At 37.4% G+C, this 115,343-nt stretch carries 107 protein-coding genes and 1 pseudogene (2 of these 108 only partly in view); 61 read left to right on the forward strand and 47 right to left on the reverse strand.

Annotated features, from left to right (window positions below; translation table 11 throughout):
- Window positions 1-1,813, forward strand: partial view of a molecular chaperone HtpG gene (gene htpG / locus IO90_RS02865; protein WP_034963718.1) — the 3' portion only. It extends 77 nt beyond the left edge of the window; 1,813 of the gene's 1,890 nt are visible here — the last part of the coding sequence; its start codon lies off the left edge, out of view; the stop codon is at window positions 1,811-1,813.
- A gap of 136 nt (window positions 1,814-1,949) precedes the next feature.
- Here the strand turns inward: htpG and IO90_RS02870 are convergent, their stop codons facing one another.
- Window positions 1,950-4,070 carry a carboxy terminal-processing peptidase gene (locus tag IO90_RS02870; RefSeq protein WP_034963720.1) on the reverse strand — a complete coding sequence of 707 codons (2,121 nt, stop codon included), beginning with the start codon at window positions 4,068-4,070 and terminating at the stop codon, window positions 1,950-1,952.
- Window positions 4,071-4,242: 172 nt separating this feature from the next.
- On the opposite strand from IO90_RS02870, the gene surE reads away from it, so the two are divergent.
- The 3 genes from surE (at window position 4,243) to IO90_RS02885 (ending at window position 6,424) form a co-directional block, all read left to right on the forward strand.
- Window positions 4,243-5,007: a 5'/3'-nucleotidase SurE gene (gene surE / locus IO90_RS02875; protein ID WP_034963722.1), complete on the forward strand. Its 765-nt coding sequence runs from the start codon at window positions 4,243-4,245 to the stop codon at window positions 5,005-5,007.
- Between the two features lie 13 nt (window positions 5,008-5,020).
- Entirely contained in the window at window positions 5,021-5,590 is a 570-nt protein-coding gene (locus IO90_RS02880) for a Crp/Fnr family transcriptional regulator (RefSeq protein ID WP_034963724.1), read from the forward strand.
- Between the two features lie 144 nt (window positions 5,591-5,734).
- Complete coding sequence (locus IO90_RS02885; protein WP_034964266.1) at window positions 5,735-6,424, forward strand: class I SAM-dependent methyltransferase; 690 nt, start codon at window positions 5,735-5,737, stop codon at window positions 6,422-6,424.
- A gap of 77 nt (window positions 6,425-6,501) precedes the next feature.
- On the opposite strand, the gene IO90_RS02890 is transcribed toward IO90_RS02885, so the two are convergent.
- The 7 genes from IO90_RS02890 to IO90_RS02920 form a co-directional block, all read right to left on the reverse strand.
- Window positions 6,502-7,008 (reverse strand): hypothetical protein, encoded by a 507-nt coding sequence (locus tag IO90_RS02890; protein ID WP_131450808.1) that lies wholly within the window; start codon window positions 7,006-7,008, stop codon window positions 6,502-6,504.
- 65 nt (window positions 7,009-7,073) lie between these two features.
- Window positions 7,074-8,273: a diaminopimelate decarboxylase gene (lysA, locus tag IO90_RS02895; RefSeq protein ID WP_185094376.1), complete on the reverse strand. Its 1,200-nt coding sequence runs from the start codon at window positions 8,271-8,273 to the stop codon at window positions 7,074-7,076.
- A 251-nt stretch (window positions 8,274-8,524) separates the two neighbouring features.
- Window positions 8,525-9,445 carry a hypothetical protein gene (locus tag IO90_RS02900; protein WP_131450809.1) on the reverse strand — a complete coding sequence of 307 codons (921 nt, stop codon included), beginning with the start codon at window positions 9,443-9,445 and terminating at the stop codon, window positions 8,525-8,527.
- Window positions 9,446-9,585: 140 nt separating this feature from the next.
- Window positions 9,586-10,089: a hypothetical protein gene (locus IO90_RS02905; protein ID WP_034963733.1), complete on the reverse strand. Its 504-nt coding sequence runs from the start codon at window positions 10,087-10,089 to the stop codon at window positions 9,586-9,588.
- 18 nt (window positions 10,090-10,107) lie between these two features.
- Complete coding sequence (locus IO90_RS02910; RefSeq protein WP_034963735.1) at window positions 10,108-11,337, reverse strand: PolC-type DNA polymerase III; 1,230 nt, start codon at window positions 11,335-11,337, stop codon at window positions 10,108-10,110.
- Between the two features lie 68 nt (window positions 11,338-11,405).
- The gene (locus tag IO90_RS02915) at window positions 11,406-12,428 is read right to left on the reverse strand and encodes a T9SS type A sorting domain-containing protein (RefSeq protein ID WP_034963737.1); all 1,023 of its coding nucleotides are present in this window, start codon (window positions 12,426-12,428) and stop codon (window positions 11,406-11,408) included.
- 19 nt (window positions 12,429-12,447) lie between these two features.
- The gene (locus IO90_RS02920) at window positions 12,448-13,983 is read right to left on the reverse strand and encodes a helicase HerA-like domain-containing protein (RefSeq protein ID WP_034963739.1); all 1,536 of its coding nucleotides are present in this window, start codon (window positions 13,981-13,983) and stop codon (window positions 12,448-12,450) included.
- Window positions 13,984-14,108: 125 nt separating this feature from the next.
- Here IO90_RS02920 and IO90_RS02925 point away from each other — a divergent pair, with 125 nt between their 5' ends.
- The 7 genes from IO90_RS02925 (at window position 14,109) to IO90_RS02955 (ending at window position 19,919) form a co-directional block, all read left to right on the forward strand.
- A complete protein-coding gene (locus tag IO90_RS02925) occupies window positions 14,109-14,990 on the forward strand; it encodes a bestrophin family protein (protein ID WP_034963742.1) in 882 nt (293 codons plus the stop codon).
- Window positions 14,991-14,992: 2 nt separating this feature from the next.
- Window positions 14,993-15,532, forward strand: a complete 540-nt coding sequence (locus IO90_RS02930; protein ID WP_034963744.1) for an RNA methyltransferase — start codon at window positions 14,993-14,995, stop codon at window positions 15,530-15,532.
- A 171-nt stretch (window positions 15,533-15,703) separates the two neighbouring features.
- Window positions 15,704-16,357 carry a CBS domain-containing protein gene (locus tag IO90_RS02935; protein ID WP_034963746.1) on the forward strand — a complete coding sequence of 218 codons (654 nt, stop codon included), beginning with the start codon at window positions 15,704-15,706 and terminating at the stop codon, window positions 16,355-16,357.
- 3 nt (window positions 16,358-16,360) lie between these two features.
- Window positions 16,361-17,233, forward strand: a complete 873-nt coding sequence (locus IO90_RS02940; protein WP_034963748.1) for an NAD kinase — start codon at window positions 16,361-16,363, stop codon at window positions 17,231-17,233.
- A 102-nt stretch (window positions 17,234-17,335) separates the two neighbouring features.
- A complete protein-coding gene (gene fbaA, locus IO90_RS02945; protein ID WP_034963750.1) occupies window positions 17,336-18,403 on the forward strand; it encodes a class II fructose-bisphosphate aldolase in 1,068 nt (355 codons plus the stop codon).
- 94 nt (window positions 18,404-18,497) lie between these two features.
- Window positions 18,498-19,355, forward strand: coding sequence for an acetyl-CoA carboxylase, carboxyltransferase subunit beta (accD, locus tag IO90_RS02950; RefSeq protein WP_034963752.1), 858 nt, complete (start codon window positions 18,498-18,500; stop codon window positions 19,353-19,355).
- Between the two features lie 111 nt (window positions 19,356-19,466).
- Window positions 19,467-19,919: a DUF6973 domain-containing protein gene (locus tag IO90_RS02955; protein WP_316931164.1), complete on the forward strand. Its 453-nt coding sequence runs from the start codon at window positions 19,467-19,469 to the stop codon at window positions 19,917-19,919.
- A gap of 8 nt (window positions 19,920-19,927) precedes the next feature.
- On the opposite strand, the gene IO90_RS02960 is transcribed toward IO90_RS02955, so the two are convergent.
- Window positions 19,928-20,353, reverse strand: a complete 426-nt coding sequence (locus IO90_RS02960) for a DUF6146 family protein (protein WP_034963755.1) — start codon at window positions 20,351-20,353, stop codon at window positions 19,928-19,930.
- A 78-nt stretch (window positions 20,354-20,431) separates the two neighbouring features.
- Complete coding sequence (locus IO90_RS02965) at window positions 20,432-21,637, reverse strand: endonuclease (protein ID WP_034963757.1); 1,206 nt, start codon at window positions 21,635-21,637, stop codon at window positions 20,432-20,434.
- A 222-nt stretch (window positions 21,638-21,859) separates the two neighbouring features.
- On the opposite strand from IO90_RS02965, the gene IO90_RS02970 reads away from it, so the two are divergent.
- Both IO90_RS02970 and IO90_RS02975 read left to right on the forward strand, forming a co-directional pair.
- Complete coding sequence (locus IO90_RS02970; protein WP_034963759.1) at window positions 21,860-24,739, forward strand: carboxypeptidase-like regulatory domain-containing protein; 2,880 nt, start codon at window positions 21,860-21,862, stop codon at window positions 24,737-24,739.
- 11 nt (window positions 24,740-24,750) lie between these two features.
- Window positions 24,751-26,166 (forward strand): DUF5689 domain-containing protein, encoded by a 1,416-nt coding sequence (locus tag IO90_RS02975; RefSeq protein WP_034963761.1) that lies wholly within the window; start codon window positions 24,751-24,753, stop codon window positions 26,164-26,166.
- A gap of 51 nt (window positions 26,167-26,217) precedes the next feature.
- On the opposite strand, the gene IO90_RS02980 is transcribed toward IO90_RS02975, so the two are convergent.
- From IO90_RS02980 to IO90_RS02995, 4 genes are all read right to left on the reverse strand, one after another.
- Window positions 26,218-26,811, reverse strand: coding sequence for a DUF4126 domain-containing protein (locus IO90_RS02980; RefSeq protein ID WP_034963763.1), 594 nt, complete (start codon window positions 26,809-26,811; stop codon window positions 26,218-26,220).
- 75 nt (window positions 26,812-26,886) lie between these two features.
- A complete protein-coding gene (rnpA, locus tag IO90_RS02985; protein ID WP_034963765.1) occupies window positions 26,887-27,261 on the reverse strand; it encodes a ribonuclease P protein component in 375 nt (124 codons plus the stop codon).
- Between the two features lie 7 nt (window positions 27,262-27,268).
- Window positions 27,269-27,994: a ThiF family adenylyltransferase gene (locus IO90_RS02990; RefSeq protein WP_034963768.1), complete on the reverse strand. Its 726-nt coding sequence runs from the start codon at window positions 27,992-27,994 to the stop codon at window positions 27,269-27,271.
- Window positions 27,987-28,610, reverse strand: a complete 624-nt coding sequence (locus IO90_RS02995) for a TatD family hydrolase (protein ID WP_034963770.1) — start codon at window positions 28,608-28,610, stop codon at window positions 27,987-27,989. The genes IO90_RS02990 and IO90_RS02995 overlap by 8 nt, the downstream gene beginning before the upstream one ends.
- Window positions 28,611-29,077: 467 nt before the next feature.
- On the opposite strand from IO90_RS02995, the gene IO90_RS03005 reads away from it, so the two are divergent.
- Window positions 29,078-29,707, forward strand: coding sequence for a TetR/AcrR family transcriptional regulator (locus IO90_RS03005; protein ID WP_034963774.1), 630 nt, complete (start codon window positions 29,078-29,080; stop codon window positions 29,705-29,707).
- Between the two features lie 112 nt (window positions 29,708-29,819).
- On the opposite strand, the gene IO90_RS03010 is transcribed toward IO90_RS03005, so the two are convergent.
- Complete coding sequence (locus tag IO90_RS03010) at window positions 29,820-30,968, reverse strand: serine hydrolase domain-containing protein (protein ID WP_034963777.1); 1,149 nt, start codon at window positions 30,966-30,968, stop codon at window positions 29,820-29,822.
- Between the two features lie 86 nt (window positions 30,969-31,054).
- Here IO90_RS03010 and IO90_RS03015 point away from each other — a divergent pair, with 86 nt between their 5' ends.
- Entirely contained in the window at window positions 31,055-32,296 is a 1,242-nt protein-coding gene (locus IO90_RS03015; RefSeq protein WP_034963779.1) for a DUF445 domain-containing protein, read from the forward strand.
- Window positions 32,297-32,328: 32 nt separating this feature from the next.
- Here IO90_RS03015 and IO90_RS03020 read toward each other — a convergent pair whose 3' ends face one another.
- Complete coding sequence (locus IO90_RS03020; RefSeq protein WP_034963781.1) at window positions 32,329-33,996, reverse strand: DUF6909 family protein; 1,668 nt, start codon at window positions 33,994-33,996, stop codon at window positions 32,329-32,331.
- Between the two features lie 349 nt (window positions 33,997-34,345).
- On the opposite strand from IO90_RS03020, the gene IO90_RS03025 reads away from it, so the two are divergent.
- Window positions 34,346-36,544 (forward strand): glutamine synthetase III, encoded by a 2,199-nt coding sequence (locus IO90_RS03025; protein ID WP_034963783.1) that lies wholly within the window; start codon window positions 34,346-34,348, stop codon window positions 36,542-36,544.
- Window positions 36,545-36,764: 220 nt separating this feature from the next.
- Window positions 36,765-37,421 carry a C40 family peptidase gene (locus tag IO90_RS03030; protein ID WP_034963785.1) on the forward strand — a complete coding sequence of 219 codons (657 nt, stop codon included), beginning with the start codon at window positions 36,765-36,767 and terminating at the stop codon, window positions 37,419-37,421.
- Window positions 37,422-37,706: 285 nt separating this feature from the next.
- On the opposite strand, the gene IO90_RS03035 is transcribed toward IO90_RS03030, so the two are convergent.
- Window positions 37,707-38,723, reverse strand: a complete 1,017-nt coding sequence (locus tag IO90_RS03035; RefSeq protein ID WP_034963787.1) for an aminoglycoside phosphotransferase family protein — start codon at window positions 38,721-38,723, stop codon at window positions 37,707-37,709.
- Between the two features lie 58 nt (window positions 38,724-38,781).
- Here IO90_RS03035 and xrtF point away from each other — a divergent pair, with 58 nt between their 5' ends.
- From xrtF to IO90_RS03050, 3 genes are all read left to right on the forward strand, one after another.
- Window positions 38,782-39,312: an exosortase family protein XrtF gene (xrtF, locus tag IO90_RS03040; protein WP_228374637.1), complete on the forward strand. Its 531-nt coding sequence runs from the start codon at window positions 38,782-38,784 to the stop codon at window positions 39,310-39,312.
- Window positions 39,305-39,724, forward strand: coding sequence for an exosortase F system-associated membrane protein (locus tag IO90_RS03045; RefSeq protein ID WP_034963789.1), 420 nt, complete (start codon window positions 39,305-39,307; stop codon window positions 39,722-39,724). Before xrtF ends, IO90_RS03045 begins: the two co-directional genes overlap by 8 nt.
- Window positions 39,725-39,958: 234 nt before the next feature.
- Window positions 39,959-40,918 (forward strand): T9SS type A sorting domain-containing protein, encoded by a 960-nt coding sequence (locus tag IO90_RS03050; protein ID WP_034963792.1) that lies wholly within the window; start codon window positions 39,959-39,961, stop codon window positions 40,916-40,918.
- Window positions 40,919-40,984: 66 nt separating this feature from the next.
- Here the strand turns inward: IO90_RS03050 and IO90_RS03055 are convergent, their stop codons facing one another.
- From IO90_RS03055 to IO90_RS03090, 8 genes are all read right to left on the reverse strand, one after another.
- A complete protein-coding gene (locus tag IO90_RS03055) occupies window positions 40,985-41,983 on the reverse strand; it encodes a cation diffusion facilitator family transporter (protein ID WP_051878215.1) in 999 nt (332 codons plus the stop codon).
- A 52-nt stretch (window positions 41,984-42,035) separates the two neighbouring features.
- Complete coding sequence (locus tag IO90_RS03060; RefSeq protein ID WP_034963795.1) at window positions 42,036-43,025, reverse strand: aspartate-semialdehyde dehydrogenase; 990 nt, start codon at window positions 43,023-43,025, stop codon at window positions 42,036-42,038.
- A gap of 83 nt (window positions 43,026-43,108) precedes the next feature.
- On the reverse strand, window positions 43,109-43,540 hold the full coding sequence (locus IO90_RS03065) for a hypothetical protein (protein ID WP_034963797.1): 432 nt from the start codon (window positions 43,538-43,540) through the stop codon (window positions 43,109-43,111).
- 79 nt (window positions 43,541-43,619) lie between these two features.
- Window positions 43,620-46,739, reverse strand: a complete 3,120-nt coding sequence (locus tag IO90_RS03070) for a TonB-dependent receptor (RefSeq protein ID WP_034963799.1) — start codon at window positions 46,737-46,739, stop codon at window positions 43,620-43,622.
- Window positions 46,740-46,800: 61 nt separating this feature from the next.
- Window positions 46,801-47,664 carry a carboxylating nicotinate-nucleotide diphosphorylase gene (nadC, locus tag IO90_RS03075; protein ID WP_034963802.1) on the reverse strand — a complete coding sequence of 288 codons (864 nt, stop codon included), beginning with the start codon at window positions 47,662-47,664 and terminating at the stop codon, window positions 46,801-46,803.
- Window positions 47,661-48,803, reverse strand: coding sequence for a YhcG family protein (locus IO90_RS03080; protein ID WP_034963804.1), 1,143 nt, complete (start codon window positions 48,801-48,803; stop codon window positions 47,661-47,663). Before IO90_RS03080 ends, nadC begins: the two co-directional genes overlap by 4 nt.
- A 7-nt stretch (window positions 48,804-48,810) precedes the next feature.
- Window positions 48,811-50,406, reverse strand: coding sequence for an L-aspartate oxidase (gene nadB, locus IO90_RS03085; protein ID WP_034963807.1), 1,596 nt, complete (start codon window positions 50,404-50,406; stop codon window positions 48,811-48,813).
- Between the two features lie 52 nt (window positions 50,407-50,458).
- Window positions 50,459-51,085: an NAD(P)H-dependent oxidoreductase gene (locus IO90_RS03090; protein WP_034963810.1), complete on the reverse strand. Its 627-nt coding sequence runs from the start codon at window positions 51,083-51,085 to the stop codon at window positions 50,459-50,461.
- Window positions 51,086-51,419: 334 nt separating this feature from the next.
- On the opposite strand from IO90_RS03090, the gene mraZ reads away from it, so the two are divergent.
- From mraZ to IO90_RS03215, 25 genes are all read left to right on the forward strand, one after another.
- Window positions 51,420-51,890 carry a division/cell wall cluster transcriptional repressor MraZ gene (gene mraZ / locus IO90_RS03095; protein WP_034963811.1) on the forward strand — a complete coding sequence of 157 codons (471 nt, stop codon included), beginning with the start codon at window positions 51,420-51,422 and terminating at the stop codon, window positions 51,888-51,890.
- 64 nt (window positions 51,891-51,954) lie between these two features.
- Window positions 51,955-52,848, forward strand: a complete 894-nt coding sequence (gene rsmH / locus IO90_RS03100) for a 16S rRNA (cytosine(1402)-N(4))-methyltransferase RsmH (RefSeq protein ID WP_034963812.1) — start codon at window positions 51,955-51,957, stop codon at window positions 52,846-52,848.
- 123 nt (window positions 52,849-52,971) lie between these two features.
- Entirely contained in the window at window positions 52,972-53,292 is a 321-nt protein-coding gene (locus IO90_RS03105; RefSeq protein WP_081871773.1) for an FtsL-like putative cell division protein, read from the forward strand.
- Window positions 53,276-55,270, forward strand: a complete 1,995-nt coding sequence (locus IO90_RS03110) for a penicillin-binding transpeptidase domain-containing protein (RefSeq protein ID WP_185094377.1) — start codon at window positions 53,276-53,278, stop codon at window positions 55,268-55,270. The genes IO90_RS03105 and IO90_RS03110 overlap by 17 nt, the downstream gene beginning before the upstream one ends.
- A gap of 40 nt (window positions 55,271-55,310) precedes the next feature.
- Window positions 55,311-56,771 carry a UDP-N-acetylmuramoyl-L-alanyl-D-glutamate--2,6-diaminopimelate ligase gene (locus tag IO90_RS03115; RefSeq protein ID WP_034963816.1) on the forward strand — a complete coding sequence of 487 codons (1,461 nt, stop codon included), beginning with the start codon at window positions 55,311-55,313 and terminating at the stop codon, window positions 56,769-56,771.
- A 16-nt stretch (window positions 56,772-56,787) separates the two neighbouring features.
- The gene (locus IO90_RS03120; RefSeq protein ID WP_034963819.1) at window positions 56,788-57,159 is read left to right on the forward strand and encodes a hypothetical protein; all 372 of its coding nucleotides are present in this window, start codon (window positions 56,788-56,790) and stop codon (window positions 57,157-57,159) included.
- Between the two features lie 31 nt (window positions 57,160-57,190).
- Window positions 57,191-58,432, forward strand: coding sequence for a phospho-N-acetylmuramoyl-pentapeptide-transferase (gene mraY / locus IO90_RS03125; protein WP_034963821.1), 1,242 nt, complete (start codon window positions 57,191-57,193; stop codon window positions 58,430-58,432).
- Window positions 58,433-58,558: 126 nt separating this feature from the next.
- Entirely contained in the window at window positions 58,559-59,908 is a 1,350-nt protein-coding gene (gene murD / locus IO90_RS03130) for a UDP-N-acetylmuramoyl-L-alanine--D-glutamate ligase (protein ID WP_034963823.1), read from the forward strand.
- Between the two features lie 12 nt (window positions 59,909-59,920).
- A complete protein-coding gene (locus IO90_RS03135) occupies window positions 59,921-61,153 on the forward strand; it encodes an FtsW/RodA/SpoVE family cell cycle protein (RefSeq protein ID WP_034963825.1) in 1,233 nt (410 codons plus the stop codon).
- Window positions 61,154-61,237: 84 nt separating this feature from the next.
- The gene (gene murG / locus IO90_RS03140; protein WP_034963828.1) at window positions 61,238-62,359 is read left to right on the forward strand and encodes an undecaprenyldiphospho-muramoylpentapeptide beta-N-acetylglucosaminyltransferase; all 1,122 of its coding nucleotides are present in this window, start codon (window positions 61,238-61,240) and stop codon (window positions 62,357-62,359) included.
- Window positions 62,359-62,841 (forward strand): hypothetical protein, encoded by a 483-nt coding sequence (locus IO90_RS03145; protein ID WP_131450810.1) that lies wholly within the window; start codon window positions 62,359-62,361, stop codon window positions 62,839-62,841. Before murG ends, IO90_RS03145 begins: the two co-directional genes overlap by 1 nt.
- A gap of 2 nt (window positions 62,842-62,843) precedes the next feature.
- Window positions 62,844-64,217 (forward strand): UDP-N-acetylmuramate--L-alanine ligase, encoded by a 1,374-nt coding sequence (gene murC, locus IO90_RS03150; RefSeq protein WP_034963834.1) that lies wholly within the window; start codon window positions 62,844-62,846, stop codon window positions 64,215-64,217.
- Window positions 64,217-64,744, forward strand: a complete 528-nt coding sequence (locus tag IO90_RS03155; protein ID WP_034963837.1) for a hypothetical protein — start codon at window positions 64,217-64,219, stop codon at window positions 64,742-64,744. The genes murC and IO90_RS03155 overlap by 1 nt, the downstream gene beginning before the upstream one ends.
- A 45-nt stretch (window positions 64,745-64,789) precedes the next feature.
- A complete protein-coding gene (locus IO90_RS03160; protein ID WP_051878217.1) occupies window positions 64,790-65,794 on the forward strand; it encodes a cell division protein FtsQ/DivIB in 1,005 nt (334 codons plus the stop codon).
- 116 nt (window positions 65,795-65,910) lie between these two features.
- Complete coding sequence (gene ftsA, locus IO90_RS03165) at window positions 65,911-67,305, forward strand: cell division protein FtsA (protein ID WP_034963841.1); 1,395 nt, start codon at window positions 65,911-65,913, stop codon at window positions 67,303-67,305.
- 106 nt (window positions 67,306-67,411) lie between these two features.
- Entirely contained in the window at window positions 67,412-69,292 is a 1,881-nt protein-coding gene (ftsZ, locus tag IO90_RS03170) for a cell division protein FtsZ (RefSeq protein WP_034963844.1), read from the forward strand.
- Between the two features lie 99 nt (window positions 69,293-69,391).
- A complete protein-coding gene (locus tag IO90_RS03175) occupies window positions 69,392-69,838 on the forward strand; it encodes a GatB/YqeY domain-containing protein (protein WP_034963846.1) in 447 nt (148 codons plus the stop codon).
- A gap of 424 nt (window positions 69,839-70,262) precedes the next feature.
- Window positions 70,263-70,673, forward strand: coding sequence for a BrxA/BrxB family bacilliredoxin (locus IO90_RS03185; protein WP_034963849.1), 411 nt, complete (start codon window positions 70,263-70,265; stop codon window positions 70,671-70,673).
- Window positions 70,674-70,862: 189 nt separating this feature from the next.
- Window positions 70,863-71,801, forward strand: coding sequence for a ribose-phosphate pyrophosphokinase (locus IO90_RS03190; RefSeq protein ID WP_034963852.1), 939 nt, complete (start codon window positions 70,863-70,865; stop codon window positions 71,799-71,801).
- A gap of 43 nt (window positions 71,802-71,844) precedes the next feature.
- Window positions 71,845-72,483 carry a 50S ribosomal protein L25/general stress protein Ctc gene (locus IO90_RS03195; protein ID WP_034963853.1) on the forward strand — a complete coding sequence of 213 codons (639 nt, stop codon included), beginning with the start codon at window positions 71,845-71,847 and terminating at the stop codon, window positions 72,481-72,483.
- Between the two features lie 122 nt (window positions 72,484-72,605).
- Entirely contained in the window at window positions 72,606-74,123 is a 1,518-nt protein-coding gene (locus tag IO90_RS03200) for a GH3 auxin-responsive promoter family protein (protein ID WP_034963854.1), read from the forward strand.
- 489 nt (window positions 74,124-74,612) lie between these two features.
- Complete coding sequence (locus tag IO90_RS03205; RefSeq protein ID WP_034963856.1) at window positions 74,613-74,885, forward strand: hypothetical protein; 273 nt, start codon at window positions 74,613-74,615, stop codon at window positions 74,883-74,885.
- A 3-nt stretch (window positions 74,886-74,888) separates the two neighbouring features.
- The gene (locus IO90_RS18565) at window positions 74,889-75,092 is read left to right on the forward strand and encodes a hypothetical protein (RefSeq protein ID WP_076768751.1); all 204 of its coding nucleotides are present in this window, start codon (window positions 74,889-74,891) and stop codon (window positions 75,090-75,092) included.
- A gap of 154 nt (window positions 75,093-75,246) precedes the next feature.
- Window positions 75,247-75,900 (forward strand): MFS transporter, encoded by a 654-nt coding sequence (locus IO90_RS03210; RefSeq protein ID WP_034963858.1) that lies wholly within the window; start codon window positions 75,247-75,249, stop codon window positions 75,898-75,900.
- A 54-nt stretch (window positions 75,901-75,954) separates the two neighbouring features.
- Complete coding sequence (locus tag IO90_RS03215; RefSeq protein WP_081871764.1) at window positions 75,955-77,274, forward strand: DUF2931 family protein; 1,320 nt, start codon at window positions 75,955-75,957, stop codon at window positions 77,272-77,274.
- A gap of 82 nt (window positions 77,275-77,356) precedes the next feature.
- Here the strand turns inward: IO90_RS03215 and IO90_RS03220 are convergent, their stop codons facing one another.
- The 3 genes from IO90_RS03220 to IO90_RS03230 form a co-directional block, all read right to left on the reverse strand.
- On the reverse strand, window positions 77,357-78,889 hold the full coding sequence (locus tag IO90_RS03220) for a YifB family Mg chelatase-like AAA ATPase (RefSeq protein ID WP_034963863.1): 1,533 nt from the start codon (window positions 78,887-78,889) through the stop codon (window positions 77,357-77,359).
- A 79-nt stretch (window positions 78,890-78,968) separates the two neighbouring features.
- Window positions 78,969-80,048, reverse strand: a complete 1,080-nt coding sequence (locus IO90_RS03225; protein ID WP_228374638.1) for a mannose-1-phosphate guanylyltransferase — start codon at window positions 80,046-80,048, stop codon at window positions 78,969-78,971.
- A complete protein-coding gene (locus IO90_RS03230; RefSeq protein WP_034963866.1) occupies window positions 80,035-80,640 on the reverse strand; it encodes a SprT-like domain-containing protein in 606 nt (201 codons plus the stop codon). The genes IO90_RS03225 and IO90_RS03230 overlap by 14 nt, the downstream gene beginning before the upstream one ends.
- 104 nt (window positions 80,641-80,744) lie before the next feature.
- Here IO90_RS03230 and IO90_RS03235 point away from each other — a divergent pair, with 104 nt between their 5' ends.
- Together IO90_RS03235 and IO90_RS03240 are read left to right on the forward strand one after the other, a co-directional pair.
- Window positions 80,745-82,418, forward strand: a complete 1,674-nt coding sequence (locus IO90_RS03235; RefSeq protein WP_131450811.1) for a tetratricopeptide repeat-containing sensor histidine kinase — start codon at window positions 80,745-80,747, stop codon at window positions 82,416-82,418.
- 3 nt (window positions 82,419-82,421) lie between these two features.
- Window positions 82,422-83,084 carry a response regulator gene (locus IO90_RS03240; RefSeq protein ID WP_034963868.1) on the forward strand — a complete coding sequence of 221 codons (663 nt, stop codon included), beginning with the start codon at window positions 82,422-82,424 and terminating at the stop codon, window positions 83,082-83,084.
- A gap of 158 nt (window positions 83,085-83,242) precedes the next feature.
- Here IO90_RS03240 and IO90_RS03245 read toward each other — a convergent pair whose 3' ends face one another.
- The 5 genes from IO90_RS03245 to IO90_RS03265 all read right to left on the reverse strand — a co-directional run bounded on the left by IO90_RS03245 (window position 83,243) and on the right by IO90_RS03265 (window position 87,079).
- Window positions 83,243-83,692 carry a GNAT family N-acetyltransferase gene (locus tag IO90_RS03245; RefSeq protein WP_034963870.1) on the reverse strand — a complete coding sequence of 150 codons (450 nt, stop codon included), beginning with the start codon at window positions 83,690-83,692 and terminating at the stop codon, window positions 83,243-83,245.
- Window positions 83,685-84,308, reverse strand: coding sequence for a ribosome biogenesis GTP-binding protein YihA/YsxC (gene yihA, locus IO90_RS03250; protein ID WP_034963872.1), 624 nt, complete (start codon window positions 84,306-84,308; stop codon window positions 83,685-83,687). Before yihA ends, IO90_RS03245 begins: the two co-directional genes overlap by 8 nt.
- Before the next feature lie 89 nt (window positions 84,309-84,397).
- A complete protein-coding gene (locus IO90_RS03255) occupies window positions 84,398-85,159 on the reverse strand; it encodes an alpha/beta fold hydrolase (RefSeq protein WP_034963874.1) in 762 nt (253 codons plus the stop codon).
- An 80-nt stretch (window positions 85,160-85,239) separates the two neighbouring features.
- Window positions 85,240-85,632 (reverse strand): hypothetical protein, encoded by a 393-nt coding sequence (locus tag IO90_RS03260; RefSeq protein WP_034963877.1) that lies wholly within the window; start codon window positions 85,630-85,632, stop codon window positions 85,240-85,242.
- Window positions 85,633-85,678: 46 nt separating this feature from the next.
- Window positions 85,679-87,079, reverse strand: coding sequence for a nucleoside recognition domain-containing protein (locus tag IO90_RS03265; protein ID WP_034963879.1), 1,401 nt, complete (start codon window positions 87,077-87,079; stop codon window positions 85,679-85,681).
- A gap of 408 nt (window positions 87,080-87,487) precedes the next feature.
- Between IO90_RS03265 and IO90_RS03270 the strand changes: the two genes are divergently transcribed.
- From IO90_RS03270 to IO90_RS03285, 4 genes are all read left to right on the forward strand, one after another.
- Window positions 87,488-88,516 carry a methionine ABC transporter ATP-binding protein gene (locus IO90_RS03270; protein WP_034963881.1) on the forward strand — a complete coding sequence of 343 codons (1,029 nt, stop codon included), beginning with the start codon at window positions 87,488-87,490 and terminating at the stop codon, window positions 88,514-88,516.
- Window positions 88,506-89,159 (forward strand): methionine ABC transporter permease MetI, encoded by a 654-nt coding sequence (gene metI / locus IO90_RS03275; protein ID WP_034963882.1) that lies wholly within the window; start codon window positions 88,506-88,508, stop codon window positions 89,157-89,159. Before IO90_RS03270 ends, metI begins: the two co-directional genes overlap by 11 nt.
- A 10-nt stretch (window positions 89,160-89,169) precedes the next feature.
- A complete protein-coding gene (gene metQ, locus IO90_RS03280) occupies window positions 89,170-89,970 on the forward strand; it encodes a methionine ABC transporter substrate-binding lipoprotein MetQ (protein ID WP_034963883.1) in 801 nt (266 codons plus the stop codon).
- A gap of 243 nt (window positions 89,971-90,213) precedes the next feature.
- Window positions 90,214-91,278, forward strand: coding sequence for a T9SS type A sorting domain-containing protein (locus IO90_RS03285; protein WP_034963886.1), 1,065 nt, complete (start codon window positions 90,214-90,216; stop codon window positions 91,276-91,278).
- Between the two features lie 202 nt (window positions 91,279-91,480).
- Here IO90_RS03285 and prfA read toward each other — a convergent pair whose 3' ends face one another.
- Window positions 91,481-92,569 carry a peptide chain release factor 1 gene (gene prfA / locus IO90_RS03290; RefSeq protein ID WP_034963888.1) on the reverse strand — a complete coding sequence of 363 codons (1,089 nt, stop codon included), beginning with the start codon at window positions 92,567-92,569 and terminating at the stop codon, window positions 91,481-91,483.
- 265 nt (window positions 92,570-92,834) lie between these two features.
- Complete coding sequence (locus IO90_RS03295; protein WP_034963890.1) at window positions 92,835-93,110, reverse strand: hypothetical protein; 276 nt, start codon at window positions 93,108-93,110, stop codon at window positions 92,835-92,837.
- Between the two features lie 275 nt (window positions 93,111-93,385).
- Between IO90_RS03295 and fumC the strand changes: the two genes are divergently transcribed.
- The 3 genes from fumC (at window position 93,386) to IO90_RS03310 (ending at window position 95,827) form a co-directional block, all read left to right on the forward strand.
- On the forward strand, window positions 93,386-94,780 hold the full coding sequence (gene fumC, locus IO90_RS03300; RefSeq protein ID WP_034963893.1) for a class II fumarate hydratase: 1,395 nt from the start codon (window positions 93,386-93,388) through the stop codon (window positions 94,778-94,780).
- Window positions 94,781-94,861: 81 nt separating this feature from the next.
- A complete protein-coding gene (locus IO90_RS03305; RefSeq protein ID WP_034963895.1) occupies window positions 94,862-95,422 on the forward strand; it encodes a Crp/Fnr family transcriptional regulator in 561 nt (186 codons plus the stop codon).
- A gap of 75 nt (window positions 95,423-95,497) precedes the next feature.
- Window positions 95,498-95,827 carry a DMT family transporter gene (locus tag IO90_RS03310; protein ID WP_034963897.1) on the forward strand — a complete coding sequence of 110 codons (330 nt, stop codon included), beginning with the start codon at window positions 95,498-95,500 and terminating at the stop codon, window positions 95,825-95,827.
- A 111-nt stretch (window positions 95,828-95,938) separates the two neighbouring features.
- On the opposite strand, the gene IO90_RS03315 is transcribed toward IO90_RS03310, so the two are convergent.
- Window positions 95,939-96,649: an ABC transporter ATP-binding protein gene (locus IO90_RS03315; RefSeq protein WP_034963900.1), complete on the reverse strand. Its 711-nt coding sequence runs from the start codon at window positions 96,647-96,649 to the stop codon at window positions 95,939-95,941.
- A 42-nt stretch (window positions 96,650-96,691) separates the two neighbouring features.
- The gene (locus IO90_RS03320) at window positions 96,692-98,155 is read right to left on the reverse strand and encodes a DUF5687 family protein (RefSeq protein WP_034963902.1); all 1,464 of its coding nucleotides are present in this window, start codon (window positions 98,153-98,155) and stop codon (window positions 96,692-96,694) included.
- Between the two features lie 211 nt (window positions 98,156-98,366).
- Here IO90_RS03320 and dnaB point away from each other — a divergent pair, with 211 nt between their 5' ends.
- From dnaB to rnhA, 3 genes are all read left to right on the forward strand, one after another.
- Window positions 98,367-99,938: a replicative DNA helicase gene (gene dnaB / locus IO90_RS03325; protein WP_034963905.1), complete on the forward strand. Its 1,572-nt coding sequence runs from the start codon at window positions 98,367-98,369 to the stop codon at window positions 99,936-99,938.
- A gap of 90 nt (window positions 99,939-100,028) precedes the next feature.
- The gene (locus tag IO90_RS03330; RefSeq protein WP_051878221.1) at window positions 100,029-100,589 is read left to right on the forward strand and encodes a DUF4240 domain-containing protein; all 561 of its coding nucleotides are present in this window, start codon (window positions 100,029-100,031) and stop codon (window positions 100,587-100,589) included.
- A 106-nt stretch (window positions 100,590-100,695) separates the two neighbouring features.
- Window positions 100,696-101,178, forward strand: coding sequence for a ribonuclease HI (rnhA, locus tag IO90_RS03335; RefSeq protein ID WP_034963908.1), 483 nt, complete (start codon window positions 100,696-100,698; stop codon window positions 101,176-101,178).
- A 169-nt stretch (window positions 101,179-101,347) separates the two neighbouring features.
- Here rnhA and IO90_RS03340 read toward each other — a convergent pair whose 3' ends face one another.
- The 6 genes from IO90_RS03340 to IO90_RS03360 form a co-directional block, all read right to left on the reverse strand.
- Complete coding sequence (locus tag IO90_RS03340) at window positions 101,348-102,997, reverse strand: DNA repair protein RecN (protein WP_034963910.1); 1,650 nt, start codon at window positions 102,995-102,997, stop codon at window positions 101,348-101,350.
- A 246-nt stretch (window positions 102,998-103,243) separates the two neighbouring features.
- Window positions 103,244-103,558 carry a DUF4835 family protein gene (locus tag IO90_RS19130; RefSeq protein ID WP_262483369.1) on the reverse strand — a complete coding sequence of 105 codons (315 nt, stop codon included), beginning with the start codon at window positions 103,556-103,558 and terminating at the stop codon, window positions 103,244-103,246.
- Window positions 103,548-104,150 (reverse strand): DUF4835 family protein, encoded by a 603-nt coding sequence (locus IO90_RS03345; protein ID WP_262483370.1) that lies wholly within the window; start codon window positions 104,148-104,150, stop codon window positions 103,548-103,550. The genes IO90_RS19130 and IO90_RS03345 overlap by 11 nt, the downstream gene beginning before the upstream one ends.
- 81 nt (window positions 104,151-104,231) lie before the next feature.
- On the reverse strand, window positions 104,232-105,425 hold the full coding sequence (gene coaBC, locus IO90_RS03350) for a bifunctional phosphopantothenoylcysteine decarboxylase/phosphopantothenate--cysteine ligase CoaBC (protein ID WP_034963912.1): 1,194 nt from the start codon (window positions 105,423-105,425) through the stop codon (window positions 104,232-104,234).
- Between the two features lie 109 nt (window positions 105,426-105,534).
- A complete protein-coding gene (locus IO90_RS03355; RefSeq protein ID WP_034963913.1) occupies window positions 105,535-105,858 on the reverse strand; it encodes a DNA-directed RNA polymerase subunit omega in 324 nt (107 codons plus the stop codon).
- 33 nt (window positions 105,859-105,891) lie between these two features.
- Window positions 105,892-106,884: an outer membrane protein assembly factor BamD gene (locus tag IO90_RS03360; protein WP_034963914.1), complete on the reverse strand. Its 993-nt coding sequence runs from the start codon at window positions 106,882-106,884 to the stop codon at window positions 105,892-105,894.
- A gap of 198 nt (window positions 106,885-107,082) precedes the next feature.
- Here IO90_RS03360 and IO90_RS03365 point away from each other — a divergent pair, with 198 nt between their 5' ends.
- Both IO90_RS03365 and lepA read left to right on the forward strand, forming a co-directional pair.
- A complete protein-coding gene (locus IO90_RS03365; RefSeq protein ID WP_034963915.1) occupies window positions 107,083-108,096 on the forward strand; it encodes a hypothetical protein in 1,014 nt (337 codons plus the stop codon).
- 63 nt (window positions 108,097-108,159) lie between these two features.
- Window positions 108,160-109,956, forward strand: a complete 1,797-nt coding sequence (lepA, locus tag IO90_RS03370) for a translation elongation factor 4 (protein ID WP_034963917.1) — start codon at window positions 108,160-108,162, stop codon at window positions 109,954-109,956.
- 96 nt (window positions 109,957-110,052) lie between these two features.
- Here the strand turns inward: lepA and IO90_RS03375 are convergent, their stop codons facing one another.
- Window positions 110,053-111,207 carry a hypothetical protein gene (locus tag IO90_RS03375; protein ID WP_034963919.1) on the reverse strand — a complete coding sequence of 385 codons (1,155 nt, stop codon included), beginning with the start codon at window positions 111,205-111,207 and terminating at the stop codon, window positions 110,053-110,055.
- A 36-nt stretch (window positions 111,208-111,243) separates the two neighbouring features.
- Here IO90_RS03375 and IO90_RS03380 point away from each other — a divergent pair, with 36 nt between their 5' ends.
- On the forward strand, window positions 111,244-111,768 hold the full coding sequence (locus tag IO90_RS03380) for a hypothetical protein (RefSeq protein ID WP_034963921.1): 525 nt from the start codon (window positions 111,244-111,246) through the stop codon (window positions 111,766-111,768).
- A gap of 33 nt (window positions 111,769-111,801) precedes the next feature.
- Here the strand turns inward: IO90_RS03380 and IO90_RS03385 are convergent, their stop codons facing one another.
- Window positions 111,802-112,260 carry a hypothetical protein gene (locus IO90_RS03385; protein WP_034963923.1) on the reverse strand — a complete coding sequence of 153 codons (459 nt, stop codon included), beginning with the start codon at window positions 112,258-112,260 and terminating at the stop codon, window positions 111,802-111,804.
- Entirely contained in the window at window positions 112,233-112,598 is a 366-nt protein-coding gene (locus IO90_RS03390) for a hypothetical protein (RefSeq protein WP_034963925.1), read from the reverse strand. The genes IO90_RS03385 and IO90_RS03390 overlap by 28 nt, the downstream gene beginning before the upstream one ends.
- A gap of 56 nt (window positions 112,599-112,654) precedes the next feature.
- Between IO90_RS03390 and IO90_RS03395 the strand changes: the two genes are divergently transcribed.
- Complete coding sequence (locus IO90_RS03395; RefSeq protein ID WP_034964279.1) at window positions 112,655-114,370, forward strand: hypothetical protein; 1,716 nt, start codon at window positions 112,655-112,657, stop codon at window positions 114,368-114,370.
- A gap of 98 nt (window positions 114,371-114,468) precedes the next feature.
- Here the strand turns inward: IO90_RS03395 and IO90_RS03400 are convergent.
- A pseudogene (locus IO90_RS03400) lies at window positions 114,469-115,343 on the reverse strand (endo-1,4-beta-xylanase) (it continues 253 nt past the right edge of the window).

Below are 115,343 nucleotides of genomic sequence, written 5' to 3' on the forward strand. Positions count from 1 at the left end.
GATCTTTCTTCGTGAATTGATCTCCAATGCGACGGATGCAACGACGAAGTTGAAACATCTGACCGTGATTGGTGAAGCGAAAGTAGATTATGGAAATCCGATCATCGAGGTGAAAATTGATAAAGAGGCGAAAACGCTGACTATCAAGGATCAAGGTCTTGGGATGACGGGCGAGGAAGTTGAGAAATACATCAACCAGGTTGCGTTTTCCGGTGCGGAGGAATTCCTTGAAAAATATAAGGATTCTGCGAAAGATGCGGGAATTATCGGACATTTTGGTCTTGGGTTTTATTCGGCATTTATGGTGGCGGAAAAAGTGGAAATCTTTACGAAGTCTTACAAAGAAGATAATAAAGCGGTTCGTTGGATCTGCGACGGAAGCCCGGAATATACTTTGGAAGAAACAGAAAAATATGACAGAGGAACGGAGATCGTGCTTCATATTGCAGAGGATTCTTTGGAATTTTTGGAAGAGTCCAAAATCCGTGAACTTTTGACGAAGTATAATAAATTCAATCAAATTCCAATTAAATTTGGGACGAAAACAGAGACCTTGCCTTTGCCAGAAGGTTCTGCGGAAGATGCAAAGCCAGAATCGGTTGAGGTAGATAATATCATTAACAATCCAACGCCGGCTTGGACAAAAGCGCCGAGCGAACTGAAAGCTGAGGATTACAACACTTTCTACAGAGAATTGTATCCGATGCAGTTCGAAGATCCGTTGTTCCACATCCATTTGAACGTGGATTATCCATTCAATTTGACGGGTGTTTTGTTCTTCCCGAAATTGGCGAACAACCTTAATATCGAGAAAGATAAAATCCAACTATATCAAAATCAAGTTTTTGTAACAGATGAGGTGAAAGGAATTGTTCCAGATTTCTTGATGTTGCTGCGAGGTGTGATCGATTCTCCGGATATTCCTTTGAACGTTTCCCGTTCTTACCTGCAGGCTGATGGCGCGGTAAAGAAGATCTCTTCTTACATCACGAAAAAAGTGGCGGACAAAATGGTTTCGTTATTCAATGAGAATCGTGAAGATTACCAGCAAAAATGGAATGACATCAAGATCGTGATCGAGTACGGAATGATCTCTGAAGATAAATTCTATGAAAAATCTGACAAGTTTGCGCTTTACCCAACAACGGAAGGCCAATATTATCTTTGGAATGAATTGGTTGAGAAGATCAAGCCAACTCAAACCGACAAAGACGGAAAAACAGTGATCCTCTACGCAACCAACGCGGATGAGCAACACAGCTACATCGCGTCTGCGAGAGACAAAGGTTATGAAGTCTTGTTGTTGGATTCTCCAATTGTTCCGCACTTGATCCAGAAATTGGAAAGCTCTAAGGACAATGTTTCTTTTGCGAGAGTAGATGCAGATCACATCAATAATTTAATCAAAAAAGATGAACCTGTTATTTCTAAATTGAATGAAACGGATAAGGAAACTTTGAAGAAAAATATCGAGGAATCTATCAATGACCAAAAGTTCACCGTTCAGTTGGAAGATTTGGATTCTACAGATGCACCGTTTACCTTGACTCAGCCGGAATTTATCAGAAGAATGAAGGATATGCAGGCCACTGGCGGTGGCGGAATGTTTGGAATGGGCGGTTTCCCAGAAATGTATAATTTGGTTGTGAATTCTAACTCGGATTTTGCCGGAGAATTATTGAAGAAAGAAAGTGCTGAAGAGAAAAGCGCGATGATCAATCAAGCTTTGGATCTGGCGAAATTGTCACAGAATCTTTTGAAAGGAAAAGAATTGACAGACTTTATCAAGCGTAGTTTTGAGAGTTTGAAATAATATAAGATCAATTGATTTCCCCAACCCAAAAGGGAGTCAATTGATTTTTCTTTGCTTCCTTTAAGGTTTGGGAAACAAAGAATAATTTCATTAAGCATAAAAAAAGCGGAACTAATTTTTTAGTTCCGCTTTTTTGTTATTTGATCTTCGAAAGAACATCCACCGTTTCTTCCAGATAGAAATCTCTTTCAAGATTCTTTCTCCAGTTTTCGGTTTTCTTGGCAAATGCTTCGTCTTTTTTGATTCTTTCCGCTTCGTCCGGGTGAAGTGTGAATTTCAGTCCGTTATTGAATTTTTCCAAACCTTTGAACTTCTCGATCTGCGCTTTACGCGTTTTCATCAGTTCATTGAATTTGGCTTGATTCAGAGTGATTGTTTCTTCTTTGTCCAAGGCTTCCTTCCATTCTGCAGATTCCTGCAACATTTTGTAGTTACTGTTGCCAGCAAGTTGTTTGTCTAATTCTGCCTGCAATTGAGGAATATTAAGTCCGGTCAATTTTTTATAAGAAGTGGTTTCAATTTTATCCCAAGGTAAAGCGAACTGGTCAAAACGTTCTCCAACTTCTGCGTAAGAGAAGAAATCTTTCATTTTAAGGTCAGATTCCACACCTTTTCTTTGAGTCGATTCTCCAGTAACTCTATAGAATTTTTGGATGGTCAATTTCAAAGCACCGAAATCATCGTTCGTGTTCAGGAATCTGTTGAGCTCTACAAAAGTCTGTACAGTCCCTTTTCCGAATGAACTTGGAGATCCGATGACAACTGCTCTTCCGTAATCTTGGAAAGCACCTGCTAGGATTTCTGAAGCGGATGCAGACAATTCGTTTTGCATCACCACAAGTGGTCCCGTCCAGATTGGCTCATTAGATTTATTATCCAAAACCTGAATTTTCCCACGACTGTCTTTCACCTGAACGTAAGGTCCAGCATTCATAAACAATCCCATAATATCGCCAACTTCGGTAAGAGATCCACCGCCGTTGCTTCTAAGGTCAAGGATGATTCCTTCTACGTTTTCTTTTTTAAGTTTGATCAATTCTGCTTTGATGTCGTCCGAAGCATTTCTGCCCTTCGGATTTTCAAAGTCTACATTGAAACTTGGCAAATAGATGAATCCATATTTTTTTCCATTGGAAGCGTTCACAGTGATACTTCTCGCGAAAGTATCTTCAATCGCTACTTCTTCACGGATCATCGTTACTTCTTTGATGGTTTTATCTTTTTTTTCAACGGTCAAAGTAACAGGTGTTCCTTTTTCTCCGCGGATCAGTCGTACAGCCTCGTCAGACAACATTCCGACAACGTTTACGGCTTCTTCTTTCGGCTTGGATTTGACTTTCAGGATTTTGTCGCCTTCTGTCAATTGTTTGGATTTCCATGCTGGTGCGCCAATCGTCAATGCGCCAAGATACAAGAATCCTCTTTTTTCTTGGATGATTGCTCCAATGCCAATTACTTTCCCAGTGAAATTCATATCAAATTCCTCCTTGTTTTGCGGTGAGAAATAATTGGTGTGAGGATCAAAAACTTCTGTGTAAGCATTCATATAGACAGAGAACCAGTCCATTTTCTTTCTTTTCTTGAATCTTCTGAAAGAATCAGTAATCAAATCTTTTACTTCTGCTGTTGCTTTTATACGCTTCTGTTCCATAGAAATTGGCGCGTATTTGATCGTATCCTGAAGTTTGTTGTTCACGACAGAATCTTTTTTCTTTTTCTGAGCTTCCTCTTTGCTGGAAAGGGTTTCAATCTCCTGAAGGATGTTGTACTTGATGTACTTTTTCCACTCTTCACGTTGTTGCTTTGCATCAGCCGGATTGGTTCTTTTCTTTGGTTCGAGGATCAATTCTTCATCTTCATCCAAATTGATCGGTTTCGATAGAATGTCTTGTGTCATCTTATCAATCTCATCCACACGTTGGTAAAGACGGTCGATTGTCAATTTATAGAACACAAGGTTTCCATTGTTGAGGTAATCATCCAGTTTTGTATTGTGCTTTTTGAACTCGTCCATATCGGATTGCAAAAAGTACCTTTTGGACGCATCTACGCTTTCAAAATATTTGTCATATACATCTTGAGAATAGGCATCATTGATAGGTTTTGGATTATAATGAAGATATGAAAGTGTATTTTTCACGCTTACCATTATGGTCTGCATTTTTTCGTCATCATTTTGAGGGGAGTTGAAACAGAACATCAGCGTCATAAGAGGCGCAAACATCAGTAGTTTCCGGAACTTGATTTTTTTGAACATAAATTTTTAATCTGTACTTAAATTAGTCAAAATTTTCTTTTGAATGTTACTTGCTTATTCAAAAACGAAACCAAATTTAACACCTTATTTTATTTTACTCATTATAAATTATTTATTTTTGAGAGAATTTTGAAAATATCGCGCTCTGCGAAAAGAAATATAAAATAAGATTATGAACAAACCATTGATACTGGTAACCAATGATGATGGGATTACGGCGCCGGGAATTAGAAAATTGATCAGCATTGTGAATGAAATTGGAGACGTCATCGTCGTTGCTCCCAATTCTCCTCAAAGTGGGAAAGGCCACGCCATCACCATCAACTCCACTTTAAGCTTCGAAGAATTGAATCTTGATGGGCTTCAAAAAGATTTTTCTTGCTCCGGAACGCCTGTTGACTGTGTGAAAATGGCTTTGGACAAGATTCTTCCGAGAAGACCAGATTTGGTGGTTTCAGGCATCAATCACGGTTCTAATTCTTCTATTAATGTCATCTATTCCGGAACAATGTCCGCCGCGGTGGAAGCTGGCGTGGAAGGTTTGCCCGCGATTGGATTTTCTCTTGGCGATTTGAAATGGGAAGCAGACTTTGATCAGGCAGAAGATTTTATTAAGGAAATTATACTTAAGACTTTGGAAAAGCCGATGCCAAAAGGTGTTGTCCTGAATGTCAACATTCCAAATCTTAAAAAAGAAGAGATCAAAGGGATTAAGATTTGCAAGCAAGCGAATGCCAAGTGGGAAGAAAGCTTTGACGAAAGAACCAATCCGCACGGAAAAAAATACTACTGGCTTTCTGGCTATTTCAACAATATGGATGCGTCTGAAGATGCAGACGAAACAGCTCTGACAAACGGTTATGTCAGCATTGTTCCAGTGAAATTTGATATGACTGCTTACGAATATATGAACGAACTGAACGAGATTTATCAATAAAAAATGAGGATGGATGGAGTTTATGAAACAATTTCTTCGCACTAATAATATTCCGATCTCAGACGAAAACTGGAAATTATATAGCGAGAAGAACGTTCGGAAAGAATACAAGAAGGGAGATCTGATCCTAAGAGAAGGCGAGGTAGAAAACTATCTGTCTTTTGTGGAAGATGGCACAGCTAGATTGTTCTTTGTAAAACAAAATAGGGAGCTTACTACCAGATTTGTATTTAAATACCAATATCTCACATCCTATGATTCTTTTTTGCAAAGGTCGCCGTCCAGATGCAATGTAGAAGCGCTTACGGATCTGGTTGTTTGGCAGATCAATTATGACGATCTACAAGAAGTTTATACAAAATCCAGCCAAGGAAATCTGATTGGAAGAGTAACTGTAGAATATATTTATTTAGCAAAATCAGATAAGGAATTCTCTTATCTAAGCGAATCTGCAGAAGAGCGATATTTGAAATTGATGAAGGAACATCCTGATCTTTTTCAACTGGTAGCATTGAAGCACATTGCCACATATCTAGGAGTTACACCACAAGCACTAAGTCGTATTAGAAGGAGAATTTCTTAACCGAGGTTCATTTTATTTGTTGTAAATAAAATTTACATTTGTACTTAGCATTCAGAATGTAAGTTCCGAATGACGAAAAAAAGTGTTCAGAGAGATCTGAATGCTTTTTTTATTAATATTATCTTTGCGATAAGTTTTTTTTCTATGACCGATCTACCAGGAATTGCCATCAAAAATTTTCACGAGAAAACCAGCCGAGGCAAACTTTATGTTCACGATACATTTGGACCACGGGTAGAAATGCCGATTTCCATCTATTTCCGAAACGAAAAACAAATGCCGACTCTGGAGAAAAAAGCTCTGAATCTTTGCCAAGGAAAAACTTTGGATATTGGCGCGGGTGCAGGAAGTCACGCTCTGGTTCTTCAAAGTAGAAATCAGGAAGTTGTGGGGTTGGAAATTTCACAAACCGCTTGCGAAGTGATGAAAAACCGAGGTCTGAAAAATGTGCTTTGCGAAGATATTTTCAAATTAGACAATGAAAAGTTTGATACGCTTTTGCTTTTGATGAATGGTATTGGACTTTGTGGTGATTTGGCCGGATTCAGAAAATTCCTCAAAAAAGCAGAAACTTTACTTAATGAAAATGGAATTTTGATTTTCGATTCTTCGGACATTAATTATATGTACGAGGATGAGATATTTCCAACGGATCATTATTATGGCGAAGTTTTTTGCTTATACGAATATCAAAAACAAGTTACAGATTGGTTCAAATGGCTTTATCTGGATCGTGATACCTTAGAGAAAATTGCTTCGGAAGAAGGTTGGATCTCGGAATTGATTTACACAGATGAAAATGACCAGTATCTTGTAAAATTATCCAAAAAATAAGTAAACCGCCTAATTGAGGCGGTTTATATTTTATGTACTTTAAGAAACTTTTATCTCTAAAGGCTAATTTCTAACATCTAGTTAAAAGCATTATCATAAGCCATCGATGAAAAATCAATTTTCAACATCGCTTGCGAATCAATAGGATTTCCATTGCATTTAGCTGGCTTCCAAGTTTTGTTTACTTTTTTTGCCGCTTCTTTTAAATCGTTAAGAAAAGCTTCACTGTTTGCTACTTTTGGTCCAGCTTCCAATTTTGATAATACGCCATCTTTTGTAATATCCATTTTCACAAAAAACAATCCGTTGATGACGTAGGTTTTCCAATTTACGTTTTGCATCAATTTTTCTTTCAATTCCTTGATGTATGCCTCTGCACCACCAGGATATCTCAAACTTTTGAATTTTGCTGGGTCGCAATTATCATCTTTAAGTTGATAAATACCTCTCACATTGTAAGCAACAGAACTTAGAGATGCATCATTCATAGGGATATCGATATTCATCATATCTTCAACATCACTGTTTTGTGCGAAAGCAAATGAACTTATTAATAAACTAAAGGAAAGTAATAATGATTTCATAGATTTTGATTTTGAAAAATTATGAAAGAAATTTTATGCCAAAACATTTTCTGATTAGCAACAAATTACAAAACCTCGATCTGATTTTTCAATAGATCTTCAAACTCATCTCTTTTTCTGATGAGGTGCGCTTTTCCATCCAAAAACATCACTTCGGCAGGCTTTAATCTGGAATTGAAATTTGAACTCATCTCAAAACCATAAGCGCCCGCATTTCTGAAAACTAAAACATCGCCTTCTCTCACCTCATTTATTTTTCTGTCCCAAGCGAAAGTGTCTGTTTCACAGATGTTTCCGACAACGGTATAAATTCTTTCCGCACCTTTTGGATTCGATAGATTTTCGATAATGTGATAAGAATCGTAGAACATCGGACGAATCAAATGGTTGAAACCAGAATTCACGCCCACGAAAACTGTCGCCGTTGTTTGTTTGATGACATTCGATTTTACCAAGAAATGACCGCTGTCACTCACAAGGAATTTCCCTGGCTCAAACCAAAGTTGGAATTTCTTCCCAGATTCTTCCTCGTATTTTTTGATGGAAGCATTTACTTTTTTCCCAAGAGATTTCACATCTGTTTCGATGTCACCTTCTTGATAAGGCACTTTGAAACCGCTTCCCATATCCAGATATTTCAAATTCGGGAAATGTTCTGCCAATTCAAACATAATTTCAAGACCTTGGATGAAAACATCTGGGTCTTTGATTTCACTTCCTGTGTGCATATGAAGACCTTCCACATTCAGATTGGTAGATTTCATAACACGTTCGATGTGACGCATTTGGTGAATCGAAATTCCGAATTTGGAATCAATATGTCCAGTCGAAATCTTATGATTTCCACCAGCATAAATGTGTGGATTGATTCTCACAAAAATCGGATAAGAACCACCGAATTTGTTTCCAAATTGCTCAAGAATCGAAATGTTATCGATGTTGATATGAACTTTATGAGACATTGCTTCCTCAATTTCAGCAAGGTCAACACAGTTTGGTGTAAAAAGAATTCGTTCGCTGGAGAAACCAGCTTTCAAGCCCAATTTCACCTCGTTGATAGAAACGCAATCCAAAGATGCGCCTAGTTTTTCTACGTACTTCAGGATATTGATGTTGGTCAAAGCCTTGGCAGCGTAGAAAAAACGCGTGGTCTTCGAGAAAGAAGATGTCAGCTTTTTATACTGCTCGCTGATGGAATTAACGTCATAAACATACACGGGCGTCCCGAATTCTTTTGCTATACTTAGCAAGTCCTGATTGGTCATAATCGTAGATTTTTAAAAATAAAAAGGCAGATTCTTATATAAAGAGTCTGCCGCAATAGATATCTTATGCACGCAACTCATTATACATTCCAAACCTTAGAGAACCTTACAGCTCCCTTTTTACCGATTTTGCTTTGTTTAAAATATTGCATTGCTTGTTGTTAAAATTTTTCGCAAAATTAGAGTTTATCTGTAAATCTCGCAATTTTTGGATTGATTTTTATTTTCGAAGAACATTTTAAATGTAGGTATTATAAGTTGTTATCTATTCCGACATACTTTTCAAGACACTTTATTCCAAATTCAGTTAATTCCTCATCAATATTTAAGACTTTTCGAACTTGTAATTTATATACTCTTATATCCGAACGTCTTATAGAACGATATAATTTATCGTATCTTTTAGCTTTTATAAAATATTTAAAATGCCTATACTCAAAAGCATATGAAATTTCTTCAAACAATTTCATTAATTCAAAATCTAATTTAATTTGAGAATTAGCGTATGGTTCTGAAATGTTTTCGATTATCGTTCTATTTAATAATTTATTTGACCAATTTTCATTGATGTTGTATAATGCGAGATTAAAGAATGGCTCATCATCTATTTTTTGCGTTTGTGATAACTCTTTGAAAAATTCTTCAAGATTTATTTGGTTTTTGAAGTAATATATCCTTTTTAGTGCGGCAATTCTAATTTCAAAATTTTCTTCATTTTGAATAATGTATTTTAAAAATTCATAAAAAAGAATATCTCTGCTTTCAGATAAACGTTTTATAAAATCTACATCTTGAATCCTATTAAACTCTAAAATTATTAAATCAGTATTAATCTTAATTTTAAATATTTCTAAAGAATCAATACTTGCAATAGTTTGATTTTTCCAAATTTTTTCATCAATTAAATTATTATTGTATGAATGCGATTCTTTTGTACATTCTGGGTTTATAGAAAAGGCTTTTTTTAGGCAACTCAATCCCAAAAGATAATACTCTATATTTTTCTTGACAAGTTGTGTGAGCCATTCTCCAACGCTTAACCAAGTATTGTAGTCTTCTGGATTAGATTCTATGGTTTTTATGAACAGTGAGATACCAAATTGATTTCCCATTTGATTATTACTACCTATTAATGTTCCGGCTATGTAATAATTAAAGTTGGATTGATTCATAATATCAATTTTATTTTTCGGGAAGTGGAGAAACCTCAAACTCATTCCTCAAAAGCGCCAACTGCAAGTCATTCTGTAAAACTCGCAATTTTGGATTGGATTTTTATTTGTTGGATGGTGAAAATCAAAGTGGTCTTTTACTATTGCTTGTTTAATTGATACAGATTTTCCAAAAATTTAATTTTATCTTCTTCACTCCAAAGTTTTGAATAAACAAGGAGATTAAGAAAATTGTTTTTTGATGTTCCAAACAAAAAGACATTATCTAATTTTCCATCATTGTATTTCCATATGATATATTCCAATTTAGAATCTTCTTTTAATTTTTTAGTCTTGGCTTTTGTTTCTTTTCTGTAATCAGAGTCCCATTTATAAAACTCCTTAACATTTTCATAGCTTGTATTTTCATCCTTAAAAAAAGGATAAGCTCTTTGTGGATTTTGAGCAATAGCAATTATGACTCCATCTGAATTTTGCAGATAAGTTTGTCCCGAATCTTTCACAGTATTTAATTGTTTCCAATCACCCGGGATTTTTACTTCATCTGTATTTGTTTTTACATTTGAATATTTTAAATCATCCTGGCAAAAGATCAAACTTGGGACAAACAAAACGATTAGAAAAAAAAGATTGATTCTTTTCATAAATTATTAGGTATTAAATTAACTCTTCGGCAACTCCAAAACCTCAAACTCATTCCGCAAAAGTGCCAACTGCAAATCATTCTGCAAATCCTGAGAGAATCGGGAAACAGGCAACATTAGTTTTTTGATTTTCTCAATAGACTGGATTTGATGATACAAATCGTAGAACCCAAAACCGGTCAGTTTTCCGTTTTCTAAAATGAGAAAAGACTTTTCGCCCAAAGTTCTTCCCGATGAAGTCCAAATCTCGTTTCTTTTTTTAAGGTTGATTTTCTGTGTGAATTCCTCCAGATTTTTCTTCAGCTCAGGTTTTGATTTGATGTAATTGATGGCCTTTAAACCCTGCGTAAAACTTTTGAATCTTAAATAAGGTTTCTCTTCCTGCTCTCTTTTGATTTTCTCAAGAATGAATTTATTCTTTCTGTAAAACAATCCGAAAGGTAAAGGTTGCGTTTTGCTAATGCCTTTATTCTTCATCATCAGTTTGGCAATAAGGTCGGTTCCAGTCAATTCGTAAGAAGTCAGAACCGCATCTTCCTGAATGTTCTTGTATTTTCTGGAATCCGATTCAAGGATTTTTTTCGCTGATTTATATAGATCTTCTACAACATCAGAATAAATAATTTTTCCTTCAGAATTTTGGAAGTACAAGATTCCACGCTCATTCGGAAGGTCTTCTGTCAACAATTGGATTTTGTTGAGATAACCTTTTGCGTGATTTTCTTCCTGTTGAGATTGGATGATCTCATTGGATTTGTCTTTGATCATCAACAATTTAAAGAGGTCCAAAGTCGCCCTAGCATCGCCACTTGCCCTGTGCGCTTCTGTCAAAGGAATTCCAATAGATTTGCAAAGCTTGCTTAGTGAATAACTTTTCTCTTCCGGAATCAATTTTTTAGCTAAAGGAATTGTATCTAAAGTATTGATATTGAATTCGTAACCAAGTCGTTTGAACGATTGGCGAAGCATCCGATAATCGAAGTCGATATTGTGGCCGACCAAAGTTGAATCCTGCGTGATCTCTACCACACGTTTTGCGATCTCGTGAAATTTCGGAGCGGTCAAGACCATTTTGGACGAGATTCCTGTCAACTTTTGAACAAAAGAAGAGATCTCATCTTCGGGATTCACGAGCGAGATAAACTGGTCTGTGATCTCGTGACCGTCATAGCGGTAAATTGCAATCTCTATGATGCTTTCTTTCCGAAATGGTGCGCCGTTACTTTCTATATCTATTACTGAGTACAAATCTGTGCTTTAAAAAATAAAATTCTTACAAATGTAGGAATTTCAATTTTGCAAAAACTAATAAGCAATTACTCTTTTATCACTTTTTGAGTAGTTACTTTTTGTTTATTATAAATTTTAAAGATATAATTTCCCGATTTTAAATAATTAATATTGGCCTCGTTATTTTTAATACTCAGTTCTGTCTTTATCAATCTTCCAGAAATGTCAAAAATTTCTATTTTTGTTACCTTGTCGGGAGATTTAAATTTAATAATGTTTTTTGCAGGATTAGGAGAAATAGAGATTTTTTCACCATAAATTGATTCTGAAGTATCCAAGAACTCGCAATTCGTATTAATAGTACAGTTCGTATAATTATTTATCAGGATAATATTCTCTAAATTACTTTTCTCACTTTCATCACAGCATATTGATTTTAGAGTAGGATTACCTTTTAAGTTAATTTGCTGATGTGAACCATTTTTTACATTCAAATTAATAAGCTGATTGTAATCGAGGTCAATCATTTTTAAAAGAATATTTTTACTTAAATCAATATTACTCAATTTGCAAGCAGAAGCATTAAATTCTTCAAGTTTTAAACAATTTTGTACATCTATCTCAGTCAAATTCATATTAGCATTAACTCGTAAAACTTTAAGATTTACCAAATCAGATAGATCTAGATTCAAAATATCCTGATATGAACAGTCTAAATATTCAAGACTAGACATGTTTTTTACATCTAGTGAAGTCAATCTTCCGCTATTTAGAATTAAAGTTTTCAACTTAGCTAAGCCTTGGACATCTATTCGATTAATATAACTAAATGTAATTGATATTTTTTCTAATTCTTTAAAGTTATTAATCCCTTCGAAACTAATAATATCATAATTTGAGCTACTAATGATTTGTTTTACTTGAACTGTTTCGGAAACTTGAATTTCTCCATCTTTATTGACGTCAATTTCTATAGCATTACCATTAGCATCTTTTGCTCCACCGTTTATTAAGAAACTTTTAAAGTTTACATCTGGAATATTGATTGTTTGAGCCCCAGTCAGCGTCACTAATAAAATTGCACACAAAACGAATAGTATTTTTTTCATTCTCTAAATTTGCGCAAAATTAACGTTTTCTCCTACCCAAGCCAAACATTCCTAAAATAGCTCTTGCTCCTTCTCTCATTAATGTATTGGTGAAAGTTCTGCCGGCACTTGACTTTAGTACTGTTTCAAACATTCCAGCCTCTTCTTTAGGTTGCGCAGTTCTGCCTCTCGTTGGCGTCGGAATCACGGTTTGTGTATGTTCTTCAATTCTTTTGTTTAGGATTTCGTACGCACTTTCTTTGTCGATGTTTTCCTCATATTTTCTAACGAGGTCAGAGTTTCTTGTCAGATCATCAATTTCCGATGAGGTCAAAATATCCATTCTACTTTCGGGCGAGATCAAATAGGTGTGAACCAAAGGCGTTGGAATTCCCTTCTCGTTAAGAGCAGTCACAAAAGCTTCCCCGATTCCAAGATTTTGGATGAGTTCGCTGGCGTTGTAAAATTCTGTCGTTGGATAATTTTCAACCGCTTTATCTATTTCTTTTTTGTCTTTTCCGGTAAATCCTCTCAAAGCGTGCTGGATTTTCAAACCTAATTGGCTCAAAATATTTTCCGGAACATCGCCCGGAATTTGAGTGATGAAATAAATCCCGATGCCTTTCGAACGAATCAACTTCACCATCGTTTCAATCTGCGAAAGCAAAGTTTTAGATGCTTCTTTAAATAGCAAATGCGCTTCGTCGATGAACAAAACCAATTTCGGTTTCCCGCTGTCACCTTCCTCTGGGAAAGTCATATAGATTTCCGCAAACAACGATAAAATAAAGGTCGAGAAAAGATTCGGCTTACTTTGGATATCATCCACTCGGAAAATATTCACAACACCTTTTCCATCTCTCGTTTGTAATAGATCTTCGACATCGAAACTTGGCTCGCCAAAGAAAGCGGTTGCTCCTTGTTGTTCCATCGCCACGATTGAACGAAGAATCGCTCCCAAAGATGCCGGCGCAATTGAGCCGTAGTCATCAGCCAATTCCTTTTTGCCAATTGGATTATCGGTTACGTATTGAAGGACTTTTTTCAAATCATTCAAATCCACCAAAGGCAAAGCTTTGTCGTCGCAATATTTGAAAACGATGGACATAATGCTTTGTTGCGTATCGTTAAGCCCAAGAATTTTACTCAATAATATCGGTCCAAATTCCAAAACCGTTGCGCGAAGTTTCACACCTTTTGCACCGGAAATTGTCATTAGTTCCACTGGAAAATTCTGTGGAGAATATGGTAAACCTGTTTTAGAATACCGTTCTTTGATGTTATCGTTTTCCGTCCCAGATTCAGCGATTCCAGAAAGGTCACCTTTGATGTCCATTACCAAAGTCGGGATTCCGGCGTGAGACAATTGCTCTACGAAAACCTGAAGTGTTTTGGTCTTTCCAGTTCCTGTTGCGCCTGCAATCAAGCCGTGTCTGTTCACGGTTTTCAGAGGGATTGAGACATTGACATCAGTGACGATCTCGCCGTCCAACATTCCTTTTCCTAGGATGATGTGGTCGCCTTTTGGGTTGTATTTTGAGTTGAGGTCGGTTATGAATTTTTCTTTATTTGACATCGAATGGTTTTTAAAAGCTTAAATTTAAAAATAATTTTCAGAAATGGTTTTAAAACTTGAAGTAATTACTTAGCAATCATAAATTTTAATAGGATAAAAATTATCTTTGCACTCAAATGCCATTTATGCGCGCTTATAACACCAAGAATTTCCTCAAAATCCTAGTCAGTCTACACAAGACTGACACCTTGAAAATCCTGTTCCCAACAATGCTTCTGGTAGGAATTTACTCGTACGGAATGTATTATGTAGAAATTGAATATCTGCATCTCACGGAAAAATCCACAGTCAGCCATATCGGAATGTTGCATTCTCTCCTTGGTTTTGTCTTGTCATTATTATTGGTTTTCAGGACCAATACAGCTTACGACCGTTGGTGGGAAGGTCGTAAACTATGGGGGAAATTGGTGAATGACAGTCGGAATTTTATGATTAAAGTTTGTAGCATTCTTGATGAAAAAGATGTGAAGACCAAAAATCAGATTGCAAAATATATCAAGTTTTTTCCCCACTTCTTGTCAAGCCATCTTTCCAAAGAATCTACGCGATTGGTCTTGGACAAAGATTTCGCAGAGCTTGCCGAGGAACTCAAACATCATCCGCCAGCAGAATTAATTTTCTTATTGACCAAAAAATTGTATCAACTCAAAAAAGCAGGAAAGATTTCTGATACCGAACTGTTGTTTCTAGATGCGCAATTATCTGGTTTTCTGGATGTTTGTGGTGGTTGCGAGAGAATCAAAAACACGCCTATTCCCTATTCGTATTCATCATTCATCAAAAAATTTGTGGTTTTCTATGTTTTGGCTTTGCCTGTTGCAAATGTTGTGAATCTTGGCATTTTTATGATTCCGATTACGATGTTTGTCTATTACGTTTTGATGAGTTTGGAACTGATTGCGGAAGAGATTGAAGATCCTTTCAACAACGATGAGAACGATATTCCGATGGAATCCATCGCACAAAATATCCAAAGAAATATTGATTTAATTATAAATAAAGCCTAGCTGTGACAAAGAAACTGAAACTTGAAGAATTGGGGAGAATAGATGTTGAAACCTTCAAAAACACAGCGAAGATTCCGCTCGTCATCATTTTGGACAGTGTGAGAAGTATGCACAATGTGGGCGCCATTTTCCGAACTGGCGACGCATTTTTGATTGAGAAGGTTGTGCTTTGTGGCATCACGCCTCAGCCTCCTCACAGAGAAATTCACAAAGCAGCGCTTGGCGCAACAGAAAGTGTGGATTGGATCTATGAGCAAGATATTAATGTCGCAATTGAGAATCTAAAGAACGAAAACTTCAATATTATTGGTATCGAACAAACTTCCGACAGCCAAATGATCTCTGATTTTGAAATTAAATCTGATGAGAAATACGCTTTGATCTTAGGAAATGAAGTCGATGGAATCAGCGATGAAGCTTTGCCAAATGTTGATGTTTTCTTGGAAATTCCTCAATTAGGAACCAAGCATTCTTTGAACGTAAGTGTCTGTGGCGGCATCGTAATTTGGGAGTTTGCAAAAAACCTTAGTTCTTTAAAATAAAAAAACTGCAGACACAATTAAGTGTTGCAGTTTGAAATAAATCTAATAAAAAGTAAAAATGAAAGGCGACAAAGATATACTTTTTGTTTAATACGACGCAATACTTTTTATAAAATTTCATATTTTTTTTTAAAACCTTTTCTCGGTAAGGAATTTTTGTAAATTAGCATAATGTTTATAAAAGACTACATTTCCAAAGATTATCCCGCTTTTGGCAACAAGGACTCTATCGAAGAGGCTTCCGAGGTTGCAAAAGAGTTCGGGTATTCCCACGTTTTCATTGTGAGCAAAGGTGTTTTCTTGGGCGGACTCAGTCAGTCTTTTCTGGAAGACAGTCCTGAGGGAAAATTGGACAGTCTCAATATTCATTACGAGCGATTCGCCATCATAGAAGATAGCAGTATCCTTGATAGCATCAAGCTTTTCCATACTTTCAATGCGAATGTGATTCCTGTGATTTCCAAAGAAGAAAAATATTTGGGTTATATTTCTTGCGACGACATCTTCAATGAGTTTTCCAAATATCCATTGTTCTCCGAGAACGGTGCAATCTTGACGATCCAAACGACAGGTTTGCATTATTCGATGACGGAGATCACTCAAATTGTGGAAAGTAACAATGCGAAAATTTACGGCACATTCATCAGCGCCATCAAAGAAGATAGCATAGAGATTACGCTGAAGATCAGCAATGAAAATCTCAGTTCCATTGATGAAACCTTCGAAAGATATGGTTACAATGTGGTCAATAAACATTACGACGACGAGAAAGAAGAACTGTTGAAAGACCGATTTGGGTTTTTTCAGAAATTTTTGGAGATATAATTTATGAAGGCTGCTATCTACTCTCAAAAGAAAGATCTCGATACGTTTTTGTATCTCAACAAGTTCATTTCCGAATTGGCGCTCAGAGAAGTTTCCGTAGTTCTGCATTCGGAAATGGCGGAGAATCTTAATTTTTCTAAAGAATTCGATACATTTTCCGGGAAAGATGAGCTGAAAAGAAAAAATGTCAATATCGTTTTCAGTTTTGGAGGCGACGGGACGATTCTCAACGCTTTGACTTTCATTCAGGATTTGGAAATTCCAATCATTGGGGTTAATACAGGCCGACTTGGGTTTTTGGCGAACTTCAGGAAAGATCAAATCTTTGACGAGTTGGATTCAATTATTCTTGATAAAAATTACAATATCAGCGAACGTTCTGTCATTAAAATAACAACAGACAATCCAAATTCCATTGATTTTCCTTTTGCGCTGAATGATGTCAGCCTTTCCAGAAAGGAAACAACATCCATGATCACGGTGGAATCTTACATCAACGAAGAATTCTTGAACATTTTCTGGGGCGACGGCTTGATCGTTTCTACGCCAACTGGTTCTACAGCTTACTCGCTGAGTTGTGGCGGACCAATTATTTCGCCAGCGAATGACAATTTTGTCATTACACCAATCGCACCTCACAATCTGAATGTTCGGCCACTCATCGTAAAAGACGATGCGAAGATAAAATTGATCGTCAAAAGTCGTGTAGAGCAGTATACTTTGGCTTTGGATTCCAGGCTTTATCATATGGAGATCGGAAGTGAGATCAATATCGAAAAGGCGGATTTCTCACTTTTTCTCATCAAACCCAAAAATTTCAGTTTCTATGAGACCATTCGTCAGAAATTGCTTTGGGGGAATGATAAGAGGAATTAATTAAAAATATTAGTCATAACATAAGACTGAAAATTCAAACTTTAAATAATTAATAATTTTGTAACTTTACCGTTCAAAAAAAATCTTAAAAATATAATCAAAATGAGCAGAAAATTTCCGGCAGGAGTTGCCACTGGTTCTTTAGTAACAGAGATATTCGATTATGCAAAAGAGAAGCAATTTGCACTTCCGGCAGCTAATGTAATTGGATCAAGTAATGTAAACGCAACGATGGAAACTGCTGCGAAACTAAACGCACCTGTAATCATCCAGTTTTCAAACGGAGGATCTATCTTCAACGCTGGAAAAAGCTTGAACAATGATAACCAAAAAGCAGCAGTTCTTGGAGCTATTGCTGGGGCAAAACATATCCACACTTTGGCAGAAGCTTATGGAGCGACTGTGATTTTGCATACAGACCATTGCGCAAAAAAATTGTTGCCATGGATCGACGGCCTATTGGACGCAAGTGAAGAGTTTTACAAGCAAAACGGAAAATCTCTTTACTCTTCCCACATGTTGGATTTCTCTGAGGAGCCAATTGAAGAAAACCTAGAGCTTTCTGCAAAATATTTCGAGAGAATGAACAAAATGGGAATGACTCTTGAAATCGAATTGGGTGTAACTGGAGGTGAAGAAGACGGCGTTGACAACTCTGACGTTGACAGCTCAAAACTTTACACGCAACCAGAAGAAGTAGCTCACGCCTACGAAGTTTTGAAAAATATCTCTGATAATTTCACAATTGCGGCCGCTTTTGGAAACGTACACGGTGTTTACAAACCAGGAAACGTAAAATTGACGCCGAAAATTCTTGACAATTCTCAAAAATATGTTCAGGAGAAATTCGGAACAGGAGAGAAACCTGTAAACTTCGTATTCCACGGTGGATCTGGTTCTACTTTGGAGGAGATCAGAGAAGCAATCGGTTATGGTGTTGTGAAAATGAACATCGATACAGATCTTCAATTCGGTTACACAGAAGGAATTAGAGATTATATGACCGATAAAATCGAATATCTACGTCATCAAATCGGAAATCCAGATGGAGCAGATGCACCGAACAAGAAATTCTACGATCCAAGAGTTTGGGTAAGAAAAGGAGAAGAAACTTATATTAAAAGATTGACTCAGGCTTTCGAAGATCTGAACAATATTAATACACTTTAATAAAATTTATAAATGATAATTGATGAGCGATAAACGATTTTTCTAAGTTGTTTTTTCATCAATTATCAATTATCATTCATCAATTATAGATTATATGGCATTTGATTGGTTTAAAAGGAAAGGGCAAAATATTACCACTTCTACAGAAGACAAAAAGGACGTTCCAAAAGGACTTTGGCATAAAACGCCAACAGGTAAAATCATAGAAGCTGAAGAACTCAGAGCTAATAATTTTGTGTCTCCGGAAGATGGTTTCCACGTAAGGATCGGAAGTAAAGAATACTTTGATATGCTTTTTGATGATCAGAAATTCAAAGAGTTGGATGCTGATGTGGAAAGTGTTGATATTCTTAAATTCAAGGATACAAAATCTTACACAGACCGTCTGAAAGAAGTGAAGTCCAAAACCAAATTGACAGATTCTATCCGTAATGCGACTGGAAAAGTGAATGGTGTGGAAATGGTGATCTCCTGTATGGATTTTGCTTTCATCGGTGGATCTTTGGGATCTGTGATGGGTGAGAAGATCAGAAGAGCGATCGACTATTGTATCAAACATAAGTTGCCTTACATGATCATCTGCCAATCTGGTGGTGCTAGAATGCAGGAAGCTGCTTACTCATTGATGCAGTTGGCGAAAGTTCAAGCAAAGTTGGTTCAACTTTCGGATGCCGGTCTACCTTACATCGCTTATCTGACCGATCCAACTTTTGGTGGTATCACAGCTTCTTTTGCAATGACGGCTGATTTAATTATCGCAGAACCAAGCGCTTTGATTGGATTTGCAGGACCACGAGTTATCCGTGAAACCATTGGTAAAGATTTGCCAGAAGGTTTCCAGACTTCAGAATTCTTGCAAGAAAAAGGATTTGTGGATTTCATCGTGAAGAGAACAGAGATCAAACATCAGGTTTCAAGAGCGGTAAAACTTTTGATCCACGAATATCATTAATCAAACTTTTGAACTAAAAATATACTCTCTCAAATCTGGGAGAGTTTTTTATTGATGAGATTTATAGGTATATTTTTTCGAGCATTGAAGTCATTGACCTTTAATAAGTTATTGAAGGTTTTTTCCATTGGCATCATGCATCCGTTGTTCGCTTTTCTATATACTTATGCGAGTCTTAAAGCTTTTAAGATAGCAAAGGAATTGTATCCCGAAACCAATTCCAACAGCGGGATAGGAAACGCGTTCCGACATGCCTATTGGTGTTGTATCATAATGATGTACTTCTGCAAGGTTTCATCACCCAAAAAATCCTTGAAATGGTGCAAAAGATTAACGGATATGCATGAGGATCTCTTCCCCAACAAGCCTTTGGAAACTAAAATGGATCTTCATAACAATCAACTCGGAATGGATTACTTTATGAGTCTTTTGCCAGGCGTTCACAGACAGTTTTTCGAGAGTAGTTTCTTCATTAAGGAGCTTCAGGAAAAAACAAAAGATGCTGTTTTGATAACATCTGTTGATGAGGAAGTTGATAAAGATATTATGATTTATCTGGAGTAGTATTTTATCTATTTTACTTTATCGATTCCTCTGAGTCCATTAAACCTAATTCCGTATTTCCAATTGCAGTAAGCGAAGAATTGATACATTCTGTATTCGAAATCTAATCCGTAATTTTCTTTCGGATCGTAATCTATGGAAACTTCATAAAAGTTGGGATCGACGCCGGAATAGAATCGATTATTCCATTCAGTTACCAACACTGTATTTCTGGATTTCAAACTACTTTCAGTAAACATAGATTTTGGTTGTGCTCTTGATGCAACAAAATTTTCGTATTCTGCATCGAAGACAGTGATTTCCCACTCATCTGCAGAATCTGTTTTCTTCTGCGTCGCTAGTGATGGCTTTTGATACTCTGCTAATGGTTTTGAACTTGTGGAACAAGACCAAATAAATGCAGAAAGTATAGCAATAAATATTAGGTTTTTCATTTTCGATTAAATATAAACTTAATTAAACAAAAAACCGTTCCAAAAAATTGAAACGGTTTATATATATAATCAAGACTCTTAAGGAGTTGGATCCTTCTGCAAGATCACGAATGCCGGGAAGTGATCCGAATATCCGCCGGTAAATTGATCGCCATTCCAAGATCGGAAAGGGTAACCTTTGTAATTACCTTCCTTATTCACCAAGTATGCCGGTGCAAAAATCTCTGCTTTGAAAACCGTGTAATCTTTTCTAACTTCTTTGTTTGGAGAATTCAAATTCGCAGAAACGATGATCTGATCGAATAAATTTGGTGCATCCTGATAAGCCAATGATGCAATTCCCTTTTTATATAGAGGATACATTAAATTAAGATAAGGTGTAGTCTCGGAAAGATCTTTTGGATTTCCTGCTGCTTTCAAATAATTCTTCAAACTGGAGCTTACAGGATCATCATTGAAATCGCCCATTGCAAACATTTTAGTAGAAGGGTCTAATGCTTGTACACTGTCCATCTGTTGCTTAAGAATAGTTGCTGCAGCGTTACGTTTCGGAACGGAAACAGATTCTCCACCTCTTCTGGATGGCCAGTGGTTTAGGAAGAATGCAACTTTCTCATTGTCAAGAAAACCTGTAAGGACAAGGATATCTCTCGTGTATTCTCTTTTTCCGTTCTCTCCAAAAATTTTCACTTCTTTTTTCCAAGACTTGGAAGGGGTAAATCTTCTTTTCTGATAAATGAAAGCAACATCGATTCCCCTGTAATCGTAAGAGTTGTAGTGTACAATGCCGTAATCATATTTTGCGATTGAAGGTTCTTTCACCAGATCTTCTATCACTTGGCGATTTTCTACTTCTATCAGGCCAGCAACCACTGGAGCTGTATTAGTATAAGATCTTCCCATTTCAGAGATTACCTTAGCTGCGTTCTCTAGTTTTTTCTTGTAAATTCTATAAGTATAGTTTTTACCACTTTTTGGGGTGAACTCTTCGGAACCGGATTGGATTCTTACCACTTTTTTACCTTTAAGAGCTTCGTCATTCCAAGGACCAGGGTAATCTTTTTCCGTCACTTCCAAATATTTGATAGAATCCAAAGGCACACTTCTATGGAATGCAGGATTGTTGATATCCTTTGTCCCATCTATATAATCTGCTGAACGGATCGTGTCCCAAAGGTTTTCAACGTTTAGAAATCCTACGGTAGCGGCACGCACTTGTTTCTTTTGCTGTGCAGATATTAAGGAAATACTTAAAATAGCAATTAAGCCAAAAATATTTTTCATAAATAAAATATGTAAGGCTACAAAAGTAATTTTTTTTGGATTGTTGCAAAAAGAAAATTTCAAATATTTGGTAATTGATAATAATGTTGCAAATAATTGACAATTTGTTAAAATAAAAAAAATGTTAAAAACTATTAATTATGGAAAATTTATTTACATTTGCCTTCCGTGCGTAACGGACTGTATATTAGAAAAAAAGAGCAAACAAAACCTAATTGATTTATGATTAAAAAATTATCATTAATCTCCTTATTTACAATGCTTCCAGCATCATTTTACTTTGCACAAACTACCGTTTTTGCATACCTGAAAGATGCAGACGGGAAACCGGTAGAAAAAGCACAAGTTGATCTAAAAGGGGAAGCTAATAGTGTCTCGGCAGACAAAATTGGATATTTCCAATTTGTAGATCTGAAATCCGGACATTATCAGATTGTGGTAACCAAACCAAATTTCGAACCAAAAACGTTCGAATTTGACATTACTACAGAAAAAAGAAAAGATTTGGGGGTAATTACCCTTTATTCTACTTTGACAGGAGCAGATCAAGGGCTTGCAATCCTTGATAATGCAGATGATGAAGGAAGCGGACAAACTTCTACAGTTGGTCTTTTGCAATCTTCACAGGATGTTTTCAACAGAATTGCAAGTTTTGACCTAGGTGCATATTGGTTCAGACCAAGAGGTGTGGACGGAAGAACTTCCGAAAATATGTTGAACGGTGTTTCTATGGTGAAGTCTGACAATGGAAATGTGGATTTCTCCAACTGGGGAGGTCTTAATGAAATTGTAAGATATCCAGAGATCTCTGCAAACCACGCACCGTCGGAATATGCATTTGGTGGAGCAACAGGTGTCATCTACAAAAATACCAGAGCAAGCGAATACAGAAAAGGTTTCCAAGCTGTTTACTCTATCACCAACAGAAATTACAGACAAAGAGTTTCTTTGAGATATTCTTCTGGAATGTCGAAAAGTGGATGGGCTTTCACATTGATGGGTGCTAAAAGATGGGCGGAAGAAGGAATCCAGGAAGGAACTTTCTACGACGCTTACGGAACGTATCTTGGTGTTGAAAAAAAATTCAATGATAATCATACAATGACTTTCAATGCATTTGCTTCTCCTTACAGAAGATCTACAGCTAGTCCAAGCACACAAGAAGTTTATGATTACAGAGGTGTACATTACAACTCATATTGGGGTTGGCAAGATGGCGAGAAAAGAAGTGAAAGGGTAAGAAAAGGTTTCCAGCCGATCTTCCAATTACAGGACTTCTGGAAAATCAATAAAAAATCAAATCTTTGGACTTCAGTTTCTTATCAATTTGGAAAAGATAAAGGCTCAAGACTGGATTGGCAAAATGTTCCAAATCCATCTCCTACTTATTACAGAAACTTACCAAGTTATTTCGGATCGTTGAATGAGGATGCATTTACTTGGGATCCTAACTCGGGAACATATCTTGGCGCAGGTGACGCATATCAGGCTTCACGTGCTGCTTGGCAAAATGGTGATCCTAATGTGACTCAGATCAATTGGAATAGATTATACGCTGCTAATATGGGGCAAAATCCTGTTACCCAATACGGAGTAACCGGTAATAGAGCATTATATTATCTTGTAAATGATGTAAGTGATGACAAAATCTGGAATGCAGCGACGCACTATACGTACAACTTCACAGATAAGTCTAAATTTATGTTAAATCTATCTTATCAAAATTATAGATCAGAACTATACAGAGAGGTGAATGATTTGTTGGGAGCAGATTTTGTTTTCAACAGAGATCCATTTGCAGCAACCAACAATCCTGGTACATCGGCACTATACAACGAAGGTGAAGCAGATGTTGCTAAAAAAGTGGGAGACAGATTATTATACAATTACATCTTCAGAAGACAAGAAGTGAAAGTGAATCCTGGATTGAAATTCTCTGAAGGCAAGTTTGATGTTTTTGTTTCTGCTCTTGCAGGCTATTCTACTTCTAGCAGAGAAGGATTGTTCAACCATTATCTTTATCCAGATTCATTTGGAAAAAGCAAGGATTATGATTTCTGGAACTTTGGTTTGAAAGGACAAATTATCTATAGACTCGACGGTAGAAACTTCTTGATCTATAATGGTAGTTATTTTTCACAAGCACCTTATTTAGAGGATCTTTTCATCAATCCAAGACTTAATGCTGCTGTAGCTCCAAATATCAAGAATACGGTTGTCAACGCAAATGATTTGAGTTACGTGATCAATTCACCATTATTCAAAATCAGAGCATCTGTATTTTTAATTGATACTCAGAATGAAACCAACGTACAGAGATTCTTTGCAGATGGGATTCAAATCGATAATTCGACAAGCGGAGGAACTGCAGATAACAATACGGCAGGACAATATATCCAGAGTGCTTTCGTAACTCAGGTAATGTCTAATGTGGAGAAGAGAAACATGGGTGCAGAACTTGGTGTTGATTTCAAAGTTTTACCAACATTATCTTTACAAGGGGTTGCAAGTTATGGTCAATACACTTACCGTAACAATCCGGATGTTTATTTCGCGTCAGATGCAATCGGTGTTTTTGGTAATGGACAGTCGTTTGTACAATTCGGAAAATCTGATCTCAAAAATTACAAACAGGGCGGAACACCACAGACGGCATTCTCTGCTGGATTTAGATACAACTCACCGAAATATTGGTGGTTTGGAGCAAACTGGAATTATTTAGATAATAATTATCTAGATCCTTCTGCTCTTCTTAGATCTCAAAGTTTCGTGCAGAACAGCAATTCTGGTACGCCGTACGCATCTGCTGATGACGCTGAACTTAGAAGATTGTTGGCTCCAAACAAATTACCTGCTGCTTACTTTATCAATGCAAACGTTGGTAAATCTTGGTTGATGGGTAAATACTATTTGTTGATTTCTGCCTCTGTTAATAATATTTTTGATAACACAAAATATATCACAGGTGGTTTTGAACAAACAAGAAATGTTAAGTTTGATGGTTTCCAAGAGGATTTCAACAGAAGTCAAACTTTATTTGCACCAAAATATTGGTACACACAAGGACGTTCGTATTTCGTAAATTTACAAGTAAGATTTTAATAATTAAAAAAATGAAAACATATACAACAATTAAAACATTGGTTTTCGCTGCAATCGTTGCAACAACCTTTAACTCATGCGTCAAAGATGATGACTGGAGCGCACCAGAAATTCTGTGCAATAACAGATTTGCAGAACCTACAACAACTATGGCTGCTTTTGCTGCACTAGCACCTGCATCCGGTACAGGGACTACTTATAAAGTTCCGGTAGACGGCGCTGCGGTTATTTTTGATGCTTACGTAGTTTCATCTGATGAGAATGGTAATTTCTACAAAACAATATCATTTCAAGATAGCCCAGAAAACCCAACTGTAGGTTTGTCTTTGGAAGTGGATAAAGCTTCTAACTATGCCGATTTTCCAGTAGGATCTCATATCAGAATCAAAGCCAACGGATTGGTTTTAGGATGGGACAGAGGTACGAGAAAAATTGGATCTGTTGACCCAGCTTATGCTATTGGTAGAATTCCAAGCATACTTTTAACAAGATATCTTTCTGGAGTTTGTAACGGAAATAATAGACTTGACATTGCAACTTTAGTTCCAACAAAATTACCTTCGTTAAGAGAGGCAAGTGCAGAAAAGTACTTGAATACTTTGGTATCAGTAGATAATGTACAGTTTGCAAAAGGTGAAGTTGAGCCAATCAATAAAACTTTTATCAACTACATTGCTGGTGTAGGTCAAGATACTGATAGAGCAATCATTGATAAAACAGGAGAATCTTCAATCATCAGAAACTCAGGTTTCTCTACATTTGGAGCTAAATTGTTACCAAAAGAGTCAGGTGAACTTACTTTTGTTGTTAGTAGATACAATTCAGGGTATCAAATGCTTATTAGAGGTCTTAATGATATTAATTTTACAAAAGAAAGATTTGCAACGGGGATTATAGGAGGGTCAGCAATTAGCTTTTCAGGATCTTTTACAGAAAACTTTGAATCTTATCCAGCTAACACAGCAGCGCCATTTTTCAATAATTTCCCTAAGTATATAAATTATGCAGAATTTGGTAACAGATATTGGGAAGTAAGATCTTTCAGTAATAACAAATATATTCAACTTTCTGCAAATGCAGCGAGTGGAAATATTCACACTTATTATATAGTTCCGGTAGATTTTACAGCAGCAAATACATTATCATTTAGAGTAAACGTAGGTTTCTACAATGGTGATGTACTGAAAGTTTATACCACGACAAATTATACAGCTGGATCCGAAATATCAAGCGCAACACTGACAGAAATTACTTCAAACTTTACAATTCCTAAAGCACCAGCCACAGGATATGGAGTTTTGGCACCAGCAGGAACCTATAATATTCCGGCAGCCCTTACAGGTAATGGTTTCGTTGTATTCAAATATGAAGGCGGAAACCCAGGAGTTACTACAACTGCTCAGATAGATGATATTGTTGTAAACTAAAATTAAGATTATAGATAATAAAGAAAATCCCGCAACTAGCGGGATTTTTTGTTAGATACTTTCCGAATTATAAGCTTTCATTTTCCTCCAAATCTTCCTTCCAAAAAATATAACCACAACCAATAATGCAATTGCCAAAATAAATCCGATCACAGGAAGAAAAATCGCCAAAACGGACATCAATCCTGCACCCGCAGTTTCTGTAGTAGCAACAACGTTATTTCCAATGCCACCAGTCGTTGCTGTGGACGCGGCTCGTGTTCCGGCAAATCCCGAAGCAATCGTAGCGGCAGTTCCGCCACCAGCAATTAGCGCCAAAGCCCACTGTGGAAACGTTCCCAATTCCATGAACTGACTTGCAAACAAAACCGATCCGGCAATCGTTGCCAAAGGAATGGATAAAGTGTCAAGGAAATTGTCAACTACGGGAATGTAATAGGCAAGGACTTCTATCAAAGTCGCAATTCCTGTGGTAATAAGAGTCGGCAAGCCAGAAAGCCATTGGAAGTTGTCGCTCATCGGAATCCAGCCCATATACGAGGCAAGACTCACAGCAAACATTGGTAAAAAGACTCGGAAACCAGACGCCGCAGCCAATCCAATTCCGATAAAAGCACTCAGTATGTAAGGTAGAATATCAGCCATTTGTAATTTTGTTTGAGAATAAAATTACAAATAAAAACAAATGCAAAGTCAGAATATTATAAATCTAACTTCTATTTAAGATTCAGATTTCTTTTTGCAGAGATTCAGAAATTGTTTTTCAACCACAGAAAAATTCTCAGGCATTTCCTTAGAAGCCCAGAAAATCATCACAATAGAAAGTTCTCCGAAAGCTTCCAGATAAGCAGTTCTGTTCAATCGGTAAGATTCTCTCAACAAGCGTTTTATGCGATTTCTGTCAACAGCTCTTTTGAAAAATTTCTTCCCCACCGAAACGCCAATTCTGTGATTCGGGACAGAAAAATTGTCATTGGATTTAATATGAATGACACGGATATTGTCCACAGTCAGCCACTTTCCTTTCTTAAAAAGATGGTCGATCTCTGATTTTCTTTTCAGTTTTTCGTGAGTGGGGAAACTGTTTATTTTCATCGGAAAATTACTCTTTTCCAGTTAAATAATTGATGACTTCCGCAGCGGCATACAATCCAAAAATAGCAGGAATAAAGCTGATAGTTCCGTAGAAAGAGCGTTTGAAATTAGTTCCATCTGTCATTTTCAAACTTTCTTCGTCTTGCAATTCTGTGGAGAAAACACAACGAAAACCTTTGTCGATTTTCTCTTTCTTCAGGCGTTTTCTCACTTGTCTTGCAAGAAGGCAATTGTTGGTTTTATGAATATCGCGCACCATCACTTTGCTCGGGTCAGATTTTCCACCAGCGCCCATAGACGATACCAATTTGGTCTTCGTTCTTCGGCAAGCGATAATCAAAGCGATTTTAGGAGTCAAAGAATCGATGCAGTCCAAAACATAATCGAATTTTTCGGATTGGAGAATTTCTCGCATTCTTTCAGGTTCCAAAAACTCATTGATTTTTGTCAAATCTAGCTTTGGATTGATGTCCATCAAACGATCACCAACCAACTCTACTTTGTGCTGTCCAATCGTAGAATGAAGTGCAGGCAATTGTCGATTGATATTGGTAATATCCACAACATCACCATCCACGATCACCATTTTTCCAACACCAGCTCTTGCCAAGAATTCTGCCGCAAACGAGCCAACGCCACCTAAACCGACTACCAAAACTTTCGCGTTTTGAAGTTTTTCAATTCCCTCTTCTTTGATCAGCAATTCGGTGCGTTCTAGCCAAAATTTATCCATTCCGTACGATATTATCTAAGTTTTCCCACATTTGATCTTTCAGATTTTCCAGCGTAATGGATTTGATTTCGGACACTTTTTCATAAAGCTTAATGATTTCAAAATCAGCATCGTCTGTCTCCAGAAACAATCTTTGGACGGGAAAGTTTTTAATTATTTTTTGCAAAGATAAGTTTTCTAAGGTTGCTCTTCCAAAACTCAAGTAAAAGCCTGCATCCAGAAGTTCCTGTGCGATATTTTCTTTTTTGTTAAAACCGTGAATCACCAAAGGAACTTTCGCCTTTTTGTAATGTGAAATTTGAGAAAATCGTCGTACGCAATGGATGATAATTGGTTTTTGAATTTCCTCTGCCCAACTGATGTGTGCTTTGAAGATTTCGTTTTGAAGATTTTCATCAATGGTAATAATACCGTCCAATCCGCATTCGCCGATGGCCAAACAGTTTTCTGAAAGTGAAATGGTTTTGATCTTTTCAAAGTCTGATTTCCAATTTTCCGTGATGTCTTTGGGGTGCAAGCCTGCAGAAAATTTTCCAGGTGGAATTTCTTCGTTGAGATTCAAATTGTAAATCCCGGTTTTGCTAAGTTGATGGTGATGAAAATCTAGAAAATCCATAGCCAAAGATAAGAATTGATTGTATTTTTTTAAACGCAAAGTCCGCAAATATTTTTTTGAAATTATTGAAAATATTTTAAGAGTGGCAAGGGCGATTATGCTCTGCTAAGATTTTCTAAAGCCACAAAGTGGCGACCAATTGGTAGAAACAAGACAATAACGAGCAAAGCTCCGGAGGAGCGACCTATCGGTTAAATAATACGAATGTTGAATTTTTGATTTGCTTTCTATTGAATGACAAAATCTCGTTTTGTGATGAATGGTTAAACCTTGCGAAGTCGCAGCCCGACTTGAACGGAAATCCTTTTTTGCGTACACTCAAGTTCAACTTAACTGAAATCGTCGGCAAAAAAGATTGGGAGTGGAAGGCGGATAAAGCTGCCCAAATCCTACAATCAATGATAATTCGTAATCTATTGTAATTAATGAAAATAAATGTTAATTTTACATTCTATCCTTGAAACCGAATGAGAAAAAAATTTACAGAAAAACAAATCAATATCCTGGATGTTGCGGAGGAACTGATTGCGAAAAAAGGCTTCGACGGAACTTCGGTGCGCGATATTTGTACGAAGGCCAACATCAATGTGGCGATGATTTCTTACTACTTCGGATCCAAGGAAAAGATGATGTCCTACCTTTATCAATACCGAGTTCAGCGTACCAAAGAGAGTTTTTCGGAATTTGCACAGACGATAAAAGAGGGTAAACCGGAAATGCAAATGAAGGAAATCATAAATTATATTGTGTCTTTGCTTTTCAAATACAGCTATTTCCACGGGTTTGTGACACAGGAAATTCGGACTTTGGAAAATGTTAAAGATGACCTTTTGGAGTTTTATCAGATTTGCGTGACGAGGTTGGATGATATTGTGAAAAAGGGAATTGTTTCCGGCGTTTTCCACAATGCCCCAAAATCGGAAGATGTGTTGACGATGATCATCGGCTCCACATTGTTCGTGATCCGAAACCGAAATTTCTACGAGCTTTACATTCCTGCAAGCAACGATGCGCAATATATGAAAGAGGCGGAACAAAAACTGAGAAGCAGTATTCTGCTGAGTGTTTTTGCGCTTTTGGATTATGATGCGGAGTAGTTTTTTGAACCACAAAAGTTACAAAGTTTTCTACACTTCTCGCTGATTTGGCAGATTTAGCGGATTTTTATGTTTAATAAATCTGCAAAATTTACATATTCTGCGAGAGAATTCAATTGTATTTCTGAGTTAATTTCAAGGCTTCATTAATATAAAACTCGACTTCTGCAGGACGGTTTTTTGCATCTTTTTGCTCGCCTTCTTTGTTTCCGAAACGTACGATGATCATATCATATTCCGGAACTACAATCACGTACTGACCGTAAAGTCCGCGGAGATAATAGTGGTGGATTTTCGAATCGTAGTTGGTCCAAACACCCATTCCGTAAACGCCGTTTGAGTTTTGAGTTGGCGTAATCATTTGGCTCACAAATTTTTCATCGATCAGCGGAATGTTCTCAAATTTCCCCCCATTTAAAAGCAATGAACCCAGTTTTGCAAAATCCCGAGCATTGGATTGGATGCAACAAAAGGTTTTTTCGACGCCTAATTCATCCGTCGTCCATTCTGCATTTTGTTCCATCCCAAGCGGTTTCCAAAGCTTTGCTGAGGCATAATCTGCGAGAGGAATTCCAACTGCTTTTCCAATGGCAAATCCTAAAAGTAAAGTTGCGCCACTTTGATATTCGAATTTTTCGCCTGGATTTTGTTTTAAATTTCTCTTGAAAATAACGTCCGCCAAAGAGAATCCGTAATAGGCGGATGCGTTTGGTTTGAAAGGATTTTTATAATCTTCGTCCCAATCCAATCCAGCTTCCATAGATGCGAGATTACCTAAAGTCAGGTTTTTCCCAAATTCTTTTTCGGCATATTCTGGGTAGAAAGTCGAAATCGGTTGATTGACACTCGCGATTCTGCCGTCATCTATCGCTTTTCCCAAAAGCAGAACACTCACGGTTTTAGCCATTGAAAATGAGTTGCTGGCCGTATTTTTTTTGTAACCGTCCCAATATCTTTCTTGCAAAAGTTTTCCGTTTTGAATCACCAAAAAAGAAATGGACTCTGTGTCTTTCAGGTGTTTTTCTAAATCAGGAGACAATGGCTTTTTATTATAATCAATGTCTGTAGGCCACGGTTTTGGTTGGGCTTTCGAAATAATTTTTGAAGGAAAATATTTACCGTCGTTGATTGTCGAGCTGGTTTCTCCTCGAAGATAAGTGAGTCTGATGCCTTTGAAAAGATAATTGTAGCCAGAAATATAAACCGCTAAAATGATTGTGGCGAGAACGAGAAGAAATATATTAATAGGCTTTTTCAGCATTTCAAAAACTTTATGTAAAAATAAATTTATTTTACTCAAATAACGATATTTTTGTTTGGAATGATTTTCGATTTTTTCCTGATCTTATGAATGATGACTTAAAAAAACAACAACTTCGCAACCACAAAATGCTGGCTACAGGATTATTTATCTTGATGGCAGTTGTCTTTGTGGCAATGACAATTTTACAAAAGCAAAATCCTTCGCATTGGATCGGTTATATCCGCGCCTTTTCCGAAGCGGCGATGGTTGGCGCGTTGGCAGATTGGTTTGCGGTGACAGCGCTCTTTAATTATCCTTTGGGAATCAAAATTCCACACACCAATTTGATTGAGAATTCTAAAGAAAAGATTGGTGATAATCTGGGAAATTTCGTGGTGGAAAATTTTCTTTCGCCTCAAAATATCAGACCTTATATTCAGAAACTAAAAGTTTCGGTTTACGCTGGCGAATGGCTTTCGAAAGAGAGAAATCAAACTGTTTTGATCAATGAATTGTCATCGATTTTAATCAATATCATCAATAAACTGGATGATGAAACAGTCGTGAGATTCATCACGAGCAAAGCTGAAGAAATGGCTGATTCGATCAAACTTAATTCGATTGTCGGAAGTGGAATCGAATATATCCTTAATAAAAACGACCATCAACGATTGATCACTGGACTCAGTTCTCAAATCAAAAATTACATTCTGGAAAATCAACAATTGGTAACGGAAAGAGTAGAAAAGGAAAGTTTTTTCTTCATTCCAAAATCGGTGGATTCAAAAATATCAGAAAAAATCACTAAAGGTTTGAGCGATTATTTTCGTGAAGTGGAAGAGGATTTAAAACATCCCTTGAGAACGGAAATCACAAGCAAGATTTTCGAATTTTCAAAAGAACTAAAAGAAGAGCCAAAATGGGAATCGGAATTTGAAACCATCAAATCAGAATTTCTGCAAGGTGAAAAACTGAATCAATATTCCAATGACATCTGGCAATCTTTAAAATCATCCTTAATAACCGAATTGACCGAACAAAATTCTAAACTCAAATCCTATATTAAAAAAAATCTGGACGAGTTTGTCTTCAATCTTCAAAACGATGAGCAATTCCAAAACCGAATTGACAGCTGGGTGCGATTGACCGCTTACAAATACATTCTGAAAAACACCAAAGGTTTCGGTGAATTGATCAGCACAACCGTTGGAAATTGGGAAGGAAAAGAACTCAGCAGAAAACTGGAGCTGGAAGTTGGTAAAGATTTACAATTTATTCGGATCAACGGAACTATTGTTGGTGGTCTGGTTGGGTTGATCATTTATACAGTTGCACACTTTATATAAAAAAAGCCTCCAAATTAGGAGGCTTTCAATTTTTATTTCTGTTCAAGAATTTTCTCGATAATTTTATGAGTGATCATATAAGTTGGTTTCACGCCTGTGAGTCCAAGTCCGCCGGAAGATAATGTACTTCCCGTTTCCAAAGGATTATCCGAAGCGTAGTAAGCGTACATCACAAACAGATCCGGAGAAATGTGATGACGGATTTTGCTCGCTACCTGAATGGCTTTTTGGTAATGCGCGCCCTCCATTTCCAGTCCGATGGCTTTCCACGAAGTGGTCATAAAGTAAGACAAAATATCTTTGTTCTGAAGTGATGTTCCCAAAACCGTCACCATTGGTCCTTCAAAAGCTTTCACTTCATCATCTTGGAAATCTTCCAGTTTCAAAGCATTCTCGAAAGTATAATTGTCTGCCGTTCCTTCGAAGATGTGAGACGTTGGGATCATAATGTCGCCTTTTCCGCCAGTCAAGATTCCGGCTTTTCCCATAATGGAAACGGATTTCACTTTCATCATATATACTTCGCCGTTCACTTCATAAGGTCTTAGCAATTCGTCCATGACCTCGAAAGCCTGTTCTCCAAAAGCGTAATCGAAAACCAAGATCACATCATCACCTTTATATTTCTGACCAGCAAAAACAGAATTCTTAAGTTCAGTTTTAGAAAGGTCGATGATTTGAACATCTATATTACTTCCACTGTGGTCATCGATGTAAATCATTCCTTCTTTTAAGGCATGATCCAGAACTTTGGTTTGAAGATCTTTTTTGTTACTGATGTCAGCAAAAAGTTTGTAATCAACTTCTTTCGTCCCCTTTTTACTAAGAGCATCGTTGGCAAAAAGCATATTCTTCACCGAGTGCATATTTGCGCTGATGATGTGAAGCGGGCGCATATGAAGATTGTTCTCTACCAAAACCTGCTTGATCTTGTTTGCCCATTTCTCTCCGAAAAGGTGGTGGCCAACTCTTTCTTGTAGGATTGATGAAAAATAGATCTCTCTTTCACTTACTTCTTTCCAATCGGTCAAACTCACTTGTCCTAACCAATAGATGATCTTGAACAAACGGTCAGGATTGTTGTCATCGCCGAAGCTGTTATAAGCGTTCAAAGTTTCATCAAAGGTTCTTCCCAAGAAAGAAGAAAGATGGATCAATGCCACTTCTTTTTCTTTTCGGCTGTGTTTTTTCTCGCCTTTCGCAACTTCTTCAATGATTTTCCAAATGCGTCTTGGTCGTCCATCTTCGCTTAGGTCAAAACCGATGTTTCTGATTTTGTCTGCTTCCAGATATAAGAAGGTAAGGTGAGTCAAAATATCGTAGATTTCAGAACGTCCCAATAGAACTTCGATATTCATCTGGTGTTCGTCGATTCTGTAGCAATTTCTGCGTCTTTTCTTTGGAACGATTGGTTCGAAGCTTCCTTTGTCAAAACCTTCATCAGACGTTAAATGAATGAAGGAACATTCTTCGATGCCTTCCGGAAGACGGTCAAGAACATAAAGTAAACCGTCCAGCTCTATCTTGTTGGGGATGCTCATACTTCCGTAGATCTCAGGATTGATCACCATTAAGAGTTTTCTTAATGATTCGCCCGAAACACCTGAAGGTTTGAAAAATCCTCTGTAAAATAAGTGTCGCATAGACACATATAATCTTTCGATAGCCTCTGTGGTTTCTCTTGCTCTTGAATTTGCCATATATTAAAATTTTTATAAAAGTCTGCGAAGTTACGAAATTTAATTTAAATAATTAATTTATTGATTTTCAGTTGTTTGGTTGTGTATTTTGTAAATCTGCAATTGGTCTTAAAATTAATATTTCTCCCTAATACTGAGAAAGGATTCTTAAAATAAATTTTATTCATATTTCGATAACAATAATAAAACATAGTGTTTTTTATTTTTAATTCAATCGGTGTTAATTTTAAAGGGGTTGTCTAAAGATTAAAATTTAAATCATGCAAAAATGGCTATAAATTATGAGGGGTATTTTATTTTGACCTTATATTTTTTTGTAAATTTGCCACGTTTAAAAAAACAAACTTTTATGTCAACACTAAGATTTAAAGCTCTAGCAGAACTTCCGTTCAGAAATTACAGACAAGACAACGCCATTGATGTTCCGTCAAAATTGTCTGAATTGTTTTGTCAAAACGTATTCTCAGAGGAAACAATGAGAGAATATCTGACAAAAGAAGCATTCAATTCTATTTTGGATGCCATTAGAAAAGGTGCAAAGATCCAAAGACATATTGCCGACCAGGTTGCAGTTGCAATGAAAGATTGGGCAATGTCCAAAGGTGCCACTCATTATACACACTGGTTTCAACCATTGACAGGTTCTACTGCAGAAAAACACGATTCATTTTTCACACCTATTGAAGGCGGAAGAGCAATCGAGAGATTCAGCGGTGCATTATTGATCCAACAGGAGCCGGACGCTTCTTCTTTCCCAAATGGTGGAATTAGAAACACGTTCGAAGCAAGAGGATATACAGCTTGGGATCCGACGTCTCCAGCTTTCATTATGGGAACTACACTTTGTATTCCTTCTATCTTTATTTCTTACACTGGTGAGACTTTAGATTATAAAGCACCATTATTAAGAGCATTGAACGCCGTTGACGAAGCAGCGACTGATGTTTGTAAAGCTTATTTTGATAAGAACGTAAACAAAGTTTCTCCAACATTGGGTTGGGAGCAAGAATATTTCTTGGTAGATACCGCTCTATATCAATCTCGTCCAGATTTGGTTTTGACAGGTAAAACTTTGCTTGGACATTCTCCAGCAAAAGGTCAGCAATTGGATGATCATTATTTTGGTTCAATTCCAACTAGAGTAATGAATTATATGAAGGAGTTGGAAATCGAATGTATGAAGTTGGGAATTCCTGTAACGACAAGACACAACGAAGTTGCTCCAAACCAATTCGAGTTGGCGCCAATGTTCGAAGAAGCGAATGTTGCAGTTGACCACAATTCATTGTTGATGGATATTATGGCGAGAATTGCGCACAAGCACCACTTCAGTATTTTGTTCCACGAAAAACCATTTGCTGGTGTAAATGGAAGTGGAAAACACAACAACTGGAGTTTGGCGACTGACACAGGCGACAACCTTTTGAGTCCAGGAAAAAATCCTAAGAAAAACCTTCAGTTCCTGACATTCTTTGTCAATACTTTGAAAGCGGTTCACGATTATGCAGATTTGTTGAGAGCATCTATCGCATCCGCAAGCAACGACCACAGATTGGGAGCGAATGAAGCGCCACCAGCAATTATTTCTGCATTCATCGGAAGTCAGTTGTTCAGAGTTTTGGAAGAATTGGAAAAAGTAACTGATGGAAAACTTTCTCCTGAAGAGAAAACAGATTTGAAACTAAACGTTGTCGGAAAAATCCCTGAGATCCTTTTGGATAATACCGATAGAAACAGAACTTCTCCGTTCGCTTTTACTGGAAATAAATTTGAGATCCGTGCTGTAGGTTCTTCTGCAAACTGTGCTGAGGTGATGACGGTAATGAACGTAATCGCTGCAAAACAATTGAAAGTCTTCAAAGGTGAAGTAGATGCGTTGATCGAAAAAGGCTTGAAAAAAGACGAAGCTATTTTCAATATCCTTCGTGAATATATCAAGGACTGTAAAAACATTATGTTCGAAGGTGACGGATATTCTGAAGATTGGGCAGTTGAAGCTGAAAAAAGAGGCTTGAACAACTTGAAAACTACGCCTGAAGCTTTAAAACAAGAATTAAACAAAAAATTCGTTGACCTTTACGAAGAACTAGGAATCTATTCTCACAGAGAGTTTGAAGCGAGAAACGAAATTAAACTAGAAAAATATTCTACCGTAATCGACATCGAAGGTAGAGTTTTGGCAGACATCGCAAGAAATCACATTATTCCTGCCGCGCTTAATTATCAAAACAGATTGATTGAAAACGTAAGAGGACTTAAAGAGATCTTCAGCGAAGGCGAATTCAAAACTTTGGCAAAGGAACAATTGAGTTTGATCTCTCAAATTTCTGAAAATGTTTCAAAAATCAAAGTGGGTGTAGATGACTTACTTGAGGCAAGAGACAAGGCTAAAAACGCCACTGGAAGCCAAAAACAGGCAGAAGAATATTGTACTAAAGTAATTCCATTGTTTGAGGTAATCAGAGAAGGTTCAGATGCATTGGAGATGATGGTGGATGACGAGCTTTGGCCAATGACAAAGTATAGAGAATTGTTATTTACGAGATAGGAAAAATCTAAAACGTTAAAGTATCTTAACTAAAACTAAAAGCGCAAAGTCTAAATAAAGGCTTTGCGCTTTGTTTTTCTTTAACATTCCTTAAAAGGTTGTTAAAATATGTTAAACTGGCGAGTGACCCATTTGATTAGGGAGACCCTTCCAAGAGATATGGCTAAATTTGCTTTGCAATTGACAAAAAACCAATCTAAGTTTAACAAATAATATATATATGAAGAAAAGAGTTCTAGTTTATTTCTTATTTGTCGCCACATTCTTTTCACTACAATCTTGCGTTTCGAACTATGTGGTTTCTAACAATCAAACATACAAAACTGATGCCAAGTTTGCATCTATAGATCTTAAACCAATCACGAAAAAATCTGATAATCAAGGTCAAAGAGTATTAGCTTCCATTGCCAATGCCAACGACTACATCAAGAGATCTGCAATAGAAAACGCCATCAAACACAGCAATACCATAGACAACATCTTATCCGAAGCTGAAAGTTATCTTGGAACGCCTTACAGATACGGGGGAACTTCCAGAAGCGGAATAGATTGTTCAGCATTTGTATTGTCGGTTTTCGGCGTAGCAGCAGGAATGAATCTTCCAAGAGTGGCCGCTCAGCAATCACAAGAAGGTGACTCTGTAGAAAAAGCAGAATTGAAAAAAGGAGATCTGGTTTTCTTTTCTCACGGTGGCAGAAGAATCTCACACGTTGGGATCGTAGAAGAAGTAACAGAAGATGGACAAGTGAAGTTTATCCATGCTGCCACATCCAAAGGCGTAATGGTCTCATCGCTGGATGATAATTATTGGGGGCCGAAATTCAAGTTTGCCAAAAGAGTCATCAAAGAGAACAACTTAACAGTATTAAATAATTAAATAGCTGATCATATTCAGAAAAAACCTCAGAAGATATTCTGAGGTTTTTTATTTTTCAAATGGTTGATAATTTAAAAGCTTTCAACCGTCATATTCTATAACATGTTTTTTAGGAGCTATTTCCCGCTTTCCACTGCAATCTTTTTTCGCCAAGCTAAACTCCATCCGCAAAAAAAAAGGATTTCCGTTGCAATCGGGGCTAGGGGATTCGTAATCAGTTTGACTTGAGTTATCTCAATTGATATTTCTCCAAATCAGAGTTTCATTTCAAAAGGGATTTAATTACTATTTGATAATTAGTTCTTCGATCTTCATCTTAGTTTCATCCGATTTCAATTTTTGAATGAGAGAATGCAATTCTGGAAATTCCAGCCTAATTTCTTCCCAGCTTCCGCTTAATTCAAAAACATTCTCAATACCCTGCGAGATACTGGCTAGAAAGTGCGCTTTTCTCTGAATCAATCCTCGGAATCCATAAGCGCCAAGAACTTGCAGAAATCGCGTCAATTTCATCCAATTGAAAGATTGTTCCAGAGATTTTCTTTCAGATTCATTTTCCCAAAAAGAAAGATAATATTCCAACATTTCTTCTTTGAAATCTTTTTGGAAATTAGCTTTTGCCTGATACAGAAACGAGATGACGTCGTAACCAGCCGGACCTTCCATTGCAGATTGATAATCGATGAAGAAAACCTCATCTTTCTCATCAACCAAAATATTCCTCGACTGGAAATCTCGAATCATCAACGTTTTCGGCTCCAATTTCTGGATGACTTCTGATATTTTCTTAAATTCCTTCAGCAAAGTCGATTTATGATATTCCAATTCCAGAACATCGATCATAAAATTCTTGAAATAATAGAGATCGTGTGTAATTGGTAAATCGTCGTAGCTTTCGTATTCAAAACTTCTGCTGAAATCCACCTTTCCCAACGTTTTATTTTGAAGATCGAAAAGATGTTTCAAGCTTTTTTTGACTAGTATTTTCACACGCTCAGACAATCCTTCCTTCGAAATAACTTCCGACAACGTTTGATTGCCTAGAAATTCCTGCACGTAGAGATCTCGATTTTCATTAATGATAAAAACCTTTGGCGTATTAAGTCCAAGATCTTGAAACAATTCTGAAAAATAAAAGAAAGCCTCATTTTCACGGAGATTCTCGTTGTAAGTAACGACGTATTTTTTTTCTTCAGAAGTAGCAATGTAATTAACTCTTGAAGAGCCACTTTGTGGAAGCGCTAGAAATGAATCTGCTTGTTTCCCAGTGTATTCTTCAAAAAAATGCTTGACTGTATGCATATTACAAAGTTAATAATTAATACTGTTTGATTGATGGAAAATTGTAATTTTGCAAGTGATGAAAGATTTTTTACCGGTTCTAAAGATTCTAGTGCGATTCGTCGTCATTTATATTGTTTTTGTCCTGCTTTATCAGTTGTATCTGAACAATTACGAAAACGATGTTGTAGATCCATTCACCAGATGGGTTGCGATTCAGATTGCTTTTGTGCAGGATTTTTTCGGATTCCCTACAAATTTGGTTGACAGTTTGAAACTTCATAGTGTTCTTTTCCAGACAAATGGTAAATTCACGACAAGAATGGTGGAAGGTTGCAATGTGATTTCTGTCGCTATCCTTTTCTCAGCCTTTATCTTTGCATTTTATAAGGGTGTCAAAACCTTCCTTTACGTCTTGGCAGGTTTAATTATCCTTCACATTCTGAATGTTGCAAGAATTGCCTTTTTGAATATCATCTATATCAAATATCCTGATTATGAAAAAGTAGCCCACGATTACTTTTTTCCAGCGATTATCTATGGTGGTGTGATTGCACTTTGGTTGGTGTGGATTCAGTTTTTTGCATTGAAAAGAGCTAAAGATGCTTAGGTGGATCTTGGTTTTGATTGGTGTTTGCGGATTGATTGGAATCCGTGCTTTGGAGAATGAAATTTTTTATGATCCATTTCTCAGTTACTTCAGATCGGCAGATCATACGGCAGTTTTCCCGGAATTTGAATGGGGAAAATTAGTTGTCGGCTATCTATTCCGATTTCTTCTGAACACTTTTTTTTCGCTTTTGATCATCCATTATTTATTTCAAAATATAAAATGGACAAAACAGGCTTTCCTATTGATTGCTTTGATCTTTTTGATAGTTTTCCCCATCTATTTGTTCTGTATCTACGACAAATTCCAGTTCGGGTATTTGTTTTCTTTTTATATCAGGCGGTTTGTGATCCAGCCTTTGACTTTACTCTTGATCATTCCCATTTTTTACTATCGTGCGAAAATGATGTAATCTTCTAGGATTATTAAAAATTATTGTCTGCAAAAATTTATTTTGTTTAATGGTTTTGATTTGAAAAGGCTATTAATTATCACACATAACTGAAATCAATTTAAATCATAAAATCTGACTTTTCCAAGTATGGTTGCTGTATTGTGTAAATATGTTAAAAAATATTACTTTTTGTTGTAAATTTTAAAATAAATAACCGTATATTTGATATATTAATAAATAAAACAAATTTTTATGAAAAAGATCTATTTTTTAGCGGCCTCTCTTTTGGCTTTGTCAACAATTAACGCGCAAGAAAGACTTAGCGCAGTTTCTTCAAGCATATCAATTGCAGCTTCGGAGAAGAATCCAGCGGCTATTTTGTACGCTCAGCCTATAGTTGGAACAAGTGGTATTGTTTCCGATCAATTATCAAATGGTAATTTTGTTGTTGCTGCCGATGATTTCACGCTTACGCAAGCCGCAAATGCATCAAAGATAAATATCGTAGGATTTCAAAATCAAGGAAATCTTAATACGTTATGTACGGGAGTAGTGCTTTATATCTATACAGATAATGCTGGAAAACCTTCTGGTATTCCTGGAGATGCAAACCCATTTGTTGCAAGAGTAAATGTAAGCGCTCCTTCTACTGTATATTCTATCGCAAGTCCATCTACAGGCAGTTTCACTTTTACAGTAGATCTTGAAGCAGCGACTGGAGGTGCAGTTGCTCTACAAGCAAATACAAAATACTGGTTGGTTTTTGCACCGAAAGTTAATTTAACAGCCTATACAGCAGCTACAAGATGGAATTGGTACACAGGCTCTATTTTGGGTACGAAAGCAAAATTGGTAGATCCACAAAATGCTTTTGGAGCAGGAGCTACCAACTGGACAGATATTTCTGCATTAACTGCAGATGCATCATTTGATGGTCTTGCTTTCAGTATAGAAGGTCAAACAGTTCTTGGTACAGGTGAGGTTTATAGCTCAATCAAAGATTTGTCCGTAGCTCAAAGTAATGATCAACTATTTATCTTTGCAAAAAACCAAAAAGTATTGTCTTCAGTTCTTTTCAGTTCTGATGGTAAAAAAGTTCTTTCAGGTACAGGAGACAAAGTAAATATTTCTGTTTTGCCTAAAGGTGCTTATGTTATCAATGTAACAACTGCAGACGGAAAAACAACTTCTACAAAATTCATCAAGAAATAGTACGAAAGATTATTATTGATATATTTCCGGTGCGATCTTTCGTACCGGAATTTTTATTTTTAAGAATTAATTATCAACTGTATGCTTATCCGGCTGGGAAATATTATCACCGTTCCATTCTATTTTTTTTAGAAATTCAACTTGGCGAACGGGACAATTTTCAATCTGGCAAATGGCGCAAGATGTTGGTTTACAGTCGTCCATATGGAAATTGAATTCTACCGCGCGGTCTGTGTTTTCAGCAATTAGTTTGATCATTTCTTCCATTTCGCCGTGCGCATTCCTCAGCTCAAAATACCAAGGCAAAGTGATGTGTGCATCGATGTGAAGTCTGCTTCCAAACTGCTGGATTTTCATATTGTGAACGTCAATCCATTCTGCTTTTCGATTGTTATTCATAAACTCAGCAAGTCTTCCCAACATGGCAGGATCGGCTTCATCCATAATACCACTCAGAGATTGTCGAATAATCTTGTAGCCAATCGTAATGATGTAAATTCCGAAGAGTAGGGCAACCACAGAATCTATCCATACAATTTTTGTAAGATAAACCAAGAGAAGACTTACCACAACGCCTAAAGTTGTAAAAGTGTCTGACTGAAGATGTTTTCCTGATGATATTAATACGATAGAACTCTCCGCCTTTCCTTTTTGAATGGAAATATAACCCAAAACATAATTGGCAATCGCAGTTGCGGCAATGATCCAAATTCCCCAATCCAATTTGCTCAGGACTTTATCAGAAAGCAAACTGTTGGTTCCTTCGTAGATGATCATTAATCCGGCAATGCTTATCAATGAACCTTCGATAGCTGAAGTGACAAATTCTACTTTTCCGTGGCCGTAAGGATGATTCACGTCCCGAGGTTTCCCGCCGAGATACAACGCGTAAAGCCCCATAAATGCGCTGATGACATTCACAATACTTTCCATCGCGTCGGAAAAGACAGAATCGGAATTCGTGAGTTTCCAAGCGATGATCTTTCCGACGAAGAGAATAATACCAACCGCCGCGATCCATTTCTGAAACGCGATATTAGAATTTTGTTGTTTGCTATTTTCCATTGCTAAAAAAAGAATCTTCGAGGTTTTCGAAGATTCTTTGATTTTTGTTAGTTTAAACTAAGTTGTGTGCTACCAGATATTCTGCGATCTGAACTGCGTTTGTAGCAGCGCCCTTTCGCAGATTGTCTGCCACGATCCATAGGTTGAGCGTATTCGGCTGGGAGAGATCTCGGCGGATTCTTCCAACAAACACATCATCTTTTCCTTCGGAATACAGTGGCATCGGGTAGTGGTTGTTTTTCACATCGTCCTGAAGGGTGACACCCGGAGTTTCAGAAAGGATCTTTCTAACTTCATCAAGGTCAAATTCATTTTCGAATTCGATATTCACGCTTTCAGAATGGCCACCTTGTACGGGAACTCTTACAGCCGTTGCTGTCAAATTGAAAGTATCATCGCCCATGATTTTCTTAGGCTCTTTCATCAATTTAATCTCCTCTTTGGTGTAATCGTCATCAGAAAAAACATCGCAATGTGGCAATGCATTTTTGAAGATCTGATAAGGATAAACTTTCTCAGGACTTTCGCCTTTGATTTCAGAATTCAATTGATCTACGGCTGCTTTCCCGGTTCCAGTTACGGATTGATAAGTTGAAACGACAACTCTTTTGATATCATATTTAATATTCAAGGGGTGAAGCACCATTACCAATTGGATTGTAGAACAATTTGGATTGGCGATGATCTTGTCCTCCTTAGTCAAAACATTTGCGTTGATTTCCGGAACTACCAATTTCTTGGTCGGATCCATTCTCCAAGCTGAAGAATTGTCGATCACAACGGTCCCAACCTCAGCAAACTTAGGAGCAAATTCCAATGAAGTATCACCACCAGCAGAAAAGATGGCGATCTCGGGTTTGACTGCAATAGCGTCGTCCATGCTAACGATAGTGAATTCCTTGTCCTTGAACTTGACCTTGTTGCCAACAGATCTCTCTGATGCTACGGGAATTAATTCGGTGATAGGAAGATTTCTCTCTTCCAAAACTCTCAGCATAACTTGTCCAACCATTCCGGTTGCGCCTACTACAGCTACTTTCATTGTTTATAAGTGATTAATGATTAATGATAATTGATAAATTAATTGTGTTTTTATCAGATCAATTTTTTTAGATTTTAAATTAATTAAACTCCGAAAACTCTTGCCCAAGGAAATGCGAACACAAAAAGTGCAATTGCAACCAATCCTAGAGACATAAGACGAATGGTTAATTTGTCTGCAGTTTTCAATTTTTTGTTGACGATGGTCATCAGAACCGCAGCGATCAACATTGAGAATGGATGCTCTACGTAAGTGAATCTTAGATCAGCGTTTTTCATTACTGAACCCATATCCAAACCTTTGGTAAAGTTGATGATCAGCATTGTAATCCCAATAAGGAATTGAACGTGAAAGAAGATCATTGTAAACAATGTGACCTTTCTTAAAGGTTTTGTAATGTTGCCGCTATAAGTAAACATCGTTACCAACAGAAGGATTAAAAATGCAGCGACCAAAGCAAGTTCCAAGTAAGCGAAACCTTTGTGCGCGTGCAAAAGAATGTTGTAAACTTCCATATTCAGATTTTTGATTGACAAAGATAAAAAAATCCCGACAGATAGTCGGGATTTGAGTTGTTAATTAATATTAATCAGATTAGAAAATATATCTGATTCCTAATTGCCCTTGCCATCTAGAAGCAAGATCAGAAATGTTATAAGCTTTATTATCCTGAGGAGCTCGGAAAGTATATCCACCACCACCAGAGGTAGTATATGTAATCAACTGATAAGCTTGGTTAGATACGAAGTAACTTTTCCCCCAATCTTTGTTAAGTAGATTTCCTACGTTGAAGATATCAAAGGTCAATTGGAATCTGTGAACTCTATCCTTGATTGTAATTCCCAGATCCTGAGTAATTCTCATATCAAATTTGTGTTCCCAAGGTGTTCTTGCGCCATTTCTTTCAGCATATTGCCCTCTTCTAGTTCTCAAGTAAGGATCTTGCTCGATGAAAGCATCCAATGCATCCCATTGTTGAGCAACTGTTGCAGGATTAGATCCTGTTAAAGCCACTAATTTAATTTCACTTGCACTTCTTGGTACATAAATTAAATCATTAGAGAATGCACCGTCGCCATTCACGTCACCATTATACAAATATGTGAAAGGAGATCCTGAGGTTCCTGCGTAGAATAGGCTGAATCCTGTTGCAAATGCTTTATTTCTTCCGTATTCTATTCTGTAACCAGCGCTTCCAATAGTTCTGTGTCTGATATCAAAGTTAGAATTTGCTAAAGAAGGATTATTCGGGTTTGTGACGATTTGTGTAAATTCCCAGTTAGATAATGCTGTACTACTGTTACCATCGTTTATTGAGGCAGATTGCCCGTTAGTATAAGCGGCCATCAAATCCAAACCAAAACCGAATGATTTTTGTAATTGAGTTGTTAAACTATAAGTATAACCTCTGCTAGAATTACTCATCAAAATAACATTTGTGAAGTCTGTAGCGTTCACTCTTTGTCCAGCATAATTAGGTCTTGTGTCAGCACCACCTGATAAAGCAGGATTGATGCTTGCATTGCTTCCCGAGATATTGATGTCAGAATATACAATGTTATTCATTGTTTTTGAAACCATTCCTTCCAAAGTAGCGTTGATTCCTCCAGGTAGTCTGAAATCTCCAGCTAAGTTGAATCTCAAGACTTGAGGTATTTTGAAATCATCGCTCACTAGATTAACTTCTGCACGCGTAGATCCTGAACCCATATTTTGTTGGTTATCAATATTTGGGTCGAATCCATTGCCACCGTTGATACCAGTTGTTCTTGCGTCAACAGTACCGAACAACATTCCACTATTTGTAAACTGGTTAGACAACCATACGAAAGGTACTCTTCCAGTGAATACACCAGCACCACCACGAAGTACTAGCGATCTATCACCGTTTACGTTATAATTAAATCCAGCTCTTGGTGCCCATAACAATTGCCCGCTTGGAGTGTTGTCTGTTCTATATCCAGGGAAAGCAGCTTCGATTTTTGGATTTCTTAAAGGCTCATCACTAATGATTGGAACGTCTAATCTAATACCATACGTTAATCTAAAGTTTTTGAAAACCTCTGATTCTCCTTGAGCATAGAATGCTAATTGAGCAGCACTAAATTTAGCTTCCGGTCTTGGCTCTCCTGGAATAAGAGAATATGTTGCTCTTACTCTCGCAGGAATATTGTTTAAATAATCTGCTACACTGTTAAAGTCCCATCTACCATTCAAATTGTTGATAAACAAGTTTCTGAAGCTGAAAAATTCATTATGAGTTCCCAGAGTAAATGTACTTTTTCCAACATTCCATTTGAAGTTATCGGTAACTTCAAAAATAGTTTGATCTAATTCATTAGCAAATGAACTTCTTTGAGATCCGAATTCTGCAGATGCACCGGAAACGTTTCCAATATTCAAGATAGTGACTTGTGGAAAAGGGCTTCCTGCTGTATCGCGACTATCTTTGATAGAAGAATATCCTAAGATTAAATTATTTGAAAAACTACTGTTGAAATTACTTCTTAATTCAGCAACTAAACCACTTTGTTTATTGGTAAATTTATACGCATTATTTCCAAATCTGAAGAAATTTCCACTTCTTGATAAATTATCATCAAATGCATCAATATAGTTATAACGGATAGCTAGCTGGTGCTTATCATTAATATTCCAATCAATCTTTCCAAAAATCTTGTTGTTTTGAGTTTGGATGTCTTGTGGGCCATAGCCACCAACATCATATCCATATTTTGTTAAAGTGTAATCTGCAATTTGCTGAGCAATTTCATTAGTCATCGCACTTCCTGCCTCACCTGCATTGAAAGCTAAAGGAGAAGTTCTTCTTCCAGATTCTGCATTGAAGAAGAAGAATAATTTATCCTTGATCAATGGACCTCCAACTCTTACACCATATTGGGTTTCACTAAATTTTGAAGATTTTTCACCAGTAATTACACTTTTACCAATTGTATTTTCATTTCTCCCGAAAAAGTAAAGAGATCCTTCAAATTTATTAGTACCGGATCTAGTAACTGCGTTTACACCAGCTCCTGTAAAGTTTCCTTGTGTAACATCGAAAGGAGCTAAAGCTACTTGGATTTCCTGAATAGCATCCAATGAGATTGGTTGTGTGCCAGCTTGTCCTCCAGGTGTACCAGAACCAGAAAGTCCAAATACATCATTGTTTACAGCACCATCAATGGTAATATTATTATATCTGTTGTTTGCTCCTCCAAAAGAGTTTCCGTTAGCTTGAGGCGTGAGTCTTGTGAAGTCTTGAAGAGATCTGCTTAGAGTTGGCATGTTCTCTATTTGTTTTCTTCCAATAACTGTTGTTGCTCCATTTTTTCTGGAATTTCTTCCTACTGCAACAATTTTCACTGCTTCAATTGAAGTTTCGCTTTCTTGTGTCAACATTGCGTCGGCAGCAAAAGGCTCTCCTAATTGTAGATATACATCTTCGTATATGACAGGTTTCAAATTAGCATAGGTAATTTCAATTGTATAAGGACCTCCAACACGAAGATTCGATAAATTAAAATAACCAGAGCTGTTAGAAACTCCAGAATATACAGTACCAGAAGGTTGGTGAACTGCTTTGATACTTGCTCCGGAGGTCTTTTTGCCAGCAGATTGAGTAACAACTCCACTTACACTACTAGTAGTAACCTGTGCAGATGCAGTAAAAAAACCGGCAAGTAAAATTGCAACGATTAGAGTCTTTTTCATTTTCTTTAAGATTTATGTCGCAAAAGTCTTAAAAAAAAGGATAACATCTGTTAATACATTGTTAATTTTTTAAAGCCTTGAGACTCAAGTCGATATTGCTCGAAGAATGGGTTAAAGCACCCGCTGAGATAAAATCTACACCAGTTTTCGCCACCGAATTTAACACATCGCGTGTAATTCCACCGGAAGCTTCAGTTTCTGATTTTCCATTTACGATTTTTACGGCTTCGCTCATCATTTCCACTGGCATATTATCAAACATAATCCTGTCAGCACCCGATTTTACAGCTTCTTTTACTTCTTCAAGGTTTCTGGTTTCCACTTCAATTTTAAGTTTCAGCTTGTTTTTTTTGACATAATCCTTTGCCATTTTTACAGCATTGGTGATGCTTCCGTTGTAGTCGACGTGATTGTCTTTCAACATTATCATATCGTACAATCCATATCTGTGATTAGTTCCACCACCGATGGCAACGGCCCACTTCTCGCAGACCCGGAAATTCGGCGTGGTTTTTCTAGTATCGAGAAGTTTTGTCTTGGTTCCAATTAATCGGGAATCCCAATCATGCGTCATTGTTGCGATTCCACTCATTCTTTGCATACAATTCAGAACTAATCTTTCTGTTGACAAAATTGACCTTGCTTTTCCTGTAACTATGAAAGCGATATCACCTTTTTTAGCAGATTCTCCATCTTTGATGAAAACCTCAACTTTCAAATTCTTATCAAAATTCTTAAAAATAATTTCTGCTAATTCCACTCCGGCCAGAATGCAATTTTCTTTTACTATAAGTTGCGCTTTCTGTTCCAAATCTTTCGGAATGGTGGAAAGTGTAGAGTGGTCGCCGTTTTGGATGTCTTCTTCCAGAGCAGTTCTGATGAATTCCTTTAAAACTTTATCGCTGGCGTATGCTGGTCTTTTCATTTTGTGTTGATGTTTTTATTAAGTTCATTTTCAATTTCTTCGATGCTTGGCAGGGAAGATTTAAAGTTATCTGGTAAGATTTTTCTTAATTCATAGGAAGAGATTCCCAAAGGTTTGTGCAAATCGGTCAAAGAATATTCTGCAATGATGTCGTCTTTCGTTTTACAAATAATCAATCCAACCGTCGCATTATCATTTTCGTCACGCAATTGCTTATCGACAGAAGTGACGTAAAAATTGAGTTTCCCTGCGTGCTCCGGCTCGAATTCTCCAGATTTCAGTTCGATGACAACGTATCTTTTTAATTTAATATGATAGAAAAGTAAATCTAAGAAAAAACTTTGATTCCCGACTTTCATTTCCACTTGCTTCCCGACAAACGCAAAACCATTTCCTAGTTCAATTAAGAATTTTTGGATATTATCAATCAAGGCATTTTCCAGTTCTCTCTCTTTGAAATTTTCACTTATATTAAGGAAATCGAAAATATAAGGGTCTTTCAAAGTTTGCTTTACCAGCTCGCTATCATAGTCAGGAAGGGTTTTGGAAAAATTGGTAATTGCTTTTCCTTGAGATTGGTAGAGATTTCCAGAAATCATATTCAATAGAACCGCTCTGCTCCAACTGTTTTCTATGGTTTTATTAATGTAAAATAAAGCTTCTGTTACATTTTTACATTTTGTGAAAATCTGAATATGATGACCCCAAGGAATTAAAAAAAGTTTCTGAGGGAATTCGCCAACAAGTTGTTGCCGATTTTGATTTTCCCCACTTTTGAATTCTCCAGTAACTTGCTGGAGAATTGAATTGTCATCATTTTTGAAATCGTTAACAAGTTGTTGCTGATTTGTAATTGCTTGACTATAAAATAAATAGAACCTTTCGAAGAGTTTAATGTTACTCTCGGAAAAACCTTTAATCTCAGGAAATTCATTTCTCAAATCATGACTCAACTGATTGAAAAATCCCGAACCATAAGTATTCTCAAAACTCCTTTCCGAAATTTCCTTTCCCAAATCCCAATACATCTCTATCAAAGCAGAATTTACCTGAATGGCCGCTTTGATTTGACTCTGCTGGATTCTCTGTTTCAAATCTGAAATCCAACGGAAGTATTGTTCATTGTTTTCTTTAAGCATATTTCAATTACTCATTAATCAAAAGCGGTTTCGTAGCCAAATCCTTATTATAAAAAGCACCTTTGTTTTCTTTCATTTCCAAAGATTGCTTAATAATCAAATAAGAAATATTCACAAGATTCCTCAATTCCGAAAGTTGTGGCGAAAGAATTGAGTAATTATAAAGTTCCGTCACCGCTTCGTAGATTTCGCGCTGTTTTTTCTTGGCCAATTCCAATCTCGCATTGCTTCTCACAATCGCAACCAAATCGCTCATCATTTCCTGAAGTTGCTTTCTGAGGTAAGTCACGAGAACCATTTCGTCCATCATTTTCATTCCCTCTTCATTCCATTCCGGAACTGCTTTCAGGTCGTCGAAGTTGAAATCATTTTCTTGTAAAAGTTCCACCGTTTTCATCGCCGCGTTGTGGCCAAAAACCAAACCTTCTAATAAAGAATTCGAAGCCAGACGATTTGCGCCGTGAAGTCCTGAATTGGTACATTCTCCAACTGCGAAAAGATTTTTGATGGATGATTGTCCGTTTTTATCAGTATCAATTCCGCCCATCAAATAATGACAAGCCGGAACCACTGGAATCAACTCTTTCATTGGGTCGATGCCTTCATCCATACATTTTTTGTAAATATTAGGAAAGTGATGGACGAATTTTTCCTTGTCCATTTCTCGGCAATCCAAGCCAACATAATCGTCTCCGCTTATTTTGAGTTCATTGTCAATTCCTCTTGCAACGATGTCGCGGGAAGCCAGTTCCTCTCGCTCATCGTATTTCTGCATAAAAGGTTTGCCGGATTTTGTTCTCAGTTTTGCGCCATCGCCACGAACGGCTTCGGAAATTAGAAACAACATTCCGTCACGTTTGGAGTACATCGCTGTTGGATGAAACTGGTAATACTGCATATTCGAAACCTTGCCGTGCGCTCTGTGAACAAAAGCAATTCCGTCTCCGGTTGCGATGATTGGATTGGTCGTGTTTTTATAAACGTGACCTGCGCCTCCGGTTGCTACCAACGTGATTTTTGCAGTGATTTTTTTTATTTTTTTATTTTTCTCATCAAGGACGTAAGCGCCGTAACAATCGAGGTTTTCCTTTTCGAATTTTTTATTTGGAACGTGGTGCTGGGTAATCAAATCTATGACGTAATGATGCGCCAACATTTCGATATTCGGAGAGTTGTTGACGGTTTCCAGAAGTGCTCTTTCAATTTCGAAACCTGTGATGTCTTTGTGATGCACGATTCGGTTTTCCGTGTGTCCGCCTTCTCTTCCGAGTGAATATTGACCTTTCTCTTGGTCAAACTTCGCGCCCCATTCCACGATTTCATTGAATCTAAGTGGCGCTTCTTCCACCACCATTCTTACGATTTCTGGGTCGTTGATGTAATCGCCGGCCCGCAACGTGTCGTCTATATGTTTCTGAAAATTATCTTTGGAAAAATCTGTGACAACGGCCAATCCGCCTTGTGCATATTTTGTATTGCTCTCATCCTCATTGCCTTTTGTCACGATGATGATTTTGGTGTCTGGCAATTGTTCGGATATTTTGATGGCGTAAGAAAGGCCTGAGATTCCGGAACCGATTACGAGAACGTCTGTTTTTATCATAAATAATAATTACTACCCTCAAAAATATCTGAGGAAATTCAAAAGAATAAAGTTATAAGAATTTGATGAACTTATCCGCAGGTTTTCTCACTTTTTTGAAGTTTTGGAAATTATCATCTTCCGCTCTGTAACCTAAAGTCAAAACGACAGCGATTTTCTCACTTTCTTTATCGATTTTCAAAACATCTTCCAAAATGTCTTGTCTGAAACCTTCCATCGGGCAACTGTCGATATTTTCCTGTGCCGAAGCCATTATCAAAGAGCCAAGAACGATGTAACTCTGTTTCTCCGACCAACTTTCCATTTCCTGCGAAGTTTGATTTTCCAATTGCGAATTGATATTATTTCTAAAAGCCACCAATTGTTCCAAAGTCACGCCTCGCTCATTAATAATATGACTGAAATAATTATCGACATATTCCTTATTAATATTGGTCTTAGAAACCAAAGCAATCAAATGGGAACAAGTCGAAATCTGCGATGGATTGTAAAATGCCGGAATCAATTTCTGAATCGTTTCATCATTCTCCACCACCAAAAGATGATAAGGCTGAAGTCCTTGTGAGCTGACTGACAATCTTCCAGCTTCCAAAATATTGTTCAGTTTTTCGGAGCTAATCTTTTTTCCGTTAAATCTTTTTACGGAATATCGCCAGTTAAGCGCTTCTAAATAATTCATATGCAGAAACTTATTGATTTTTAAAGGTCGTATGCAATCGCTTTCTTATCCATCGGTATTTTCATTTTTGAAGTAAGACGATTTCATATAACAAATATAAGGATTTGATTTTGGGTTTAGAATGATTTTAAATAATGGACAATTTTAAACCTATTTTTTTAAACCACTCAAAGAAAAGCCTTTATGATAAAGGATTTCTCAATATTTCTTTTTAATCGATTTTAAATCAAATCATTAGCCAAGAAAGCCCTGAAACCAAAAAGTTATAAACATTAAGTACAATTGTGGGCAAAAGTGGTAAAATGTGGTAGAAATTTATATAAATTTGCTCCAAATGAAAAACTTCATTGGAACATACGAGTGCAAAATAGATGACAAAGGGCGCATCAAACTGCCTGCTTCGCTTACGAAGCAGATGGAACACTTTGCAGATGAGCCATTTATCGTCAAGCGTTCGGTGTTTCAAAAATGTCTGGAAGTGTACCCGATGGAACCTTGGGACAGATTGATGGCAAAGATAAATGCTCTCAATCGATTCGTCAAGAAAAATGCGGATTTCATCAGAATGTTTACCGCTGGTGTGAAAACCGTGGAAATGGACAACGTCGGTCGTCTGCAAATCAGCAAAGATTTGACGCAGTTTGCCAATCTCAACAAAGAAATCGTCATCACAAGTGCCGGCGAACTCTTCGAGATTTGGGACAAAGAATCTTACGAACAGGTCATCGCAGTAAGTGAAATTGATTTCGCAAACCTCGCAGAAGACGTAATGGGAAACCTTGATTCGGGAGAGGCAGCAGACTAAAAGACAAGAGACTAAGAGAGTCAAAATATCATTTATCACTCATCATTTATCAATTATAAAAAATATGTATCATAATCCAGTCTTGCTGAAACAAAGTGTAGATGGTCTGGTAACCAATCCGGACGGCATCTACGTGGACTGCACTTTCGGTGGTGGCGGACATTCCCGTGAGATTCTCAGCCGACTTTCGGACAAAGGGAAATTGTACGCTTTCGACCAGGATTTGGATGCTTTGAAGAATACAATCGACGACCCGAGATTCACATTGATTAACCAGAATTTCAGGTTTTTGGAGAATTCGCTGTTGGCTTACGGCGTAACTGGTGTTGATGGGATTTTGGCAGATTTGGGTGTTTCTTCCCATCAGTTTGATGAGGCGGAACGTGGATTTTCCATCAGAAGCAATGCGCCTCTGGATATGAGAATGAATGTGATGCAAGGTCTTGATGCCAAAAAAATCATCAATGAATATGAAGAGGAAGATTTGGCGAATGTGCTATACAATTATGGAGAACTAAGAGAATCCAGAAAGTTGGCCAGAGAAATTGTTCATCACAGAAAAACTAAAAAAATCAACACAACGGATGAATTGAAATCACTTTTCAGTTACATCCCAGCTTTCAAACAAAATAAATTTTTCGCTCAGATTTTTCAGGCAATCAGAATTGAGGTCAATCAGGAGTTGGAAGTTTTGAAGGAATTATTAGTTCAGTCTTACAAAGTTTTGAAGCCGGAAGGCAGATTGGTAATGATTTCTTACCATTCATTAGAAGACAGATTGGTAAAACGTTTCCTGAAAAACGGAATGTTCGAAGGTGAACCGCCTCGCGATATTTATGGGAATTACAAGAAAACTTTTGAATTGTTAAAGACAAAAGCAATCATCCCAGACGATAAAGAAATAGAAGAAAACTCACGCGCACGAAGCGCAAAAATGAGAATAGGAACAAAATTATAGTTGATGATTGATAAATGATGAATGATTTTAATTCGTCGCTTTTATCAATTATCATTAATCAATTATCATTTATAAAATCAGTTGGCAAAATTAACTCAAAACAAACAGAAGAGACTCACTTTTATGGACATCATAAAAGGGAATTTCCTTAACCGTGATGAGGTAAAGGCGCATTACAAATATTTCCTGTTCATTTTCGGATTGCTGATGGTGATGATTTACAGCAACCATTTGGTCAACACGAAAATTGAGCATGTCAACAAGCTGAAAGAAGAAACAGAAGAATACAAGTCGCGAAATGCCTACGCGCAAAGCCGACTTATAAAAATTAGAATGGAATCCGAGCTGGGAAAAGAAATGGTTCAGGATTCACTGGTGAGTTTGGACAGTCATCCAACCAAATTATTGATAAAACTAGACAGCACAAATGATAAATCAGAATAACGATTACGAAAAGAAACGGTCCAATGCACTCAAGTGGGGCTACCTTTTTGTTTTAGGGGCCTTCGTTTTGTTTGTGATTTTTCTAGGGAGAATTTTGGTTCTTCAGAATACCAATGTCCAGGAGTTTGAAGATAATTACATCAGCAAAAACTACCGCGAAGCCACTTTGAAAGCGGCGCGTGGAAATCTCTACGCATCAGACGGTTCCATCTTGGCGACGACGGTGATGCGTTACGACGTCTATTTGGATTTCAAATCTATGAGAGATACAATCTATAATAACAACATTGTAGCATTGACGGATTCTCTCAGCAAAATGTTCGACAAGCCGAGAAGTTATTTCAGAGCAAAATTGGATGCTCAGAACAAAAAGAACAACCAATATTATCTCTTGGCAAAAGGCCTTGACTTCGACGAATACGATAGAATCAGAAACTTTCCGATTTTCATCAAAGGAAAAAACAAAGGTGGTTTTATCATTCAAAGAAACTTTCGAAGAGAGTTGGCAACTTCGCAGATTGGCGCTGGAACAATTGGAATGGACAATGGCGAATCAAAGTCTGGTCTTGAAGGTGCATTCAGCAAATTCTTGACTGGGATTGATGGAACCCGTTTGGAGCAAAGAATCAACTCATCTCAATGGAAGCCAATCGATTACTGGAAAGTTCAAGAGCCTGTTGATGGTCAGGACGTTTACACGACTTTGGATTTGAGGATTCAGGATATTGCGCATTCGGCCTTGGAAAATCAACTGGTGAAATTCGATGCAGACCACGGTTGTGTGGTGGTGATGGAAGTGGAGACCGGGAAAATCCGAGCGATGGTCAACCTTAGAAGAACCGAACCAGGAATCTATGTTGATGCTTACAACTATGCAGTGAAAGACGCTCAGGAACCAGGTTCTACCTTTAAAACTGTCTCACTTTTGGCGGCGATGGACGATGGTTTCATAGATGAAAATACGAAAGTCAACATTGGAAACGGCATTTGGACCTACGCAGGTCAAAGAATTACAGATGGTCACGGTGGCGGAACTTATGATGTGAGTGATGTTTTGGCAAAATCGAGCAATGTGGGTGCGGCAAAAATCATTACAGAACATTATGCCGATAAACCACAGGTTTTTATAGACCATCTCAAACGTTGGAAAATGTTCGATAAAATGCAAATCGAATTACCAGGAATCGCAAAGCCATCCATCCAAACGCCTCAAAGCAAGAGGTGGAACAAGGCAACTCTGGCTTCTCTCGGATACGGTTATTCATCAAGTTTTCCATTGTTGCAATTGGTCACTTTTTATAACGGAATTGCCAACAAAGGTAAAATGGTAAAACCGCTTTTCATTGATAAAATAATGAAAGACGGAAACGTTTTGTACAATTCCAAGCCAGAAGTAATGGTTAAGAAAATGGCATCAGATAAGGCAATTACAATGATGACCAGTGCATTGACAAAAGCTGTTGAGAAAGGAACCGCTAAAAGTATCTATACACCAAATCTTAAAATTGCGGGCAAAACCGGGACTGCAAGAATTTTATATTGGTTGCCTGGACCCATGAGATATCAAGCTTCTTTTGCAGGTTTTTATCCGTCTGACAATCCAAAATATACTTGTATTGTAGTGATAAATCAGCCGGATAAATCCAAAGGATACGCAGGAGGAACTGTTTCTGCGCCGGTTTTCAAAGAGATTGCAGGAAAGACTTTCCTTAAAACACCTTTGAATGTTGAAAAAGAAATGTTGGAGGAGCATAAAGTGAACCTCAACAAAATGGTGGAGCCAAATGTAAAACTGAATGTCAGAAAAGACTCAATGCCAAATGTTGTGGGGCTGATTGGAAAAAATGTGATTCCACAATTGGAAAATATGGGTTACAGGGTTGATTACAAAGGTGTTGGTAAAATCAAAGGACAGTTTCCGGCAGAGGGTGCTCACATTAGGAAAAACCAAAAAATATATCTGGAACTTCAGAATTAAAATAGGCTAAAGGCAATTTGCCAGAAGCCAAAAGCAGACTATGAATTTAGAAAAATTATTACAAAGAATCCAAGTTTTGGAAACAATCGGAACGCTCGAAAGAGAAGTTTCGGAATTGGTTTTCGACAGCAGAAAAGTTGTTGAAGATTCTTTGTATGTAGCGTTGAAAGGAACAGTTTCCGATGGGCATTCTTACATCAATTCTTCCATCGAAAAAGGTGCGAAAGTCATTGTTTGTGAAGAGTTGCCTTCTGAAATTATTGACGAGGTGACTTATATTAAAGTCGAGGATTCTTCAAAAGCACTAGGACATTTGGCATCTAACTTTTACGGAAATCCTTCAGCAAAATTAAAATTAATCGGTGTTACCGGAACCAACGGAAAAACGACGGTAACGACTTTGTTGTTCGATATTTTTAAAACTTTGGGTTATCAATCGGCATTGATTTCAACTGTTGAATACAGAATTGGAGACGAAATTATCCCATCAACTCACACAACGCCAGACGTCATCAGATTAAATCAAATGTTGGCGAAAGCTGTTGAAATCGGTTGCGAATATGCTTTTATGGAAGTCAGTTCTCACGGGATTTCTCAAAACAGAACCGAAGGATTACACTTCAAAGTGGCTGGTTTTACGAATATCACGCACGACCATTTGGATTATCACAAGACTTTCCAAAATTACATCCACGCAAAGAAAAGATTCTTTGATGAGTTGGAAGATTCTGCGGTTGCCATCACCAATGCTGATGACAAAAACGGTTCGGTAATGCTTCAAAATACAAAAGCGAAAAAGAAAACCTTCGCTTTGAAAACAATGGCAGATTTCCACGGAAAAGTGCTTGAAGTTGACTTCAACGGAATGTTGCTGAACTTTAATAATAAAGAATTCTGGACAACTTTGACCGGGAAATTCAACGCTTCAAATCTACTTTTAGCTTACGCAATTGCCTTGGAATTAGGAATGAACGAAGATGAGGTTTTGCAGGCGATTTCTGTTCTTCAACGCGTGAATGGACGTTTCGAAACGATAAAATCCAACGGCGGAATTTTCTTCGTTGTCGATTATTCTCACACGCCAGATGCATTGGAAAATGTGCTTGACAGCATCAATGAAATCAGAACAAAAAACGAAAGATTGATTTGTGTTTTCGGTTGTGGAGGCGACAGAGACAAAAGCAAACGTCCCGAAATGGGTAACATTGCAACCAAGAAATCGACGTTGGCAATAATCACTTCAGACAATCCGAGAACGGAAGACCCAGCACAAATCATCAAAGAAATCGAAGCTGGAATCCAGCCTCAGAATTTCAGCAAATACACTTCGATTCCGGACAGAAGAGAAGCGATAAAGATGGCCATCAAGTTTGCTGAGCCAAAAGATATCGTAGTAGTTGCAGGAAAAGGCCACGAGACCTATCAGGAAATCAATGGCGTGAAACATCATTTTGATGACAAAGAGACGATTAGAGAACTTTTGAATTTGATGGGAAAGTAATTAATGAAATTTGAAGATGAATAGAAGATTTCAAATATTAATAGGAATTATTTCGATTATAGTTTTTGGATTTTTCATCTTGTTCATTTTTACTAATGATTTTAAAAGAAAAATAACAGTTCTGGATTGCGAAGGAGTTTATTACAAAAAACTTTTTGAGAAACCAAAACCTGGATTTATAGATTTTAGGGAATCAAATGTTAAAATGGATATTGCAAACTGTCTCTGTGAGAAATATAATAGAAACAAAAGTGAAAACTATAAAACAGAGGTTTTGAAGATTATTAAAAGTTATGATAATGGTGAGAGACTTCTCAAAAATCTAAAATCAATTGACACGATTTGCAAACGCAGAAATGAGATTTTTATCAAAAGTTATGATTTGTAAAACTCTCATCAATAAATAAAAAAGACAACGAATGCTATATTATCTCTACGAATATTTAACCGCTCACGGAATCCACGTTCCAGGGATGAACTTGTTTAAGTACATTTCTTTCCGCGCGGCGATGGCAGTTTTGTTTTCGCTGATTATTGCAATGGCCTACGGGAAAAAGATTATCAATTACCTCAGAAAAAAACAAATGGGAGAATTGGTGAGAGACCTTGGTCTGGAAGGGCAGAAGCAGAAAGAAGGAACGCCGACAATGGGAGGTTTGATTATCATTTTGGCGACCATTATTCCGGTTTTGCTATTCACGAGAATCACCAATATCTACATTGTTCTTCTAATCATTTCGGTGCTTTGGATGGGGGCGATTGGTTTTCTTGACGATTATCTTAAGAAAGTTAAAAAAAATAAAGACGGATTGAGTGGGAAATTCAAGGTGATTGGGCAAGTTGGTTTAGGCTTAATTGTCGGAGTTACAATGTATTTTCACCCCGATATCGAGGTTAAGAGAAAGTACGCAGACTCAACTGTTGTGAACAGAAATAATGTGGAACAGAACTTTATGGAAGACGAAAAAATTCCAGTTTCTACAGTGCCTTTCACAAAAAACAACGAGTTTGACTACAGCGGGATTTTGTTTTGGATGGATGATGCTGAGGCGCACGAATGGGCTTGGATTGTTTTTATTCCGATTGTGATTTTCATCGTCACGGCAGTTTCAAACGGAGCCAATATTACCGATGGAATCGATGGTTTGGCCGCTGGAACCAGCGTTGTGATTTTGCTGACGTTGGCATTTTTCGCCTACGTTTCTGGAAACATCATTTTCGCTGATTATCTGAATATTATGTTCCTGCCACATATGGGAGAAACAACGATTTTTGCCCTCGCTTTGGTGGGAGCTGTGATTGGATTTTTCTGGTACAATACTTATCCTGCGCAGGTTTTTATGGGCGATACAGGAAGTTTGATGTTGGGTGGCGTGATTGCAGTTTTGGCAATTATTTTAAGAAAGGAATTATTAATTCCAGTTCTATGCGGGGTTTTCCTGATAGAACTTTTATCCGTGATTCTACAGGTTTGGGTCTTCAAATACAGAAAGAGAAAATATGGGCTGGAATATGCCCAGAACAATAGATTATTCAAAATGTCACCGCTTCACCACCATTACCAAAAGGAAGGTTTCCACGAGAGTAAAATAGTAAACCGAATGGTAATCTTGGGTGTAATGCTTGCGATTATTTGCTTAATCACTTTAAAAACCAGATAGGGAATTGTAAAATGTAAAAAGTATAATGTACCACGTATTTTTTACAGATTTATTAGAATTAATAACCAAATGATGTACATCTTAAAAGTCATTTTACTTTGTACATAATACATTTTACAGAATAGTATGAGAGTAGTAATACTTGGTGGCGGAGAAAGCGGTGTTGGCGCAGCATATTTGGCGAAGGCTAAAGGCTTTGACGTGTTCCTTTCGGATATGGGAATGATTCGTGAGAACTACAAAAAAGAGCTGGACGAACTGGGCGTTGATTATGAAGACGGAAAACATTCTGAAGAAAAAATACTGAATGCCGACTGGATTATCAAAAGCCCCGGAATTCCGAAAAAAGCCGAGATGATTTTGAAGATTCAGGAAAAAGGAATCAGATTGTCTTCTGAGATTGAGTTTGCTTCTGAGTTTACAGATGCGAAAATCATCGCCATCACTGGAAGCAACGGAAAAACGACCACGACTTCTTTGATTTACTATATTTTGAAGGAAGATGGTTTCAACGTTGGTTTGGGTGGAAACATCGGAAAAAGCTTTGCCAAACAAGTTGCTGAGGAAAATTTCGATTACTATGTTTTGGAAGTGAGTAGTTTTCAATTGGATGATATTCAAAACTTTAGACCATATATTTCTCTTTTGTTGAATTTGTCTAAGGACCATCTGGACCAGTACAATTACAATTACGAAGAATATGCTTTGGCTAAATTCAGAATTGCTGAAAATCAGGAAGCTAACAATTTTTTCATCTACAACAAAGATGACGAAATGAGCAAATCGCTTCTAGGAAAACTCGATTTAAAAGTGACCAAAGTGCCATTCTCATTAAACGAAAGATTAGAAAAAGGCGCATTTTCCATCGATGAAAACTTCGTGGTGAATGTCAACGATGGTTTCACAATGAACATCGACGAATTGTCTCTGTTAGGAAAACATAATGTTGCCAACAGCCTGGCGGCAAGTATAGCTGGTAAATTATTGGAAATCAGCAATCAAAGTATTAGAAATTCATTGATGACTTTCCAAGCGGTTGAACACAGATTGGAACCCGTTTCCGAAATCAACGGCGTGAAATTCATCAATGACAGTAAGGCAACCAACGTGAACGCAACATATTTCGCTTTGGAAAGTATGAAACAACCTGTCGTTTGGATTGTCGGCGGAAAAGACAAAGGAAATGATTATACGGAAATAGAAGATTTAGTTAAAAGAAAAGTAAAGGCAATTGTCTGCTTAGGAATTGATAATCAAAAAATTATTGATTTTTTCAAAGGCAAGAAAACGCAGATTTATGACACTTCCAGTATGCAACAAGCAGTAGAAGTTTCCAAATCGGTGGCAGTAAAAGGAGACATCGTTTTGTTGTCGCCTTGTTGCGCAAGTTTTGATTTGTTCAATGGTTATGAAGACCGAGGCAATCAATTCAAAAATGAAGTATTAAAAAGCGAAAAGCCAATGGCTATCAGCTAATTGTAAAATAAAATGGAACAAACGACAGACAACAAATTCGAACTGCTGAAAGGAGACAAGGTTCTTTGGTCGGTGATCATTTTGATCTCCCTGCTTTCGGTATTTCCGGTTTATTCCGCAAGTTCGAATCTGGAATATATTGTCAACAACGGGACTACAACTGGTCACGTGATCAAGCATATTATTTTCGTTTTGATCGGTTTGGGGATTATGCGTTTTGTAGGAACGGTGAAGTATGAGCACATCGGAAAACTCAGTTCAATTCTCCTTTTGGTAACGATAGGACTGTTGCTGATCACAATGTTCACAGGGCAAAAGATCGAAGGTGCAAGTGCATCGCGTTGGCTCAAGATTCCTGGAACACCAATTTCATTTCAGCCGTCGTCCTTCGCTTATTTGATGTTGATTATTTATCTCTGCAGATATTTGACCAAGAAAATCAAGAGAGAGAGATTACCGATTGAGAACATATTCTACATCTTCGGACCAATATTGATTGTGTTCGGATTGGTTGCGAAAGACAACGGTTCCACAGCGTTAATGATTCTGATGGTTTCCATCGCCATCTTGATTGTTGGACAATTGGCTTGGCAATATGTTGCAGGATTTATCTCGTTGTCAGTGGTGTTTGTGGTCATGTTTCTACTGGTCGCACTCAATACGAATATGATTGGCGGAAACCGTGTTCATACGTGGATGAGCCGTATTGAAACCTTTACCAGTTCCAAGAAAAATGCAGATGTCGAGGACGAAAGTATCAAGGCAAAAAATTATCAGGTGATGCAAGCCAAAGCGGCGATTGTTCACGGTGGCTTCAACGGAATCGGACCAGGAAAAAGTGCTTTGAAACAGACTCTACCGCAATCGGTTTCGGATTTTATTTTCGCAATTATTGTTGAAGAATATGGTTGGATTGGCGCTTTTGTTTTGATAAGCCTTTATATGATAATGATAATCCGAATCGTAATGATTGCCAGTAAGATGCCTGCATTTTTCGGCTCGTTGCTGGTGTTGGCGATTGGATTAATGATTTTTATCCAGCTAACAGTGAATATTGCGGTAGCCGTGAATCTAATTCCGGTGACAGGTCAGCCTTTACCGTTGATAAGTTATGGAGGAACATCGATGTTGGTGACCTACATTCAGCTGGGAATTATCCTTAATGTAAGTTCCCGAATCCAGGTTTATGATGAAGAAGGTTTGGGCAAAAGACAAAGTTTGGAAGAAATAAATGACATAGCATAAAGTCGGAAGACGGAAGCCAATTGAGTTCCAAAGGAACGACCAATATATTAGCGTTGGAATTTATTCCAACGGAAATTAAAAAAGATGAACAACAAAACAACAAACAGCCAAAAACCAAAAGCAATCCGCGTTCTATTAAGCGGCGGCGGAACAGGTGGACACATCTTTCCGGCGGTTGCGATTGCTCAGGAAATCCAGAAAAGATTTCCCGATGCTGAGTTTTTGTTCATTGGAGCCAACGGAAAAATGGAAATGGAAAAAGTACCTCAAGCCGGATTCAAAATAGAAGGTTTGAACATCGCTGGGTTCGACAGAGGAAATCTTCTTAAAAATATCGGACTTCCATTAAAAATTGTTTCAAGTCTTTTGAAGGCTAAAAGAATCATCAAAGACTTCAAACCGGATTTTGCGGTTGGAACGGGTGGTTTTGCAAGCGGACCAGCGTTGTACATCGTTGCCAAAATGGGAATTCCAACTTTCATTCAGGAACAGAATTCTTTGCCAGGAAAGACCAACGTTTTCAATGCCAAAAAATCGAAGGCAGTTTTCACGGCTTATCCTGATATGGAGAAATTTTTCTCAGGAACGAAAACTTATTTCTTAGGAAATCCGATCCGTCAAAACATCATCACAGATTTGATGGACAAAGATTTGGCTAAGGAAAAATTAGGCTTGGATAAAAATAAATTAACAATTCTCTCAGTCGGTGGTTCACTCGGTTCCAGAACTTTGAACAACGGTTGGAAAGATAATTTAGATAAATTAAAAGAAAAAGATTACCAGCTCATCTGGCAAACTGGAAAAACGGATTTTGCGGAGATAACTTCCAGCATCCATCCTCCAGCTTCCATCCAGATTAAGGAATTTATCTCCGATATGGCTTTGGCTTATTCGGCGGCAGATGTGATAGTTTCCAGAGCTGGTGCGATTGCGATTTCAGAATTGGCAGTAGCGAAAAAACCGGTTTTATTGGTACCGTTTCCGTTTGCTGCCGAAGACCATCAAACCAAAAACGCCTTGACCTTGGTTGAGAAAAATGCGGCAAGAATGGTCAAAGATTCTGAGATGAAGGATAAATTCTGGAGTACACTTTCCGAGATTTGTGAGAGTGAGAATCTGAGAAATGAAATGTCAACAAATCTGGAGTTTTTTGCAAAACCAAAAGCGGCGGAAGGAATTGTGGATGAGATTTTTAAAGTGATTTAATGATGAGGCATTTTTATATTTTAAGTATTGTTTTAACGATTTTGATGACCGTTTCCTGTGCATCGAAATACAGACCTGACCTTAAAGGTAAAAATCGAAGTGCGGAAAGAATCAAATTAGTGAAAAACTTCGCCACAGATTATTTTGCTAAATGTGAAAAGCAGGATTATTCTGAGTTTCAAGGATATAAAATGGATATTAATTTTAAAAATAAATTGAATCCAGAAAGTTTACAAAGAAGTTGTGAATATTATAATAGCAGATACGGGACGATTACAATTGGAGAATTGAGCGAGGCAAAATCAAATTATTCTCCAAAGGATTTTTTGGATTATTTTATTTTCAAAGCCAAAGATTCAAAAAGTGACAGTGTGCAATTTGTAAGGGTCAATATTTACAGGGATAATAATATGTTGGAAAGAATCAGTATTCCAAGATATAAAAAACCAACAAAAGGAATACGTATTACAATACATAAATAGAAATGAGCATCTTAAATAAATATCAAAACTTCTATTTCATCGGTATCGGTGGGATTGGGATGAGTGCGCTCGCGAGATTTTTTCACGCGAACGGCAAAAACGTTTTGGGCTATGACAAAACTCCAACGAAACTGACAGCTCAACTCGGTTTTGAAGGGATTGATATTTCGTTTGAAGATTTGATAGATGAGAAAATCATCGCGTTCAACAAAGAAGAAACGCTTGTGATTTACACGCCAGCAATCAAAAAATTAGCGATTCTGGATTATTTCGCCAGTGAAAGTTTTGAGATTTTGAAGCGTGCGAAAGTTCTTGGTCTAATTACCGAAAACACAGATTGCATCGCTGTTGCTGGAACACACGGAAAGACGACGACTTCCACTTTGATAGCGCATTTGTGCAAGGAAGCAAATCTGCCGTCATCCGCATTTTTAGGTGGGATTTCCGAGAATTTCAAATCGAATTTTGATTACAATGGAAACCAGTTTTCTGTGGTTGAAGCCGATGAATATGACAGAAGTTTCCTTAATCTTTCACCGGATTGGGCGGTTGTAACCTCGATTGATGCAGACCATTTGGATATCTATGGCGACCGGGTTCAGATTGAAGATGGTTTCAGACAATTTGCGTCTTTGGTTCCGAATGACAATCAGTTGTTTGTCAGAAAAGGAATTGCGATTGGAAGAGAACATTTGACGTACGCGGTAAACGAGGAAGCGGATTATTACTCCGATAACTTGAGAATGGACCACGATAAAATCTATTTCGATTTCCACACACCAACGGAAGAAATCAATGATTTTGTTTGGGAAATTCCTGGAATTCATAATGTGGAGAATGCGACGGTTGCTTTGGCGATTCTCAGCAATTTGGGTATCGATTTCGAAACTTTGAAGAAAGCAATCGCGAGTTTCAAAGGCATCAAGAGAAGATATACAAAACATATTTTTGATAACGGAAAAATTTATATCGACGATTATGCACATCATCCAACAGAACTGAATGCGGTCATCGGTTCCATAAAAACCTTCTACCCGACCAAGAAATTGTTGGTGGTTTTCCAACCGCATTTGTTCAGCAGAACGAGAGATTTTGCGGAAGATTTTGCAAGAAGTCTGGAAAAAGCTGATGACCTTTTGCTGTTGGATATTTATCCGGCAAGGGAACTTCAGGAAAATTTTGAAGGAATCACCTCAGCGTGGTTATCGGACAAAATTGAAATTGAAAACAAGAAAGTCTGCACATTACACGAGACTTTTGAATTAATAAAAGAAAAGGAATTCGACATCCTTTTGACGGTCGGAGCCGGAAACATCGATACGCTTTATGACGGCATCGTGGAATGGCTTCCAAATATTGAAAAGGTGAGCATCTAATGAGATTAAAGCTTTCCATATTAATCAGCATTTTGGTCTTCGGTTTTGCTTTTTCGCAGTCGAAAGAAGTGTTGGCGGTAGTGGAAAATATTAATAAATATTCAGAAGCAATTGATAAAGACCCAAAGGTCATTGAGTATAAATTTGAAGTAAAAGGAAAGGACAAAACAATCCTTTATCAATACTCAAAAAAGGGAAATGAGATTGTAAAGATTTCCCGAGAATGGAAGGGAGATAAAGATAATTATACGGACACCTTCACGGATTATTTTTTATTAAAAGATGGACAAAGAGTTTATGCGACGCAAAATATAGTTTATACAAATAAGTCAGATGCGGAAGATATGGGCGGATGGAGTTGTACTTTTTGGATTAATGAAAATAAGGTCATCAATCTGACATCTCACGGGCACGGAAAAACGGAATTGGATGACTGGGATTATGAAATGGAATTGAAAGACAACTTCAATTATATGCTGAAAACGGTAAAGGAATTCGATAAAAACCGATTCGCGAAAATAAAATAATTAAAGAAAAAACTTAGCGCAAAGGCGTTAAAACCAAGATAAGAAATGAAGAACAAGTGGAGAATATTGAAGATACTCGTGACAGTGGTCCTTTTTGGATTTCTGCTCAGTTTCTCATTGAAGCGTTTCAACGATGCTAAGATGGAAAACGTGTCTATCAATATGAACCAAGGCAAAACGCCGGTTTATTTTGTGGATGAAAAAGACATCAAAGAATTGGTGAAACAATACAATCCGACAAGAAAAATAGGCGATATCAATATTCCGGAATTGGAGAAGAAAATCAATCTGATTCCTTTCGTGGACAGCGCCAATGTTTATCTGAATCTGAATGGAAACCTGAATGTGGACATCAAACAAAGAGTTCCAGCTTTCAGATTGAACAAGGACGGAAAAGATTTCTACGTCGATAAAAAAGGCGTTGAGTTTCCGATTTCGAAAAACTTCTCACTGCCAAGTATGTTAGTGATGGGCGACGTGAAACCTTCGGAATATGAAGCGTTGGGAGATTTAATTGAGAAGATTGACAAAGATGATTTCAGTAAAAAATATTTCATCGGAATCACAAAAGAAAAAGAGGATTACAATCTCTTAACCAGCGATGGAAACTACAAAGTTGAAATCGGCGACCTCGATAATATCGATTTAAAGGTAAGAGGTTTCAAAACCTTTGTTGAGAAATATCTGGTGGACCAAAATACGCAGAAGTACAAGAAGATTTCATTAAAATACGATAATCAGATTGTCACAACCCTGAATCCTTATTTCAAAGAAAATGACAGCATTCTAAGAAATGCACCAAAAATTGAAATCAAAAAACCGGAAGAAACACCGACTCATACGTTGGCATCAACTCCAATAAAGAAAGAGGTAAAGGAAAAAAAGCCCGAACCGAAAAAAGAGGTTAAGAAAGCAGAACCGAAAAAGGAAACTGCAAAACCGAAAAAAGTAGAGAAAAAACCAGAGGCGAAGAAAGTTTCTACCAAGAAAAAAGAAACCGCTTCTAAAACAAGTGATAAAAAGAAAAAAGCAAAAGTAGTTGTAGAATAATTAAATATAAAAGTCTTTGATGAGTTTTACGTCTTTGCGAACTTAAAAGCGTTGCAAAAATCAAAAAAAACTTTGCGGACTTTGCGTTAAAAATAAAAAATCAAATCGAACATATAATGGAAAATCAAGAGTATTCAGTAGGTCTGGACATAGGGACAACCAAGATTGTCGCCATTGTCGGAAGACGAAACGCTCACGGGAAAATTGAAATTCTGGGCGTTGGAAAAGCAAAAAGTTTAGGCGTTCACAAAGGAATTGTCAATAATATTTCCCAAACCATCAACTCCATCAAGTCCGCTGTGGCAGAAGCACAATCCAGCGCTGGTGTGCCTATCACCAAAGTGACGGTGGGAATTGCAGGCAAACACATCCGTTCGCTTCAGCATTCGGATTATATTATGAGAGACCATCCGGACCAGTACATTACGGAGGAGGATATCGAGAAACTAAAAGACCAGGTGAAGAAGTTGGTGATGCTTCCGGGCGAAGAAATCATCCACGTTTTACCTCAGGATTATAAAGTAGATTCCGAAGGTGAAATCCAGGAACCAGTCGGGATGCACGGTAAAAGATTGGAAGCCAATTTCCACGTGGTGGTGGGACAAATGGGTTCTATCAGAAATATAGCGAGATGCGTTCGTGAAGCCGGTTTGGAAATGGAAGCTTTGACTTTGGAACCTTTGGCGTCGTCCGAAGCGGTTTTGACTAAAGAAGAAAAAGAAGCGGGTGTTGCCATTGTAGATATTGGTGGTGGAACTACGGATATTGCGATTTTCAAAGACAATATCATCCGTCATACTTGCGTGATTCCTTACGGTGGCGGAATTATTACCGATGATATCAAGGAAGGCTGTTCCATCATCGAGAAACACGCAGAGCAACTGAAAGTGAAATTCGGTTCGTCTGTTCCTGAATTGGAAAAAGACAGTACATATGTGACAATTCCAGGATTGCACGGTCGTCCGGACAAAGAGATTTCTCTTAAGGTTTTGGCTCAAATCATCAATGCAAGAGTTGAAGAGATTCTTGAAATGGTGAATACCGAATTGAAAGCTTACGGCGCATTCGAACAAAAGAAAAAACTGATTGCCGGAATCGTTTTGACAGGCGGTGGTTCCAATTTGAGAAACCTTCGTCAGTTAGCCAACTACACAACAGGCTTCGACAGCAGAATCGGTTTTGCTAATGAATATGTGGCAAACGATAAAAATCAATATTTGAAAGGTCCGGAATTTGCAACTTCCATCGGTTTGTTAATGGAAAGTCTGAAAATCCGAGACAAGAAAATGCTGGTGACAGAGGAAGAAATCATCGAAGAATTGAAACCTCAAATCGAAAACGCAATTCAAGCGCAGACTCAGACTCAATCTCAGGAAATTCAAACGCCTCAGGTTCAGAATGACATCGTAGAGATGGCGAAACACAAAGCAGAAGTGAAGAAAAACCGACCAACTTTCGGACAATCACTGATGGACAAAGTCAAAAAATTCTTTGAAGAAGTAGAAGAGTAACTAATATTGTAAAATCGAAGAATCGTGGAATCGTAAAACAAGCAAATTGACAATTTTGCAAATCAACGATTTAACGATTTAACAAAACTGAAAAAAACATACCATTATGGACAATATATCAAACACACAAGGTTTTTCCTTTGACCTACCAAAAGGGAATTCTGCCATCATCAAAGTAATTGGTGTTGGTGGCGGTGGAAACAACGCTTTGAAGCATATGTACGAGAAAGGAATCTACGGCGTAGATTTCGTAATCTGTAATACCGATGCACAGACTTTGGACAACAATCCGGTTTCTAACAAAGTTCAGCTAGGAATCTCAATGACAGAAGGTCTTGGCGCGGGTGCTGACCCAGAAGTTGGAGAGAAGGCGGCGATTGAAAGCATCGACGAAATCAAAGCGGCGATGGGACAAAACACCAAGATGGTTTTCATCACTGCCGGAATGGGCGGTGGAACGGGAACTGGTGCGGCGCCTGTGATTGCAAAAGTAGCGAAGGAAATGGGAATCCTGACTGTAGGAATCGTAACCGTGCCTTTTAGTTTTGAAGGAAAAAGAAGATTGGACCAAGCTGAATTGGGTCTAGATAAATTAAGAAATAATGTTGATTCCCTAATTGTCATCAATAATGATAAATTAAGGCAACAATTCGGAAATCTTGGTTTCAAACAAGGTTTTTCCAAAGCCGATGAAGTTTTGACCAACGCGGCGAAAGGAATGGCAGAGGTGATTACAGGTTATTTCGATGTCAATATCGATTTCCGTGATGCAAAATCTGTCCTTCAGAATTCCGGAACTGCATTGATGTCAACCGGCGTTGCAACTGGCGAGAAAAAAGCGGAAGAAGCGGTGAAGAAAGCATTGGATTCTCCATTGTTGAATGACAACAAAATCACCGGTGCGAAAAACGTTCTATTGTTGATTAGAAGCGGTGTTTCTGAGGTGACGATGGACGAAATCGGAGTAATTATGGACTATATCCAAAAAGAAGCTGGCCACACGGCTGATATTATTTTTGGAGTTGGAACAGATGAGGAATTGGGCGATGCAGTAAGCGTTTTGGTCATCGCAACTGGATTCTCAAATGACGATAAAAAGCACACAGGAACAACTGAAACGATTAAATATTCTTTGGACGACAGACCAAATTCGTTTTCAAGAAACAGAGAATCCCCTTTCAAAAGTAGACTTCAGGAAGAGTCAAAACCTCAGCCAGAATCTGGAAAGAACTTTTTTCGTTTAGAAGATGAGGATGATTTCGGAACGTCTAATTTTCCAACTAATTCTTTAGTAGAAAGTCTGGTGGAAGAAGTGGAAACGGAAACTCAAATCATCGAGAACGAGGAAATCGTAGATTATTCTAATGATTACAACGATGGAAAGCAGGAGTACAATCTTTTCAATTTTGAAGATGACGTAAATGACGACTTCGATTTGGAGCCACAATCTTTCACTTTCGAAGTTGAGGACAAGCCAAAAGCGTCTTTCAAAACTGAAGAAGTAGAAAAACCGGTTGAAGTTACTTTCACCATCAACGAATCTCCAGCGGAAGAGGAATTTCCTGTCATCGAAAAGCAAGTCATTTCCGAAGTTAAAGAAGAAATCGTAAACGAGGTTGTCGAAGAAAAAATCGAGGAGCCAAAAGCTAACAATTACGCTTTCACATCAGAAGTAAAAGAAGAAATCGTAGAAGAGAAAAAACAAGAGCCAGTTCAGGAAACTGAAGGTGGATTCACTTTTTTCAACAAAACTTCCGACACGGCTTCAAAGGCGATGGACAGAAGAAACAAGTTGAAAGAATTCAATTCCCGTTACCAGCAATTGGACAATGAGAACGTTTTCGAAACAGTTCCAGCGTTCAAAAGAAAGAACATCATCATCGATGGCGCCAACGCATCCGATCAAAACATCAATACATTTTTGTCTGATAACAACGGAAGTATGCAGTTGAGAGAAAACCGTTTTCTTAATAAAGATGTAGATTAATTTGCGATTGGCTTTTGGCAACTAGCTTTTAGCTTTCCAATTGGAATGCAATTTTAAAAGCCAATTGCCAAAAGCTATTCGCCAAAAGCAAAAAAAACAATGAGTTTAGAACTTACCATAAACGATGCGATAAAAACCGCAATGAGAGAGAAAGACAGAGTTGCTCTAGATTCTCTACGTGCTGTGAAAGCGCAAATATTATTGCTGAAAACAGAAGCGATTGGAGCAGAGGTTTCAGCAGAACAGGAAATTGCAATTTTGCAAAGAATGATCAAGCAAAGGAAGGATTCCTACGACCAATTTACGGCTCAGGGAAGAACGGACCTTGCGGAAGTAGAAGAAGCGCAATCCAAAGTGATTGAAAAGTTTCTTCCACAACAGCTTACTGCAGAAGAACTGGAATCAGAAATCAAGAAAATTATTTCTGAGACTGGCGCAGAAAGCATCAAAGATTTAGGAAAAGTAATGGGCGTTGCTTCCAAAGCATTGGCCGGAAAATCAGACGGAAAGAGCATTTCCGAAATGGTGAAGAAGTTACTTTCCTAAATATAAATGATAGTTGATAAATGATAATTGATTTTATCATTCATCATTTATAAATTATCATTCATTACTACGGATATACAAAATATGCATATCGATTTGATTTGAACCCAAGATCTTCGGATTTTGGGTTTTTTTTATACTGTCCATTATTTCTTAAAGTTTTTGATTTATCAGATTTCATCCAAGATAAAAACTTTGCGACTTTCAAAACATCAAATTCATAATTCTTACGCCTTTGCGTTAAATTTTCCACACCACGCTTTAAAGTAAAAGTCATTCGCTATCAGCTATTTTCCTGTCAAAATGTCTCAATAGATTTTCGGAATGGTTTTAATAGAATGAAAGATGAGCCAAGCAAAATAATTATGATTAAATTTGCAACTCAAACGAAACTTTGAACGTTAAACTTTTAAACAAATCAATTATGTATCCAGCAGATTTAGTATTGCCAATGAAGGCAGAACTTACAGATAAAGGTTTCCAAGACCTTACAACACCAGCAGAAGTTGACTCGGCACTTAAACAATCGGGAACAACTTTATTAGTAATCAATTCAGTTTGTGGATGTGCGGCAGGTGCGGCAAGGCCAGGCGTTTTGTACTCTTTGACAGGCGAGAAAAAGCCAGACCATTTGGTAACAGCTTTTGCAGGATTTGATACGGATGCAGTTGCTGAAGCAAGAAGATTGCTAGCGCCTTTCCCTCCAAGTTCGCCAGCTGTAGCACTTTTCAAGGACGGAGAATTGGTGCATATGTTGGAAAGACACCACATCGAAGGAAATCCTGCAGGCGCAATCGCTGCGAATCTTCAGGCGGCTTTTGACGAATATTGCTAAAAATAGAAAGACCAAGACAGAAATGTTTTGGTCTTTTTTTATGAAATCGTTTTCAGGATTTTTGATAAGATTCAATGATAATAGGCGATTTAAAATCATTTCTTAGAAAAAATAAAAATCTATTGATGAAAAGTTCGGAAATAGGCTTTCAAACTTTTCATTATTTTTTAAATTTGCAAAAAAGTAAAAATGTCAGATCAAGCAAGTTATTTGTTTTCTACCAGAACCAGCCACGAGTTGGCGGAAAAAATCGCTCAGGCTTATGGGCAACCATTAGGGCAAATCAATATTCAGCATTTCAGCGACGGAGAATTTGAACCTGTATTGGAGCAATCTGTAAGAGGAGCACGCGTTTTCCTTATTGCATCTACGTTTCCTCCAGCGGACAATCTTTTGGAATTGTTATTAATGATAGACGCTGCGAAAAGAGCTTCTGCCAAAAACATTACCGTTGTAATTCCTTATTACGGCTTGGCAAGACAAGACAGAAAGGACAAACCACGCGCACCAATTGGAGCAAAGTTGGTGGCCAATCTTCTGACTGCAGCCGGAGCTACAAGAATTATGACAATGGATTTGCACGCAGATCAGATTCAAGGTTTCTTCGAGATTCCGGTAGATCATTTGTACGCTTCCACGATTTTTGTAAAATACATTCAATCTTTGAATCTTGATAATTTGACGATTGCGTCACCAGATATGGGCGGTGCGAAAAGAGCGAAGAATTATGCAGGACATTTGGGCGCTGACGTTGTAATCTGTTACAAAGAAAGAAAAAAGGCCAACGTTGTAGAAGAGATGTTCCTGATTGGTGATGTTAAAGATAAGAACGTGATTCTTATTGATGATATGATCGATACTGCAGGAACACTTTGCAAAGCGGCTGATATATTAATGGAAAAAGGTGCAAAATCTGTAAGAGCAATGGCGACTCACGGTGTACTTTCCGGAAAGGCTTATGAGAATATCGAAAACTCTCAGCTTTTGGAAGTGATTGTAACAGATTCTATTCCTTTGAAAGAAGACAGATCTTCGAAAATCCGTGTTTTATCTTGCGCAGAATTGTTTGCAGATGTGATGAATATGGTACATGAGCACAAATCCATTAGTGAGAAGTTCATTATCTAAAAAAAATTAATATCTTTGCACCCTTAAAATAATTTTATACAAAATGAAATCAATTACAATTCAAGGTACAAAAAGAGAAAGCGTGGGCAAAAAGTCTACTAAAGCTTTACGTGATGCTGAATTAGTTCCTTGTGTTGTTTACGGAGGTGGCGAGCCATTGAACTTCTCTGCATTGGAGAAAGCGTTCAAAGGTTTGGTATATACTCCCGAAGCACACACGGTATCTATTGAAGTTGACGGACAGGTAATTCCTGCAGTTCTTCAAGATATTCAGTTCCACCCAATTACGGACAAGATCATTCACGCTGATTTCTACAGATTATCTGATGATAAACCAGTAGTTATGGAAGTTCCAGTAAGAGTTACAGGTCGTTCCAAAGGTGTGGTTGCCGGTGGTGTTCTTAGACAAACTTACAGAAAACTAAAAGTAAAAGCTATCCCAGCTAACTTGCCAGACGAGATCGTAGTAGATATTACTGCTCTTAAAATTGGTAACAAGTTTTATGTAGAAAGTCTTAAAAATGAGAAATATACATTCATGCACCCAGACAATGCAGTAATTGTTGCTGTTAAAATGTCTAGAAATGCTAGCAAAAATGCTGCTGCTGCAATGGATGATGACGATGAAGAAGTAACAGAAGGTGGAGCAGAAGCTACTACTGAAGAAACTTCTGCAGAGTAATCTATCACTGCTAGAACAGTTTAATATAAAAAATCTCGTCAAGAATTTTCTTGACGAGATTTTTTTTTAATTCTACAGATCAAAACATTTTCCATTACCAAAAATTGTTATATTTGTGGAGAATGGCAACCAAAGCTTTATTTAATTCTGTCGTCAATTGGTTTATCCGTCAGCGGATAGATCAGATCGAGCATTTCAAAAAATATCCTGTGGAAACCCAGGAAGGACTTCTCTTTTCTCAGATGTTTTATGCGGAAGAAACAGAATACGGACATAAGTATGGTTTCAGTACCATTTCCAATTACAAAGATTTCCAGAAAAGAGTTCCAATTGTTTGCTACGAAGACTTCGAACCTTACATAGAAAAAGCAAGGCAAGGGCAAAAAGATGTCTTTTGGCCAGGTGTCATCAGGCAATTTGCAAAATCTTCCGGAACCACTAATGCAAAGAGCAAATACATTCCCATCACGGACGAAAGTTTGGAAGATTGCCATTACAAAGCGGGGAAAGATCTGGTTTCAATTTATGTGAACAACCATCCGGAAAGCGCACTTTTTCAGCATAAAAATTTGAGATTAGGTGGAAGTGCGGAAATGTATCAGGACTTCAATACAAAATTTGGGGATCTTTCGGCGATTTTGATCGAGAATCTTCCGTTTTGGGTAGAGATCATCAATACGCCCAGCAAGAAAACCTCCTTGATGTCTGAGTGGGAAAGTAAAATGAAAGCCATAATCGGCGAGGTGAAGAATGAAGATGTGGGAAGTCTCACAGGCGTTCCAAGCTGGATGATGGTTTTGCTCCAAAGGACTCTGCAGGAAACGGGAAAAAATTCTCTTTCCGAACTTTGGCCTAATCTTGAAGTTTTTTTCCATGGTGGCATCAGTTTCAAACCTTATAAAAATCAATACCAAGATATCGTTGGCAAAAATATCAGATACTACGAGATCTATAACGCTTCCGAAGGCTTTTTTGCCATTCAGGACCAGGCAGGAAGCGATGAGATGCTTTTGATGTTAGATTACGGGATTTTCTACGAATTCATTCCAATGGACCTTTACAACACGGGAATCCGAGAAGCGATTCCAATTTCTGAAGTTGAGATCGGTAAAAATTATGCTGTTGTGATTACCACCAACGGCGGACTTTGGCGCTATCTGATCGGTGATACGGTCAAGTTTACTTCCACAAGTCCTTACAGAATCAAAATCTCTGGAAGAACCAAGCATTACATTAATGCATTTGGGGAAGAGCTGATGATAGATAATGTGGAAACTGCGCTCAAAACGGCTTGTGAACAATTGCAGGCAAGCGTTTCGGATTATACAGGCGCTCCGGTTTTTATGACCAATTGTAGCAAAGGCTGTCACGAATGGATTTTTGAATTTACCAAAAAACCAAGTTGCCTCGAGCAGTTCACAAAAGTTTTTGATGATACTTTGAAATCCTTAAACTCAGATTACGAAGCAAAAAGATACAACGACATCACTTTGAAGGCTCCAATCGTACATTCTGCCAAACCCAATCTTTTCTACGAATGGATGGCAAGCCGAGGAAAACTTGGTGGACAAAATAAAGTTCCTAGATTGAGCAACGATCGGGAATACATCGATCCTTTGTTGAAATTGAATGAAAATTAATTTTTACATTCCGTCATTTCAATTTTATCATTAATTTTTTTTGCAAACTTCTGATTCAAACAAATCTTCTAAAGAATTTGTAACATCGGCATACTTTACCATGATTTTATCATAAAGATAGATTTTGATAATCAAATATTCTACAGCGTTTTATAATGAAATATGTTTCTGTATTTTCAATGTAATTATAGCTAGTGATTATTCAAAAATCATTAATTGTTTTATTTTTAAATTTTTTAATGGAACGGCAGTAAAAGATTGTCATCACTGCAAAAGCTTTTGAAACAAGACCTTGACAAAAATTCTGGCATCAGAAAGTTTGGTTGTTAATTTTTATTGATAAATAATAATTTATTTTATATAGAAATATTTAATGCAAAATTTCGTAATTTACGTCACGGATTATTGCACGGATTTGGAAGTTGCGCAAGAAGGTAAACTATCAGGCATTCAAAAATTGAAAAAAATATATAAATAAAAATTTGAATTATGTTTAAAAATTATGAACTTTCAAAAAATCCAATGGATTGGGTATATGCAATACTTTGGCTTGTTATTTTTGGGGCTTTTGCTATTTATATTATATCTGGAAGGATGTTTGAACCTGAAAATGGAAAAATCCATATCGTAGCTATATTGATAGGCTGGATAGCAGAATATATTGGAATAATCGGGACAGGTTTATTGTTCTTTGTCATTGGATTGTATAAATCTTTCAGAGTTGCTTTCGTTAAAAAAGGGGAAACAATCGAGGCAGAATAAATTATGGAGGTCAATTATCTCATACTCGGATTTACAGGCTTGTTTTTGGTAGGTACACTATTTCATTATAAATATACACAAAGGAAAGGAACAGCTTTCCGGTACAAACCAATCACACTGTTGGTGGTAGTGGTTTTGTTTTTAATGTCGCTTTATGGGATTATAACGGGGAAGGCTTACAATGAAATTTTGCCTTTCATCCGATAATACAACCACGGTTTTTGAAGTGTATTTCGCGAATTTGAATTATATTGAAAATCGAACTAAAAATGATATAGCGGTTTCGTTTTACAAAAGCAAAAAGAGACCAAATCAGACGATTATTGTGAAATAAAATTTTAATAACGTTAAAAACTAAACTATGGCAGATACCAACAATTTGATTTCTACGGCAGAGAAAGTCAAAGCTTTCGCAATGGGTTTTGTCGGTGCCGGAATCTTCAGCATGGGAACGACGTACTTTTCCGAGCAGGCAGAATATCGCATTCCGAGGATTCTTTGGCCGGTTTACGAGTTGTCTGGAAACATAGGCTTGGCAATTGGGATGATTCTTTTGGGAAGCTTGTTGGTGTTTTATGCTTACCGAAAATTCATTTCAAACGGAGGGAAAGCCATTTATTTGCTGATATTTTTGGTTGTGGCGATTTTAGGATCCTACGCCATTATCTTTTCCACCGGTAAAAAATCAACGTCCATCAATGATGTGAGAGAGAGCTTAGAGGAAAATCAAAAGAAGACAGAAAAAGAAATTACCAATAGCGACAGACCAGATTTGGAAGGTGAATTGGCAAATAATTATCTCGATCAATTGGAAGCTTTGAAGATAAAATATGAAAAAGCTGTAAATCAAAAAGATAAGACCAAAATTGACGAATGTGAAAACGAATATCTCAACCTGGTCTCTGTAGAATTTGGGAAAGTGGCAAAAGAAATAGGTGCCAAGCCGGAATACAGAGATTTTGCTTTGTACAATGCCAAGGTGCTGAATGAAATTCAGGTCTCAAGAACTAAATAAAAATCCATAAAGAAGTGATACTTTAGTAATGGTTTACAAATTTGATATGATCAGATGATGAAATATTACTTTAAGATTTTTCTGCTCTCAGTTGGCATCGGCGTCGTCAATATTTTGATGTATCTGTTTTTGTTGCAATTTCAGATTCTCCACAACAGTTCATATGTTCCTCAGGAAGCTTTTGATGTTTTTCTTATTCTTGTAGCAATTCCTATCCAGTTTTTGATTGTAGCCTTGGTTGCTTATGTTTCGAAGAAAAATAAACAAGCGGTTTTAATCACCTCAGCACTCTTTGTAGTCGCCTGTCTTTTATTGATTTTGATTAATACCAAGGAGGAACGAAGCACTTTCAATAATGAACAAGTTTACAGAAACACCGAAAAGTATGACTATCAGCAAGGAATTGCCACGCCGGAAGGTTATCCGATCAAGTTGCTTTCAAATAGTAAATTTACGCTTGCAGTCAAAGGTAACCGAAATCCATACACACTTTTGGAAACCGGCAAAGTATATTCTACAAACTGGGGAAATAGTGAATCTACCTTCAAATCGTCCGAAGATGGCGACGTGGTTTTGCCGGATAGTTTGAAGCTCTACTGGTATTCTTTCCTTGAAAATAAATACTATGGCTTGAGTGCTAAACTTGATAAAATCAAGATTTCCAATTACTTTAAAAAAGGATATCAACGAGATATGAGTGGAAATTTTGCAAGATTGATAATAGCCAAATATCAAGATCTGAATGCTGGCATAGCGCCAGGAGGCGACGTAGTGCTGTGGATTTCGGGTGCCAGCGAAACAAGGGAAATCAGCGTTTTCAAAGCAACGGAGATGAATATCAATCAGTTTAAGGGTGAAGATATCGTAAAGGCGGACGAAATAAAAAAGGTTTTGAGTGATAATTGCGAATGCAAAGAGAATTTGCAATCCAGAAGAATCGATCATCATAATCAAAAAATTCCTTTCGGAATTTGGACCAATCAATACCGGGAAAAATATAATTGGAAAGTTGATATCAGTTCAATTAACTCATCAAAATCTGAACTCAAATTCTATTTCTATAATGGCGAGAGATATTCATTATTTAATGAAGATGCTGTCAACAACAATTACCGAAACAAAGTTGTACCAAGCGACATCATTTTTATTTTTATTCAAAATGGTAAAAAGTACAAAGCTTTTTTTGAATTTGATGAAGATGAAATTTATAGTTATTTCAATAATCTCAGCCAAGCAAATCCAAATGCTCCAATTGATATTATCTTGAACATCAATCCAGATTTAAGTCAAGCTACGGTCAAATTAAAATCAAAAAATAGAACGCTGGATTTTGTGAAGATGAAGACGTTGAGAATAAGAAAGTTTAAGGATTAAAATTAAAACGATCATCAGATAATCCTCAATTTAAAACTAAGATAAATAAAGTCTGAAAATTCCGAAACTTTCATAAAAATATTTAAACATTCCAAAAATCCCGATCCAAACTTCTATATTGTATGGCCTCCGAGATGTGATCACCTTCTATTTTTTCAGAATTTTCCAGATCTGCGATGGTTCGTGCAACTTTTAAAATACGGCTATAAGCTCTTGCCGAAAGATTTAGTTTAAGCATTGCTGCTTTGATCAATAATTGCGAATATTCGTCCAGCTCGCAATATTTTTCCATTTCTTTGGATCCCATTTGTGCATTGTAACTGATGTCCGAGTCTTTGTAACGTTCATTTTGAATGTCCCGAGCTTTGTTGACTCTAGCTCTGATGCTCGCGCTACTTTCACCTTTCCTCTTTTCTGCCAACTGGTCGTATTCCACTTTTGAAACTTCGATATGAATGTCGATCCTATCAAGAAGCGGTCCCGAAAGTTTGTTCATATATCTTTGCATTTCGATTGTAGATGATGTATTATTCGGATCATCGGGGAAATAGCCGCTGGGACTTGGGTTCATACTGGCAACGAGCATAAAACTTGCCGGATATTCTATTGTGAATTTGGCTCGTGAAATGGTAACAACTCTGTCTTCCAGCGGTTGTCGCATCACTTCTAAAACCGTCCTTTTGAATTCTGGCATTTCATCTAGAAATAAAACGCCGTTGTGGGCCAAGGAAATCTCGCCTGGTTGAGGATAACTTCCACCACCTACAAGTGCAACATCCGAAATTGTATGATGTGGTGAGCGAAACGGACGAATGGTTATCAATGAAGTCTCAGCACCCATCTTTCCAGCAACGGAATGAATCTTGGTAGTTTCCAGAGATTCCTTGAGACTGAGTGCGGGTAAAATACTTGGTAATCGTTTTGCAAGCATTGTCTTTCCACTTCCTGGTGAACCTATGAGAATGATATTGTGACCCCCGGCTGCCGCAACTTCCATTGCACGTTTTGCCGCTTCTTGTCCTTTCACTTCATCAAAGTCGAAAGGGAAATCATCTATCTTGTCTTGAAATTCTTTTCTCGTGTCAATCTCAAATTTTTCCAATGCAATATCATCATTAAAAAAATCAATGATTTCCTTAATATTATCAATTCCAAAAACATCCAACTGATTGACAATAGCTGCTTCTCTCGCATTTTTCTTCGGGAGAATGATGCCTTTGAAACCGTCTTCTCTAGCTTTAATTGCAATTGGCAAAACACCACGGATCGGTTGCAAACTACCATCTAGTGATAGTTCTCCCATGATGATGTAATCACTAAGCGTATCATATTTAATCAAATCAGAAGCGGCGAGAATTCCTAAGGCAATGCTGAGGTCATAGGCCGAACCTTCTTTTCGCAAATCTGCTGGCGCCATGTTAATGGTAATCTTCTTTCCGGGGATTTTGAAGCCAGAATTCTTAAGTGCCGCAGAAATCCGATAACTGCTTTCTTTGATGGCATTATCTGGCAATCCTACCAAATGATAACCAACGCCTTGATCAACATTGACCTCAATAGTGATAATTTGTGCAGAAACGCCGTGAATGGCCGCACCGTATATTTTGACAAGCATTTGTGTTTTGTTTTACCAAAAATAAAAAACTCTCTGATGAAAACCAAAGAGTTAAATACATTTTTTAAATTAAAACAAATTACATGAACCGTTCGCCTTTCTTTAAGTTTTTGAGGTCAAGGACGTAATCTTTTATCAGTTGGTCATTGTCTCTTGGGCAGATGAGCAAAGCTTTTTCCGTATCTACGATGATATAGTTTTTCAATCCGTCAATCACCGCCGCCTTATTTTGATTTTTGATTCGGATGACGTTGCCTTTGGAATTGTAGGTGAGAACATTTTTGGAACTTATCGCATTGTTGTCGTCATTCTTATCAGCATTGGTGTAGACAGAGGTCCAAGTTCCGAGATCGCTCCAACCTAGATTTGCAGGGATGACGTAAACATTATTGGCTTTTTCCAAAATTCCATTGTCGATAGAAACTTTGTTTACGATCGGGTAAATTAGGTTGATACATTCTTTTTCGGTAGAGCAGTTGTATTCACAACTGTTGAACTGATTTGTCATTTCTGGCAAATATTTTTTGAATGCTTTCAAAATACTTTTTACGTTCCAAATAAAAATTCCCGCGTTCCATAAAAAATCACCCGATTCCATAAAACTTTTGGCAATGTCGAGATCTGGTTTTTCCGTAAATGTTTTAACCTTAGAATAATCTTCATTATTTTCTCTGATAAATTGAATATATCCGTAACCCGTATCAGGTCTGGTAGGCGTAATTCCTAATGTGATCAGGTAATCATTTTCTGAAGTCAATTGAAATCCTAATTCCACTTTTTCCAGAAAGGCCTTCTCCTTTAAAATCAAATGATCTGCAGGCATTACAATGATGTTTGCATTGGGATTGCTAGCCTCTATCTTCTTTGCCATATAAAGATTGCAGGCCGAAGTGTTTTTCATTGCAGGCTCTCCTACGATGTTCTCAAAAGGGATATCTTGCAGTTGCTGTTGCGTTAGATCTATATATTCTTCATTGGTAATGACATAAATGTTTTCTGCTGGGATCAACTGACTGATTCTGTCAAAAGTCTGCTGAATCATCGTTCTTCCCGTTCCTAAAATATCATGGAATTGCTTTGGGAATTTTTGAGTGCTCATAGGCCAGAATCGGCTTCCAATGCCACCTGCCATTATCACGCAGTAATTATTTTTGTTCATCTAAATTAAGTTTTTCGACCTTTGCTAAAGGACGGAATAAGTACTTTTTTGAGTTTTCTAAGTTAACGCAAAGATATAACTTTTTCTTTTTTTCCAATATCTTGTACTCATCACCTTTATAACGGAATTCGTCATTAATTAATAAATTTTCAACGAAAATAGATTGATCTTCAGAATCCTCGATATGAAAGTAACGAACCAATTCCGGACTTGCCATGAAATTAGCTTTTGGACTTTTTGAAAATCTTATGATAATTGGTTTTAGATCATCAGAATAGATTTCAAGACTTTCCAAAAGCATTTCTCGGAAAGTATCTTTCCATTCTTTTCCATGCGCGCTGATTCGGAATTTGAACTTTTCAAATGCAAGTAGATGCGCCAATTCGTGCGTCAATACAAAGAAAAACAACTGTTTATCCAAGGTGGAATTTACGGTTATCTGATGTGATTTGTCAGGCAATCTTCTGTAATCTCCCAGTTTGCTATTTCTATTTTTAGTGATTTTGATATGAATAAAGTAATCGGCAAACCACTTCTTGAGAAAAGGATGTGTGTTGGCTGGAAGATATTGATCTAAAACGTTGATAGACATTAAGAATAATCGAATGTTCAACAAAATTAATCATTCAAATGATTTAATACCAAATAATTGGAACTTAATTCTGTTTTTCTTAAATTTCGCTTTAATTGTAAAATTTGCAAAAAGCTATCTATTGTTTCTTGCTGTTGGTACTGTTTTCGTGCTCAAAAAAAGAGATAGTAGAAAACAAGAAAACAACAGAAAAGCAACCGAATCCTTACTACGAAAAAGCCTTCGTTTTTCTGGACAAGAACGAGTCGGACAGCGCATTTTACTATTTGAACAAAGGAAGAGAGCTTTTTCTCAAAAGAAATGACAGTTTCGGATTGGGCAAGAGTTTTGTGAATATGGCGATCATCCAAGAAAGTGAGGGCGATAATTTTGGAAGCATAGAAACCAGTCTGCAGGCACGGGAATTTTTTGATGAAAACAATATAGCGCATTTTGAGATTCTATTTTGCAATTATAACAATTTGGGCGTTGCATCCAATAATCTGAAAAATTACAAAGACGCCAAACGTTTCTACGATAAAGCACTTCTTTTTACAAAAGATCCAATCGACAAAATGGCGTTGGCAAACAATATTGCTATCGTTTATCATAACGAAAAGAGATATGACAAAGCCGTCCGCATCTACGAAAAACTGATTGACAGTGTTGGTTCCAAAAGTGAATTTTATCCCAAATTATTACTGAATTACACAAGATCCAAATGGTTTGAAAATCCAAATTACAATCCAGTTAAAAATTATCTGCACGCAGAAAAACTAAGTGACAGCATAGATGATGATTGGACGAGAGATGCCTCGTACGCTTATCTCGCAGCTTTCTTTTTGGATAAAAAAACAGATTCTGCCAAGTTGTTTGCAGAGAAAATGCTTTCGCTGGCCAAGGATTTGAAATATCCAGTAGATCAGCTGGAAGCGCTTCAAAACTTGATCCGACTTTCTGATGGTCCACATTCTCAAAAATATTTCGACGAGTATTCTCGGATTCAGGATAGTTTGATGAATGCGCAAAATAAAGCTAAAAATCAATTTGCGCTCATTCGTTTTGAAAGTGAAGAAGCTAAAGCCGAGAATCTAAATTTGCAAAAAGAAAAATCCGTTAACGAGATTAAAATGCTCCGTCAAAAAATTATCAGTTGGAGTGTTTCTCTCATTGCAATTGCATTTGGATTTTTAGCTTTTTTGTGGATCCGAAGGAAACGAAAAAGAATGGTGATAGAAGCAAATAAAAGACTGCAGGAACAACGCTTGGATCTTTCTAAAAAAGTACACGATGTGGTGGCGAATGGAATCTACGAAGTAATGTCAACTATTGAAAATCAAAATGATATTCCGAAAGAGAAAATTCTGGACAAACTGGAACTGATGTACGAAAAATCCAGGAATCTTTCTTACGACAATCCATTGCAACAGGAATTCAACGAAAGAATTTCTGGGTTGATCAGTTCTTTTGACAACGGTAAAACAAAATTTATCATTATCGGAAATGATCCCGATTTTTGGCTGGGAATCAATCAATTTTCTCAAGACGAACTTTTTCAAATCATCAGAGAATTGCTCGTGAATATGAAAAAACATAGCCAAGCTACGCAGGTTATTTTGAGGTTTATTAAAGAAAATAATTCTCACGAAATCAAATATTTTGATAATGGAATCGGACTTTCAGAAAGTTTTGTGGAGAAAAATGGATTCAGTAATATGAGATCACGATTGAAGGAAATCAATGGAGAATTTGAGATTGAGGGAAGTTTGAATGGTTTAAAATTGTCAATAAAACTGTAGAAAATGTTTACTAAAATATTAATTGCAGAGGATCACGAGAGTAGTAATTTTTCTGTACAAAAGGTGCTTGAGGAATTGCAGATTCCTATTGTAGATCATGTTTATTACTGTGATGATGCATTGTCTCATCTCAAAAAATCTCTGGATTCCGAATCCTTTCAATTGCTGATCACGGATCTCTCTTTTGAGGAAGACCACAGAAAACAATTGATAAAAAACGGAAGAGAATTGATAAAATCTTGCAAGGATCTCGATCCTGAACTGAAGGTGATTGTATTCTCAGGCGAACACAGATTGGGCGTCATAGATATGTTATTTAACGAATTAGGAATCAATGCCTTCGTCAGAAAAGCAAGATCAGATTCCAAGGAATTGAAAAAAGCGGTGGAAGCTGTTTGCAATCATGAAACTTATATCTCGCACGATCTGAAACTTCCGGTGAAAAGTATGAACACTCTGGAGTTCAGCAACTATGATATTGTTCTTCTAAAGTTGCTTTCCGATGGTGTGTTACAAAAAAACATCCCCCAAATTTTACAAGAACGTGATATTCATCCAAATAGTTTGAGCAGTGTAGAAAAAAGAATGAACGCGATGAAGCTAGCATTGACGGTGAAAAACAACGAACAGTTGATTGCCTATTGCAAGGATTTGGGAATAATTTAAAAATATTTTCAATTATTTTTCCATTTTACGGTTTCCCGTAAGGAAATATGAAATTATGTATCTAATTTTGCTTCAGATTAATAACCGTAAAAACACAAAGACAAAATAACATTCGATTTTCAAACTAAAGCCCCGAAGCGATAATCTTCAGGGCTTTTTTATTTTCTAAACATTTCTGTGTGAGGAATGTTGTCCTCAAGATATTTTTTTCCGGTGTCCTGAAATCCGAAGTCCGAATAGAATTTCAGTAGATAATCCTGAGCCGAAATTCGAACTTCTGAGGTTCGCAATCGGTTTTCAATAATATCAATCGCATAAGAAATCAATTGTTTTCCAAGTCCGGTTCCTCTACCGTTTTCCGTTGTTACAACTCTACCGATGGAAGTTTCGGGATATTTTATGCCTTTGTCAAAAATCCTGCAATACGCCAAAACTTCTCCTTCTTTTTCTGCCCAAAGGTGAATGGCCTTTTGATCGCAATCGTCCAAATCTGGATAAGGACAATCCTGTTCTACAACAAAAACGTTGACTCTTGCTTTGATGATTTCGTAAAGTTCAACCGTTGTAAGCTCAGAAAACGTTTTGATTTTCCAATCTATATTAGTCATCGAATCTTACTTTATTTTTGATCAAAAACTGATTGGTTTCCGAGATGAATTTTAGAATATTATCCGTCCCGGTCTTCTTCTCTGCAGATGTTACGTAGATATCTGGCAAGTCTTCCCAAGTATTCAGTAGTTCCTTTTTGTACGCTTCTACGTTTCGGTCGGCGGCACCAGGTTTCAACTTATCTACTTTTGTAAAAACGATGGAAAATGGAACATTACTTTCGCCACACCATTGCATAAACTCAAGATCGATTTTCTGAGGCGAAAGACGTGAATCTATCAAAACAAAAAGATTGACCAGATTTTGTCTGTTTAAGATGTAATTCGTGATTAGTTTTTCAAAATCCTTTCTCAGACTTTTGGAAACTTTCGCATAACCATAACCCGGCAGATCGGTCAGAAACCAAGTTTCATTCACCAAGAAATGATTGATCAATTGGGTTTTCCCCGGTGTTTGAGATGTTTTAGCCAAATCTTTGTGATTCATCATCGCGTTGATGAGTGAGGATTTCCCCACATTGGAACGCCCGATGAAAGCGTATTCTGCCATCGTTGGCTCGGGACAATCCTGCCATTTCTGACTGCTTTTTACAAATTCTGCGGTTTTGATTACCATTTTAATATCATATAAAAAACCATTAAGAAATCAAATTATTCAATGAAAACTTAATGTCTTAATGGTTTTAATTTATTTAATAAACTATTTTAATTGATTCTTTTCAGCCAGCCATACAGGATCTCGTTGAATTCATCTGGCTTTTCCATCATCGCCGCGTGGCCACATTTTTCAATCCAATGCAACTCGGAGTTTTTGATGAATTTGTGCATGTCTTCTGCCACTTCTGGTGGTGTCACGTTATCTTTTTTACCCCAAATGATGCAAGTTGGGCAAGTGATTTTCGGAAGGTCGTTCAGCATATTGTGTTTGATAGCGCTTCTTGCCAACATAACGGTTTTGATGCCTTTCATCCTGTCATTTACAACAGCAAAAACCTCATCCACCAATTCATCTGTCGCAACAATTGGGTCGTAAAAAACTTCCTGTGTTTTCTTTTTGATATAATCTTTGTCGCTTTTTCTTGGAAAGCTGTCACCAAAAGTTCTTTCGTAAAGGCCAGAACTGCCTGTCAAAACTAAATTCTGAACCAATTCCGGACGAGAGATCGTCAAAATCAATCCAATATGTCCGCCCATGGAATTACCGACAATCGTCACCGGTTTTCCAATTACATCTGTTATAAATCTTGCTACAAACTTCGAAATTGAAGTCAGGTTGGTGTTTAGGATTGGCAAATCGTAGATCGGCAATTGTGGAACAATCACGCGGAAACCCTTGTCCGCGAAGAAGTTAATCATCTTATCGAAGTTGCTCAAGCCTCCCATCAAACCATGCAGAAGCACCATTGGATGGCCTTCACCCGCTTCTACATAAGTATATTTCGTGTCTTTTTTAGTTTTAAAAATCATAATGCTGTTCGATAACCCGCCAAAAATACAAATAAAAGAATAATTTTTATTTTAATCCTACTAAAGTGGTCAAATTTAATTTATTTTAACACTGCGTTCAACTCATTGATGCGGTTGATGATCGGCATTGCGAAGATTCCGCTGGTCTGAAGATAAAGTTCGTAAAAAAATTTCGCTTTTTCTGCAAAATTCAATTTATCTTCTGTTCGGAAATGAAACATAAAGACATTGCCTAGCATCTCGTAATAATCCACATGATCTCTGGATTCGCGTAGTCTGACCATTTCGATAATTTCTTCTTTTGATTTTAAGGAAAGTTCCAAAAAATCTATTTTGAAGATATCCTTCATCAAAGAATCGAAATCCAGTTCTTTCTGCATCAGGCTTTCTTCAGGTTTTCCAAGAAGTAATTTTTCTAACGCCTGAGAAAGTTGTCTGATTAATCTTAATGTAAAATCTTTATCTTGAATCATTTATTAGGTTTAGGTTTCAGGATTAAGTTGTTAGCTTATCAAATAATTATCCAAAAAATAAGTAAGCCAAAATTACCGAAACCGTCACGCCAACCAAATCTGCCAACAACATAGACCCAACTGTATATCTCGTATTTCTAATGCCGACTGAGCCAAAATAAACGGCAATCACATAAAAAGTCGTGTCCGAACTTCCTTGCAAAATGGCTGATAATTTTCCAGGAAAACTGTCCGCTCCAAAGGTTTTCATCGTATCAACCATCATTCCTCTTGCGCCCGAACCAGACAATGGTTTTATGAGTGCAGTCGGTAATCCGTCCACAAATCTGGTGTCGAGGTGAGATGCGCTGGCAATCCATTTCATTCCATCAATAATGACTTCGAAAACGCCACTTGTTCTGAGTAGTGAGATGGCTATCAACATTCCAACCAAGTACGGGATGATCTTCACACAGACATTAAATCCTTCTTTTGCACCATCGATAAACGCATCGAAAACATTGATCTTTTTGTAAACCGCACCCAACACAATCGCGAAGAAAATAAACAAAATAATCCCGTTGCTCATCACCTTGCTGAAGTAATCCAGCTCGTCTTTGCTCAGCTGAACCAAGTAGATCACGAGCAATGCAATAATTGCAGAGATCCCACCAACATAAGCCAAAACGATTGGCTGAAAAAGATTGATTTTTTGTTTGATCGAGACAATTGTCATCGCTGCCAAAGTTGCACAAAATGTCGCGATCATACACGGGAGGAAAATGTCCGTTGGCGTCACAGAGCCCATTGATGAGCGGATGGCGATGATGGAAACCGGAATCAAAGTCAGTCCGCTGGCGTGCAGACAGAGAAACATAATTTGGGCGTTGCTGGCTCTGTCTTTATCGGGATTCAAAGTTTGGAGGCTTTCCATTGCTTTAAGTCCGAATGGAGTTGCAGCATTATCTAAACCTAAAAGATTAGCGCTGAAATTCAGCATCATATGCCCGAAAGATGGATGGTTTTTTGGAATCTCGGGAAATAGCTTTGAGAAAAATGGTTGAATGAGTCGGCTGAGAAAATTGATGCCACCTGCTTTTTCGGCAATGCTCATAAAACCCATAAACAGTGCCATAATTCCAATCAGTTTCAAGCAGATATTGACCGCGGTTTCGCTGGTTCCAATAACGCCGTCGGTGGATTGAACTCTGTAAGTTGACACGTTTTGAAGAGAATCCATTTTGTAATGAATGTGATTGTCCTCAATCTCTGGATTTGCCTGCAGAGATTTTTGAATGTCGGGAGAAAATTGCGCTAATGGTTTTTGCGAAATCTTGATCGTGTCACCGCCTTTTCCAACCACCATATCGTTGAAAATCTGCGTGTACTTATCCGAACTTAAATATTTTATAGAGGCAACTGCAATTGCAATGATGATGAAGGCCGACCAAATCCTGCTTAGAACCATTCTGGAAAATTAATTTCAGTAAATGTAAGAAAAAAGGGAATAGATTTTCGAAACCGGGATTTAGAAAGTAAAATAAAAATGAAACGTAGAATCTCCGCAACCCGGCCTGAGTGGAGCTCATTTTTTTGTGGCTGGAATAGCTATGGCAAAAAATAGCGGGAACGGAGGACGGATAAGTTGCCCAAATAAAAACTGATTTTTGTCATAAATCTAAATTATACTTGTTTGGTATGAATTGAATTATTTAAATTTGCAAAGACTTTTTAGAACACTATTGATGTTGAAAATTTGTGTTGTTTGTTGCAGTGATTTTTCGATGATAATAATGAAGTAGAGAATAGTGTGTTTATTTTGAAAACCTTTCATAATCTCATTTGAAAGGTTTTTTATTTTAATTAATTGATAGAAATGATTGAACTTTTAAACCTTAGCAAAAGTTTTAAAACCAAAAATAAAACGATCCACGCATTGTCCGACGTTTCTTTGACGGTGGAAAAAGGCGAGATCTTTGGCGTGATCGGAACTTCCGGCGCCGGGAAAAGTACGCTTATCCGTTGCGTGAACCTGCTCGAAAGGCCGAACGACGGCAAAGTGATTGTCGACAAGATTGAACTGACAGAATTGTCTGATGCTCAACTGACTTTGGAACGACGAAAGATTGCGATGATCTTTCAGCATTTCAACCTGTTGTCTTCCCGAACGGTTTTTGACAATATCGCATTTCCTTTGGAATTGGAAGGAAAATCAAAATCTGAAATTCAGGAGAAAGTCAATAGTTTGCTGGATCTTGTTGGACTCAACGATAAAGCGAAGGATTATCCTGCGAATCTCTCCGGCGGACAAAAGCAAAGAGTCGCGATTGCAAGAGCTTTGGCTAATGATCCGAAAGTTTTGCTTTGTGATGAAGCGACAAGTGCACTGGATCCAGCAACTACCAAATCGATCTTGAAATTGCTCAAATCCATCAATCAAAAATTGAACTTGACAATCCTTCTCATCACCCACGAAATGGAAGTGATCAAAACGATTTGTGATAAAGTAGCGGTTATCGATCACGGAAAATTGGCTGAACAAGGCAATGTGGAACAGATTTTCACCAATCCGAAAGAGGAGATTACTAAAGGATTTATCCAATCTTCGCTTAATGTTGAATTGCCTTTGGTTTATCAAAATTCATTGAGCAAAATCGATGGTGAAAACAATAATCCGTTGGTGAAATTTTTCATTAATGGTAATGATGATCAGAGTTTTGTCATTAGTAATTTGTTTGAGAAATTCCAGGTGAAAGCGAAAGTCATCAGTGCGCAATTGGAATATGTTGGGAATCTCAGTTTTGGGGTTTTGCTGGTGGAATTGCAGGGTGGAAAAGTAAACGAGGCTTTGGCTTATTTGGAAAATGAATATTCTAACACAGAAATTTTAGGTTATGTCGGATAGTATGATCAATTTGTTATTTCAAGGGACCTTAGAAACGATCGTGATGACCTTGGTTTCTGGATTTTTCGGATTTCTTTTGGGATTGCCGATGGGGATTTTCTTATTTCTGACAAGAAAAGGACAATTGCTGGAGAATAAGGTGTCTCATCAGATCGTCTCTGTCATAGTGAATATTTTCCGTTCGATTCCATTCATTATTTTGATTGTCTGGATGATTCCATTAACGAGAACGATTGTTGGAACATCGATTGGCGTTGCAGCGGCTTTGGTTCCGTTGAGTGTTGGGTCAGCTCCATTTATCGCGAGGTTGGTGGAAAATAGTTTGCTGGAAATTCCTTCAGGATTGATAGAAGCAGCAAGATCGATGGGCGCTAAACCTTTGCAGATCATCAGAAAAGTGCTTTTGCCGGAAGCTTTGCCATCGCTTATCAATAATATCAGCATAACATTGATTACGCTTGTCGGTTATTCCGCAATGGGTGGTGCAGTTGGTGCTGGCGGATTGGGACAAGTTGGTTATCAATACGGTTATATCGGCTACGATTTTGCGGTGATGAATTCGGTTTTGGTCCTTTTGATAATTCTGGTTTTCATCATTCAGATTTTGGGAGATTTCCTTTCAAAAAAATTTAATCACAGATAAAAATTAAAAAATGAACTTAAAAAAAATAGCATTTGCCTTCGCGATTATTTCATTAATGGCTTGTGGCAAAAAAGAATCAAACCCAAATATTTTAAAAGTCGGAATCGCTTCCGGACCAGAACAAAGCTTGGCAGAAGCTGCAAAAAAAGTGGCCAAAGAAAAATATAATCTGGATGTGGAATTGGTAACCTTCAACGATTATGTTGTCCCGAATGAAGCTTTGAACCAAGGTGATGTGGATGCGAACGCTTTCCAACATTTGCCTTATCTGGAGGAGCAATCCAAACAACGAGGTTATAAATTGGCAGTTGTGGGAAAGACTTTTGTTTATCCAATCGTTGCTTATTCAAAAAAAATCAAATCAATTTCGGAATTAAAACCGGGACAAACCATCGTGATCCCGAATGATCCAACCAATGGCGGAAGATCGCTTTTATTATTACAAAAACAAGGCTTGATCAAATTAAAAGACGGCATTGGATTGCTTCCGAAAGTGACGGACATTACAGAAAATCCCAAAAATTTCAGAATCTTGGAATTGGAAGCACCTCAAATCCCGAGAGTTCTTGAGGACAAGGAAGTGGTGTTGGCCATCATCAACAATAATTTTGCAGCGCAGGCAGGATTGGATCCAGAAAAAGAGGGCTTGTTTACAGAGGACAAGGATTCTCCTTATGCTAACTTAATTGTTTCTAGAGAAGACAATAAAAATGACGAAAAGATCAAGAAATTCGTCAAAGCTTATCAATCTCCGGAAGTAGAATCCGTGGCGAAGCAGACCTTCAAAGGAGGTGCTGTGAAAGCATGGTAAAACTTCTTTTTTATATCTACTTTTTTAAGTTGGCGGTTCATTTTGAGCCGCCAATTTTGTTTTTATGTACAAATGCTAATTTTTATTAGATATTTTACACTCTGTTGATTTCATGATAAATATCTAAAAATCAGTATTATAAAAGAAGGAAATGGTAATCTAGCTAATTAATACATTATGACTTTAATCATTTTATAATTTTTATTGATTCTAAATAAATATGTTTGCAAAAAAATTAAACTTATGATAAACAAATATTTTTGTTTAGGACTTTTCGCAGTAGTGCTTAATGTCAAATCACAGAATTGTACACCTCAAGCGACGGGAACCAATGTTGGAGACAATGGTTGCGTTAGCCTGACTTATCAAAACCAAACTGTTTCTTACAAAACCGTAAGAGCTGCGGATGGAAACGAATGGCTACAGCAAAACCTAGGAAGCTCAAACGTAGCAACCAGCATTGCTGACGAAGGCGCCCGTGGTGACTATTTCCAATACGGACGTTGGGATGACGGGCATCAGTTGAAAACCTCTCAAACCACAGAAGAGTATCCAACGCCTAACAACCCTGTAGGTTTAGGAGCAGGAACAGCTTTGTTTTACATCGGAGGCGGTACACCTTGGTCTGGCAATTATACAGGCTGGTTTGCAAACCCAAATCAGAATGATACTTGGTCTGCAAAAAATCTTTCGGAAGTTACAGAACATAATGGTATTGATCCTTGTAAAGCGATTGGCGACGATTGGGAAATACCCTCAGAAGCAGATTGGGATGTTGTAATGCAAAAAGAAAATATCTTCCCAAGACCAGCCGGAGCTACAAACGGTGGCATTGTAAGAGGTTTTGAGAGCAATCTAAAAATCGCAGGAGCTGGTTCTCGTAAGGATGCAGGCTGGGCTTTCGAAGGAGCACGAGCTTATATTTGGACTAAATCGGCAAGTGCAAACCCAAATTTTTACCGTTATGTCTATTTAGGAGCCGCGGCTGCCAGCACAACTGGTTTTGGTGGTGATGCAAAAAGTTTTGGATATTCCGTAAGATGTGTGAACAAGACGAACAATACTTTGGCAGTCAATGAATTTAGTAAATCCGATTTCTCTTTTGGGCCAAATCCTGCTAACAAAACCATTACAATCAATACAGAAAGTGCTTTGAAGTCCGTGGAGATTTTATCATTTACAGGACAAAAAATTTCTGAAACCAAAAAAACTACAGTTGATATTTCTCGTTTGACAAAAGGAAACTATTTCATCAAAATCACTTTTGAAAACGGAAAAACAACGACTAAGAAATTTATTAAAAATTAATTTTTTTAATGAATTAGCGACTAAAAGTAAACTCAAAAATAATAGTGGCCAGAAAAAATTCTGGCCATTTTTAATAGTAAACAACGGAATCAAATTAAAATAGTAATGGTGAATTTTGTTATTTAGATTTATATCAGCTGTATAGAAACAATAAAGTCGGAATTTTTTCCGACTCTATTGTTTTTTATCTAGATTGAGAATCTTAAGAAATTCCTTCTTCTTCACCTTTCAGTTTTTCAGCATTTTCTGCCATTATTACGGCATCGATCATCTCAGAAATATCGCCGTTCATATAAGCATCCAGATTGTACATCGACTTGTTGATCCTATGATCGGTAACTCTTCCTTGTGGATAGTTGTAAGTTTTGATCTTTGCAGAACGGTCACCTGTAGAAACCATAGATTTACGTTGCGCGGCAATGTCACCGACAGATTTCTGAACCTCAATATCATATAACTTTGTACGAAGCATTTCCATCGCTAATTCTCTGTTTGCCAACTGAGAACGTGCTTGCTGACAAACCACGACCATTCCAGACGGTTTGTGCGTCAACTGAACTTTCGTTTCAACTTTGTTTACGTTCTGTCCACCAGCACCACCAGAACGTGAAGTCTGCATCTCGATGTCTGCAGGATTCAGTTCAAAATCGATTTCTTCTGCTTCTGGCAAAACGGCAATCGTAATCGCAGACGTATGAACACGACCTTGAGATTCAGTTTCCGGAACACGTTGCACACGGTGAACGCCGGATTCAAATTTCATAATTCCGTAAACACCTTCGCCTTCTACTTTCAAGATCAATTCTTTGTAACCTTTTGTAGATTCGCTGGAATCGGTGATCTCGTGTTTCCAACCTTTGGTCTTGAAATACATCGCGTAAGCTCTGTAAACATCTTCCACGAATATCGCGGCTTCATCACCACCTGTTCCGGCACGAAGTTCCACAATCACGTTTTTGTCATCGGTAGGATCTTTCGGGATCAATAGGAATTTAAGCTGTTCCTCATACTCAGGAAGTTTGTCCATAGCTTCGTACTTCTCCTGCTTTGCCATTTCTACGAATTCTTTGTCAGAACCGTCGGCAATGATCTCGTCGGATTCTGCAATTGTATCAAGCGCGCCTTTATATTCATCAAATACTTTCACGATCTTTCCCAAGTCGCTGTATTCTTTGTTGAGTGTGGAATATCTTTTTTGGTCAGTGATCACATCTGGTTGGATGATAAGATCCGCGACCTCATTATATCGTTGTTTTATCGCTTCCAGTTTTGGAATTAATGACTTGGACATATTAAATTTTTAAGGTGCAAAGATACAGAAATTAGATTTAAATGGGAAGTGGGAAGATGGATGTCAGAAGTTTAAACCACAAAGACACCAATTTTTTACACAAGGATCACTAAGATAATCTTATACAATTACTTAATTGTGTTCTTTGTGAATTCCTTCGTGTCTTTTGTAGTTAAAAAGAAAATCCACTCTCATAAAAAGAATGGATTTAAATATATATTGTTTCGCTTTGAGTGCAATCTCTTACGAAAAGAAAATTGCCAAATTAATGGTGGTGACCGTGGCTTACTGGTTTTTCGCCTGCCGGTCTCTGATAGACTACCTCTACACCTTCTTGCTCATAAAGCTTTTTGTATCTCACTTGCTCTGGATCAAAATTCTTGTTGATCTTCCCGAAATATTCCGCTACACCCTCTGTTAACCAAAGTGGTACGATAAATCCGAAGAACATAAAAATACACCAAAATCCACACAAAAACATTGTGAAGAAATAAACTGTCCATAAAAATTGGTAGAAAGGCCAAAACGCTGATAACATCATAATGCTATTTATTTTGAGCAAAAATAGACGTTTTTATTCTATTTCACAAAATTTCTGGATTGATTTTTTTCATTTTGCTGAACTTTTAGTTTTTAGTATTTTCGTAAGGTTGTAAAAATCAGTTGAAAGTTGGTGGGGAAAATTGAAAAAACAAACCAAACTAATTAGCCCCGATTGCAGCGGTTACCCCGGAACGAGCCTTGGGAAAAGCCCTGGCGTGAGGAGTAATAGCGGAAAGCGGGATAAAGCTCCTAAAATAAAATAAATATAATATAATGAGTTTCAGAATCGAAAAAGACACAATGGGCGACGTGCAAGTGCCTGCAGAGAAATTTTGGGGTGCACAGACGGAGCGTTCCAGAAATAATTTCAAAATCGGGCCGGAAGGAAGTATGCCTCGCGAGATCATCGATGCGTTTGCTTACCTTAAAAAAGCGGCTGCTTTTACCAATGCGGAGTTAGGCGTTCTTGACAATGAGAAAAGAGACCTGATCGGGAAAGTTTGTGATGAGATCCTGGAAGGAAAATTGTACGATGAGTTTCCTTTGGTAATTTGGCAAACTGGTTCTGGTACGCAATCCAATATGAATGTGAACGAAGTGGTTGCCAACAGATCTCACGTTTTGAACGGTGGAAATCTTGGTGAGAAAACTTTGGTTCACCCGAATGATGATGTGAACAAATCCCAGTCTTCCAACGACACTTATCCAACGGCAATGCACATCGCAGCTTACACGAAAGTGGTGAAAGATACTTTGCCTGCCTTGGAAAAATTAAGAAATACGCTGGACGAGAAAGCGAAGAAATTCCAGAACATCGTGAAAATCGGAAGAACGCACCTGATGGATGCGACGCCTTTGACACTGGGACAAGAATTCTCTGGCTACGTTGCCCAGTTGGATTATGCGAAAAAAGCAATTAATAATACTTTGGACCACTTAAAAGAATTGGCGCTTGGTGGAACTGCAGTTGGAACTGGACTTAATACACCGAAAGGTTATGATGTTTTGGTGGCTAAATATATTGCAGACTTCACAGGACTTCCTTTCGTGACAGCTCCGAATAAATTCGAGGCTTTGGCAGCGCACGACGGAATTGTTGAATCTCACGGCGCTTTGAAACAGTTGGCGGTTTCTCTTTACAAAATTGCCCAGGACATTAGACTTTTGGCTTCTGGACCAAGATCGGGAATCGGCGAAATCCACATTCCGGAAAACGAACCAGGTTCTTCTATTATGCCAGGAAAAGTGAATCCTACTCAGAATGAAGCAATTACTATGGTTTGCGCGCAAGTTCTTGGAAACGATACAACAATTTCTTTCGCTGGAACACAAGGAAATTATGAACTTAATGTTTTCAAACCAGTGATGGCTTACAATTTCTTGCAATCTGCACAGTTGTTGGCGGATTCTATGATTTCATTTAATGACCATTGTGCGGTTGGAATCGAGCCGAACGAGCCGAGAATCAAGGAATTGGTTGACAAATCTTTGATGTTGGTGACAGCGCTTAACACGCACATCGGTTACGAAAATGCGGCGAAAATCGCTAAAACAGCCCACAAGAACGGAACAACCTTGAAAGAAGAAGCCGTAAACCTTGGACTTTTGACTGTCGAACAATTTGACGAATGGGTAAAACCAGAAGATATGGTTGGAAGCTTGAAATAGAAAATAGACTTTTAGACAAAAGATAATAGACAAACTCCGAGGTTTTTTTCTCGGAGTTTTTATTTTTATTAAATTTCAGTTATGAATATTGATATGATTCTTGACCGCATATTTCCACTTCCAGAGCATTCGAAATCAGTTCTGAAGACTTTGATCTCCGAAATCGAGTTCCCAAAAGACATTATTATCATCCAAGCCGGGAAAGTTGAAAAGACCATTTATTTTATTAAAAAAGGAATTGTACGGGCTTTCGTTCCTCAAGAAAATCAAGATGTGACGTTTTGGTTTGGAAAAGAAGGTGATGTGGTTTTGCCTATGAAAAGTTATGTTGATAATCATCCGAATTACGAAAACATCCATCTTTTGGAAGATTCGGTTTTGTATCAATTGGAAATCTCAGCACTTCGAGAACTTTTCGAAACGGATATTCACATTGCCAATTGGGGAAGAAAATTAGCCGAGAAAGAATTGGTGAAAACTGAGGAATTATTTATTTCCAGACAATTCCGAACAGCGTCTCAACGTTATTTGCAACTTTTGAAAGAGCAACCAGAGATTCTTCAAAGAGTTCAGTTGGGTTACATTGCTTCATTTCTTGGGATCACGCAAGTGAGTTTAAGCAGGATCCGAGCTGAAATTTAATTTCCTTTTTTATCATTTGTATAAAACTTTTCGAGTTTCGAAAGTGAACTTTGCAGTCTTGAAATTAATTATAAAATGAATTGGATTATTTTGATCATCGCGGGACTTTTTGAAGTCGGATTTACGTCTTGCTTAGGAAAGGCGAAAGAAACGAGTGGAACCGAATCCTACTTTTGGTACGGCGGGTTCTTGGTTTCTCTGATTCTCAGTATGGTTTTGCTGATGAAAGCCTCGCAAAGTCTTCCATTGGGAACAGCTTATGCGGTTTGGACAGGAATTGGCGCCGTAGGAACCGTTTTGGTTGGGATTTATATTTTTAAAGAGCCTGCAACGTTTTGGAGAATCTTTTTTATTATCACCTTAATTGGTTCTATTGTTGGACTGAAGGCGGTTTCTTCTCATTAAAATTTAATATGATATAAATATTTCTCTCGCTGATTTAGCAAATTTGGCAGATTCATTTTAAGTAAAAATCGTGCAATCTGTTAAATCGGCGAGATAAAAAATATTTTAAAATTAAATTGAAGTCACTTGGTCTGCAAAATATTGCTCCAGATCTCTCAAAGTTTCAGGAGACGTCTGAATGTCTCTCACCAATTCGCCTTTGTTGATGACCACAATTCTTTCGCAAACCTCTGTTGTGTGAGCCAAATCGTGGCTGGAAATCAAAAACGTTGAATCTAAATTTTTTGACCAATCGCGGATCAGATTTTTCAATTTGATTTGGGTTGAAGGATCCAAATTTGCAAAAGGCTCATCAAGGATAATAATCTGAGGTGTTCCTATCAAAGCACCGATGATCCCGACTTTTTTCATATTTCCTTTGGAAAGGTCGCGGATGTATTTTTTGGCATTTAGGATTTCGCCGTTGAAGAAATCGCTGAAGTTTTTCAGGAATTCGTCAACGTTGGCTTTGCTTTGTCCTCGCAGCTCGCCAAGGAAATAGAAATATTCTTCTGGCGTGAGATAGCCTATCAGAAATGTTTCATCGATGAATGCGCCAACTTTGTTTTTCCAGTTTTCGGACTCGTTGACTTTTTCTTGATCTATGGAAACGAAACCCGAAGTTGGCTCGATCAAATCTAGAATCAAACTGAACAAAGTGGTTTTCCCAGCACCGTTGTTTCCTACCAAACCAATGGTTTTGCCTTTTTGGAAATCTAAGGTTTCTATGCCCAATACTTTTTTGTTTTCGTAAACTTTGGAAAGGTTGTTTATTGTGATCATTTTATTTAGATATTATAAGTGAGAGTTTAGATTCTAGAAATTTTAATTTCCTTTGAAGGCTTTGATGGTGGAATATTTTTCTTTTTTGTAAAGTTTGACAATGAAATCGAAGAATTTTTCTCTAAATAAAAAGCCAATCAATCCCAAAACACCCAGACTTGCTACGGCTGCAGTGGTTCCGAACAAATATTTTGTTCCAGCGAAAACAGCCATCGGCAAAACCATTTGAGGAAGAATCAGCAAGATACTTTTGAAACTGAAATTGTTGCTTTTTCCCATAGATTTGTTTCTGGAATTGAGATCAATGGGATTTTTGTTGTACGCGCCAGACAACAAAACAATCTGAGAATTGACGCCAATATTATAAAGTCCGCCAGCGAGAAATGTGAAATACAACTCCCAACTTACAAACGCATAAGCAACCGCCAAAATCATACTCACGCCAACAGCACTCACGATGAGCCACCACTTTGCCTTCAGATATTCTTTGTAGGGAACGTTCAAAGTCATCATCAATGGATAGTAAGAACTGTCGAAAGAAGGTACTCTTTGCCCAAACATAAAAAGAAATCCACCAGTCACGAATAAGCCCATAAACAACTCCATATAAGGCGTTTGGTATATCGGAGAACTGAACATCAGCAATCCATAAAACAAAAATAGAAAGCTTCCTAATGCAATCGATTTTGCCGCTTTGCTGCGTTTGATCATTCGGATATCATTGTTGATGAAAGTACCCAGAACGCCGTATCTATTGAGGAATTCGATGTTTTCTGTTTCACCAACTTCTTTTTTCATTTCCAAACTTTTGTCCAAGTAGAAATTTTCTTTGATGAATTTTTTAACAATTAAAAATCCGGTGATCATCAATGCAATCGGAATTAAAATCAGCCACCAATGGTTGTAGAATGCCATAAAGACAACTTCGGAAAGTGACGACAAAGAGATGATCTTGTAATAATCCAAACCGCCTAATGTGACCAAAAGAATACCGATAATCCAAACTACAATGTCTTTTCCATTCAAAAGAATATTGAGGAAATTGCTACAACAACTTAGAATAATGACTGTAAAAACCCAAGCAAAACTCCCAAGAATCGAATAATCATTATAAAGTAAAATCGCCAAAAACGGGATGTAGATAAAAAGGCCACTCCAACTGAAAAACGAGGTGAAAGTCTTGCTAATCATGTAATTGACCAAAGTGCTTTTCTTGATATTCATCGTCAGAAAAGGTTTGATGTTCTGAGTAGGCATCTGTTGGAAAAAATATCTTATAAAGAGATCTGCAACCAACCAATAAACCATAAACTTGCTGATGAACGGCAATGGATCAATGTGCATTTCTTTTTTCGGATAATAAAAAGCGCCAATTGCCAAAAATACGAAAACCGCAAGCATGTAAAGAATTCCCAAGATCTGGAAGATCTTCATCACAATATTGGCGGCCAAAGCGCTGGATCTGAAAAAACCTTTGAATTCTAACTTGATAAATCGTTGCAGCATAGAAATGTATTTTGGTTAAATTTAATGAATTTAGAATTTGTGAATGTTTCTATCTATTAAGTTCACTTTTTCGCGGAATTGTTACAGAAAATTTGGAATAATTTAATTTACTAACATTTTTACACCTTTGAATAAAGGATTTCTTTCAATTGTGAATAATTTTGTTAGCATCTTGATCACAGAAAAATTCTAAAAAAACTATCTTTGTACAATGGCACAGAAGGATACATTATCGAGTTTGATTCACGGTAATTTTGCAAAGGAACTCTCTATTTCGGATGGCAAAATGCCACCCAACGCATTGGATTTTGAAAAAATTGTAATCGGAACTTTTCTAATTGACAGAAAAGGACTCGACCATTCCATAGACTTATTAACCGCAGAAGTTTTCTACGACCCAAGGCACCAGACCATTTTTGCGGCAATCTTGAAATTGTACGAAAGCAATTCACCGATTGACTTGATGACTGTAATTCAAGAACTTAAAAGGACTGAAAAACTAAGTCTCGGCGGTGGCGATCATTACATTATTGACTTGACGATGGGTGTAAGTTCATCTGCTCACATCGAATATCACGTGCGTGTGATTTTGGAAAAATTCATTTTAAGATCTTTGATCAATGTGTCTGCTAATGTGATCGACAGCTCTTACAAAGAAACCACAGACGTTTTCGAATTGTTGGATAAGGCTGAACAATCTTTCTTCGAAATTACGAACGGCACCATCAAAAAAGGTTTTGACACAGCCAATTCATTGGTAAAAGAAGCGATTGAAAAGATTAAATCTTTGAAAGATAAAGAAGGTTTGTCAGGAGTTCCGTCTGGATTTACCGCTTTGGACAAAGAAACTGGAGGTTGGCAAAATTCCGACCTTATCATCATTGCAGCAAGACCTGCGATGGGAAAAACAGCTTTCATCCTTTCGATGGCGAGAAACATCTGCGTGGATCATAATATTCCGATGGCGCTATTCTCTCTGGAGATGGCTTCGGTTCAGTTGATCACAAGGATGATTTCTTCAGAAACTGGGATTTCATCAGAGAAATTGAGAAAAGGACAAATGGCGGATGAAGAATGGCAAAGATTATTTACCAATGTTTCTGCCTTGGAAAATGCACCGCTTTATATTGACGAAACACCTTCCCTTTCCATCTTCGATTTCCGTGCGAAATGTCGACGATTGGTAATGCAACACGGCGTAAAGATCATCATGGTCGATTACCTTCAGCTGATGACGGCCAGTTCTGGAAAAGGCGCTGGAAACCGTGAGCAGGAAATAGCAATGATTTCCAGATCTCTAAAGGCCATTGCAAAAGAACTTAACGTTCCCGTAATTGCACTTTCCCAGCTTTCCAGAAGTGTGGAAACGCGTCCCGGGAAAAGACCAATGCTTTCCGACCTCCGTGAATCTGGAGCCATCGAACAGGATGCGGATATCGTATCCTTCATCTTCCGACCAGAATATTACAAGATCGGCGTTTGGGATAATGACGAGGAAGGTGCAGAAACGAGCACAGAAAACCAAGCTGAGATCATCATCGCAAAACACAGAAATGGCGCAACTGCAGACGTTCGTTTAGCTTTTCACAAGAATATTGGTAAGTTTGCCGATCTTGGGACGAATTACGAATACACGCCTTCCAATTTTGGACAGAAAGATGAGCCTTCAGGTTTTGATAGAATCACGATCACGAGCGATCCACATTCCGCTTTCGGACTCCCGAATAACAATCAGGTTTCTGGCTCTGCGATGAATGATGATGACGATGATATGCCATTTTAATTAATGACACACAATCATCTTAATTTCAAAAAAATAAGTTTCGCATTAATATTTCTTACATTATTTTATTCCTGCTCAAACACAGACAATATGGGATTCTTTAAAAATTTATTCGGTAAAGACGAAAAGCCTTCAACGCCGATTTCCAAACCTTTAAATCTCGAAAAAACAGCGGAGATGCTTGATGAGGATTTGTATTGGAAAATTATTGATGCTTCTCTTAAAAATTCTACAAATCAAAATGAGCAAGAGCAATTTCTAATTTCAGAAATCTCGAAATTGGCACCAAAACAAATGGTTGGTTTCAGATTGAGAACCGACAAGCTTCTCTATGACACCTATACTTCCGAGATGTGGTGCGCGAGTTATCTAATGAATGGCGGAAGTTCCGATGACGGTTTCGAATATTTTAGAAACTGGGTCATTTCAAGAGGAAAAGAGGTTTTTTACAATGCCAAGAGAAATCCCGACACCCTTATTTCTCAAAAAGATTTTGCGGAAGAAGATATTTACGAATTTGAACTTTTTTGGTACGTTGCTCTTGAAGCTTTTGAAAAAAATACCGGAAAGGAATTATATGATTATATAGACGAAGATAATTTTAAAACTAAAGAAGGAAATTATCCTCAATTCGAATTTAATTGGCAGTAGGAAAATCCAGAAAGTATGAAGAAAGTTTGTCCCAACCTTTTTGCCGAATTTGAAAATAAATAAGGCTTGTTTGCTTTAAAATCCATTATCCTTTAGTTCCTTTAATTTGAGTTTAAGAATCGAAATCTACACAGACGGCGCTTGCAGTGGAAATCCCGGACCAGGTGGTTACGGAATTCTGATGCGCGTTCCAGAGAAAAAGTACCAGAAAACCTATTCCAAAGGGTTCCGAAAAACCACCAACAACCGGATGGAACTGATGGCGGTAATCGTGGCGCTTGGCAATCTTAGAACTTCTGATAATGAAGTTCACATCTTCACCGACAGCAAATATGTTGCGGATGCCATCAACCAAAAATGGATCTACGGCTGGATCAAACGTGGCTGGAAAAACGTGAAAAACCCTGATCTCTGGAAAGAATTTTACAAGTTATATCAACTTCACAATCCAAAATTTCACTGGATCAAAGGTCACGCCGGACATCTCGAAAATGAGATCTGCGATCAATTAGCTGTGGCTGCCACTAAATCTGGAAAGTTAGAAATTGATGCTTATTTTGAGAATCAAAGTGAAGGTGGATTGTTTTAAACAATCAAAAAATTAAATGTTATTGTTTATTTTCTAAATTTCTTGAAGCTTATGCACCTCTTTTGGCACTAGCAAATTATTAGTTTCCTAAGTGGCTTTCAAATGCTTTTTAGAAGATCTCATAAAACTTTTTGATTGATTGCAAAGCACAAAAAGCAACAACCATTTCCTATCCGATCAATTCCTTGGCCTGAGAAATAGCCGCTTCCGTAATCTTGGAACCAGAGATCAACTGCGCGATTTCGTTCAGTTTTTCGTCGGTTGAAAGCTTCACGATGGTTGTTTTTGTGATTCCATTTTCGTCGAATTTCACCACTTTGTAATTCTCGTTACCTTTCGCCGCAACTTGTGCAAGATGCGTGATGACGATGAGTTGAAGGTCTTGCGACATTTCCTGCATCAGTTTTCCTATTTCCTCGGCAATTCTGCCAGAAACACCCGTGTCGATTTCGTCTAGGATCAAGGTTGGAAGGTCATTGTTCTCCGCCATTATTTTTTTGATGGCAAGCATTACGCGGGAGCGTTCTCCGCCGGAAACGGCACTTTGGATTGGTTTCAATGGAAAACCAGAGTTCGCCTGGAAAAGGATTTGGATATTATTTTTCCCGTGAAGATTGTAATATTGTGAATCCGTCAAATCGATTTTCAAAATAGCTTTTTCCAGACCTAGTTTTGAGAAGATTTCTTTGGCTTGATTCTCCAAATTTCCAGAGAATTTCTTTCTGTTTTCGGATAATTTTTGACTTAGGATTTGAAGTTCTTTTTCAATCAGCTTAAGACTGTTTTCTTTTTCTTCGATTTGATTTTCAATCGTTTCCAAAGAGTTTTGACTGGCAGACAACTCTTCTCGGATTGCCAAAAGTCCATCGATGTCATTCACCTGATGTTTCAGGAAAAGCGAATTCAGTCGGTTGACAGTTGTCAAGAGAGCTTGCAAAAGTTCAGGATCCATTTCCAGATTTTCTGTCTTGTTCTCGATTTCGAGATTGATATCTTTCAGCTCCAGATAAGACGTTTCCAAGCGTTCGCTGAGGTCTTGATATTCTGAGGAAAGATGGGAAAGTTTGGCTATTTTGTTTTTAACTTCGAAAAGTCCAGACAAAATTCCGAAATCTTCCTGATTCAGTTTTGATAATATTTCTGAAAGATATTCGCTGATCTGTCCTGCGTTTTCCTGCGTATTGAGTTGGTTCTGAATCTCTTCAAAATCCAAATCGTCCAATTGCATTTCTTCCAATTCTGCAAGGAGGAAATTTTTGTAATCGGATTCCTTATTGTTTTCTGCGAGTGCCAATCTCAGCTGTTCGATTTCTCTTTTAGTGGTTTGATAACCAATGTAATGGTTTTGATAATCAGACAACAAGCTTTTATTCTTTGCTAATCCGTCCAAAATTCCAAATTGAAATTGCTCGGTGAAAAGGTCAGACGTTTCGAATTGGGAATGGATATCGATCAATCTTGAAGATAATTCCTTCAAAACATCCAAGGTCACAGGAACATCATTGATGAAAGCTCTCGACTTTCCGCCGGACGAAATCTCTCTTCGGATGATGGTTTGGGTTTCAAAATCCAAATCCTTCTCTTCAAAAAAATCTTTGAAATTTTCTGTGATTAGGAACTCGGTTTCTACGATGCTTTTGACGTCAGATTTTGCGAAGGATTTCACATCGGCTCTTTCACCCATTATGAGACGAAGCGCACCAAGAATGATGGATTTTCCCGCACCGGTTTCTCCTGTGATGACCTGCAGACCTTTCTTGAGGTCGATCTCAAGTTTGTCGATTAACGCAAAATTCTGAATGAAAATTCTTGAAAGCACGAAATTATTTTTTAATAACTAAATTATAAATCAAGGTTGATTTGAAGACGAAACCCCGCAACCCGACTTATCTCTGATTTTTTTTCTTTTTTATTTGAATCGATGAACCACTTCGTTAGGTTTGAGTGGAAATCCTTTTTTGTGGCTGGAAAAGCAAGGCAAAAAGATTGACTTCGTCGAACCACTTCGTTAGGTTTGGGAACGGAAGGCGGAAAAGTTGCCCAAAAAATTAAACTTTAAATATATTTATTTCCACTTATTCCATTTCGTATCAATGTCTTTCGGCGAGAAGTTGCTGAGCATCGTTTTCAGTTCGCTGATGTTGACCGAGGCGTTATTGCCAGAATCGAAAATGTTGAAGATCTCCGTGCTTTTGCTTTCTATAAACACACCAAAAGGATAGTTCATCTGGAAATTGTTGTCGTAGAATTTGAGTTGCATCAAGGATTCGGCGATGGTTTTCTTCGCAGGACCTTGGTCTGGTTTTGCAAGATTGTCCAGTCCAGCACGGTGATAGCTGTAGAAAACGGTGCGCAAAGTAGAGTTGCTTTCATTTTGCAAACCGGAAAATCAAAGCACCGCGGTTTCTTTGGCTTTCCACTTGGTTCCAGCCGGCATAGTTTTGATTCTGAGAGTTTTGAGCAATTTTCATTGCTTTGTCAAAATGCGCTTGTCCGCCTTTCAATTGGAAACTGTCGCCGTCGTAACCCAAAATGACGTAGATGTAAAAACTGATGACATCAATCAAATTTTTGCCCGAAAATTGACGCTCGTTGAAAATGAGATTTTCGTTTTCGTTGTATTCAAAAGAAAAACTGGTGTCGTTGATATTCATCAAAGGCGATTCATACTGCGAGTTGAAAACTGGTCGAGTAGCTTGCACCACCAGACTTCCTTTGAAATTGCTGTTTCCGGGACGTTCGGAGATCACGATGGCAAAATTGCATTTGATCTTTTCAAAATTCTGAAGTTTTTTCCCCGTCCAGCTTGTATTGTTGATGAAGTCTCGCAAAGATTTTTCCAAAGTTCGGAAAACCTGCGTGTTACTTCCTGCGATCTGTTGGGAATTGATCTGCACGTTTGCCAAAAGCTCCTGCGAAAAAGCGGGTTGAGCGAAAAACAAAGCGCAAAATATATAAAGTAGTTTTTTCATCTGAAAGTTAAAATGTTTGTAAAAATAAGGAATCTTAATCTAAAACAAGGATAAATTTATAACGAAAAACTCTTGCTTTTCTTACAATTTCTGAGCAATAAAATTCAGGATGTCTTTGGCTACATCTTCTTTTGATTTCAGCGAGAAAGATTGCTCTTCGGTTGGGGTGAAGATCTTGATCTTGTTTGTGGCATTTGCAAATCCTGCACCTTCGTCACGGAGCGAGTTTAGGACAATCATATCCAGATTTTTCTTGATGAGTTTTCCTTTCGCATTCTCTTCCTCATTCTGAGTTTCCAAGGCAAAACCTACCAAAAATTGATTGTTTTTTTTCTCGCCCATCGTTCGTAGAATATCTTTGTTTTTGATGAGTTCTATCGTGAGTTCGTTTTCGTTTTTCTTGATTTTTTCCGTCGCTTTTATTTTCGGCGTGTAGTCTGCAACGGCGGCGCTCATTATGGCGACATCTGTATTTTCATAATACTTGAAAACTTCGTCAAACATTTCCTGGGCGGAAGTGACTTTGTGAAGCGTGATGTTTTTATCATCTACTTTTTCGGAAGAAGGTCCGGAAATCAAGATCACTTCTGCGCCACGTTTTGACGCTTCTTTCGCGAGATCAAATCCCATTTTTCCAGTCGAATGGTTTCCGATGAATCTTACAGGATCAATATTTTCGTAAGTTGGTCCCGCAGTGATCAGGAATTTCTTACCAGCAAATTCATCATCAGCTTCATCAAATTGATTTTCTAAAACGGATAAAATAGTTGAAGTTTCTGCCAATCTGCCTTGTCCGACAAGTCCGCTTGCCAGTTCGCCAAACTCTGCCGGAATAATAGGATGTCCGAAACTTTCAGCCGTTGTCAAATTTTTCAAGACGGTTGGATGCGCGTACATATCCAAATCCATTGCCGGCGCGATGACGACGGGACATTTTGCGGACATATAAACTGCCATCAGGAAATTGTCGCAAAGTCCGTTTGTGATCTTTGCCAACGTGTTGGCTGTACAAGGTGCGATCAGCATCAGATCTGCCCAAAGTGCCAGTTCAACGTGGTTGTTCCAGCTTTTGTTCTCGTCATAAAAATCAGTGTAAACTTTGTTCTTGGAAAGTGTGGAAAGCGTCAATGACGAGACGAAATCTTCTGCAGATTTTGTCATCACGATTTTCACTTCTGCGCCGGATTTTATGAGATCACGCACGAGGTAATTCATTTTGTAGGCGGCGATTCCGCCAGTAATTCCAAGGATGATTTTTTTGCCCTGCAAGCTCATTTTGCTTTGATTTTTATTAACGAAAGTATTAATAATTTTATTAACAAAAAAACCGTCTCGTAAAGGAATTCTTTAGCAAGACGGTTCTATATTTTATAATCGATTAAGATTAGTTTTTTTCATCAGTTTTTCTGTGGTAGATCTCATCATCTAGCCATTCTCTGATCGCGATAGAAGTTGGTTTTGGCATTTTTTCGTAATGCTTGGAGATTTCGATTTGCTCTCTGTTTTCAAAAACTTCCTCCAAAGTAGAGTTGTGGACAGCAAATTCATCTAATTTACCGTGAAGTTCCGAACGGATCTCTCCATTGATTTGTTCAGCTCTTTTACCCATAATTACGATAGCTTCGTAGATGCTGGCTACTTTTGCTTCGATTTTATCTTTGTCGTAAGTGATCGTACTTACTTCTGCTTTTGTATCTTTAAGGCTCATTGGGCGAATTGTTTAGGGTTGCAAATATACGAATTATCTTTTAAACTTAAAAGTGGCTTGTGGTTCCGGCGAATTGACCTTTGCGCTGTCTCTTCTTGCTTGATCTGCAGAGTTCTCCATTTTTGCCTGATTCTTTTCTTGTTCTAATTCTTTTTTCTCGTTTTCCTTTGTTTCAGCGTTTTTCACTTTCGCGAAATATTCTGCTTTTCTTTTTTCAACTTCAACTTGCAACGTTGCAAATTTCACTTTCTCAGCCTCCAATTTTGCAAGAAGGTCATCAGACGTTTTGGAATATTCTGTATTGGGAAGTTCTGCAGAAACTCTTTTGGCATATGAAACTGCATTGTCCAATCTTTCTTTTTTCAAATCATAAACTGAGTTCATCGCCAATTCATATTTTGATTTCAAGATGATGTCGTAGATTTTTTGTCTCAACTTGGTAGCTGGGAAATCTTCCAAAACGTTTTCGAAAGTGACTGCGGCCGCTTTGTACTCACCCATTTTGTAATATTGCTTCGCGTTTTCAAATGCTTTGAATTCCAGTTTGTAAGTCAACTCATCTACCAATTGGGTAATGTTTTTGGAACGTTCAGAATCTGGATATTCATTCAAGAAATTCTGTAGTTCGGTGATTGCAGATTCTGTGTTGCTTTGATCTAAGTTATATTGCAAAGATCCTTCGTAATAGCAAAGAGCGGAAAGGTAAGCGGCTTCCTCTTTTCTTGGATCCTGAGGGAAACTGATCACAAAATTTTTGAATTGATTGGCTGCCAATCTGTAATTCTTATCATAATAATTGGCATAAGCCGAGTTGAAAACTACATTCGGTGCATCATCCGTTCCTGCAACCAAGTTTGGCAATCTGTCGTACAAGGCCAAAGCATCGGACCATTTTTTCTTTGCGAATTTTTCGCTTGCTACTTTTAAGATAAAATCTTTGTCTGCACTCTTCAACGCTCTATCCATCTCAGTTTTGCACGAAAGCAAAATCACAGACAATAGCAATAAACTAATATATTTCTTCATAATTCCAGCCAGAATAATTCTGTCACTTGATTCTAATTAATTTGCAAAAATAAAACTTTTTTTCCCAAAACTTTTTTTTTATGAAAGATTAACGTTTTTAAGTCTTATATTATTTCAATATCTACTATTAATGAGCATTTATTTGTTGTCACAGATTTTTTGATCATTAAATATATATCTTCGTAAAAAAGAAAAAGAATGAAGATAGGTTTACTTTTTGTTTTGATTTGTAATCTCTGTTTTGGACAAAAAAATCAAGAGATCAGATTTTACAGGAATATTAATGATAAAACAAAAAGCGTTAAATCAATCACAGTTCTTGATGCTAGAAAAAATTCAGATTTAGGGTTTGTTACTTTCAAAAAGGATAATTACAGTTTTTCGTTTGAAAATGGTAGTTTAAAAGATCAGTTTGAAAGATGGTTCAAAGCGGATAAAGCAATTACACGAGACAGAGAATTGATTTTGTATGTGGAGAAATTCAGATTTTTCAGTGAGTCGCTGAACAAAGGAGATTTGGAAAAAGTAGAACTGAAACTGACTGTCTTCGAAAAGAAATTTGGAGAGTACTATTATCTCAACAGACTTAATGATGTGATGCTCTTGGATCCGAACAAAACAGAAAACACACCGAGAGGTTTTTCAAAATACATCGATGACATCTTAGCAGATTTTCTTAAGGAAAGCTATGAAATCACAAGAGGCGGAATGAAAGTTACCGACGTTGAACTCCCAAATTACGAAAACATCTTGCAATCGGATCTGGAATTGTTTAAAAACAGTGATGTAAAAAATGGTATTTATAAAGACTACAAAACTTTTTTCAATCAAGAACCTGTTTCCGGTTATGAGTTGGTGAAAAACAGCAAAGGCGAAGTGACCAAAGCAAAATCAAATACCGATAAAATCTCGGCAAATGATCTCTACGCTTTTGTCGAAAATGGGATAGCATATAAACCAACAATTGCTGGAAATTTGGAAATTCAAAAAGATGAAAAAGGCTTTTTTATTTTGACCAACAGACTTTCACTTTTCCCGCAACAAACCAATGATATCTATGTTATGTTCGGAATGTTTGGCCTTGTAGGAGGAGTTGTAGGTGGTGTAGTGACGGCGATTCATCAGAATAATAAGCATAATAAAGCGATGAAGGACGAAAAATATCAAGTCTATTTGGATGCGCTGACTGGAAAGTATATTTTCCCGGAATAACTCCCAAAAATCGTCACAAAATATATATCTCTTTTTTATATCTTTGCAAACTATTAAAATTCAATGAAAAACATCAGGAACTTCTGCATCATTGCACATATCGATCACGGTAAAAGTACTTTGGCAGATCGTCTTTTAGAATATACCAACACCGTTACCCAAAGGGAATTGCAGTCGCAAACCTTGGATGATATGGATCTTGAAAAAGAACGTGGCATCACGATCAAGTCTCACGCGATCCAAATGGATTATGAGCTGAATGGCGAAAAATATATCTTAAACCTTATTGATACACCAGGACACGTAGATTTTTCTTACGAAGTTTCCCGTTCCATCGCCGCTTGCGAAGGTGCCTTATTGATTGTTGATGCGGCGCAAAGTATTCAGGCACAAACTATTTCTAATCTTTATTTGGCTTTAGAAAACGATTTGGAAATTATTCCGATCCTTAATAAAATCGATCTTCCATCTGCAAATCCAGAAGAAGTGACCGACGAGATCATGGGACTTCTAGGTTGCAAATACGAAGATGTTCTTAGAGTTTCAGGAAAAACGGGTGAAGGCGTTCACGAATTGCTTGAACAGATCGTGAAAAGAGTACCACCTCCAGTTGGAGATCCGAAAGCGCCACTTCAGGCATTGATCTTTGATTCTGTTTACAATCCGTTTAGAGGAATTGAAGCTTATTTCAAAGTTGTGAACGGAAGCATTTCCAAAAACGAAAAAATTAAGTTCTTCGCTACAGGAAAAGAATATGGCGCGGATGAAGTTGGAACTTTGAAGCTAAAACAGCTTCCAAAGAAAACCATCGAATGTGGTGATGTAGGTTACATCATTTCCGGGATCAAAGATGCTCGCGAAGTAAAAGTGGGTGACACAATTACATCGTTTGTAAATCCAGCTTTGGAGGCAATCGACGGATTCGAAGAGGTGAAGCCAATGGTTTTTGCCGGAATCTATCCGATTGAATCTGAGGATTTTGAGGAATTGAGATTTTCATTAGAAAAATTAAGACTGAATGATGCTTCTTTGGTTTTCGAACCAGAAAGTTCTGCAGCACTTGGTTTTGGTTTCCGTTGCGGATTCTTGGGAATGTTGCACATGGAAATCGTTCAGGAACGTTTGGATCGCGAATTCAATATGGATGTGATCACCACGGTTCCCAACGTTTCGTACCACGGTTTTTCCAAAAAAGAACCAGACACACCGATCTTGATCAACAACCCATCTGAAATGATCGACCCGAATCTTTTGGACAGAGTTGAGGAACCATATATCAAAGCTTCTATCATTACAAAATCTGATTTCGTAGGCGGAGTTATGACACTTTGTATCGAGAAAAGAGGTGAGATTGTCAACCAAAGTTATTTGACGGCGGACAGAGTAGAGTTGACTTTCAATATGCCTTTGGCGGAAGTTGTTTTCGATTTTTATGACCGACTGAAATCTATTTCCAAAGGTTACGCTTCATTCGATTATTCTCCAATCGGGATGCGTGCTTCTAAGTTGGTGAAAATGGATATTTTGATCAATGGTGATATGGTGGATGCTTTATCCTCATTGATTCACGATAGCAACGCGTTTTACATCGGAAAGAGAATGTGTGAGAAATTGCGCGAATTGATTCCGAGACAACAGTTTGATATCGCCGTTCAGGCGGCTTTGGGAGCGAAAGTTATCGCTAGGGAAACCATCAAAGCTTTGAGAAAAGACGTTACCGCAAAATGCTACGGAGGTGATATTTCCAGAAAACGTAAACTTCTTGAGAAGCAAAAAGAAGGTAAGAAAAAGATGAAGCAAATTGGTAGAGTAGAAGTTCCGCAATCGGCGTTTATGGCTGTTTTGAAGTTGAATGACTAGCGCAATACTGAAACATTAAAGTAAAAAAACCCGGAAATTGATTTCCGGATTTTTTATTATATCATATAATGGTTTTCAAATAGTGATTTCTTTAAACTATTTTAAACTATTAAATAAAGTATCTGTATAGGTTGCGGAAGAATGTGTTTTGTTTTCTTCAAACCTGGCCTTATCATCCGACAACTGTTTCATTAAACTTAAGTAGTGATTCAACCTCATGTTTATTTTTCCCTTTGATTTTAATTTTTCAACTATTTGCGACGCTTTTTCAAAGTCATCGGTAATAAAATAAGCTGTAAGCAAAGCCGTTTCCAACGTTGTGGTAACCTCTTCGTTAGTATTGATTTTTGTTTCTGATTCTAAATACTGTGATATTTTCTGGATCTCATTGAGTTTATCCTTAGATATATAATTGTCTTTGAATGCAGAATTTCCAATTTCTTTGGATAATTCTTTCAATCTGTTAATGTTCTTATTATACTCTGCATATTTTTCATTCTTATCATCTTTGAAAGTGCCTAAAAAGAGAGTTCCTGTTTTTTCTAAGAATAATTTATATTTTTTGTTATAAGAAGTCCAGTATCCTGCGATTTGATTGCTTCCTACCAACAAGTCAAATACAGACATAGGGATATTGTCAGCATTGGCTTTCAAGAAAACTGATGATGCTTCTTTTGCGGCATTGATAGTCGTAAAGTCCGTTTTTAAGAGAGTTTGAAGTTGATCTTTATTAAAAATCATATCTGCAAATTTTTGGTTTTCATATTTGATGGTCACCATATCTTCTCTTACAACTTCTCCATTGAAAGAGTCTTTGAAAGTGATTTTAAGCGGAACTTCTAACGTCATAAAAATCCGAAATTTGTTTTCCCAGGCGACTCCTGATCTATCAGCTTTTGATGTTAAATTCATTGTTCCTATTTCCACGATTGCATCCAAAATGCCACTACCGGAAGAACCTGTTTTTTTAAGATTTCCAATTGGTAAAAAGTTCTGTTTCCCATCATTTCTGATTTTCGTGAAGATATTCTCATTGATGCTGGTTTCCGTAATTTTTTCAATGCCAGAATTGATAACTATTTTAGTATTTGTAACATCGATGAGGGTTTTATATTCAAGAAATTTATAGCTAAGAATTTCTTCAGGATATTTCACGAAATAAGTATCGATAGTTTGAGTAGATACTTTTACTTTTTGAGAGTTTGCCGTAAGTGAGAATGCGGCCATTAGTAGAATTAATTGCTTTTTCATTATTTGTGTATATTTGTGCAAATATAAAAAACACAAATGAATAAAATTTACTTAACAGCAGGATTGTTGTTGTTTTCCTATTGTTTCCATGCCCAAAAAACGACAAATAGAAACCTGACAACGCCATTTGGCAATACGGAGTATATTAGTGGTGCAGTTTCTTCGGTCATTAGTAAAGACAAAGACTCTTTTCAAATTGTAAAAGATAACGACAATGGAAAGTATGCTTTATTATTTGAAGAAAGTGAATATACTTCAGCAAGACTAAATAATGACACGACTTATGACCCTTCTGCCAAATCAAAAGGGATTTCCAGAAGTATTATTTTTGAGAACAAAGAAGATTTGCAAAAGCTTTATTCGGAAATTGAAAATTCGATTAAGAATAATATTGCAAAAAAAGACATTGAAATCGGTGGGCGAACAATTACAGTTTCTTATGTTAAAGTGCCCTTGATTCCCGGGACTACAAATATTATTACAATATTGGATGACGGTAAGAAAACATCCAGTTTTGGACTTTCGAAAAACAGATGGAAAGATTTGTTTGCCGTACTGTAAGGACATTATCCACAGAATTTTCTGTGGATTTTTTTATTCATAACGTCTATTTCTTTGGTTCTGAATAATTTTATCATCAATAGAAATTTCAAATTCTTTGGAAGAAGCATTGTAGAATTTCATTTTAGCCTTTTGTTTTGTTCCGGATTTGAAATAAGGATAAGCATAAACTAAAATCTCATTTGGCTTGAGTTCAATATAGGAATAAATACCACCAGTCATTCCACAAATCATATAGTTACTGTTTCTTGCAAAATAAAACCTATCTAAACTGTCTTCATAAATATATAATGCTGTACTTTTTGACTCAGTTGGAATTCTTAAAATTTTGTTAGAAATGTTTTTAATGAAAATTGGAAAAGAAAAATATTTCTTGATAGCTTTTGTATTATAATTTTCTTTATATAAAGGAATCGTGTCATTTTCTTTAACAATGATTTGAAGATTTTTATTTGATAATGAATCTATAAAATCATCTTTTTTTGAATACAAAAAAGGAAATTCTTCAGTTCTGAAAAAAGAATTTGTCTGCAATTGTAAGGAATCTTCCAGCTTTTTTTCCGGCTTGAATATTCTTTTTCAGATTCAAATTTATCAGGAGGCGGTGGCGGTGGAGATAGAAGATTTTCATAATATTTAACTTCAATATTAGATTTTATTTTTCCAATGTAAATTAAATTCTCTCCACCTTCATTTCCATCTTCATTAAATTCTTGAGTTTTCATCTGCGTATCCTTCTGAAAACTCAAAACAATATCATCTGCAAAAGTGTTTTCCTCTTTGCAACCAATTAGAAATAGGAGAATCAAAACAAAAGAAAATGATTTCATTAATGGGTTTTCTCAAAGATATTAATTATTTATCTTCGTTCTCATATTTTTTAAAAATGAAAAACCTTTCAATTCTCTTCCTTGTTATCTCCACTTTCACATTCTCACAATCCTTCCAAACCCCTTTTGAAAAAGGCAACGGCAACGAAACCGTCACGTTTGAGGAAATGAGAAATTATTATCAAAAACTGGATAAGGAATTTGAAAGCATCACTTTCCAGACAAAAGGAGAAGATGACAACGGCGCACCAATCGATGTTGTGATTTTCAACCCGACCAAACAAAGTTTCGAAGAAGCCAGAAAAGGAAAATCGGTTTTGTTCGTCAATAACGGAATCCATCCAGGTGAACCAGACGGAATTGATGCAACGATGATGTTAATGAGAGATTTAGCCACCGGAAAAATCAAAGCGCCGAAAAATGTCATCATCGCGTCCATCGCAAGTTACAACATCAGCGGAATGATGAACCGTGGCAGTTTCTCCAGAGCCAATCAAAATGGTCCGGAAGAATATGGTTTCCGTGGAAACGCTCGAAATTATGATTTGAACCGAGATTTCATCAAAACAGATTCAAAAAACTCCAGAAGTTTCCAACAGATTTTTCAATGGCTGAAGCCTGATGTTTTCATAGACAATCACGTGAGCAACGGCGCAGATTATCAATACACTTTCACTTACATTTCGACGAACAAAGAACGGTTGGGAAATGTTCTCGGTAATTATTTCAACGGCGAAATGCAGAAAACGCTTCTGAAAAATATGGAGAAAAAAGGTGTGATTTCCGTGCCTTATGTCAACATTCACGGTGATGTTCCAGACGGCGGTTTTCCCGCTTTCATCGATTCTCCGAGATATGCGACAGGTTACACGACGCTTTTCAATTCCATCGGGACGGTTGTGGAAACGCATATGCTAAAGCCGTACAAAGACCGCGTGAAAGTGACTTATGACTATATGGTCGATAACATTAATTATATCGATGAAAACTACAAGACCATTCAGCAAAAACGAGCCGAAAATCTGAAGCAATACAAAGTCGGAAACCAGTATGCGATTGCTTGGAAACTGGATTCTACAAAATATGAAACGATTGATTTCAAAGGCTTTGAAGCGAAATATAAACCAAGCGAGGTCTCTGGAAAAACCAGACTTTGGTATGACAGAAACTCCAAGTTTTCAAAGCCTGTCAAGTTTTATAATACTTATGTTCCGGCAAAAGAAATCACGATTCCAAAATATTACGTCATCCCACAATCTGAATGGAAAATAGTTGATTTACTGAAACTTAATCAAATCAAAATGATTCCGATAAAACAGGACTCTGCATTTACAGTGGAAAGGTACAGGATCAAAGATTTCAAAACAGTTCCCAATCCCTACGAAGGCCATTATCTGCATTACGACACATTTGTGACCAAAGATTCTGGCAAAATGAAGTTCCGAGCTGGTGATTTCCTTGTTCCATTGAATCAGGATGGCGTGAAATTTCTCTTGGAAACTTTGGAGCCGGAAGCAGTGGATTCTTACTTCAACTGGAATTTCTTTGATGCGATGTTGGGTCAGAAAGAATATTATTCGCCTTATGTTTTCGAAGATACGGCCAGTAAACTTCTAAAAGACAACAAAGCTTTGAAAACTGCATTCGAGATGGAAAAATCCATCAATTCGAAATTTGCTCAAGACGGCGAAGCGCAACTGGATTGGGTTTACAAACATTCTAACTACTACGAGAAAACGCACCGGCTTTATCCGGTTTTTAGGATTAATTAAATTTAAAAATATGAGATAATCCTCTCGCAGATTTACAGATTCAGCAGATTAATTAAAAAGGAGTCTGCAAAATTTGCCCAATCCGCGAGAAACGAAATCTAATTCTTAGGAACTTCTATCACTCTTTGCAAAGCTTTTTTAGGATTTCCATTTCTGTCCCACAGTAATGGATAATTGGTTCGTCCAGGGAATGGATAATCATTTTTCCAGGACATTCCGTCCTGCATTCCCCAAGTTGTAACGCGGTCCAGCTTATCTCTTTTCTTGTAGAAGATCTGGAAAAGTTCAGCGTATCTGTCGGCAAGTTTGTCGTCGATATCTTTCGGAAGTCCGTCGGCGTAAGGATCCAGAAATGTTTTGAATTCCTCGTTCTGAAACTGCTTATGCGTGAAAGCCTGACCAATGATCTGTCCTTCCTTCGTCACAGGCAAAATATCCACATCGATTTCCGTAATCATCACTTTGATGCCACACGCGGCGTACGCATCTATCGCATCTTCGATGTATTTGGTTTTTGGAAAATTAAGTCCCCAATGACCTTGGATGCCGATGCCGTCAATTCGGATTCCGGCGGCCTGTAGCATTTTGACCATTCGGACAATACCTTTCACTTTTTCTGGTCTTCAGGCGTTGAAGTCGTTGTAGTATAATTCTGTATTGGGCGCATATTTTGAGGCGTATTGGAAAGATAATCTCATCAGTTCGTCGCCATCGCCGATGCCGTTGATCCATCCGCCAGTGCGGTATTTTCCGTCATCGTCGATCACTTCATTTACGACATCCCAAGCGTCCACTTTTCCGGCGTATCTGCTGGCTACCAATTTGATGTGGTCGTGCAAGCGTTCCTTGGTTTTTTCTTTGCTTTTTGGCGTTCCATCCTCATTTTTGAAAAACCAAGCCGGTGTTTGATTGTTCCAAACCAACGTGTGCCCGATGATGTACATCTTATTTTTCTTTCCAAATTCCACAAAAG

The sequence above is a fragment of the Chryseobacterium sp. FH1 genome, assembly GCF_000735135.1.
In the GTDB taxonomy this organism is placed as follows: Bacteria; Bacteroidota; Bacteroidia; order Flavobacteriales; family Weeksellaceae; genus Epilithonimonas.

Excerpts from the sequence above, each read along its gene's own strand:
- IO90_RS02870 (WP_034963720.1), bottom strand. The coding sequence starts at position 4,070 with ATGTTCAAAAAAATCAAGTTCCGGAAACTACTGATGTTTGCGCCTCTT.
- surE (WP_034963722.1), top strand. The coding sequence starts at position 4,243 with ATGAACAAACCATTGATACTGGTAACCAATGATGATGGGATTACGGCG.
- IO90_RS02880 (WP_034963724.1), top strand. The coding sequence starts at position 5,021 with ATGGAGTTTATGAAACAATTTCTTCGCACTAATAATATTCCGATCTCA.
- IO90_RS02885 (WP_034964266.1), top strand. The coding sequence starts at position 5,735 with ATGACCGATCTACCAGGAATTGCCATCAAAAATTTTCACGAGAAAACC.
- IO90_RS02890 (WP_131450808.1), bottom strand. The coding sequence starts at position 7,008 with ATGAAATCATTATTACTTTCCTTTAGTTTATTAATAAGTTCATTTGCT.
- lysA (WP_185094376.1), bottom strand. The coding sequence starts at position 8,273 with ATGACCAATCAGGACTTGCTAAGTATAGCAAAAGAATTCGGGACGCCC.
- IO90_RS02900 (WP_131450809.1), bottom strand. The coding sequence starts at position 9,445 with ATGAATCAATCCAACTTTAATTATTACATAGCCGGAACATTAATAGGT.
- IO90_RS02905 (WP_034963733.1), bottom strand. The coding sequence starts at position 10,089 with ATGAAAAGAATCAATCTTTTTTTTCTAATCGTTTTGTTTGTCCCAAGT.
- IO90_RS02915 (WP_034963737.1), bottom strand. The coding sequence starts at position 12,428 with ATGAAAAAAATACTATTCGTTTTGTGTGCAATTTTATTAGTGACGCTG.
- IO90_RS02920 (WP_034963739.1), bottom strand. The coding sequence starts at position 13,983 with ATGTCAAATAAAGAAAAATTCATAACCGACCTCAACTCAAAATACAAC.
- IO90_RS02925 (WP_034963742.1), top strand. The coding sequence starts at position 14,109 with ATGCGCGCTTATAACACCAAGAATTTCCTCAAAATCCTAGTCAGTCTA.
- IO90_RS02935 (WP_034963746.1), top strand. The coding sequence starts at position 15,704 with ATGTTTATAAAAGACTACATTTCCAAAGATTATCCCGCTTTTGGCAAC.
- IO90_RS02940 (WP_034963748.1), top strand. The coding sequence starts at position 16,361 with ATGAAGGCTGCTATCTACTCTCAAAAGAAAGATCTCGATACGTTTTTG.
- fbaA (WP_034963750.1), top strand. The coding sequence starts at position 17,336 with ATGAGCAGAAAATTTCCGGCAGGAGTTGCCACTGGTTCTTTAGTAACA.
- accD (WP_034963752.1), top strand. The coding sequence starts at position 18,498 with ATGGCATTTGATTGGTTTAAAAGGAAAGGGCAAAATATTACCACTTCT.
- IO90_RS02960 (WP_034963755.1), bottom strand. The coding sequence starts at position 20,353 with ATGAAAAACCTAATATTTATTGCTATACTTTCTGCATTTATTTGGTCT.
- IO90_RS02965 (WP_034963757.1), bottom strand. The coding sequence starts at position 21,637 with ATGAAAAATATTTTTGGCTTAATTGCTATTTTAAGTATTTCCTTAATA.
- IO90_RS02970 (WP_034963759.1), top strand. The coding sequence starts at position 21,860 with ATGATTAAAAAATTATCATTAATCTCCTTATTTACAATGCTTCCAGCA.
- IO90_RS02975 (WP_034963761.1), top strand. The coding sequence starts at position 24,751 with ATGAAAACATATACAACAATTAAAACATTGGTTTTCGCTGCAATCGTT.
- IO90_RS02980 (WP_034963763.1), bottom strand. The coding sequence starts at position 26,811 with ATGGCTGATATTCTACCTTACATACTGAGTGCTTTTATCGGAATTGGA.
- rnpA (WP_034963765.1), bottom strand. The coding sequence starts at position 27,261 with ATGAAAATAAACAGTTTCCCCACTCACGAAAAACTGAAAAGAAAATCA.
- IO90_RS02990 (WP_034963768.1), bottom strand. The coding sequence starts at position 27,994 with ATGGATAAATTTTGGCTAGAACGCACCGAATTGCTGATCAAAGAAGAG.
- IO90_RS02995 (WP_034963770.1), bottom strand. The coding sequence starts at position 28,610 with ATGGATTTTCTAGATTTTCATCACCATCAACTTAGCAAAACCGGGATT.
- IO90_RS03005 (WP_034963774.1), top strand. The coding sequence starts at position 29,078 with ATGAGAAAAAAATTTACAGAAAAACAAATCAATATCCTGGATGTTGCG.
- IO90_RS03010 (WP_034963777.1), bottom strand. The coding sequence starts at position 30,968 with ATGCTGAAAAAGCCTATTAATATATTTCTTCTCGTTCTCGCCACAATC.
- IO90_RS03015 (WP_034963779.1), top strand. The coding sequence starts at position 31,055 with ATGAATGATGACTTAAAAAAACAACAACTTCGCAACCACAAAATGCTG.
- IO90_RS03020 (WP_034963781.1), bottom strand. The coding sequence starts at position 33,996 with ATGGCAAATTCAAGAGCAAGAGAAACCACAGAGGCTATCGAAAGATTA.
- IO90_RS03025 (WP_034963783.1), top strand. The coding sequence starts at position 34,346 with ATGTCAACACTAAGATTTAAAGCTCTAGCAGAACTTCCGTTCAGAAAT.
- IO90_RS03030 (WP_034963785.1), top strand. The coding sequence starts at position 36,765 with ATGAAGAAAAGAGTTCTAGTTTATTTCTTATTTGTCGCCACATTCTTT.
- IO90_RS03035 (WP_034963787.1), bottom strand. The coding sequence starts at position 38,723 with ATGCATACAGTCAAGCATTTTTTTGAAGAATACACTGGGAAACAAGCA.
- xrtF (WP_228374637.1), top strand. The coding sequence starts at position 38,782 with ATGAAAGATTTTTTACCGGTTCTAAAGATTCTAGTGCGATTCGTCGTC.
- IO90_RS03045 (WP_034963789.1), top strand. The coding sequence starts at position 39,305 with ATGCTTAGGTGGATCTTGGTTTTGATTGGTGTTTGCGGATTGATTGGA.
- IO90_RS03050 (WP_034963792.1), top strand. The coding sequence starts at position 39,959 with ATGAAAAAGATCTATTTTTTAGCGGCCTCTCTTTTGGCTTTGTCAACA.
- IO90_RS03055 (WP_051878215.1), bottom strand. The coding sequence starts at position 41,983 with ATGGAAAATAGCAAACAACAAAATTCTAATATCGCGTTTCAGAAATGG.
- IO90_RS03060 (WP_034963795.1), bottom strand. The coding sequence starts at position 43,025 with ATGAAAGTAGCTGTAGTAGGCGCAACCGGAATGGTTGGACAAGTTATG.
- IO90_RS03065 (WP_034963797.1), bottom strand. The coding sequence starts at position 43,540 with ATGGAAGTTTACAACATTCTTTTGCACGCGCACAAAGGTTTCGCTTAC.
- IO90_RS03070 (WP_034963799.1), bottom strand. The coding sequence starts at position 46,739 with ATGAAAAAGACTCTAATCGTTGCAATTTTACTTGCCGGTTTTTTTACT.
- nadC (WP_034963802.1), bottom strand. The coding sequence starts at position 47,664 with ATGAAAAGACCAGCATACGCCAGCGATAAAGTTTTAAAGGAATTCATC.
- IO90_RS03080 (WP_034963804.1), bottom strand. The coding sequence starts at position 48,803 with ATGCTTAAAGAAAACAATGAACAATACTTCCGTTGGATTTCAGATTTG.
- nadB (WP_034963807.1), bottom strand. The coding sequence starts at position 50,406 with ATGATAAAAACAGACGTTCTCGTAATCGGTTCCGGAATCTCAGGCCTT.
- IO90_RS03090 (WP_034963810.1), bottom strand. The coding sequence starts at position 51,085 with ATGAATTATTTAGAAGCGCTTAACTGGCGATATTCCGTAAAAAGATTT.
- mraZ (WP_034963811.1), top strand. The coding sequence starts at position 51,420 with ATGAAAAACTTCATTGGAACATACGAGTGCAAAATAGATGACAAAGGG.
- rsmH (WP_034963812.1), top strand. The coding sequence starts at position 51,955 with ATGTATCATAATCCAGTCTTGCTGAAACAAAGTGTAGATGGTCTGGTA.
- IO90_RS03105 (WP_081871773.1), top strand. The coding sequence starts at position 52,972 with ATGGACATCATAAAAGGGAATTTCCTTAACCGTGATGAGGTAAAGGCG.
- IO90_RS03110 (WP_185094377.1), top strand. The coding sequence starts at position 53,276 with ATGATAAATCAGAATAACGATTACGAAAAGAAACGGTCCAATGCACTC.
- IO90_RS03115 (WP_034963816.1), top strand. The coding sequence starts at position 55,311 with ATGAATTTAGAAAAATTATTACAAAGAATCCAAGTTTTGGAAACAATC.
- IO90_RS03120 (WP_034963819.1), top strand. The coding sequence starts at position 56,788 with ATGAATAGAAGATTTCAAATATTAATAGGAATTATTTCGATTATAGTT.
- mraY (WP_034963821.1), top strand. The coding sequence starts at position 57,191 with ATGCTATATTATCTCTACGAATATTTAACCGCTCACGGAATCCACGTT.
- murD (WP_034963823.1), top strand. The coding sequence starts at position 58,559 with ATGAGAGTAGTAATACTTGGTGGCGGAGAAAGCGGTGTTGGCGCAGCA.
- IO90_RS03135 (WP_034963825.1), top strand. The coding sequence starts at position 59,921 with ATGGAACAAACGACAGACAACAAATTCGAACTGCTGAAAGGAGACAAG.
- murG (WP_034963828.1), top strand. The coding sequence starts at position 61,238 with ATGAACAACAAAACAACAAACAGCCAAAAACCAAAAGCAATCCGCGTT.
- IO90_RS03145 (WP_131450810.1), top strand. The coding sequence starts at position 62,359 with ATGATGAGGCATTTTTATATTTTAAGTATTGTTTTAACGATTTTGATG.
- murC (WP_034963834.1), top strand. The coding sequence starts at position 62,844 with ATGAGCATCTTAAATAAATATCAAAACTTCTATTTCATCGGTATCGGT.
- IO90_RS03155 (WP_034963837.1), top strand. The coding sequence starts at position 64,217 with ATGAGATTAAAGCTTTCCATATTAATCAGCATTTTGGTCTTCGGTTTT.
- IO90_RS03160 (WP_051878217.1), top strand. The coding sequence starts at position 64,790 with ATGAAGAACAAGTGGAGAATATTGAAGATACTCGTGACAGTGGTCCTT.
- ftsA (WP_034963841.1), top strand. The coding sequence starts at position 65,911 with ATGGAAAATCAAGAGTATTCAGTAGGTCTGGACATAGGGACAACCAAG.
- ftsZ (WP_034963844.1), top strand. The coding sequence starts at position 67,412 with ATGGACAATATATCAAACACACAAGGTTTTTCCTTTGACCTACCAAAA.
- IO90_RS03175 (WP_034963846.1), top strand. The coding sequence starts at position 69,392 with ATGAGTTTAGAACTTACCATAAACGATGCGATAAAAACCGCAATGAGA.
- IO90_RS03185 (WP_034963849.1), top strand. The coding sequence starts at position 70,263 with ATGTATCCAGCAGATTTAGTATTGCCAATGAAGGCAGAACTTACAGAT.
- IO90_RS03190 (WP_034963852.1), top strand. The coding sequence starts at position 70,863 with ATGTCAGATCAAGCAAGTTATTTGTTTTCTACCAGAACCAGCCACGAG.
- IO90_RS03195 (WP_034963853.1), top strand. The coding sequence starts at position 71,845 with ATGAAATCAATTACAATTCAAGGTACAAAAAGAGAAAGCGTGGGCAAA.
- IO90_RS03200 (WP_034963854.1), top strand. The coding sequence starts at position 72,606 with ATGGCAACCAAAGCTTTATTTAATTCTGTCGTCAATTGGTTTATCCGT.
- IO90_RS03205 (WP_034963856.1), top strand. The coding sequence starts at position 74,613 with ATGTTTAAAAATTATGAACTTTCAAAAAATCCAATGGATTGGGTATAT.
- IO90_RS18565 (WP_076768751.1), top strand. The coding sequence starts at position 74,889 with ATGGAGGTCAATTATCTCATACTCGGATTTACAGGCTTGTTTTTGGTA.
- IO90_RS03210 (WP_034963858.1), top strand. The coding sequence starts at position 75,247 with ATGGCAGATACCAACAATTTGATTTCTACGGCAGAGAAAGTCAAAGCT.
- IO90_RS03215 (WP_081871764.1), top strand. The coding sequence starts at position 75,955 with ATGATGAAATATTACTTTAAGATTTTTCTGCTCTCAGTTGGCATCGGC.
- IO90_RS03220 (WP_034963863.1), bottom strand. The coding sequence starts at position 78,889 with ATGCTTGTCAAAATATACGGTGCGGCCATTCACGGCGTTTCTGCACAA.
- IO90_RS03225 (WP_228374638.1), bottom strand. The coding sequence starts at position 80,048 with ATGAACAAAAATAATTACTGCGTGATAATGGCAGGTGGCATTGGAAGC.
- IO90_RS03230 (WP_034963866.1), bottom strand. The coding sequence starts at position 80,640 with ATGTCTATCAACGTTTTAGATCAATATCTTCCAGCCAACACACATCCT.
- IO90_RS03240 (WP_034963868.1), top strand. The coding sequence starts at position 82,422 with ATGTTTACTAAAATATTAATTGCAGAGGATCACGAGAGTAGTAATTTT.
- IO90_RS03245 (WP_034963870.1), bottom strand. The coding sequence starts at position 83,692 with ATGACTAATATAGATTGGAAAATCAAAACGTTTTCTGAGCTTACAACG.
- yihA (WP_034963872.1), bottom strand. The coding sequence starts at position 84,308 with ATGGTAATCAAAACCGCAGAATTTGTAAAAAGCAGTCAGAAATGGCAG.
- IO90_RS03255 (WP_034963874.1), bottom strand. The coding sequence starts at position 85,159 with ATGATTTTTAAAACTAAAAAAGACACGAAATATACTTATGTAGAAGCG.
- IO90_RS03260 (WP_034963877.1), bottom strand. The coding sequence starts at position 85,632 with ATGATTCAAGATAAAGATTTTACATTAAGATTAATCAGACAACTTTCT.
- IO90_RS03265 (WP_034963879.1), bottom strand. The coding sequence starts at position 87,079 with ATGGTTCTAAGCAGGATTTGGTCGGCCTTCATCATCATTGCAATTGCA.
- IO90_RS03270 (WP_034963881.1), top strand. The coding sequence starts at position 87,488 with ATGATTGAACTTTTAAACCTTAGCAAAAGTTTTAAAACCAAAAATAAA.
- metI (WP_034963882.1), top strand. The coding sequence starts at position 88,506 with ATGTCGGATAGTATGATCAATTTGTTATTTCAAGGGACCTTAGAAACG.
- metQ (WP_034963883.1), top strand. The coding sequence starts at position 89,170 with ATGAACTTAAAAAAAATAGCATTTGCCTTCGCGATTATTTCATTAATG.
- IO90_RS03285 (WP_034963886.1), top strand. The coding sequence starts at position 90,214 with ATGATAAACAAATATTTTTGTTTAGGACTTTTCGCAGTAGTGCTTAAT.
- prfA (WP_034963888.1), bottom strand. The coding sequence starts at position 92,569 with ATGTCCAAGTCATTAATTCCAAAACTGGAAGCGATAAAACAACGATAT.
- IO90_RS03295 (WP_034963890.1), bottom strand. The coding sequence starts at position 93,110 with ATGATGTTATCAGCGTTTTGGCCTTTCTACCAATTTTTATGGACAGTT.
- fumC (WP_034963893.1), top strand. The coding sequence starts at position 93,386 with ATGAGTTTCAGAATCGAAAAAGACACAATGGGCGACGTGCAAGTGCCT.
- IO90_RS03305 (WP_034963895.1), top strand. The coding sequence starts at position 94,862 with ATGAATATTGATATGATTCTTGACCGCATATTTCCACTTCCAGAGCAT.
- IO90_RS03310 (WP_034963897.1), top strand. The coding sequence starts at position 95,498 with ATGAATTGGATTATTTTGATCATCGCGGGACTTTTTGAAGTCGGATTT.
- IO90_RS03315 (WP_034963900.1), bottom strand. The coding sequence starts at position 96,649 with ATGATCACAATAAACAACCTTTCCAAAGTTTACGAAAACAAAAAAGTA.
- IO90_RS03320 (WP_034963902.1), bottom strand. The coding sequence starts at position 98,155 with ATGCTGCAACGATTTATCAAGTTAGAATTCAAAGGTTTTTTCAGATCC.
- dnaB (WP_034963905.1), top strand. The coding sequence starts at position 98,367 with ATGGCACAGAAGGATACATTATCGAGTTTGATTCACGGTAATTTTGCA.
- IO90_RS03330 (WP_051878221.1), top strand. The coding sequence starts at position 100,029 with ATGGGATTCTTTAAAAATTTATTCGGTAAAGACGAAAAGCCTTCAACG.
- IO90_RS03345 (WP_262483370.1), bottom strand. The coding sequence starts at position 104,150 with ATGAAAAAACTACTTTATATATTTTGCGCTTTGTTTTTCGCTCAACCC.
- coaBC (WP_034963912.1), bottom strand. The coding sequence starts at position 105,425 with ATGAGCTTGCAGGGCAAAAAAATCATCCTTGGAATTACTGGCGGAATC.
- IO90_RS03355 (WP_034963913.1), bottom strand. The coding sequence starts at position 105,858 with ATGAGCCTTAAAGATACAAAAGCAGAAGTAAGTACGATCACTTACGAC.
- IO90_RS03360 (WP_034963914.1), bottom strand. The coding sequence starts at position 106,884 with ATGAAGAAATATATTAGTTTATTGCTATTGTCTGTGATTTTGCTTTCG.
- IO90_RS03365 (WP_034963915.1), top strand. The coding sequence starts at position 107,083 with ATGAAGATAGGTTTACTTTTTGTTTTGATTTGTAATCTCTGTTTTGGA.
- lepA (WP_034963917.1), top strand. The coding sequence starts at position 108,160 with ATGAAAAACATCAGGAACTTCTGCATCATTGCACATATCGATCACGGT.
- IO90_RS03375 (WP_034963919.1), bottom strand. The coding sequence starts at position 111,207 with ATGAAAAAGCAATTAATTCTACTAATGGCCGCATTCTCACTTACGGCA.
- IO90_RS03380 (WP_034963921.1), top strand. The coding sequence starts at position 111,244 with ATGAATAAAATTTACTTAACAGCAGGATTGTTGTTGTTTTCCTATTGT.
- IO90_RS03390 (WP_034963925.1), bottom strand. The coding sequence starts at position 112,598 with ATGAAATCATTTTCTTTTGTTTTGATTCTCCTATTTCTAATTGGTTGC.
- IO90_RS03395 (WP_034964279.1), top strand. The coding sequence starts at position 112,655 with ATGAAAAACCTTTCAATTCTCTTCCTTGTTATCTCCACTTTCACATTC.